Origin of the sequence: Blautia sp. TF10-30 (assembly GCF_003481245.1) — a bacterium.
GTDB lineage: Bacteria > Bacillota > Clostridia > Lachnospirales > Lachnospiraceae > Fusicatenibacter > Fusicatenibacter saccharivorans.
Genome location: NZ_QUKM01000008.1, coordinates 1 through 115,343, shown reverse-complemented (window position 1 = coordinate 115,343; position 115,343 = coordinate 1). Strand labels below are relative to the sequence as shown.

Annotated in this window: 102 protein-coding genes, 2 tRNA genes, 1 pseudogene and 1 riboswitch (1 of these 106 running past the window's edge); of the genes and pseudogenes, 80 read left to right on the top strand and 25 right to left on the bottom strand. The window is 50.1% G+C overall.

Annotated features, from left to right (window positions below; genetic code table 11):
- On the top strand, positions 1–801 hold the final stretch of the coding sequence (locus DXD02_RS09235; RefSeq protein WP_117509666.1) for an ATP-dependent DNA helicase. Its footprint begins 1,692 nt before the window's first position; only the last 801 of its 2,493 coding nucleotides appear in the window; its start codon lies off the left edge, out of view; the stop codon is at positions 799–801.
- Here the strand turns inward: DXD02_RS09235 and DXD02_RS09230 are convergent.
- Entirely contained in the window at positions 792–1,685 is an 894-nt protein-coding gene (locus DXD02_RS09230) for an AraC family transcriptional regulator (protein WP_158581218.1), read from the bottom strand. The genes DXD02_RS09235 and DXD02_RS09230 overlap by 10 nt on opposite strands.
- Positions 1,686–1,957: 272 nt before the next feature.
- On the opposite strand from DXD02_RS09230, the gene DXD02_RS09225 reads away from it, so the two are divergent.
- From DXD02_RS09225 to DXD02_RS09195, 7 genes are all read left to right on the top strand, one after another.
- Positions 1,958–3,127, top strand: coding sequence for a galactokinase (locus DXD02_RS09225; RefSeq protein ID WP_022463121.1), 1,170 nt, complete (start codon positions 1,958–1,960; stop codon positions 3,125–3,127).
- A 40-nt stretch (positions 3,128–3,167) separates the two neighbouring features.
- Positions 3,168–4,661: a UDP-glucose--hexose-1-phosphate uridylyltransferase gene (gene galT, locus DXD02_RS09220; RefSeq protein WP_118666757.1), complete on the top strand. Its 1,494-nt coding sequence runs from the start codon at positions 3,168–3,170 to the stop codon at positions 4,659–4,661.
- A 72-nt stretch (positions 4,662–4,733) separates the two neighbouring features.
- Positions 4,734–5,750 (top strand): UDP-glucose 4-epimerase GalE, encoded by a 1,017-nt coding sequence (galE, locus tag DXD02_RS09215; protein ID WP_022463123.1) that lies wholly within the window; start codon positions 4,734–4,736, stop codon positions 5,748–5,750.
- Positions 5,751–5,937: 187 nt separating this feature from the next.
- Entirely contained in the window at positions 5,938–7,839 is a 1,902-nt protein-coding gene (gene ftsH / locus DXD02_RS09210) for an ATP-dependent zinc metalloprotease FtsH (protein WP_117804206.1), read from the top strand.
- Between the two features lie 92 nt (positions 7,840–7,931).
- A complete protein-coding gene (gene uvrC, locus DXD02_RS09205) occupies positions 7,932–9,791 on the top strand; it encodes an excinuclease ABC subunit UvrC (protein WP_117509664.1) in 1,860 nt (619 codons plus the stop codon).
- 94 nt (positions 9,792–9,885) lie between these two features.
- Positions 9,886–10,821: an HPr(Ser) kinase/phosphatase gene (gene hprK / locus DXD02_RS09200; protein ID WP_022463126.1), complete on the top strand. Its 936-nt coding sequence runs from the start codon at positions 9,886–9,888 to the stop codon at positions 10,819–10,821.
- 4 nt (positions 10,822–10,825) lie between these two features.
- Positions 10,826–11,770, top strand: a complete 945-nt coding sequence (locus DXD02_RS09195; RefSeq protein WP_117804204.1) for an ROK family glucokinase — start codon at positions 10,826–10,828, stop codon at positions 11,768–11,770.
- Between the two features lie 91 nt (positions 11,771–11,861).
- On the opposite strand, the gene DXD02_RS09190 is transcribed toward DXD02_RS09195, so the two are convergent.
- The gene (locus DXD02_RS09190) at positions 11,862–14,441 is read right to left on the bottom strand and encodes a transglycosylase domain-containing protein (RefSeq protein WP_118666756.1); all 2,580 of its coding nucleotides are present in this window, start codon (positions 14,439–14,441) and stop codon (positions 11,862–11,864) included.
- Positions 14,442–14,646: 205 nt separating this feature from the next.
- On the opposite strand from DXD02_RS09190, the gene DXD02_RS09185 reads away from it, so the two are divergent.
- On the top strand, positions 14,647–15,342 hold the full coding sequence (locus tag DXD02_RS09185; protein WP_022463129.1) for a YigZ family protein: 696 nt from the start codon (positions 14,647–14,649) through the stop codon (positions 15,340–15,342).
- 13 nt (positions 15,343–15,355) lie between these two features.
- Positions 15,356–16,384: a S66 family peptidase gene (locus DXD02_RS09180; protein ID WP_055265801.1), complete on the top strand. Its 1,029-nt coding sequence runs from the start codon at positions 15,356–15,358 to the stop codon at positions 16,382–16,384.
- A gap of 72 nt (positions 16,385–16,456) precedes the next feature.
- Here DXD02_RS09180 and DXD02_RS09175 read toward each other — a convergent pair whose 3' ends face one another.
- The 5 genes from DXD02_RS09175 to DXD02_RS09155 form a co-directional block, all read right to left on the bottom strand.
- Positions 16,457–17,140 (bottom strand): Crp/Fnr family transcriptional regulator, encoded by a 684-nt coding sequence (locus DXD02_RS09175; protein WP_117509659.1) that lies wholly within the window; start codon positions 17,138–17,140, stop codon positions 16,457–16,459.
- A 152-nt stretch (positions 17,141–17,292) separates the two neighbouring features.
- On the bottom strand, positions 17,293–17,610 hold the full coding sequence (gene trxA / locus DXD02_RS09170) for a thioredoxin (RefSeq protein ID WP_022463132.1): 318 nt from the start codon (positions 17,608–17,610) through the stop codon (positions 17,293–17,295).
- 108 nt (positions 17,611–17,718) lie between these two features.
- Positions 17,719–18,567 carry an NAD(+) diphosphatase gene (nudC, locus tag DXD02_RS09165; protein WP_055226996.1) on the bottom strand — a complete coding sequence of 283 codons (849 nt, stop codon included), beginning with the start codon at positions 18,565–18,567 and terminating at the stop codon, positions 17,719–17,721.
- A gap of 82 nt (positions 18,568–18,649) precedes the next feature.
- A tRNA-Gly gene (locus DXD02_RS09160) sits at positions 18,650–18,721 on the bottom strand.
- A 20-nt stretch (positions 18,722–18,741) separates the two neighbouring features.
- Positions 18,742–18,812: transfer RNA gene (locus tag DXD02_RS09155), tRNA-Gly, on the bottom strand.
- 251 nt (positions 18,813–19,063) lie between these two features.
- Between DXD02_RS09155 and DXD02_RS09150 the strand changes: the two genes are divergently transcribed.
- From DXD02_RS09150 to DXD02_RS09105, 10 genes are all read left to right on the top strand, one after another.
- Positions 19,064–19,330 carry a 4Fe-4S dicluster domain-containing protein gene (locus tag DXD02_RS09150; RefSeq protein ID WP_022463134.1) on the top strand — a complete coding sequence of 89 codons (267 nt, stop codon included), beginning with the start codon at positions 19,064–19,066 and terminating at the stop codon, positions 19,328–19,330.
- Between the two features lie 172 nt (positions 19,331–19,502).
- On the top strand, positions 19,503–19,958 hold the full coding sequence (locus DXD02_RS09145; protein WP_022463135.1) for an Lrp/AsnC family transcriptional regulator: 456 nt from the start codon (positions 19,503–19,505) through the stop codon (positions 19,956–19,958).
- 111 nt (positions 19,959–20,069) lie between these two features.
- Complete coding sequence (gene alr, locus DXD02_RS09140) at positions 20,070–21,194, top strand: alanine racemase (RefSeq protein ID WP_022463136.1); 1,125 nt, start codon at positions 20,070–20,072, stop codon at positions 21,192–21,194.
- A 206-nt stretch (positions 21,195–21,400) separates the two neighbouring features.
- A complete protein-coding gene (locus DXD02_RS09135) occupies positions 21,401–22,255 on the top strand; it encodes an amino acid ABC transporter substrate-binding protein (protein ID WP_118666754.1) in 855 nt (284 codons plus the stop codon).
- A gap of 6 nt (positions 22,256–22,261) precedes the next feature.
- On the top strand, positions 22,262–22,909 hold the full coding sequence (locus DXD02_RS09130; RefSeq protein ID WP_022463138.1) for an amino acid ABC transporter permease: 648 nt from the start codon (positions 22,262–22,264) through the stop codon (positions 22,907–22,909).
- A 24-nt stretch (positions 22,910–22,933) separates the two neighbouring features.
- A complete protein-coding gene (locus DXD02_RS09125) occupies positions 22,934–23,692 on the top strand; it encodes an amino acid ABC transporter ATP-binding protein (protein ID WP_118666753.1) in 759 nt (252 codons plus the stop codon).
- Positions 23,693–23,859: 167 nt separating this feature from the next.
- Complete coding sequence (gene purB / locus DXD02_RS09120; RefSeq protein ID WP_118666752.1) at positions 23,860–25,296, top strand: adenylosuccinate lyase; 1,437 nt, start codon at positions 23,860–23,862, stop codon at positions 25,294–25,296.
- A 141-nt stretch (positions 25,297–25,437) separates the two neighbouring features.
- A complete protein-coding gene (locus DXD02_RS09115; RefSeq protein ID WP_055265795.1) occupies positions 25,438–26,718 on the top strand; it encodes an adenylosuccinate synthase in 1,281 nt (426 codons plus the stop codon).
- Positions 26,719–26,743: 25 nt separating this feature from the next.
- Positions 26,744–27,436 (top strand): hypothetical protein, encoded by a 693-nt coding sequence (locus DXD02_RS09110; RefSeq protein ID WP_118666751.1) that lies wholly within the window; start codon positions 26,744–26,746, stop codon positions 27,434–27,436.
- A gap of 27 nt (positions 27,437–27,463) precedes the next feature.
- Positions 27,464–28,861, top strand: a complete 1,398-nt coding sequence (locus DXD02_RS09105) for a glycine--tRNA ligase (RefSeq protein ID WP_055265793.1) — start codon at positions 27,464–27,466, stop codon at positions 28,859–28,861.
- Positions 28,862–28,936: 75 nt separating this feature from the next.
- Here the strand turns inward: DXD02_RS09105 and arcC are convergent, their stop codons facing one another.
- On the bottom strand, positions 28,937–29,866 hold the full coding sequence (arcC, locus tag DXD02_RS09100; RefSeq protein ID WP_022463144.1) for a carbamate kinase: 930 nt from the start codon (positions 29,864–29,866) through the stop codon (positions 28,937–28,939).
- Between the two features lie 197 nt (positions 29,867–30,063).
- Between arcC and DXD02_RS09095 the strand changes: the two genes are divergently transcribed.
- From DXD02_RS09095 to sigE, 27 genes are all read left to right on the top strand, one after another.
- Entirely contained in the window at positions 30,064–31,539 is a 1,476-nt protein-coding gene (locus DXD02_RS09095; protein WP_118666750.1) for a UDP-N-acetylmuramoyl-L-alanyl-D-glutamate--2,6-diaminopimelate ligase, read from the top strand.
- On the top strand, positions 31,536–33,764 hold the full coding sequence (priA, locus tag DXD02_RS09090) for a replication restart helicase PriA (RefSeq protein ID WP_118666749.1): 2,229 nt from the start codon (positions 31,536–31,538) through the stop codon (positions 33,762–33,764). Before DXD02_RS09095 ends, priA begins: the two co-directional genes overlap by 4 nt.
- 63 nt (positions 33,765–33,827) lie before the next feature.
- The gene (gene def / locus DXD02_RS09085; RefSeq protein WP_055219778.1) at positions 33,828–34,319 is read left to right on the top strand and encodes a peptide deformylase; all 492 of its coding nucleotides are present in this window, start codon (positions 33,828–33,830) and stop codon (positions 34,317–34,319) included.
- A 27-nt stretch (positions 34,320–34,346) separates the two neighbouring features.
- Positions 34,347–35,318 (top strand): methionyl-tRNA formyltransferase, encoded by a 972-nt coding sequence (gene fmt, locus DXD02_RS09080; protein WP_055219781.1) that lies wholly within the window; start codon positions 34,347–34,349, stop codon positions 35,316–35,318.
- Positions 35,319–35,404: 86 nt separating this feature from the next.
- Complete coding sequence (locus tag DXD02_RS09075) at positions 35,405–36,100, top strand: zinc metallopeptidase (RefSeq protein WP_118666748.1); 696 nt, start codon at positions 35,405–35,407, stop codon at positions 36,098–36,100.
- Entirely contained in the window at positions 36,093–37,457 is a 1,365-nt protein-coding gene (gene rsmB, locus DXD02_RS09070; protein WP_118666747.1) for a 16S rRNA (cytosine(967)-C(5))-methyltransferase RsmB, read from the top strand. Before DXD02_RS09075 ends, rsmB begins: the two co-directional genes overlap by 8 nt.
- A 3-nt stretch (positions 37,458–37,460) precedes the next feature.
- Entirely contained in the window at positions 37,461–38,501 is a 1,041-nt protein-coding gene (gene rlmN, locus DXD02_RS09065; RefSeq protein ID WP_055226967.1) for a 23S rRNA (adenine(2503)-C(2))-methyltransferase RlmN, read from the top strand.
- Between the two features lie 30 nt (positions 38,502–38,531).
- A complete protein-coding gene (locus DXD02_RS09060) occupies positions 38,532–39,275 on the top strand; it encodes a Stp1/IreP family PP2C-type Ser/Thr phosphatase (RefSeq protein WP_022463152.1) in 744 nt (247 codons plus the stop codon).
- Positions 39,269–41,536: a Stk1 family PASTA domain-containing Ser/Thr kinase gene (gene pknB, locus DXD02_RS09055; RefSeq protein ID WP_118640304.1), complete on the top strand. Its 2,268-nt coding sequence runs from the start codon at positions 39,269–39,271 to the stop codon at positions 41,534–41,536. The genes DXD02_RS09060 and pknB overlap by 7 nt, the downstream gene beginning before the upstream one ends.
- 2 nt (positions 41,537–41,538) lie before the next feature.
- Positions 41,539–42,423 (top strand): ribosome small subunit-dependent GTPase A, encoded by an 885-nt coding sequence (gene rsgA, locus DXD02_RS09050; protein ID WP_055219788.1) that lies wholly within the window; start codon positions 41,539–41,541, stop codon positions 42,421–42,423.
- A gap of 1 nt (position 42,424) precedes the next feature.
- Complete coding sequence (gene rpe / locus DXD02_RS09045; protein ID WP_022463156.1) at positions 42,425–43,108, top strand: ribulose-phosphate 3-epimerase; 684 nt, start codon at positions 42,425–42,427, stop codon at positions 43,106–43,108.
- Positions 43,109–43,142: 34 nt separating this feature from the next.
- On the top strand, positions 43,143–43,796 hold the full coding sequence (locus tag DXD02_RS09040) for a thiamine diphosphokinase (RefSeq protein ID WP_147398326.1): 654 nt from the start codon (positions 43,143–43,145) through the stop codon (positions 43,794–43,796).
- 124 nt (positions 43,797–43,920) lie between these two features.
- On the top strand, positions 43,921–45,018 hold the full coding sequence (gene ychF / locus DXD02_RS09035; RefSeq protein WP_022461456.1) for a redox-regulated ATPase YchF: 1,098 nt from the start codon (positions 43,921–43,923) through the stop codon (positions 45,016–45,018).
- 28 nt (positions 45,019–45,046) lie between these two features.
- Positions 45,047–45,922 carry a prolipoprotein diacylglyceryl transferase gene (gene lgt / locus DXD02_RS09030; protein WP_022461071.1) on the top strand — a complete coding sequence of 292 codons (876 nt, stop codon included), beginning with the start codon at positions 45,047–45,049 and terminating at the stop codon, positions 45,920–45,922.
- 323 nt (positions 45,923–46,245) lie between these two features.
- Entirely contained in the window at positions 46,246–46,677 is a 432-nt protein-coding gene (gene mraZ, locus DXD02_RS09025) for a division/cell wall cluster transcriptional repressor MraZ (RefSeq protein ID WP_022461070.1), read from the top strand.
- A 29-nt stretch (positions 46,678–46,706) separates the two neighbouring features.
- Complete coding sequence (gene rsmH / locus DXD02_RS09020) at positions 46,707–47,645, top strand: 16S rRNA (cytosine(1402)-N(4))-methyltransferase RsmH (RefSeq protein WP_022461069.1); 939 nt, start codon at positions 46,707–46,709, stop codon at positions 47,643–47,645.
- A gap of 29 nt (positions 47,646–47,674) precedes the next feature.
- On the top strand, positions 47,675–48,184 hold the full coding sequence (locus tag DXD02_RS09015; RefSeq protein ID WP_022461068.1) for a hypothetical protein: 510 nt from the start codon (positions 47,675–47,677) through the stop codon (positions 48,182–48,184).
- A gap of 74 nt (positions 48,185–48,258) precedes the next feature.
- A complete protein-coding gene (locus tag DXD02_RS09010) occupies positions 48,259–50,313 on the top strand; it encodes a peptidoglycan D,D-transpeptidase FtsI family protein (protein WP_118666746.1) in 2,055 nt (684 codons plus the stop codon).
- Between the two features lie 82 nt (positions 50,314–50,395).
- Positions 50,396–52,129 (top strand): peptidoglycan D,D-transpeptidase FtsI family protein, encoded by a 1,734-nt coding sequence (locus tag DXD02_RS09005; protein WP_118640307.1) that lies wholly within the window; start codon positions 50,396–50,398, stop codon positions 52,127–52,129.
- A 240-nt stretch (positions 52,130–52,369) separates the two neighbouring features.
- Complete coding sequence (mraY, locus tag DXD02_RS09000) at positions 52,370–53,326, top strand: phospho-N-acetylmuramoyl-pentapeptide-transferase (protein ID WP_055226954.1); 957 nt, start codon at positions 52,370–52,372, stop codon at positions 53,324–53,326.
- A 19-nt stretch (positions 53,327–53,345) separates the two neighbouring features.
- Entirely contained in the window at positions 53,346–54,713 is a 1,368-nt protein-coding gene (murD, locus tag DXD02_RS08995; protein WP_117509642.1) for a UDP-N-acetylmuramoyl-L-alanine--D-glutamate ligase, read from the top strand.
- Positions 54,714–54,777: 64 nt separating this feature from the next.
- Positions 54,778–55,860: an FtsW/RodA/SpoVE family cell cycle protein gene (locus DXD02_RS08990; RefSeq protein WP_117509641.1), complete on the top strand. Its 1,083-nt coding sequence runs from the start codon at positions 54,778–54,780 to the stop codon at positions 55,858–55,860.
- Positions 55,861–55,944: 84 nt separating this feature from the next.
- The gene (murA, locus tag DXD02_RS08985) at positions 55,945–57,210 is read left to right on the top strand and encodes a UDP-N-acetylglucosamine 1-carboxyvinyltransferase (RefSeq protein WP_117804198.1); all 1,266 of its coding nucleotides are present in this window, start codon (positions 55,945–55,947) and stop codon (positions 57,208–57,210) included.
- On the top strand, positions 57,207–58,154 hold the full coding sequence (locus DXD02_RS08980) for a cell division protein FtsQ/DivIB (protein WP_117760483.1): 948 nt from the start codon (positions 57,207–57,209) through the stop codon (positions 58,152–58,154). The genes murA and DXD02_RS08980 overlap by 4 nt, the downstream gene beginning before the upstream one ends.
- Before the next feature lie 185 nt (positions 58,155–58,339).
- The gene (ftsZ, locus tag DXD02_RS08975; protein ID WP_055219889.1) at positions 58,340–59,521 is read left to right on the top strand and encodes a cell division protein FtsZ; all 1,182 of its coding nucleotides are present in this window, start codon (positions 58,340–58,342) and stop codon (positions 59,519–59,521) included.
- 189 nt (positions 59,522–59,710) lie between these two features.
- Positions 59,711–60,574, top strand: a complete 864-nt coding sequence (locus DXD02_RS08970) for a sigma-E processing peptidase SpoIIGA (protein WP_055265761.1) — start codon at positions 59,711–59,713, stop codon at positions 60,572–60,574.
- Between the two features lie 42 nt (positions 60,575–60,616).
- A complete protein-coding gene (gene sigE / locus DXD02_RS08965; protein ID WP_330377007.1) occupies positions 60,617–61,315 on the top strand; it encodes an RNA polymerase sporulation sigma factor SigE in 699 nt (232 codons plus the stop codon).
- 88 nt (positions 61,316–61,403) lie between these two features.
- Here the strand turns inward: sigE and DXD02_RS08960 are convergent, their stop codons facing one another.
- On the bottom strand, positions 61,404–62,708 hold the full coding sequence (locus DXD02_RS08960; protein WP_117801959.1) for a glycoside hydrolase family 27 protein: 1,305 nt from the start codon (positions 62,706–62,708) through the stop codon (positions 61,404–61,406).
- 111 nt (positions 62,709–62,819) lie between these two features.
- Here DXD02_RS08960 and DXD02_RS08955 point away from each other — a divergent pair, with 111 nt between their 5' ends.
- The 3 genes from DXD02_RS08955 (at position 62,820) to DXD02_RS08945 (ending at position 68,090) form a co-directional block, all read left to right on the top strand.
- The gene (locus tag DXD02_RS08955) at positions 62,820–63,677 is read left to right on the top strand and encodes an AraC family transcriptional regulator (RefSeq protein WP_117509636.1); all 858 of its coding nucleotides are present in this window, start codon (positions 62,820–62,822) and stop codon (positions 63,675–63,677) included.
- A 77-nt stretch (positions 63,678–63,754) separates the two neighbouring features.
- On the top strand, positions 63,755–65,113 hold the full coding sequence (locus tag DXD02_RS08950; RefSeq protein ID WP_055226948.1) for a sodium-dependent transporter: 1,359 nt from the start codon (positions 63,755–63,757) through the stop codon (positions 65,111–65,113).
- Positions 65,114–65,288: 175 nt separating this feature from the next.
- Positions 65,289–68,090: a glycoside hydrolase family 3 protein gene (locus tag DXD02_RS08945; RefSeq protein WP_117804196.1), complete on the top strand. Its 2,802-nt coding sequence runs from the start codon at positions 65,289–65,291 to the stop codon at positions 68,088–68,090.
- 110 nt (positions 68,091–68,200) lie between these two features.
- Here DXD02_RS08945 and DXD02_RS08940 read toward each other — a convergent pair whose 3' ends face one another.
- Positions 68,201–68,830: an HdeD family acid-resistance protein gene (locus tag DXD02_RS08940; protein WP_022462612.1), complete on the bottom strand. Its 630-nt coding sequence runs from the start codon at positions 68,828–68,830 to the stop codon at positions 68,201–68,203.
- A gap of 140 nt (positions 68,831–68,970) precedes the next feature.
- Here DXD02_RS08940 and DXD02_RS08935 point away from each other — a divergent pair, with 140 nt between their 5' ends.
- Both DXD02_RS08935 and DXD02_RS08930 read left to right on the top strand, forming a co-directional pair.
- The gene (locus tag DXD02_RS08935) at positions 68,971–69,717 is read left to right on the top strand and encodes an RNA polymerase sigma factor region1.1 domain-containing protein (protein ID WP_147342020.1); all 747 of its coding nucleotides are present in this window, start codon (positions 68,971–68,973) and stop codon (positions 69,715–69,717) included.
- Between the two features lie 69 nt (positions 69,718–69,786).
- Positions 69,787–70,089: a Dabb family protein gene (locus DXD02_RS08930; RefSeq protein WP_022462610.1), complete on the top strand. Its 303-nt coding sequence runs from the start codon at positions 69,787–69,789 to the stop codon at positions 70,087–70,089.
- A gap of 123 nt (positions 70,090–70,212) precedes the next feature.
- Here DXD02_RS08930 and DXD02_RS08925 read toward each other — a convergent pair whose 3' ends face one another.
- Positions 70,213–71,853: an InlB B-repeat-containing protein gene (locus DXD02_RS08925; protein WP_117760480.1), complete on the bottom strand. Its 1,641-nt coding sequence runs from the start codon at positions 71,851–71,853 to the stop codon at positions 70,213–70,215.
- Between the two features lie 241 nt (positions 71,854–72,094).
- Between DXD02_RS08925 and DXD02_RS08920 the strand changes: the two genes are divergently transcribed.
- The 4 genes from DXD02_RS08920 (at position 72,095) to glpK (ending at position 79,052) form a co-directional block, all read left to right on the top strand.
- The gene (locus DXD02_RS08920; RefSeq protein ID WP_117804195.1) at positions 72,095–73,111 is read left to right on the top strand and encodes a LacI family DNA-binding transcriptional regulator; all 1,017 of its coding nucleotides are present in this window, start codon (positions 72,095–72,097) and stop codon (positions 73,109–73,111) included.
- A gap of 154 nt (positions 73,112–73,265) precedes the next feature.
- A complete protein-coding gene (locus tag DXD02_RS08915; RefSeq protein ID WP_117804194.1) occupies positions 73,266–74,936 on the top strand; it encodes a glycoside hydrolase family 13 protein in 1,671 nt (556 codons plus the stop codon).
- 100 nt (positions 74,937–75,036) lie between these two features.
- On the top strand, positions 75,037–77,424 hold the full coding sequence (locus DXD02_RS08910) for a glycoside hydrolase family 31 protein (protein WP_117804193.1): 2,388 nt from the start codon (positions 75,037–75,039) through the stop codon (positions 77,422–77,424).
- Positions 77,425–77,561: 137 nt separating this feature from the next.
- Positions 77,562–79,052 carry a glycerol kinase GlpK gene (gene glpK, locus DXD02_RS08905; RefSeq protein ID WP_055219824.1) on the top strand — a complete coding sequence of 497 codons (1,491 nt, stop codon included), beginning with the start codon at positions 77,562–77,564 and terminating at the stop codon, positions 79,050–79,052.
- Positions 79,053–79,130: 78 nt separating this feature from the next.
- On the opposite strand, the gene thiC is transcribed toward glpK, so the two are convergent.
- The 4 genes from thiC to thiM all read right to left on the bottom strand — a co-directional run bounded on the left by thiC (position 79,131) and on the right by thiM (position 82,811).
- Positions 79,131–80,438, bottom strand: coding sequence for a phosphomethylpyrimidine synthase ThiC (gene thiC / locus DXD02_RS08900; RefSeq protein WP_022461338.1), 1,308 nt, complete (start codon positions 80,436–80,438; stop codon positions 79,131–79,133).
- A 25-nt stretch (positions 80,439–80,463) separates the two neighbouring features.
- Positions 80,464–81,243 (bottom strand): bifunctional hydroxymethylpyrimidine kinase/phosphomethylpyrimidine kinase, encoded by a 780-nt coding sequence (thiD, locus tag DXD02_RS08895; RefSeq protein WP_117804332.1) that lies wholly within the window; start codon positions 81,241–81,243, stop codon positions 80,464–80,466.
- Between the two features lie 115 nt (positions 81,244–81,358).
- The gene (gene thiE / locus DXD02_RS08890) at positions 81,359–82,003 is read right to left on the bottom strand and encodes a thiamine phosphate synthase (protein ID WP_055226936.1); all 645 of its coding nucleotides are present in this window, start codon (positions 82,001–82,003) and stop codon (positions 81,359–81,361) included.
- Complete coding sequence (gene thiM, locus DXD02_RS08885; RefSeq protein WP_022461341.1) at positions 81,990–82,811, bottom strand: hydroxyethylthiazole kinase; 822 nt, start codon at positions 82,809–82,811, stop codon at positions 81,990–81,992. The genes thiE and thiM overlap by 14 nt, the downstream gene beginning before the upstream one ends.
- 126 nt (positions 82,812–82,937) lie before the next feature.
- Positions 82,938–83,049, bottom strand: a riboswitch (TPP riboswitch).
- 174 nt (positions 83,050–83,223) lie between these two features.
- On the opposite strand from thiM, the pseudogene DXD02_RS08880 reads away from it, so the two are divergent.
- Positions 83,224–83,379, top strand: a pseudogene (locus DXD02_RS08880) (response regulator); the annotation flags it as partial.
- Between the two features lie 61 nt (positions 83,380–83,440).
- Here the strand turns inward: DXD02_RS08880 and DXD02_RS08875 are convergent.
- Both DXD02_RS08875 and DXD02_RS08870 read right to left on the bottom strand, forming a co-directional pair.
- Positions 83,441–84,418, bottom strand: coding sequence for a Gfo/Idh/MocA family protein (locus tag DXD02_RS08875; RefSeq protein ID WP_118666744.1), 978 nt, complete (start codon positions 84,416–84,418; stop codon positions 83,441–83,443).
- A gap of 21 nt (positions 84,419–84,439) precedes the next feature.
- Positions 84,440–85,396 carry a ketopantoate reductase family protein gene (locus tag DXD02_RS08870; protein ID WP_118666743.1) on the bottom strand — a complete coding sequence of 319 codons (957 nt, stop codon included), beginning with the start codon at positions 85,394–85,396 and terminating at the stop codon, positions 84,440–84,442.
- Between the two features lie 383 nt (positions 85,397–85,779).
- Between DXD02_RS08870 and DXD02_RS08865 the strand changes: the two genes are divergently transcribed.
- The 3 genes from DXD02_RS08865 (at position 85,780) to DXD02_RS15435 (ending at position 87,984) form a co-directional block, all read left to right on the top strand.
- Positions 85,780–86,787: an ABC transporter substrate-binding protein gene (locus DXD02_RS08865; protein ID WP_117804189.1), complete on the top strand. Its 1,008-nt coding sequence runs from the start codon at positions 85,780–85,782 to the stop codon at positions 86,785–86,787.
- Positions 86,788–86,998: 211 nt separating this feature from the next.
- Complete coding sequence (gene proC, locus DXD02_RS08860; protein WP_022461345.1) at positions 86,999–87,796, top strand: pyrroline-5-carboxylate reductase; 798 nt, start codon at positions 86,999–87,001, stop codon at positions 87,794–87,796.
- Between the two features lie 38 nt (positions 87,797–87,834).
- A complete protein-coding gene (locus tag DXD02_RS15435) occupies positions 87,835–87,984 on the top strand; it encodes a hypothetical protein (RefSeq protein WP_158579586.1) in 150 nt (49 codons plus the stop codon).
- On the opposite strand, the gene DXD02_RS08855 is transcribed toward DXD02_RS15435, so the two are convergent.
- Positions 87,979–88,434 (bottom strand): CYTH domain-containing protein, encoded by a 456-nt coding sequence (locus tag DXD02_RS08855; RefSeq protein ID WP_022461346.1) that lies wholly within the window; start codon positions 88,432–88,434, stop codon positions 87,979–87,981. The genes DXD02_RS15435 and DXD02_RS08855 overlap by 6 nt on opposite strands.
- A 235-nt stretch (positions 88,435–88,669) precedes the next feature.
- On the opposite strand from DXD02_RS08855, the gene DXD02_RS08850 reads away from it, so the two are divergent.
- The 12 genes from DXD02_RS08850 to rpsI all read left to right on the top strand — a co-directional run bounded on the left by DXD02_RS08850 (position 88,670) and on the right by rpsI (position 99,999).
- Positions 88,670–89,221 (top strand): DJ-1 family glyoxalase III, encoded by a 552-nt coding sequence (locus tag DXD02_RS08850; RefSeq protein WP_055219893.1) that lies wholly within the window; start codon positions 88,670–88,672, stop codon positions 89,219–89,221.
- A gap of 143 nt (positions 89,222–89,364) precedes the next feature.
- Entirely contained in the window at positions 89,365–90,651 is a 1,287-nt protein-coding gene (tig, locus tag DXD02_RS08845; protein ID WP_118666742.1) for a trigger factor, read from the top strand.
- A 24-nt stretch (positions 90,652–90,675) separates the two neighbouring features.
- Entirely contained in the window at positions 90,676–91,257 is a 582-nt protein-coding gene (gene clpP / locus DXD02_RS08840; protein WP_022461349.1) for an ATP-dependent Clp endopeptidase proteolytic subunit ClpP, read from the top strand.
- 108 nt (positions 91,258–91,365) lie between these two features.
- The gene (gene clpX, locus DXD02_RS08835) at positions 91,366–92,661 is read left to right on the top strand and encodes an ATP-dependent Clp protease ATP-binding subunit ClpX (RefSeq protein WP_117509624.1); all 1,296 of its coding nucleotides are present in this window, start codon (positions 91,366–91,368) and stop codon (positions 92,659–92,661) included.
- A gap of 21 nt (positions 92,662–92,682) precedes the next feature.
- Entirely contained in the window at positions 92,683–95,010 is a 2,328-nt protein-coding gene (gene lon / locus DXD02_RS08830; RefSeq protein ID WP_055265745.1) for an endopeptidase La, read from the top strand.
- Between the two features lie 34 nt (positions 95,011–95,044).
- On the top strand, positions 95,045–95,650 hold the full coding sequence (gene yihA, locus DXD02_RS08825) for a ribosome biogenesis GTP-binding protein YihA/YsxC (RefSeq protein ID WP_055219842.1): 606 nt from the start codon (positions 95,045–95,047) through the stop codon (positions 95,648–95,650).
- Positions 95,651–95,654: 4 nt separating this feature from the next.
- A complete protein-coding gene (locus DXD02_RS08820; protein WP_055219895.1) occupies positions 95,655–96,500 on the top strand; it encodes an energy-coupling factor transporter ATPase in 846 nt (281 codons plus the stop codon).
- Complete coding sequence (locus tag DXD02_RS08815; RefSeq protein WP_055226923.1) at positions 96,491–97,375, top strand: energy-coupling factor transporter ATPase; 885 nt, start codon at positions 96,491–96,493, stop codon at positions 97,373–97,375. Before DXD02_RS08820 ends, DXD02_RS08815 begins: the two co-directional genes overlap by 10 nt.
- Positions 97,369–98,169: an energy-coupling factor transporter transmembrane component T family protein gene (locus DXD02_RS08810; protein ID WP_055265741.1), complete on the top strand. Its 801-nt coding sequence runs from the start codon at positions 97,369–97,371 to the stop codon at positions 98,167–98,169. Before DXD02_RS08815 ends, DXD02_RS08810 begins: the two co-directional genes overlap by 7 nt.
- Positions 98,170–98,193: 24 nt before the next feature.
- Positions 98,194–98,946 carry a tRNA pseudouridine(38-40) synthase TruA gene (gene truA, locus DXD02_RS08805; protein WP_055265739.1) on the top strand — a complete coding sequence of 251 codons (753 nt, stop codon included), beginning with the start codon at positions 98,194–98,196 and terminating at the stop codon, positions 98,944–98,946.
- Between the two features lie 214 nt (positions 98,947–99,160).
- Positions 99,161–99,589: a 50S ribosomal protein L13 gene (rplM, locus tag DXD02_RS08800; protein ID WP_055219851.1), complete on the top strand. Its 429-nt coding sequence runs from the start codon at positions 99,161–99,163 to the stop codon at positions 99,587–99,589.
- 17 nt (positions 99,590–99,606) lie between these two features.
- Positions 99,607–99,999: a 30S ribosomal protein S9 gene (gene rpsI / locus DXD02_RS08795; protein WP_055219853.1), complete on the top strand. Its 393-nt coding sequence runs from the start codon at positions 99,607–99,609 to the stop codon at positions 99,997–99,999.
- Between the two features lie 103 nt (positions 100,000–100,102).
- Here rpsI and DXD02_RS08790 read toward each other — a convergent pair whose 3' ends face one another.
- The 6 genes from DXD02_RS08790 to DXD02_RS08760 form a co-directional block, all read right to left on the bottom strand.
- Positions 100,103–101,749 carry a recombinase family protein gene (locus DXD02_RS08790; RefSeq protein ID WP_199572093.1) on the bottom strand — a complete coding sequence of 549 codons (1,647 nt, stop codon included), beginning with the start codon at positions 101,747–101,749 and terminating at the stop codon, positions 100,103–100,105.
- Positions 101,750–101,829: 80 nt separating this feature from the next.
- Positions 101,830–102,132: a hypothetical protein gene (locus tag DXD02_RS08785; protein ID WP_033121834.1), complete on the bottom strand. Its 303-nt coding sequence runs from the start codon at positions 102,130–102,132 to the stop codon at positions 101,830–101,832.
- Positions 102,133–102,150: 18 nt separating this feature from the next.
- On the bottom strand, positions 102,151–103,440 hold the full coding sequence (locus DXD02_RS08780) for a plasmid recombination protein (protein WP_033121833.1): 1,290 nt from the start codon (positions 103,438–103,440) through the stop codon (positions 102,151–102,153).
- 346 nt (positions 103,441–103,786) lie between these two features.
- On the bottom strand, positions 103,787–104,002 hold the full coding sequence (locus tag DXD02_RS08775) for a hypothetical protein (protein WP_055228675.1): 216 nt from the start codon (positions 104,000–104,002) through the stop codon (positions 103,787–103,789).
- A gap of 400 nt (positions 104,003–104,402) precedes the next feature.
- Positions 104,403–105,749, bottom strand: coding sequence for a DNA primase family protein (locus DXD02_RS08765; protein ID WP_118666741.1), 1,347 nt, complete (start codon positions 105,747–105,749; stop codon positions 104,403–104,405).
- Between the two features lies 1 nt (position 105,750).
- Positions 105,751–106,371: a CHC2 zinc finger domain-containing protein gene (locus DXD02_RS08760; protein ID WP_033121509.1), complete on the bottom strand. Its 621-nt coding sequence runs from the start codon at positions 106,369–106,371 to the stop codon at positions 105,751–105,753.
- A gap of 222 nt (positions 106,372–106,593) precedes the next feature.
- On the opposite strand from DXD02_RS08760, the gene DXD02_RS08755 reads away from it, so the two are divergent.
- The 7 genes from DXD02_RS08755 (at position 106,594) to DXD02_RS08725 (ending at position 114,267) form a co-directional block, all read left to right on the top strand.
- The gene (locus DXD02_RS08755; protein ID WP_033121508.1) at positions 106,594–107,700 is read left to right on the top strand and encodes a DUF6076 domain-containing protein; all 1,107 of its coding nucleotides are present in this window, start codon (positions 106,594–106,596) and stop codon (positions 107,698–107,700) included.
- A gap of 10 nt (positions 107,701–107,710) precedes the next feature.
- Positions 107,711–108,418 (top strand): hypothetical protein, encoded by a 708-nt coding sequence (locus DXD02_RS08750; RefSeq protein WP_117800652.1) that lies wholly within the window; start codon positions 107,711–107,713, stop codon positions 108,416–108,418.
- A gap of 35 nt (positions 108,419–108,453) precedes the next feature.
- Positions 108,454–109,641: a hypothetical protein gene (locus tag DXD02_RS08745; protein ID WP_033121506.1), complete on the top strand. Its 1,188-nt coding sequence runs from the start codon at positions 108,454–108,456 to the stop codon at positions 109,639–109,641.
- 77 nt (positions 109,642–109,718) lie between these two features.
- Positions 109,719–110,486, top strand: a complete 768-nt coding sequence (locus DXD02_RS08740; protein WP_033121505.1) for an ABC transporter ATP-binding protein — start codon at positions 109,719–109,721, stop codon at positions 110,484–110,486.
- Positions 110,476–112,548 (top strand): ABC transporter permease, encoded by a 2,073-nt coding sequence (locus DXD02_RS08735; protein ID WP_055228677.1) that lies wholly within the window; start codon positions 110,476–110,478, stop codon positions 112,546–112,548. The genes DXD02_RS08740 and DXD02_RS08735 overlap by 11 nt, the downstream gene beginning before the upstream one ends.
- 19 nt (positions 112,549–112,567) lie before the next feature.
- Positions 112,568–113,245 carry a response regulator transcription factor gene (locus DXD02_RS08730; RefSeq protein WP_055228678.1) on the top strand — a complete coding sequence of 226 codons (678 nt, stop codon included), beginning with the start codon at positions 112,568–112,570 and terminating at the stop codon, positions 113,243–113,245.
- Positions 113,242–114,267 (top strand): sensor histidine kinase, encoded by a 1,026-nt coding sequence (locus DXD02_RS08725; protein WP_055228679.1) that lies wholly within the window; start codon positions 113,242–113,244, stop codon positions 114,265–114,267. The genes DXD02_RS08730 and DXD02_RS08725 overlap by 4 nt, the downstream gene beginning before the upstream one ends.
- 49 nt (positions 114,268–114,316) lie before the next feature.
- Here the strand turns inward: DXD02_RS08725 and DXD02_RS08720 are convergent, their stop codons facing one another.
- Positions 114,317–114,565 (bottom strand): DUF6061 family protein, encoded by a 249-nt coding sequence (locus DXD02_RS08720; RefSeq protein WP_033121501.1) that lies wholly within the window; start codon positions 114,563–114,565, stop codon positions 114,317–114,319.
- Positions 114,566–115,125: 560 nt separating this feature from the next.
- On the opposite strand from DXD02_RS08720, the gene DXD02_RS08710 reads away from it, so the two are divergent.
- A partial coding sequence (locus DXD02_RS08710; protein WP_147399143.1) for a ParA family protein occupies positions 115,126–115,343 on the top strand: 218 nt, incomplete at its 3' end.

The following is a 115,343-nucleotide window of genomic DNA, read 5'->3' as shown; positions in this document are numbered from 1 at the left end:
TATTATAAGAAGATGTTCAGCACGAATACGGACGATTACGCGATTTACGTGGAGTCCCCGTTTGATCCCACGAAGCGGTGTCTGGCGATCGGAAGCGAGGTCAGCACGAAGTATCAGCGGAGAAACCGCGCAGAGTTTGAGAAGATCGCCGCCTATCTGAACGAGATGATCCAGAGCCGGAAGGGCAACTATATGGCGTTCTTCCCGTCATACCGCCTGATGCAGGATGTCTATGCGGTCTATGAGGAACTGTATGCAGATGAAAACGTGACCTGCCTGATCCAGGAGTCGGCGATGCGGGAGCAGGAGAGAGAAGCGTTTCTGGAAGCGTTTGCGAAAGACAACGAGAAAACGCTGGTGGGATTCTGTATCATGGGAGGCATTTTCTCGGAGGGAATTGATCTGGACGGGGAAAAGCTGATCGGCGCGGCCGTTGTGGGAGCCGGAATCCCGCAGGTGGGGCCGGAGAGAGAACTTTTAAAGCAATATTTCGACCGCAGCGGAGAGAACGGTTTCGACTACGCGTACCGCTATCCCGGCATGAATAAAGTATTGCAGGCGGCAGGGCGCGTGATCCGTACGACGGAGGACACGGGTGTGATTCTGTTGCTCGACGAGCGGTTCCGAAACCGGGAGTACCGCGAGCTGTTCCCAAGAGAATGGGAGGACTGCCGGATTGTGCAGCGCAGCAGCCTCCCGGAGGTAATCCATTCGTTTTGGGAGAGGGTGGATTGTGAGAGCGGATCAAAAGCCGGGCAGCAGGAAATGAAATCTCGGTGCAGCGCTGAACGTTACGTGTGATCCGCACGGTTCCGGTATTCGCTCGGTGAGCAGCCCATCTGCTGCCGGAAAATTTTAGAAAAATAGGCAGGACTGGAAAATCCGGTCTGTTCCGCTACGGAAGTGATACTGGCCTGGCGCTCGAGAAGGAGCGGCAGGCTTTTTTCAATACGGTAATCGAGAAGATAGTCAAACAGGGATTCGTTCATGCATTTTTTGAAAAAACGGCAGCATTCACTGCGGCAGATGTGGATCTGTGCGGCGAGATCCTCGAGCGTCAGATGCTCCATATAATGGCGGTGGATGTAGTCGAGCAGAATGCGGAGCCGCTCAACATCACGCGCTGCCGCCGTGTTCTGGGATTCACCGGAAAACGATGCGTGGCGGTAAATCTCAATCCAGATCGACAGCAGAAGCTCCTGGATTTCCATCTCAAACGCGGACGGCTGTGAAAGCGAGAGGTCGTAGATGCGGTGCATACAGGCAAGTACCTGGTTCTGCCAGTCGATCCCCGGCGAAAAGACGATGGAGGCGAGCTGCATATCCGTCAGCACCGGTTCGACGTAGCGCGTCTGGATCACACTGTTTGAAAAACCATAGAGAAAGCGCGGGGCGAACGTGGTTGAAATATAGACGCAGTCCATCCCGTCGATCATGTGGCCGCTGTGAAGCGCATTCGTGTTGCAGAAAATGCCGTCCCCTTCTTTTAAGACATACGATTTGCCGTTGACCTGATATCCGATCTGCCCCGAGAGGACAAACGTCAGCTCAATTTCCGGGTGCCAGTGCCAGGAAAAGGAGCCGCGCTCGTAGCGGGAGAGCTGTTCGTAACTGATGTTGACAGGAAATTCATAGCTGCCGTGGGCCTTCAGCTCACGGTTTTCTTTATCCATGCGGATCTGCATGAAACGTACCTCCAATCCATAAAATCCATTAAAAATCATACGATAAGTAAAGTATGCGGCAAAAAGGGAAAAAAAACAAGAAAAAATCGAAGATCACCTCAATATAATTATCGTTTGCCCCAATATTGTTGTTGCAGATGGGCGTACGGCTCACTATAATGATACTTAAGAAGATAAGAAAAAACACACAAACACACAAACACACAATACACACACAACACACAAAACGAAACCATGAAAACAACACACCAAAAAGAAAAGGAGACAACAAAATGAAACAGCAGGTACTGGATTGTTTTGCAAAACTGTTCGGGGGAGAGGGCGACATCCGCACCTACTTCGCACCTGGACGTGTGAACCTGATCGGTGAGCACACCGATTACAACGGAGGCCACGTATTTCCATGCGCACTGACCATCGGAACCTACATGGCAGCAAGAAAACGTGACGACAGAAAGCTTCGTTTTTACTCTATGAACTTTGAAAAACTCGGCGTGGTAGAATCTTCTCTCGATGAATTCCTGATGGGAAAAGAAGGCAACTGGACCGCATATCCGAAGGGAATGATGTGGGCATTTTGCCAGAAGGGCTTCCCGGTAGAGCAGGGCTTCGATATCGTGCTCTACGGAAACATTCCGAACGGCTCCGGCCTTTCCTCTTCCGCATCCGTTGAGACCGTAACCGGCGTAATGCTGCGTGACATGTTCGGCTACGACACCATCTCCATGATCGACATCGCTCTGTACGGCCAGTTCTCCGAGAACAACTACAACGGCGTCAACTGCGGTATCATGGATCAGTTCGCCATCGCCATGGGCAAAAAGGACTGTGCGATCTTCCTTGACACCAGCGATCTGAAATATGAGTACGCACCGGTTAAACTGGAAGGCGCAAGAATTGTCATCTCCTGCAGCAACAAGAAACGCGGCCTTGGCGACTCCAAATACAACGAGCGCCGCAGCGAGTGCGAGACTGCTCTGGCTGAGATTCAGAAAGTCAAAGACATCAAGAGCCTTGGCGAGCTGACCGAGGAAGAGTTTGAGGCAGTGAAAGATGCCATCAAAGATCCGGTCCGCCAGAAACGTGCAAAACATGCTGTTTACGAGAACCAGAGAACCGTTCAGGCCGTTGCAGCTTTAAAGGCAAACGACATCGCAAAATTCGGCGAGCTGATGAACGCATCCCACGTTTCCCTGCGTGATGACTATGAGGTAACCGGCATCGAGCTGGATACTCTTGTGGAAGAAGCATGGAACTGCCCGGGTGTCATCGGATCCCGTATGACAGGCGCAGGCTTCGGCGGATGCACCGTCAGCATCGTAAAAACAGAAGATATTGACAACTTCATCGCAAAAGTAGGCGCAGCTTACAAAGAAAAAATCGGCTATGCCGCAGACTTCTATGTCGTAGACATCGGAGACGGCGCAGGCGTATTAAAATAAGAAATAAAAAAGCTGGATCGGCAGCAGGGAGGAAGCTACAGTGATTAACGAGAGTATTGCAAAACTGGTAAAATATGGAGAAAATGCCGGTCTTGTTTCGGGACTGGATAAAATCTATGCGACAAACCGGATTCTGGAAGTCATGCAGATTTCCGATTACGAAGAGCCGGAGCAGATTCCGGAGACCCCGGATCTGGAAGAGACTTTAAATGAACTGCTTGATGATGCAGCTAAGCGCGGTCTTCTCGAACACAACAGCGTCGTTTACCGCGATCTGTTCGATACGAAACTGATGGACTGCCTGATGCCGCGCCCGGGAGAGGTGGTAAAGAAGTTTGAGGAACTCTATGCGAAGAGCCCGCGGGAGGCAACCGATTACTTCTACAAACTGAGCCAGGATTCCAACTACATCCGCAGATACCGCATCGCAAAGGATATCCGCTGGAGCGTACCGAGTGCCTACGGCGATATCGATATCTCGATCAACCTCTCCAAACCGGAGAAGGACCCGAAGGCGATCGCGGCTGCAAAACTGGCAAAACAGAGCGGTTATCCGAAATGCCTGCTCTGCAAGGAGAATGTGGGCTATGCGGGACGCGTCAACCACCCGGCGCGCCAGAACCACCGCATCATTCCGCTGACGATCAATCAGACGGAGTGGGGATTCCAGTACTCGCCATATGTGTATTACAATGAGCACTGCATCGTGTTCAATTTCCAGCATAACCCGATGAAGATCGAGCGCGCGACCTTTGTGAAGCTGTTTGACTTTATCAAGCTGTTTCCGCACTACTTCATCGGTTCCAATGCGGATCTGCCGATCGTGGGAGGCTCCATTTTAAGCCACGATCATTATCAGGGCGGTCACTATACCTTCGCAATGGCGAAAGCGCCGATCGAGCGCCATTTTACCATCAAAGGATACGAGGATGTGGAAACCGGCATCGTCAAATGGCCGCTGTCCGTCATCCGGATCCGCCACAAAGATGAGAAACGGCTGATCGATCTGGCAGAGCATATCCTGAACTGCTGGAGAGGTTACACGGATGAGGATGCGTTTGTATTCGCCGAGACTGACGGAGAGCCGCACAACACGATCACGCCGATCGCAAGAAAAGTGGGCGATACGTTCGAACTCGATCTGGCACTGCGCAACAACATCACGACGGACGAATGCCCGCTCGGTGTTTACCATCCGCATGCACAGTATCATCACATCAAAAAAGAGAACATCGGCCTTATTGAGGTTATGGGACTTGCGATTCTGCCGGCGCGCTTAAAAGATGAGCTGGAAGAGCTTTCCAAATGCCTCGTAGAGGGAAAAGATGTCCGCGCTGTCGCAGAGCTGGAGAAACATGCCGACTGGGTAGACGAATTCCTGCCGCGCCATCCGGAGCTGAACAGCGAAAATGTGATGGATATCCTGAAAGAGGAAGTCGGAAAAGTCTTTGTCGGCGTACTCGAGGATGCCGGCGTTTACAAGTGCACCGAGGAAGGCAGAAGTGCATTTGCAAAATTCATGGAAACGTTGTAGAATAAACTAAATGTTTCAATTAACCCGCTGCGGCAAAAAACAGCAGCGAAGGAAAACATGGAGGATACCAAAATGAAAATCTTAGTTACTGGCGGTGCAGGCTATATTGGAAGCCACACCTGTGTGGAACTGCTGAACGCAGGCTATGACGTTGTTGTCATGGACAACCTTTACAATGCAAGCGAGAAAGCCATCGAGCGTGTAGAACAGATTACCGGAAAGAAAGTAACCTTCTACAAAACCGATATGCTGGACCGCGAAGGCGTAAAGAAAATTTTCGACAACGAGAAAATTGACGCTGTCATCCATTTCGCAGGCTTAAAAGCAGTCGGCGAGTCCGTACATAAACCGATTGAATATTATCACAACAACATGACCGGAACCCTGATTCTCTGCGATGAGATGAGAAACCACGGCGTAAAGAACATCATCTTCAGTTCTTCTGCAACCGTATACGGCAATCCGGCACAGATTCCGATCACCGAGGAGTGCCCGAAGGGAACCCCGACCAACCCATACGGCTGGACAAAAAGCATGCTCGAGCAGGTTCTGACCGACATCCACACCGCAGATCCAGAATGGAATGTTATCCTGCTTCGTTACTTCAACCCGATCGGAGCGCATAAGAGCGGCCTTATCGGAGAGGATCCGAAGGGCATCCCGAACAACCTGCTTCCGTATGTCGCACAGGTTGCCATCGGAAAACTCGAGTGCATCGGCGTTTTCGGTGATGACTACGATACTCCGGACGGAACTGGTGTCCGCGATTACATCCATGTTGTTGACCTGGCACGCGGCCATGTAAAAGCCATCCAGAAACTGGCTGACAACGAGGGCGTTTCCATTTACAACCTCGGAACCGGCAAAGGCTACAGCGTACTCGATGTGATCCACGCATTCGAGAAAGCATGCGGCCATCCGCTGAAATACGAAATCAAACCGCGCCGTGACGGTGATATCGCAACCTGCTACTCCAAATGCGACAAAGCAAAAGAGGAGCTTGGCTGGGAGGCTGAGTACGGCATCGAGGAGATGTGTGCCGATTCCTGGAACTGGCAGCAGAAGAATCCGAACGGATATAACGACTAATGTAATGTGAGTGTTATCTGGCGGCCCGCCGATACTTGAAAGAGTGTCGGCGGGCCGTTTTTGTATAGATAAATTCAGTCTTTTTTCACAAAGTCCGGCTTGCTAATTAAGAGGGAATCCGATATAATGTAAGAGTTAAAGTGTCCGTAAAAAAAGAGGGGCGGTTTGACATACAAGGAGGAAAAGCATGGACGATAGAAAAAATCAGAACCGGGAACCAGAAAACGGCTCCGGGGGAGGACCGAAAAACAGACAGACGATACTCATTATCCTGATCTGCCTCCTCGTCAGCCTGATGGTGATGGGACTTCTGAACAATGCCCTTGGGGGAATTACTTCCGAGGATCTTGACTATAGCAAATTCCTGGATATGGTAAACAACGATGAAGTGCAGGAAGTTGTCTTGAAATCGGGAACACTGACCGTAACGCCGAAAGACCAGAAATCGGAGGGAATCACCTATCAGGTAACGATGATGGGAGATGAGCAGGAGCTGGTCGATCTGTTACAGGAGAAAGGCATTACGTACCACAAAGATCCGCCGGATTCTACCGGAACGATCATTTACACATTGCTGACCGTCATTCTGCCGGTTGTGATGCTTGTCGCTGTCATGGTATGGGTGATGCGCAGCATGAACAAAGGCGGCGGAGTCATGGGCGTAGGAAAGAGCAGAGCAAAGGCCTACGTACAGAAAGAAACCGGCGTGACATTCCGCGATGTTGCGGGACAGGACGAGGCAAAAGAATCGCTCCAGGAGGTTGTGGATTTCCTGCATAACCCTGGAAAATACACGACAATCGGTGCAAAACTTCCGAAAGGAGCACTTCTTGTAGGCCCTCCTGGAACCGGAAAAACACTGCTTGCCAAAGCCGTAGCCGGTGAGGCGCACGTACCGTTTTTCTCGATGTCCGCTTCGGAATTTGTCGAGATGTTCGTCGGTGTCGGTGCATCGCGTGTGCGTGACCTGTTTGAGGAAGCAAAGAAAAACGCACCGTGCATCATCTTTATCGATGAGATCGATGCGATCGGAAAGAGCCGTGACAACAGCTACAACAGCAACGACGAGCGGGAGCAGACGTTAAACCAGCTCCTCGCCGAGATGGACGGATTCGACAGCTCCAAGGGTATTCTGATCCTTGCGGCCACAAACCGCCCGGAGGTTCTTGACCCGGCGCTGCTGCGTCCAGGCCGTTTTGACCGCCGGATTATCGTAGAAAGACCGGACCTGAAAGGCCGTGTGGAAATCCTGAAAGTACACGCCAAGAACGTATCGCTCGATGAGACGGTTGATCTCGACGGCATCGCACTTGCGACATCGGGAGCCGTTGGTTCTGATCTTGCAAATATGATCAACGAGGCAGCGATTCTTGCGGTCAAGAACGGAAGAAAAGCCGTTTCCCAGAAGGATCTTCTCGAGGCAGTCGAGGTTGTCCTCGTCGGAAAAGAGAAGAAGGACCGCATCTTAAGCCAGGAAGAGCGAAAGATCGTTTCCTACCACGAGGTAGGCCACGCACTTGTTACTGCACTGCAGAAGGATTCCGAGCCGGTACAGAAAATCACGATTGTGCCGCGTACGATGGGTGCGCTCGGCTACGTCATGCAGGTGCCGGAGGAGGAGAAATACCTCAACACGAAGAGCGAACTCGAGGCGATGATCGTCGAGTGCCTCGGTGGAAGAGCGGCAGAGGAGATCGTATTCGGCAACGTGACAACGGGAGCTTCGAATGATATCGAGAAAGCGACGAAGATTGTCCGCGCGATGATCACGCAGTACGGTATGTCGGAGAAATTCGGTCTGATCGGTCTTGCGACCCAGCAGAATCAGTACCTCGACGGAAGAATGGTCTTAAACTGCGGCGATGCCACAGCAACCGAAATCGACCACGAGGTCATGAAGATCTTGAAAGAGTCGTATGAGCAGGCAAAAGAACTTCTGGCAGCTAACCGCGATGCGATGGATGAAATCGCAGCTTACCTGATCCAGAAAGAGACGATCACCGGAAAAGAATTTATGGAGATTTTTCATCAGGTGATTGCAAAACGGAATGGAAACGCGGAAGAAGCGGTTGAAAATCCAGAAATATAAAAAGAAAGCGAAAAGGCCCGGCGGGAGCAGAGAAAACGATCTCTGCACGCTGGGCATTTTCAACATTACAGTCCCAAAAAGAGGAGGGTCATATGGCGTTTGATATCCAGGAAGAACTGAAAAAACTGCCGGGGAAACCCGGCGTCTATCTGATGCACGACGCGGACGATACAATTATCTACGTAGGAAAGGCGATTTCGCTGAAAAACCGTGTCCGCCAGTATTTCCAGACGAGCCGCAACAAAGGGCCGAAGATTGAGCGGATGGTCACGCATATCGCCCGTTTTGAGTATATTGTGACGGATTCCGAACTGGAGGCGCTCGTGCTGGAGTGCAACCTTATCAAAGAGCACCGTCCGAAATACAATACGATGCTGAAAGATGACAAGGCGTACCCGTACATTAAGGTGACCGTGAACGAGGATTTTCCACGCATTCTGTTTTCCCATCAGATGAAGAAGGACAAGGCGAAATATTTCGGCCCGTACACGAGCGCCGGAGCTGTGAAAGATACGATCGAACTGTTGCGGAAGCTGTACGATATCCGTTCCTGCAATAAGAGCCTGCCAAAGGAGATCGGCAAGGACCGCCCGTGTCTTTACTATCACATCCACCAGTGTAAGGCGCCGTGCCAGGGATACATTTCCAAAGAAGAGTACGGCGAGCAGATCAAAAAGGCGATCAGTTTTCTGAATGGAAATTACAATGACATGATCAAAGAGCTGACTGGAAAAATGACGGAGGCGGCTGAGGAGATGCGGTTCGAGCAGGCGGCGGAGTACCGTGATCTGATCGACAGCGTGCGCAGGATCGGCGAGCGGCAGAAGATTACGAACAGTGACGGCGAGGACAAGGATGTCATTGCGCTTGCGATGGACAAAGAGGATGCGGTGGCGCAGGTCTTCTTTATCCGGAACGGAAAGCTGATCGGGCGGGAGCATTATTATCTGCGGATCGGCGAGGAGGAGCAGAAAAGCGAGGTGCTGCTCACGTTTATGAAACAGTTCTATTCCGGCACGCCGTTCATCCCGCGGGAAATCATGATTTCCGAGGAGATTGCCGAGCAGGAGCTGATGGAAGAGTATTTAAGCAGCAAACGGGGCCAGAAGGTCCGCATCCGCGTGCCGAAAAAGGGCAGCAAGGAAAAAATGGTGGAACTGGCAGAGCGGAACGCACAGATCGTTCTCGACCAGGACCGCGAGCGGATCAAGCGGGAAGAGGGTCGGACGGTCGGTGCCGTAAAAGAGATCGCCAGATGGCTGAACCTGCCGTCGATCGACCGCATCGAGGCGTACGATATCTCCAATATCAGCGGTTTCCAGTCGGTCGGCTCGATGATCGTCTACGAGAAAGGAAAGCCAAAGCGCGCCGATTACCGAAAATTCAAGATCAAATCCGTCGAGGGACCGAACGATTACGCCAGTATGAAAGAGGTCTTAAGCCGCCGTTTTCTGCGCGGCATCCAGGAGGACAGCGGTTTCGAGCGGCTGCCGGACCTGATCATGATGGACGGCGGACGCGGCCAGGTTAACATTGCGCTTGAGGTGCTTGAAGAAATGGATCTTGCGATTCCGGTCTGCGGTATGGTAAAGGACGACAAGCACCGCACGAGGGGTCTGTATTTCCGAAACGTGGAAATCCCGATCGACCGGAACAGCGAGGGCTTCAAACTGATCACACGCGTGCAGGACGAGGCGCACCGCTTTGCAATCGAATACCACCGCCTGCTGCGGAGCAAAGGCCAGGTCCACTCGATTCTCGACGACATCCCGGGCATCGGGCCGACAAGAAGGAAAGAACTGATGCGCCACTTTCAGGGAATTGATGATATCAAGGCGGCAACCGTGGAAGAACTTTCCGGACTTCCGGGCATGAATAAAAAGGCAGCGGAGCAGGTTTACACATTCTTTCACGCACCTGCACAGGAGGAAAATGAGGATTCGTCAAAATAGTTAAATTTCTAGGTTGCCCGTGATGCTTTATTGTGCTAAAATCATAGAAGAGACGGATTTAAAAAGACGTCGAATGAAGTCGGAGGACAGGAAAATGAAAGAAATTGAAATGACCAAAATGGTGGAGGAAATGGATCTCCGCAACCTGACACCAGAGGTTGATATGACAGATCTTGTCATTGCCACACCGGATATCAACCGTCCTGCACTGCAGCTGACCGGTTACTATGAGCATTTTGCCAATGAGCGTGTGCAGATCATAGGTTATGTAGAGTTCACGTATCTGCAGCATCTTGAAGAGAGCGAGCGCGTCCGCGCGTTTGAAGAGTTTGTAAGCCGCAAGATCCCATGTGTCATTTTCACCACGAAGATGATTCCGGGACCGGAAATTCTGGAGCTGTGCAATCGTTATCAGGTACCGGCCTTTGCGGTAGACAAATCGACTTCCGTTTTCATGGCTGAAATCATCCGCTGGCTGAATGTCCAGCTTGCCCCGATGATCTCCATCCACGGCGTGCTGGTCGATGTATTCGGCGAGGGCGTTCTGATCATGGGCGAGAGCGGAATCGGAAAGAGCGAGGCTGCACTGGAGCTGATCAAACGAGGCCATCGTCTCGTCAGTGATGATGTGGTTGAAATCAGCCGTGTCAGCGACATTACGCTGGTCGGAACGGCACCGGATATCACGCGTCACTTTATCGAGCTGCGCGGTATCGGTATCATCGACGTCAAGACGCTGTTTGGTGTCGAGAGCGTAAAGGATACCCAGTCTATCGACCTTGTTATCAAGCTTGAAGAGTGGGACAAAGAGAAAGAATACGACCGTCTGGGCCTGGAAGAAGAGTATATTGAGTTCCTTGGAAACAAGGTTGTCTGCCATTCCCTTCCGATCCGTCCGGGCCGTAACCTGGCGATCATCGTAGAAACCGCTGCTGTCAACCACAGACAGAAGAAGATGGGCTACAATGCCGCACAGGAGCTGTACCGCCGTGTACAGGCTAACTTAGTGAAAAAAAGAGAGGAGAAGTAAGAAAATGGCAAACTATGTATTTGGAATCGATGTTGGGGGTACTTCAGTAAAATGCGGACTGTTCCAGACAGACGGAACTCTGTTGGAAAAATGGGAAATCCCGACCCGCACCGAAAACGGCGGAAGCGAAATTCTGCCGGATATCGCAAAAAGCGTAAAAGCAAAAATGGCTGAGAAGGGTATCGCAGCAGATGATGTTGCCGGTGTCGGCATTGACGTACCTGGCCCGGTTAATGACAAAGGTGAGCTTTCCATCGCAGTCAACCTGAACTGGGGATATAAAAATATCGTAAAAGAGCTTTCCGACGAACTCGGCGGAATGGCAGTAAAAGCAGCAAACGACGCAAACGCAGCAGCTCTCGGTGAGATGTGGGCAGGCGGCGGAAAGGGAAGCAAGAACCTGGTTATGGTTACCCTTGGAACCGGTGTCGGCGGCGGAATCATCGTGGACGGCAAGATCGTAGCAGGTGCTCACGGCGCAGGCGGCGAGGTTGGTCATGCATGTGTTGATCCGGAAGAAGAAGCGGTCTGCAACTGCGGAAACCACGGATGCCTCGAGCAGATGACATCTGCAACCGGTATCGTTCGTCTGGCAAAGAAATATCTGGCATCCCATGATACTCCGTCTTCTTTAAGAGAAAGAGGAGAGACCATCAGTGCAAAAGCTGTCTTTGATGCATTAAAAGAAGGCGATGCAGCAGCAGAAGCAATCGTTCAGGAGTTCTCCGAGTACCTCGGAAGAGCACTTGCAGTATTCGCATGCGTTGTTGACCCGGAAGTTATCGTAGTCGGCGGCGGTGTATCCAAAGCAGGCCAGATCCTGATCGACGGCGTAGCTAAATACTACCGTGAAGCAGCATTCATCGCATGCAAAGATACCCCGATCGTACTCGCTTCCCTTGGAAACGATGCTGGTATCTACGGCGCAGCAAAAATGCTGATTGACTAATTGATTCAGATGGAAAAAGAAGTATAGAAAAACCGGTCCTGCTGGCATATGCCAGAGGGCCGGTTTTTTGTGTATAGACTGACTGAAAAAGTTATTCGGAAGAGCCGCTCTCTTCGGACTGCAGCTGTACTTCCGATATCTCCGCCGGGGTATCCGGTTCTGACGGTGCATCAGGGGTATCCGGTGTGTCAGGAGTCTCCGGTGTATTAGAAGGCGGATCGGCAGGTGTTTCGGTCGGAGCCGGAGTTTCCTGCGGTGCCTCCGTCGGTGTCGGGGTTGTCTGCGGAGTTGATGCTGCAGAAGGGGTTCTGGTCGGCGTCGGTGTTGAGGCCGGCGCGGTGTAGTGGCCCTTGCAACGCTCGGTCGGCAGATCGGATACCGCAAAGTATTCGGTGATGGACGGGCAGCTTGAGCGGGCGAGCAGGCCAGTCTTCGTACAGATCGTTGCCTCCTGTACTGTTGCGGAAGTCTCGAAATCCATATCGGCAAGGCCTTCGTGGATTTCATTCATGACCTTTGCCCAGAGACGTTTGTGGAATTCACGGTCGCTCTCCGGAAACTCCGCGTGTGTATCATACGTTGCCCAGATGGCAGCGGTATAATACGGCGTAAAGCCTGCAAAAACAAGATCCTTGGCCTCGTTCGTCGTACCGGTTTTTCCGGCTGCGTGCATATTGTCGAGGCGGGCGGCAACACCGGTACCTTTTTCCAAAACATCCTCCATGGCATTGGTGAGGAGGGAGGCAGTGCTTGCCTTGAAGACCTGCGTTGCCTTGTTTTCTGTGTTGTCAATTAAAACATTTCCTTTGCTGTCGGTAACCTTTGTGTAGAACACCGGCTTGCGGTACTGGCCGCCGTCTGCGATTGCCGCGTAGGCTGCCGTCAGTTCGAGATCACTGACACCGTAGGTGATACCGCCGAGAGCCAGCGGCTGGATCACATCGTATTCCTCGGAGAGTTTGGAAAAACCAAGCTTCTTCAGATAATCAAAGCCGACCTTCGGCGTAAGCTCGGTCAGTACCTTGACGGCCGGGATATTGATGGAATTGATGATCGCCTGGCGGACGGTAACATCACCATGGTAGGTAAGATCCGAGTTCTGCAGCGGTGTGCCGTCACTGTAGTTGAACGGCTCATCCTTAATTACCGTAGCGAGTGTAATCTTTCCAAGGTCGAGCGCCGGTCCGTACGCGGAAAGAATCTTGAACGTGGAACCCGGCTGGGAATAATTATCGGTTGCGCGGTTGAAGGTAAGACTTGCTGTTTTTTCGCCGCGTCCGCCGACGATGGCTTTCACGTAACCGGTGCGCTGGTCCATAACGGTCATGCACGCCTGCGGCTGCGGGGTGAAGCTGCTGCGCTCGGCAACAATCGTATCGCCCTCCTGCATGATAGCGGCTTTGTACTGGTCGATATAGCTCTGTGCCTCCTCCTGGGAGTCAAAGAGCAGATCGAAATTCGGATCGCTGTTGCGGAAGTAGAGCTGCAGCATCTCTTTGCTGTAGTTCTGTACCTCGCCGTCTGCCTGCTCTACGGTGAGCGCCCAGTCGAGACCGATCTGCGTGTTCGCCGGGAAGTTCTCCGGATTCTGGAATTCCGTATCGAGGATTGACTGCATGTAGGAATCCTGTGTGGTATAAATTTTGAGGCCGCCGCTGTAGACAACGTTCTTTGCCTGCACTTCGGTGTAGCCTTTCTGTACCATCAGATCGTTGATCAGGTTGGTGATGACTTCATCGATAAAGTAGGAGTACGGCGCGCTCTCCGCCTGGGACTGCGTGTGCATGGCGATGCGGTCGTAAACGTTGTCGTTCATGGCAATGGTGTATTCTTCTTCGGTGATGTAGCCCTGCTCTTTCATGTTGTTCAGGATCTTGTCGCGGCGCTGCTGGTTTTTCTCCGGGTGGTTTTTCGGATTATATGCCGTCGGCGCCTTTGGAATTGCGGCAAGAACGGCGCATTCAGAGAGCGTCAGATCTTTTGCATCCTTTCCGAAATACGTCTGCGCTGCCGTCTGGACACCGTAGCAGCCGGAACCTAAGTTGATCGTATTCAGATAATTTTCCAGAATAACGTCTTTGGCGTTTTCACCCTCTGCGGTCAGTGTTTTTTCCAGCTTCAGCGCCAGGTACTGTTCCTGGATCTTCCGCTTGAAGCTCTGCATCCGCGTCTCTTCCATCCAGTCAGTGAAAACATTGTTTTTTAAGAGCTGCTGTGTGATCGTGCTGGCGCCCTCGGTAAAATGAAAGCCGTGGCTGACGCCGACAACGAAAGCACGGATGATACCGCTCGGATCGATGCCGTTGTGCTCATAAAAACGGGCATCCTCAACCGCGACGATCGCGTGCTGCATATCGAACGGAATCTCCTCAATCGAAATCGAGACACGGTTTCCCTGAGCCCCGGTCAGCTTCTGTACCTGGTTGCCGTCAGCATCGTAGATAAACGACGCGTTGCCGAGCGGCATGATATTTGCCTCCGAGATATCAGGGGCACTGTCAATCACGCCGCGGACAGCGCCGATCACAAGCCCGGCACCGCAGACGAGAACGACAAGAAGAAGACAGAACGCGATGCGCAGCGCCGTCACGCCGGCCGTCTTTTCAATCTTTCCGTAATGGGACCGCAGATCTTCACGTTTGTCTTCCAGATGACTTTTTCCAAAGTGCATATAGAAAATCCTCCTTATGTCATGTTCCTGCAAAACTGATTTAGTTCAGTAATCAATGGTGTTCCTGCCCTGCAAAAAGCAGGGTATACTTATTTTTATTATACCAAATAAAGGGCTGGAATAAAAGTATTTCTGAAAAGAATGCTGATTTTTCAGAAATGATATGGTAAGATAGGTACATATTTGGGTGAAGGAGTAAGGACATATGATCGATCAGTTTCGGACGGTTTACCGGGGTGGAACCGGGGAAATCGTGGAGAAGAAATCACGTTTTATTGCGACGGTGCGTCTGGTGGAATCTGAGGAGGAGGCACTTTCCTGCCTGGAAGCTCTGCGGAAAAAATACTGGGATGCGCGGCATAACTGTTTTGTGTATATTATTGGAGAAAATCAGGAGACGGTGCGCTGCAGCGACGACGGGGAGCCTTCCGGCACGGCAGGGCGGCCGATGCTCGATGTGGTACAGGGAGCAGGCCTCCGCAATGTGCTTGTTGTGGTGACGCGGTATTTCGGCGGTACGCTGCTGGGAACGGGCGGCCTGGTGCGCGCGTACTCGCAGGCGGTGCAGGAGGGGCTGGCAAACAGTGTTCTGATTGACGAGATCTGCGGCGTGCGGCTGTTGATTGAGACGGATTACAACGGCATCGGTAAAATCCAGTATCTGCTCGGCCAGCGGGGGATTCCGATTCTGGAATCCGAGTACACCGATCAGGTGAAAATCCGCGTTCTCGTTCCGAAAACGGAGGTGGACCGTCTCTGCGCGGAGATTACCGAGGGGACGAACGGAAAGGCAAAACTGGAAAAAGAAGAGGAGCTGTACTTTGCGCAGAACGACGGAGAGCTGATCTTCGGGGATGCGCTGACGCAGTATAAGAATCTGGAGGCAGAAGAATTAGGATAAAGGAGGATGCGACATGAGGTTTCCGGAAAATCTGAAAAAGAGCGGAACGATCGGCTTTGTGGCACCATCGTTTGGATGCACAACAGAGCCATACAAGTCCGCGTTTGCAAATGCACAGAAAAAATGGAAAGAGATGGGATATCAGCTGGATCTTGGGCCAAACTGCTATGCAGAGCACGGCATCGGAATCAGCGCGGCACCGGAGGAGTGCGGAAAAGAGCTGACGGAATATTATGTCAGTGAGAAGAATGACTGTCTGATTTCCTGCGGCGGCGGAGAGCTGATGTGCGAGGATCTCGATTACGTGGATTTTGAAAAGATCAGAAAGGCACCGGCGAAATGGTATCTCGGCTATTCTGACAATACGCATTTTACGTATCTTCTGCCGACCATCTGCGATACGGCGGCTGTTTATGGTCCGTGTGCGAGTGATTTCGGCATGGAGCCGTGGCATAAATCCGTAGCGGATGCGTTTGGCGTACTGACGGGAGAAGTGCGTACCGTCCGCGGCTATGAGGGATGGGAAAGAGACGATGCGAAGGGCAGAAGCGAGGAAAATCCGTATCTGCCGTACCAGATTACAGAACCGCGCGTTCTGCGCCGCTTCCCGGATGCGGACCGTGCATTTGAGGGACGGCTCATCGGCGGCTGTCTCGACTGTCTCGTCAATATTCTTGGAACGAAGTACGACGGAACGGTTGATTTTGTGGAAAAATATAAAGAGGACGGTTTTGTCTGGTTTCTGGAAGCGTGCGATCTGAACGTCTTTGCGATCCGCCGCGCAATCTGGCAGATGGAGCACGCCGGCTGGTTCCAATATGTGAAAGGCTTTTTGATTGGCCGCCCGCTGCAGTTCGGACAGAAATTCGGGGAACTCGACCAGTACCGCGCCGTGACGGATCTGCTTGGAAAATACAACGTGCCGATCGTGATGGATCTCGACATCGGACACCTTCATCCGGCGATGCCGCTGATCGTCGGAAGTTATGCGAAGGTGGCCGTGGAAGGAAATGAGATTGAAATTAAGATGGAGTGCCGTTAGAACGCTTTTGAAAAATATTTTCTCGAGCGGCAGGGCAGAACCTGTGGGAAAATGTCTGCGCGCGTAGAAGAACTATCGGCGCATCCGGCAGATGCCGCGGAGCTTTTTGACATCGAGAATCGTGACCGTGCCGCGGGAGAGTGCGACGATGCCGTCTTTCTCGAACGACTTTAAGGTGCGGGAAACGACCTCTCTGGCACTGCCGAGGTTCCGCGCGATCTGCTCGTGCGTGGTGGAGAGCACCGGGGAACCGGTGCGGATGCGTTCATCCTCGAGATATCCGGCAAGGCGCTGGTCAAGCCGCGTAAAGAGAAGCTGGCCCATCGCCCACATGACTTCGGAAAAATGCTCCGTTGTTTCCCGGTAAATGTAGTTTTCAACGTAAATATTCTGATTTAACAGTCTGCGGAACGTGCTGGCCGGAGTGATGAGAACTTTCGTCTCCTCCTCGGCCTCAATCAGAATATCAAAGCTGATTTCCTGCATCGCACAGGAGGCAGACAGCGTGCAGACTTCGCCGGGACCGGTGGTAAACAGGGTAATTTCCCGCTGCTCGCCGGATTGGATAAAGATGCGGAGCTTGCCGGAGAGGACAAGCAGAACGCCGAGACAGTCATCGTCACAGCTGTAGAGAAAATCGCCGCGCTGATACGTCGTCAGGACGGAAGAGAGCACGAGTGTCTGCTGTTCATCGGCGGTAAGCTTTGAATAAAATGGATAATGCTCCTGAAAACAGGATTCCAGAAAAGATGACATAAATAAAACTCCTTTCGGAAGAAGAACGTTCTTTTGTAAACTACGGCAGCAGCCGTTTCTTCCATGATAGAAAAGAACAGAAAGAAATGCAAGAAAAAACGTATCGGTTTTTGTGCCGATACGTTTTTTTTGCATTTCCAATATTACGCTGTTTATTTTACAGAGTTAATCAGCTCTTCCAGCTCCTCATAGGAAACGGCGCCGACGTTTTTCTTTACGAGTTCGCCGTTTTTGAAGAAAGCGAGGGTCGGAACGCTCATGACTTTAAAGGATCTTGCCAGCTCCGGTGCTTCGTCAACGTCTACTTTGTAGAACTGGATCTCCGGCATATCCTCAGCTGCCTCTTCGATGACCGGGGCGAGCATTTTGCACGGTCCGCACCAGGTAGCAAAGAAATCAACAACGGCAACGCCAGGTGCTGCCTGCAGAGCTTTTTCGAAGTTTTTGGATGTAACATGAATTAATGACATAATAGAAGTCCTCCTTTTTATTGTACGGGTAATTCCCGGTAACTGTTTTTCTGTTGTGACTGTAGAATATCACAGCAGAACGGGAAGTTCTGTGACTAAGTCACAAAACTATCTGGGTTCTTTTCCCTGGCGGAAACATTCGATCATTTCGCCGGTCAGGCTGATGAGATTTGGCGTTTCGGGCAGGGAACCGCGGTCAAACCATTCGGCAGTGGAGAGCTCGTCGCGATCGAGGGTGATGGATGGATCGCCGTCTACATCGCAATAGAAGCCGGCAAGCAGCGAACCGCTGAAGGACCATGGCTGACTCTTATAGTATCTCAGATTTTTGACTTTCAATCCGACTTCCTCCATAACCTCGCGGTGCACCGTCTGTTCCAGTGTCTCGCCGACTTCTGTATAACCTGCGACGAGGGCATAGGAACGGTGGCTGCTGTGGGATGGCGCATACTTCGTGAGCAGCAGGCGGTCGCCATCAGTGATGGCGACAATGACGCTTGGGCAGATCACCGGATAGGAGAGTGCGCCGCAGGACGGGCACTGCATCGCACGTTCATTTCCGGGCGCGTGCATCTTGGTTCCGCAGCGGCCGCAGTAGGTGTGGTCTGTGTACCAGGTGTGGATCTGGTAGCCGGTGATGCCGGCGAATCCGAGCCATCCCGGAACGGCGCGGCGCAGAATCAGTGTGTTTTCATATTTCCAGATATCAAATTCCGAAAGCTGCGGGCGGCGCAGTTCATAGTAATTGGTTTCGTCGATACGGAACAGAAATTTTGCTTTTTCCCGGATTTCCGGGAAAACAGGTGCAATTTCTGCAATCGAAGGATAGCGGATCTGCGGATCTTCAAAATTGCACAGAATTGTGTGATGACCGTAGATGAAAACGAGATCGGTATCGTTCGGTGTGGAAGGGTGGTAATCTACATAATATTTATGCGGAGCGATATCCTGAATCATAAGAACTCCTTTCCTTGGTAAAAAAAGTTTTTGATAAAACAAAAAACCGAAATTCCTGTGAAGAAATTTCGGTAATAAAAAGAGCGCGAGACGGGATTCGAACCCGCGACCCCAACCTTGGCAAGGTTGTACTCCACCCCTGAGCCACTCGCGCATATACATCCTTTTGGATGAAGCGGGTGATGGGAATCGAACCCACGTATCCAGCTTGGAAGGCTGGTGTTCTACCATTGAACTACACCCGCAGATGATGGGCACTGATTTTTTTCTCTGTCTTGTTGACTGCCGTGCCTCACTGACAAAACGTATTCTACAGGAAAGATGAGAAAAAGTCAACCCCTTTTTTGAAAAAAATTAAAAAATTTTCAAAACACTGAAAAAGGAGAAAATTCAGGGTGAAAGGGGCGTGAAAATGTCCGCAAAGATCAGCCTTGTTCCAGAACGGGAAATGTACTATAATAGAAAAACGGAAAAGCAAAAAAGGGGGAATTTCCCTATGCAGGAAAATGGAACAGAACTTCTGGTTTGCTGCACCGGTTGTCAGAGCTGTATGCCGTGCATGGTAAAAATCAACATCCCGGGTTTGTTTGCGCTTTACAACCGGACAGCGACGGAAGGCGTCGAAGCGGTTCGTGCAGAGTATGAGCGTCAGGACAAACGTGCCGATGACTGCATCAACTGTTATCGCTGTGAAAAGCAGTGCCCGCAGCACCTCGGGATCGGCATTCTGATGCAGGATATTGCAGAAACCTTCGAAGAATAGAAAAACCGGTATCTGTGCAATTTAAAGAAAAATTCTAATCTTTCTATAAAATATTTTGGGAAAAACTGGACTTATCTGAAAAATTTGATATAATAGAAAGGTAGTGACAGGGAAATTTTACGCTAAGATCTGGAAAGAGAGGCCCTGTCAATTCTTATGGGAGGAAAAATACATGGATGCCATTGATTATAAGATTCTGAAGATATTGCAGAAAAATGCCCGCGAGACGGCTTCCAATATCAGCAAAGAGATTCATTTATCGGTTTCTGCAGTCATCGAGAGAATCCGTAAAATGGAAGAAACCGGAGTGATTAAAGAATACACCATTATTGTAGACGAAAAGAAAACGGGAAATGAGATGACCGCGCTGATGGAAGTCAGCCTGGAGCATCCGAAGTTCTTTGACAGTTTTGCAGATGCGATCCAGAAACTGGAGTACATCGTATCCTGCTATTATCAGACTGGAGATTTTGATTTGATTATCCGCATTTCCTGTCACTCATCCGACGAACTCGAAGAAATCCACCGCCAGGTGATGAGCCTTCCGGGCGTCGATGCGACAAGAACGCATGTAGTGCTGAAAAATGTAAAAAATATCTATTCCGCCATCCGCAGACCGGACAAATAAAAACCGGCACAGCCGGAATCTGATACGAGAGCGTGTCTGAAAATAATCCGAAAGAGTTTTCAGGCACGTTTTGGCGTCTCAGAAAAAGTACGGAAAGAAAGAAGGAAAAAAGTGAACAGATACTTACGCTGTTATGCAGAGATTTCACTCGAAGCGATCGGGCATAACATCAGAGAAGTGAAAAAAAGACTACCGGAGGGCGTGAAACTCCTTGGCGTTGTAAAAGCGAACGCCTACGGCCACGGTGCCGTTCCGGTAGCATCCTATCTGGAAAACCAGGTTGATTATTTTGCAACCGCAACCATCGAGGAGGCTGTCGAGCTCAGAGAAAACGGCATTTCCGCGCCGATCCTGATTCTCGGCTACGTGTCCCCGTCCCAGTACGGCGACCTTGTGGAATACGACATCACTCAGACGATCGACAGCTACGCACAGGCGCTTGCCCTCGAAAAAGAGGCAGCACGCCAGAACCGGAAAGCAAAAGCACACCTTGCGGTCGATACCGGCATGACGCGGATCGGCTTCCAGGTGACGGAGCACGATGCGGATGAGGCGGCAAAAATCGCGGATCTTCCGCACATCGAGCTGGAAGGTATGTTTACGCATTTCTCCTGCGCCGATCAGGAAGACAAGACGTACTGTTCGATGCAGATGGAAAAATATGATAAGATGACGGCACTTTTAGCAGAGCGCGGCGTGACGATTCCGCTTCGCCATATCTGCAACTCCGCCGGAATCATGGAATTTGACGATCACCGCTTTGAGATGGTGCGTTCCGGTATCATCACCTACGGCATTTACCCATCCGAGGAGGTAAAAAAAGAGCGTCTCGATCTGATCCCGGCGCTTTCCTGGAAGAGCCATGTCATCCATGTGAAGGAAGTCGGCCCGGGCATCGGCGTCAGCTACGGTGCCACGTATGTGACCGAGAAACCGATGACACGGATCGCAACTGTTTCAGCCGGCTATGCAGACGGCTATCCGAGAGCTCTCTCGAACCAGGGCTGTGTGCTGATCCACGGGAAAAAAGCACCGATCATCGGAAGAATCTGTATGGATCAGATGATGGTGGACGTGACCGACATCCCGGATGTGCAGGTGGAGGACGTTGTAACGCTTGTCGGAACCGACGGGGATGAGACCATCACGATCGAAGAGATCGCCAATCCGGCGGCACGTTTCGATTACGAGATGCTCTGCGATATCAGCAGCCGTGTAACAAGGGTTTATAAATAGTTATCCAAAATAGAAAAATCAAAGTCTCCGAAGACGGAAAAAAGCAGAATCTGCTGACCGTTTCGGAGACTTTTTTGTGTTGGAACAGGTTTTCTGGATTATTTAACCGGTGCGGGTTGACAGGCGGTGCCGGAGTATGGTAGGATACCAATTAGTTTAGCGTAGTACAGTGATAACATGATCACGTAGAAAAGGAGAAGATTATTATGAAAAAGAAAATGGTTAGCATTTTGACAGCAGCCTTTTGTGCATCTGCCCTGCTGGCTGGCTGCGGCTCTGCAGACACAGCAAAAACATCTGCCTCATCAGCAGGAGCAGCATCCTCTTCCGCAGACGGAACGACAACCTTTACCGTAGGCTTCGATGCAGAATACCCGCCGTACGGCTACATGGACGATGAGACGGGCGATTACACCGGATTTGACCTGGAGCTCGCCGAGGCAGTCTGCGAGATTTACGGCTGGAAGCTGGTAAAAACCCCGATCAACTGGGATGCGAAAGATACCGAGCTGAATTCTGGTGCGATTGACTGCATCTGGAACGGCTTTACCATGAACGGCAGAGAGGACGATTACACCTGGTCTGATCCGTACGTGGACAACAGCCAGGTGATGGTCGTATCTGAGAATTCCGGCATCAACAGCCTGTCCGATCTGGCAGGAAAGACGGTTGGTGTGCAGGCAGCATCCGCAGCACTCGATCTTTTACAGAGTGAGGAAGAAGGCGGTCAGAAAGAACTCGCCGATACTTTCGCCGCTCTGCAGCAGTTCCCGGATTACAACAATGCGTTTGTAGAGCTTCAGGCAGGTTCCATCGATGCGGTTGCCATGGATATCGGCGTTGCCAAATATCAGCTGGAAAGCCGCGGAGAAGGATACAAAATCCTCGACGAGCACCTGAACTCTGAGAAATATGCGATCGGATTCAAAAAAGGAAATACCGAGCTCTGCGATAAAGTAAACGAAGGCCTGCAGCAGGTTCTGGCCGACGGAACATTCGACAAGCTCGCAGAAAAATACGGAATCGCAGACATGGTGTGTCTGGAGAAAAAAGGAGAGTAAAGCAGCATGAAGTTGTCCATGATTCTATCACAGCTTAGTACCGGAATGGCGGGAACGATCTCGATATTTGTCCTGACGCTCGTATTTTCCCTGCCGCTCGGTCTGCTGATCGCCTTCGGGCGTATGTCGAAAAACCGGATTGTGAGCGGAATTTTCCGGCTCTATATCTCCCTGATGCGCGGCACGCCTCTGATGCTGCAGCTCATGGTGGTTTACTTCGGACCGTTCTATCTGTTCGGTATGAACATAGGAAAATGGCGCTTTCCGGCGATTATCACCGGATTTGCCTTAAACTACGGCGCCTATTTTGCAGAAATCTACCGCTCCGGCATCGTTTCGATGGATCGTGGACAGTACGAGGCAGCAAAGCTTCTTGGTTATTCGAAGGGACAGACGTTTGTCCGCATTATTCTGCCGCAGGTTGTGAAACGGATTCTGCCGGCGATCACCAATGAGGTGATTACGCTGGTCAAGGATACGTCGCTGGCCTTTTCCATTTCCTATGTGGAAATGTTCACGATCGCAAAACAGATCGCGGCGGCCAAGACCACGATGGTTCCGTTCGTCGCCGCCGGTATTTTCTACTACATCTTCAATTTTGTCGTGGCGTGGGTGATGGAACTTTTGGAAAAGAAATTTTCTTATTATCATTAACTATAGAAGAGAGCGGAAAACGATATGATTTATCTGGAAATGAACCATGTAAGAAAGAGCTTTGGGGATCTCGAAGTGTTAAAAGATATTTCCCTCAAAGTAGAAGAGGGCGAGGTGCTCTCGATCATCGGCCCGTCGGGATCGGGAAAATCGACGCTGCTGCGGTGTGCGGCGATGCTGGAGACGATGGAGGGCGGTGACCTGACATATCTTGGCGAGCAGGCAGTCACCATGCAAAATGGAAAATCCGTTTATGCAAAGCCGGCCGTGCTGCGGAAAATTCAGGAAAACTTTGGAATGGTATTCCAGAGCTTCCACCTGTTTCCACATTATGATGTGATGAAAAACCTCTGCGATGCGCCGATTCATGTGCAGAAACGCAATCGTGCGGAGGTGGAAGCACAGGCAGAAGAGCTGCTGCAGAAAATGGGACTCACAGGAAAAGAAAAGGCGTATCCGTGTCAGCTTTCCGGCGGTCAGTGTCAGAGGGTTGCGATTGCGCGTGCGCTGATGCTGAACCCGAAGGTGCTCTTTTTTGATGAGCCGACTTCGGCGCTCGACCCGGAGCTGACAGGCGAGGTGCTGAAGGTCATCAAATCCCTTGCGGAGATGAATATGACCATGGTGATCGTTACCCACGAGATGAATTTTGCCCGGGAGATTTCCAACCGCATCATCTTTATGGACCAGGGCGTGATCGCCGTGGAAGGAACGCCGGACGAAGTCTTCGATTCCGAAAATGCCAGAATGCAGGGCTTTTTGGGAAAATTTCGTGAGAAGTAACGACGTTGCACTTGCCTAAAAAAACAACATGCGTTATACTAGAGCGTGGTTGAAACGTATTTCAAACACGCTCTTTATACGCCCCGTTCTGTTTTTGGGGATGAAAAAGAGCGGGGATAAAAGAGAAACCGAATACACATTTTGACAAGAAAAGGAGAATCGTGTCTATGAGCGGAACTGACAGATATGTAAGCCCTCTTTCCGAACGTTATGCAAGCAAGGAGATGCAGTACATCTTCTCCCCGGATATGAAATTCCGTACCTGGAGAAAGTTATGGATTGCGCTGGCTGAGACAGAAAAAGAACTGGGACTTTCTATTACAGATGGGCAGATCGAAGAACTGAAAGCAAATGCCGAGAACATCAACTACGATGTGGCAAAAGAAAGAGAGAAAGTCTGCCGTCATGACGTAATGTCCCATGTGTATGCCTACGGCGTACAGTGTCCGAAAGCAAAAGGAATCATCCATCTGGGAGCAACCAGCTGCTACGTAGGCGACAATACCGATATCATTGTCATGAACGAAGCCTTAAAGCTGGTGAAGAAAAAACTGGTGAACGTTATCGCTGAGCTGGCAAAATTTGCGGATACCTACAAGGACCAGCCGACCCTTGCCTTCACCCACTTCCAGCCGGCACAGCCGACCACCGTCGGAAAACGTGCAACCCTGTGGATGCAGGAGTTCTTAATGGACCTTGAAGATCTCGAGTACGTACAGAGCACCTTAAAGCTGCTCGGCTCCAAAGGAACAACAGGCACACAGGCAAGCTTTTTAGAGCTGTTCGACGGAGATCAGGAGACCATCGACAAGATCGATCCGATGATCGCTGAGAAAATGGGCTTCAAGAACTGCTATCCTGTTTCCGGACAGACGTATTCCAGAAAAGTCGATACGAGAGTATTAAACGTTCTGGCAGGCATTGCGGCAAGCGCAACAAAATTCTCCAACGACATCCGTCTTCTGCAGCACTTAAAAGAAGTTGAGGAGCCGTTCGAGAAAGGACAGATCGGATCTTCCGCCATGGCATACAAGAGAAATCCGATGAGAAGCGAGCGTATCGCATCCCTGTCCCGTTATGTGATCACCGATGCATTAAATCCGGCCATCACCTCTTCTGTACAGTGGTTTGAGAGAACCCTCGATGACTCTGCAAACAAGAGACTTTCCATTCCGGAAGGCTTCCTTGCCATCGACGGTATCCTGGATCTGTGCATGAACGTCGTAGACGGACTTGTGGTTTATCCAAAGGTTATCTTAAAACACATGATGGCAGAGCTTCCGTTTATGGCAACTGAGAATATCATGATGGATGCGGTAAAAGCAGGCGGCGACCGTCAGGAGCTGCATGAGAGAATCCGCGAGCTGTCCATGATCGCCGGAAAACATGTCAAAGAGGAAGGCCGCGACAACGATCTTCTGGATCTGATCGCAGCGGATGAGATGTTCCATCTGACCAAAGAAGAGCTGGAAAAGACGATGGATCCGTCCAAATACACAGGCCGCGCATCCGTACAGGTTGACGCATTCCTGAAGAACGTAGTTAATCCGGTGCTTGAGGCAAACAAAGAGGCACTTGGCATGACTGCGGAAATCAACGTCTGATGCGTTTGATAAACAGAAATAATAAAAAAACAAATTTTATAAGTAATAATAAGTTTTACTTATGAAGAAAACATGGTATACTATGCATGAACGGCCGAAACAAAGAGGCCGCAAGTATACGTTGAATTAGGAGGATGTCACATGATTAAGGCAGTAGTAGGAGCAAACTGGGGAGACGAGGGAAAAGGTAAGATTACCGATATGCTCGCAAAAGAGGCAGACATTATTGTCCGTTTCCAGGGTGGTGCGAATGCAGGCCATACCATTGTAAACAACTATGGAAAGTTTGCACTTCATACCCTTCCATCCGGCGTATTTTACAGCCACACAACAAGCGTAATCGGAAACGGTGTTGCACTCAATATTCCGGTTCTGATCAAAGAGTTAAATGAGATCGTTTCGAAGGGAGTGCCGGCACCGAAGATCAAAATTTCCGACCGTGCACAGATGGTAATGCCGTACCACATCCTGTTCGATCAGTATGAGGAAGAGCGTCTGGGCGGAAAATCCTTTGGTTCCACCAAATCCGGTATCGCTCCGTTCTACTCAGATAAATATGCAAAAATCGGTTTCCAGGTAAACGAGTTGTTCGACGATGAGCACCTGAAAGAGAAACTGAAATCCGTATGCGAAACCAAGAACATTCTGCTCGAGCATCTGTATCACAAACCGCAGTTAAATCCGGATGAGATCTATGCAGAGCTGATGGAATACAAAAAAATGGTTGAGCCATACGTATGCGATACTTCCGCATTCCTGTGGAACGCGATTCAGGAAGGCAAGGAGATCCTGCTTGAGGGTCAGCTTGGTTCCTTAAAAGACCCGGATCACGGAATTTACCCGATGGTAACTTCTTCTTCCACACTGGCCGGCTACGGCGCAGTAGGAGCAGGTGTTCCGCCATATGAAATCAAGAAAATCGTAACCGTATGCAAAGCTTACTCCAGCGCAGTAGGAGCAGGTGCTTTCGTTTCCGAGATCTTCGGCGATGAGGCAGATGAGCTCAGAAGACGCGGCGGAGACGGCGGAGAGTTCGGTGCAACCACAGGCCGCCCGAGACGTATGGGATGGTTCGACTGTGTTGCTTCCCGTTACGGCTGCAGAATGCAGGGTACCACCGATGTAGCGTTCACCGTACTTGACGTACTTGGCTATCTGGATGAGATTCCGGTCTGCACAGCATACGAAGTAGACGGAAAAGAAATCCACGATTTCCCGAACACCAGCATTCTTGAGAAAGCAAAACCGGTGCTGAAAACGCTTCCGGGCTGGAAATGCGATATCCGCGGCATCAAGAAATATGAGGATCTGCCGGAGAACTGCAGAAACTACATCGAGTTTGTAGAGAAAGAAATCGGATTCCCGATCACCATGATCTCCAACGGGCCGGGAAGAGACGATATCATTTACCGCAACAAATAATTCAGGCGGTTTTTAGAGGATTTTTATGAAAAAAGCAGGACAGCTTCTCGCAGTTCTGACAGCGGCTTCCGTGCTGCTGTCGGGCTGTGAGAAGTTAAAAGATGTGACAACGACATCTGTCTATGTGAGCAAAAATGGTGTTGTGACAGAAGCCATTGTGGAAGATTACAGCAAAGACGATGATTACACGGAAGACGAACTGAAGGTCTTTGTGGAGGATGACATCAAAAAATTCACAGAGGAGCGCGGCGATGCGGATTCCGTGAAGCTGGAAAAATGCCAGATCAAAGAGGACAAGGTGGAGATCCGGATGGAATACGGAGATTACCAGTCCTACGCGGATTATCACGGAGCAGAATTTTTCGCAGGCACGCTGGATGAGGCAGAAGAAGCGGGATATGATTTTTCCGCTTCCTTTGTCGATTCTAAAGGCAATGAGGTTTCAGTCGAAGATGCGGTCAAAGGCGTTAAGCATGTACGCGTGATTGTCTGCGAGGAGCCGCTGGAAATCGTAACGGAAGATCCGGTGCTCTGCGTTTTCGGTACAGCCGTGATCAAAGGAAAAAACACGGTGGATACGGCCGGCGAGTGGACCACAAAGTCCACAGAGAGTGCTTCTGCGTCATCATCAGAGCAGACTAAGACAGAAGAAACAGAGCAGGAATATGAGCAGGACGTTCTTCTTGCCAGTCCTGTTATTGTTGTTTATGGTAAGTAAACAAATAAAATAGAGGAGTAACTAACTATGGAAAAGACAATGGACAAAATTGTGGCAGTAGCAAAATCCAGAGGTTTTGTATATCCGGGTTCCGAAATCTACGGCGGCCTGGCAAATACCTGGGATTACGGCCCGCTCGGTGTTGAGCTGAAAAACAACGTGAAAAAAGCATGGTGGCAGAAATTCGTGATGGAGAGCCCGCACAACGTAGGTGTTGACTGCGCGATCCTGATGAACCCGCAGACATGGGTAGCTTCCGGTCATCTCGGCGGATTTTCCGATCCTCTGATGGACTGTAAAGAGTGCCACGAGCGTTTCCGTGCAGACAAGCTGATCGAAGACTTCTGCGAGGAAAAAGGCATTGAAATCGAAGGCGGCAGTGTAGACGCATGGTCCCAGGAAGAGATGAAGAACTTCATCGAGGAGCATCAGATTCCGTGTCCGTCCTGCGGAAAACATAACTTTACCGATATCCGTCAGTTCAACCTGATGTTCAAAACCTTCCAGGGTGTTACAGAGGATGCGAAGAACACCGTATATCTTCGTCCGGAGACTGCACAGGGTATCTTCGTAAACTTCAAAAACGTACAGCGTACTTCCAGAAAGAAAATTCCGTTCGGAATCGGTCAGATCGGTAAATCTTTCCGTAACGAGATTACACCGGGTAACTTCACCTTCCGTACCCGTGAGTTCGAGCAGATGGAGCTGGAGTTCTTCTGCGAGCCTGGCACCGACCTTGACTGGTTCCAGTACTGGAGAGGCTTCTGCATCAACTGGCTGAAGAGCCTCGGCATGAAAGACGAAGAGATGCGTGCAAGAGACCATTCTCCGGAAGAGCTGTGCTTCTACAGCAAGGGAACAACCGATATCGAGTTCCTGTTCCCGTTCGGATGGGGCGAGCTGTGGGGAATCGCAGACCGTACCGATTACGACCTGACCCAGCATCAGAATGTATCCGGACAGGATATGACCTATTTCGATCCAGAGAAGAACGAGAAATACATCCCGTATGTTATCGAGCCGTCTCTTGGTGCTGACCGTGTCGTTCTGGCATTCCTGTGCAGCGCTTATGACGAGGAAGTTCTCGACGCAGAGAAGAATGATGTTCGTACTGTGATGCATTTCCATCCGGCACTGGCACCGGTAAAAATCGGTGTGCTTCCGCTTTCCAAGAAGCTGAACGAGGGCGCTGAGAAAGTCTTTGCAGAGCTGTCCAAGAAATACAACTGCGAGTTTGATGACCGTGGAAATATCGGAAAACGGTATCGCCGTCAGGATGAGATCGGTACTCCGTACTGCATCACCTACGACTTCGATTCCGAGACCGATGGTGCTGTTACCGTCCGTGACCGTGACACCATGGAGCAGGAGAGAATTAAAATTGAGGATCTCGATGCTTACTTTGCAGATAAATTTACTTTCTAATCTGGCTTTTTAGTCCGAAAAAAGAGTAGAAAAAAGGATTCCCACTCGCGGGAATCCTTTTTTGTATACTTTGTATTACTCGATAATCGTACCTGTTTTTCCCTGGAATCCGGCGAGTGCAGAATCAATGGAAGTGATGACTGCGGTACGGCCGATGCCTTTCTCGAGGAAAGAAACAGCTGCTTCCATCTTCGGCAGCATGGAGTTTTCTCCGAACTGGCCTTCTGCGATGTATTTCTTCGCGTCAGCAACGGTGATGTGCTCCAGCGGTTTTTCGTCCGGGGTACCGTAGTTGATGGAAACGTTTTCCACGCTGGTCAGGATCATCAGCATGTCTGCGTTCAGCATTTCTGCCATCAGGCCGCTGGTGAGGTCTTTTTCGATGACTGCGGATGCACCCTTTAACTCTTCATTCTGCGGGAGAACCGGGATTCCGCCGCCGCCTGCTGCGATGACAACCTGTCCGGCATCGAGAAGAAGACGGATGGAGTCGATCTCTACGATATCCTGCGGCTTCGGAGCAGCAACGATTCGGCGGTAGCCGTCCTCGGTTTTCGTTACGTAGTTTCCTTTTTCTTCCTCTGCGTCAGCCTCCTCTTTGGTAAGCGTACGGCCGATCAGTTTGACCGGATTGTTGAAGGCATCGTCGTACGGATCTACTTCAACCTGTGTAAGAATCGTGGATGTGGTTTTGAAGATTCCTCTGCGGAGAAGCTCAGCACGGATGGCGTTCTGCAGGTCGTAGCCGATGTAGCCTTCGCTCATAGCGGAGCAGACAGACATCGGGGCTGCGCTGTAGTCGGTGTGCATTTTGCCGAATTCATTCATCGCCATGTGGATCATGCCGACCTGCGGCGCATTGCTGTGGGTGATGACAACATCAGCGCCGGCAGCAACGAGATCTGCGATTACTTTTGCGGAACGTTTTACGGCTGCTTTCTGTTCCGGCAGCGTCGTTCCAAGAGCTTTGTGTCCCAGTGCAACAACTATTTTTTTTCTTTTCATTGGAAGATACCTCTCTTTGCAGTTCATAGATTTTGATACGAAAAAACCAGGCATCAATATAAAACTATTATAAAGTTTATGGGAGCAAAAATCAAGAAGAAACCGACATTGCGCACATTGAAATGTTTTTCGGACTATGGTATTCTATAAAAGTATCTGAGTCGTAGGGATTTGAAACGTGAAAGGGAGGTCCCGGCATGAAAAACATGCGCACGTTACAAAAGCGGATCGCATATCAGCTCCAGCAGGGCAGTCTGGATGCGGAAGTTACAGGAATCACATGCGACAGCAGAAAAGTACAGCCGCAGAACGTGTTTGTCTGCATCCGCGGAAACAGGATGGACGGGCACGTATATGCAGAAGAAGCAGTCGAGAGGGGCGCTGCTGTCCTGGTTGCGGAGCGGGAACTGGAAGGGATTCCGGAAAAGGTAACCGTACTCGTAGTAAAGGACAGCAGAGAAGCACTCGCACAGCTTTCCTGTGCCTGGGAGGACGATCCGGCGCAGCACCTTGTGACAATCGGAGTGACCGGCACGAAGGGAAAGACGACGACTGCATATATGATTTACGAAATCCTGCGAAAAGCAGGGATCCGCGCAGGACTCATCGGAACGATCGAGACGAGGATCGGGGAAAAAAGCATTCTGTCAGAAAATACAACGCCGGAGCCTGTTGTGCTGCAGAAGCTGTTTTCTGAAATGATGTGGGAGGGCTGCACCCATGTTGTGATGGAGGTTTCCTCGCAGGCGGAAAAACAGCACCGGTGTGATGGAATTACGTTTGATTACGGTGTGTTCACCAACATTGGAAACGACCACATCGGCGCCGGGGAGCATGCATCGTTTGCAGAATATCTGTCCTGCAAAAAGAAGCTGCTTCGCACCTGCAGAACCGGAATTGTAAACCGGGATGACAAAAGGTTTCCGGAGATCATAAGGCAGAGCACCTGCCGTCTGGTGACATTCGGATGCAGGGAAAAAGCTGATTTTATGGCAGCAGATGCAGCACTCGATCAGGCGCCCGGCGTGCTCGGTGTCTCATACCGGGTGCAGGGCGCAGCGGATTTTCCGGTACGGGTAGATCTGCCGGGTCTGTTTTCCGTTTCCAACTCGCTTGCCGCCATTGCGGTCTGCGCGCAGATGGGAATCCCGGAAAAGGCGATGCAGGAGGCACTTTCCGCAGTCCGCGTCCGTGGGCGGTGTGAGGCAGTTCCGGTGTATCCGGAAATGACGCTTCTCATTGACTACGCACACAATGCGATGAGCCTTGAAAGCCTGTTAAAGACACTGCGGAAATACCATCCGAAGCGCCTGATCTGTCTCTTCGGCTGCGGCGGAAACCGCGCGCGGGACCGGAGATTCCAGATGGGAGAGGTGTCGGGGCGTCTGGCGGATCTGACCGTCATCACCTCGGACAATCCGCGGGATGAGGAACCACAGGCGATTCTGGACGATATCCGGACGGGAATCGGGAAAACAGAAGGCGCTTTCGTTGAGATTGCGGACCGTAAGGAGGCGATCCGGTATGTGATCGAAAACCGGCAGCCGGGCGATCTCGTGGTGCTCGCGGGAAAAGGCCACGAAACGTATCAGATCCGGAAGGGGAAACGGTACGAGATGGATGAGCGCGTGCTGATCCGGGAAATACTGGAAGAAAGTAAGGGGAATGTATGAGCAGCGTTTACGCTGATGTAATCGTAGATATCACAAATGAAAAACTGGACCGGACCTTTCAGTACAAGGTTCCGCCGGAACTGACAGGGGAGATCGGTCCGGGAACGGCGGTACAGATTCCGTTTGGAAACGGAAACCGCACGATCACCGGCTATGTGCTTTCCATCGGAAACGAGCCGAAATATCCGCAGGACCGGATGAAGGCCATCCTTGCGGTACAAAAGGATGCGGCGACCGTAGAGACGAAACTCATCGCGCTCGCCGCGTGGATGCGTCATACGTACGGATCGACGATGATCCAGGCGTTAAAGACGGTGCTTCCGGTCAAAGTAAAGGCGCGCGGGAAAGAAACCCGCGAAATTGCGCTTCTTGCAGATCCCGCAGAGTGTGAGGAGCTGCTGGAAAACTACAGAAAGAAAAATTATAAAGCGAGAATCCGTCTCTTAAACGCGCTGCTGGCCCAGCCGGTTCTTCCAGGGCCGGTTGTGAGCAAGGAACTGAAAATCACGGCAGATACGCTGCACGTGATGGAAGAGCAGGGCGTGTTGGAAATCCGCCGTACGAGCACCTGGAGAAATCCGGTATCTGATGCGGCAGGAAGAACAACTGCGGGAAAACCAAACGAACAGCAGCAGGCCGTGGTGGACGGCATTCAAAAGGAATGGGAAGGGCAGAACCGCCCCTGCCTGATCCGCGGTGTGACGGGAAGCGGCAAAACGCTCGTCTATATGGAGCTGATGGAGCGAGTGCTGAAGGAAGGAAAACAGGTGATCGTGCTGATCCCGGAGATTGCGCTGACGTATCAGAACGTGGAGCGGTTCTGCGCACGGTTTGGAACAAGGGTCACGGTGGTCAACTCGCGGATGACACCGTCCGAGCGCGCCGACCAGATGGAGCGCGCGCGGCGCGGGGAGGTCAGTATTATGATCGGTCCGCGTTCCGCACTCTTTGCACCGTTTCCGGATCTGGGGCTGATCGTAATCGATGAGGAGCATGAAACCTCCTATAAAAGTGAAGTGACGCCGCGCTACCATGCAAGGGAGACCGCCGTGCGCCGCGCCGGGCTGGAGCATGCCCATGTGGTGATGGGTTCGGCAACGCCGTCGGTGGATGCTTCTTACGCCTGCGAGACGGGAGCGTACGCGCTGTTCCGGATGGATGCGCGGTACGGAAATGCAGCACTTCCGTCCGTATGGATCGCGGATATGCGGGAAGAATTACAGATGGGAAACCGTTCGATTCTGTCCGGAAAACTGCGGGAAGAGATCGAAAAACGGCTTGAAAAAAAGGAACAGGTTGTACTGTTTCTGAACCGCAGAGGCTATGCGGGCTTCGTCTCATGCCGTGCATGCGGCCATGTGATGAAATGCCCGCACTGCGATGTATCACTGACAGCACACAATAACGGAAAGCTCATCTGCCATTACTGCGGTTATGAAACACCGCAGGTACATGCGTGCCCGTCGTGCGGTTCCCCGTACATCGGCGGCTTCCGTGCCGGCACACAGCAGATCGAGCAGAACGTGAAAAAGCTGTTTCCAAAGGCACGCGTTCTTAGGATGGACGGCGACACGACAAAAACGAAAAACAGTTATGAAGAAATCCTGTCCTCATTTGCGGCGGGGGAGGCCGATATCCTGATTGGAACCCAGATGATCGTAAAAGGCCACGATTTCCCGAATGTCACGCTGGTGGGAGCGCTGGCGGCGGATCTCTCCCTGAATGCAGTCGATTACCGTGCCGGGGAGCGTACGTTCCAGCTGCTGACGCAGGCAGTCGGCCGCGCCGGAAGAGGCGAAAAGCCGGGAATGGCAGTCATTCAGACGTACCATCCCGAACATTACAGCATTCAGACGGCGGCAGAGCAGGATTACGGGACATTTTACGAGAAAGAAATGGACTACCGCCGTCTGATGGGATATCCACCGGCGGCGGAGCTTCTGGCGATCCACGGAGCCGGGGAGGATGAAGCGCATCTGACGCAGGCGATGGAATACATTCGCAGATATCTCATCCGCATCCGGGGAAACCGCGAAGTCCAGATCATCGGCCCGGCAAGTGAGGCAGTGTCGAAAATCAATGACCTGTACCGCATGGCCGTGTATGTACGCGCGCCGCAGGAAGAGGTGCTGGCAGAGCTGCGGGAAAAACTGGAGCGGTATATCGAGATTAACAAAGGCTTCCGTACCGTTTATTTACAGTTTGACTTCAGCAGAAAGTATTAGTTTTTTCATACTATTTACACATAGATTATTTATAATAGAAGAGCAAAAGAAAGGAAAAGAATTATGGCAATCAGAGAAATCAGAGTCGTAGGCGACCGCGTATTAACAAAAAAATGCAGACCGGTGGAGAAGATGACACCAAGAATCAGCGAGCTGATCGACGACATGTTTGACACCATGTATGAGGCAAACGGTGTCGGCCTTGCCGCACCGCAGGTCGGCATCTTAAAGAGAATCGTAGTCATGGATGTGGATGGAACCCCACATCTTCTGATCAATCCGGAAATCCTGGAGACTTCCGGAAGCCAGACAGGAGCAGAAGGCTGCTTAAGCCTTCCGGGAAAATCCGGTACAGTAACCCGTCCGAATTACGTAAAGGTAAGAGCGCTGGACCGCGACATGCAGCCGTTTGAACTGGAGGGAACCGAACTTCTTGCCCGCTGCATCTGCCACGAGTGCGATCACCTCGATGGACATATGTATACAGAAAAAGTAGAAGGCGAACTCTGGGACAACACGTACGATGAGTATGAGGAGTACGAGGACGAAGAGTAAGTCTTAAAATAAAGGAGATGACTTCAGATGAAAGTGGTATTTATGGGAACCCCGGATTTCTCCGTGGGAACACTTGAGGCGCTCGTGGAGGCCGGTTATGAGATCACAGGCGTTGTGACCCAGCCGGACAAACCGAAGGGCCGCGGAAAACAGATGATGCCGACACCGGTGAAAGAGGCAGCCGAAAAACACGGCCTTCCGGTCTATCAGCCGCGCCGCGTGCGGGATGCAGAGGCGATCGAGGAGATCCGGAAAATGGAGCCGGATGTGATCGTTGTCGTTGCATTCGGCCAGATTATTCCAAAAGAGATTTTGGACATGCCGAAATACGGATGCATCAACGTTCATGCATCCCTGCTTCCGGCTTACCGCGGAGCAGCGCCGATCCAGTGGGCTGTCATGAACGGCGATGAAGTGAGCGGCGTAACCATTATGAAGATGGATGAAGGCCTCGACACAGGCGATATGCTGACGAAAGTGGAAGTTCCGCTTGCAGCAGATGAGACCGGCGGCAGTCTCTTTGACAAGCTCGCCGCAGCCGGAGCAAAACTTCTGGTGGAGACACTTCCAAAACTTGAAAAAGGCGAAGTGACACCGGAAAAACAGCCGGAGATAAGCACTACAGAGTATGCGCGGATGATCAAAAAAGAAGACGGAAAGATCGACTGGACGAAGAGTGCCGTTGAGATCGAACGTCAGATCCGTGCGATGAGCCCGTGGCCGAGTGCTTTTACAAAAGTAAACGGAAAGAACCTGAAAATCTGGGATGCCAAAGTCATTGCCATGTTCGGCGGCGATCTGTTCTCGAAAATTCCGGGACAGAATCCGACGAAGAGTGCCGGAAAAGTCTGGGTGGCAGATGAGACAGGTCTCCATGTAAAGACGGGAGACGGCATTCTGGTGATCGAGGAGCTGCAGCTCGAAGGAAAGAAACGGATGAAAACCGCCGATTTCCTGCGCGGCTATGCGATCGAGCCGGGTACCAGACTTGGCGAATAAAAGAGAAAAAGCAACCTGAAGTTGAGGCGGGGAACGGCACAGCGGTGTGATGGCTGCTGTGCCTGAGAAAAAAGGAGAAAAACGATATGGGACTTTTTTATGACAGTACGTATCTGCTGGTGATTCTTGCCGCACTGATTTCCATGGCGGTATCCGTCCGCATGAACACGATTTTCAGCAAATATCAGACCGTCCGCTCGTACAGCGGCATGACGGGACGCGAGGCGGCGATGCGCATTCTGCATCAGGCCGGCATCTACGATGTGACCGTCCGCCACGTATCCGGTAAACTGACCGATCACTATGATCCGCGGACAAAAACCGTGAATTTATCGGATGCGGTTTACGATTCAACCTCGGTCGCAGCGATCGGTGTCGCAGCGCATGAGTGCGGCCATGCCGTACAGCACAATACGGATTACGTGCCGCTGAAAGTAAGAAGCGCCATTGTTCCGGCAGCGAATCTTGGATCCCAGCTTTTCTGGCCGCTGTTCCTGATCGGACTGATTTTCAGCCTTCCGATGCTGGTGAAAGCCGGTATCTGGCTGTTTGTGCTGGCACTGGCATTCCAGGTGGTAACACTTCCGGTCGAGTTCGATGCGTCGAGAAGAGCATTAAAAATGCTCAGTGAGGGCGGTATGGTGACAGAGACGGAACACGACGGAGTCAAGAAAGTACTCTGGGCTGCAGCCATGACATACGTGGCAGCGGTGATCGGTTCTCTGCTGCAGCTGCTCCGGCTGCTGATTTTATCCGGAGCATTTAGGAGAAATGATGACTGATACAATCAATACAAGAGAGCTGATTATGAACATTCTGCTTGAGATGGACAGGGAGAAAACGCCCTGCCATCTTGCTGTAAGGGATGCCCTCGATAAATACCAGTTCCTGCCGCGGCAGGACCGTGCGTTTATCAAGCGGGTCTGCGAGGGAACCGTGGAATACGGCATCCAGAATGACTACATCATCAATCAGTATTCCAAAATCAAGATCAACAAATGCAAGCCGGTGATTCGTGCGATCTTACGGATGTCGGTGTACCAGATCCGTTTTCTTGACGCAGTACCGGATTCGGCAGTCGTCAATGAGGCGGTGAAACTGGCGGAAAAGAAGCATTTTTACAACTTAAAGGGCTTTGTCAACGGCGTTCTGCGCACGATCGTGCGGGAGAAAGATCATCTGCCGATGCCGAAGGAGAACAATACTACGCAGTATCTTTCCGTGAAATACTCCATGCCGGAATTTCTGGTTGAGGAGTTCGTATCCCAGTACGGAAAAGAAACGGCAGAAACGATGATGGCGGATTTCCTGAAAGAAAAACAGGTGACGATCCGTATCAACCGCTGGAACAATACGATCGAGGAGACGAAGAAAAGCCTGGAAAGCCAGGAGGCAGAGCTGGAAAAAGCGCCGTATCTTGGCGAGGCGTTCTATCTGAAAAACTTTGAGACGATCGCATCACTGAATGCCTTCCAGGAAGGCCGGTTCCAGATTCAGGATGTGAGCTCCATGATGGCGGCGCATCTGGCGGATCCAAAGCCGGGTGACCAGGTGCTGGATCTCTGCGCGGCACCGGGTGGAAAGAGCCTCCATGCAGCAGATAAAATGAGAAATCAGGGATGCGTGGAAGCGCGTGATCTCACCGAATACAAGGTCGATCTGATCCGGGAAAATGTGCAGAGAGCAGGTGTTTCCTGCGTCGTGCCGAAGGTAAAAGATGCGGAACAGCTCGATGCGGAATGGATCGGAAAAGCGGACGTTGTGATTGCGGACCTGCCGTGCACCGGATACGGCGTCATCGGCAGAAAGCCGGATATCAAATATTACGCTTCAAAAGAAAAAGAAGAGGAGCTGGTACGGATTCAGCGGGCAATCCTTGCAAATGCCGCATCGTACGTAAAGCCGGGCGGCACACTGCTGTACAGCACATGTACCGTCAACAGAAAAGAAAACAGCGAGAATGCCGCATGGTTTCTGGAACAGTTCCCGTTTGAAGCAGTCAGTCTGGATGAACTGCTGCCGGATGAGCTGAAAAGCGGAGAAACGGCCAAAGGACAGCTGCAGCTGATCCCGGGGGTACACAAGACAGACGGATTTTTCCTTGCAAAATTCCGGAAAACAGAGAAAGGACGGGCGTAACAGATGGATATTAAATCAATGACCTTAGACGAATTAAAGGACGCCTGCCAGCAGATGGGAGAAAAGCCGTTCCGTGCCAAACAGTTATACGACTGGATGCATCATCGTCTGGCGGGCAGCTACGATGAGATGACGAATCTCTCGCTTGCCTTCCGGGAAAAATTAAAGGAACAGTATCCGCTTACCTGTCTCGAAAAAGTGCAGGTGCAGGAGTCCAAAATCGACGGAACGAGAAAATACCTGTTCCGCCTTAGCGACGGCAACGTGATCGAGAGCGTCTGGATGAAGTACCACCACGGAAATTCCGTCTGCATCTCATCCCAGGTCGGTTGCCGGATGGGCTGCCGCTTCTGCGCGTCCACAATCGGCGGACTCGTGCGGTGCCTGACTCCGTCGGAGATGCTCGACCAGATTTACCGGATTTGGGAGGACACCGGGGAGCGGGTCTCCAATCTGGTTGTCATGGGAACGGGTGAGCCGATGGACAACTACGACAATCTGGTGCGCTTCGTGCGGCTGCTTTCGAGCCAGGAAGGACTCAACATCAGCCAGAGAAACATCACCGTTTCCACCTGCGGAATCGTGCCGAATATGTACAAATTGGCAGATGAGGGACTCCAGATCACCCTGGCACTTTCCCTTCATGCGCCGAACGATGAAAAGCGCCGCGAGCTGATGCCGATTGCCAATAAATATTCCATTGATGAAATTCTCGATGCATGCCGCAATTACTTTGCAAAAACAGGCCGTCGGATTACATTTGAGTACTCTCTCGTTGGCGGGAAAAATGACAGCGAAGCCGATGCAAAAGAGCTTTCCGCGCGGATTTCGGATATCAACTGTCATGTAAATCTGATCCCGGTCAACCCGATCAAAGAGCGCGATTACGTGAAATCAACGAAAAAAGTCGTAGAGAATTTCAAAAATAAACTTGAAAAATACGGAATTAATGTTACTATTAGAAGGGAAATGGGCGCCGATATTGACGGAGCCTGTGGACAGTTAAGAAAAAGTTTTATCGATAAATCAAACGAACAGCCGTAAAAAGCGGCTGTCAATACAGGAGAAAAAAGCATGAAGGTATTTTCTGCAACCGATATCGGACAGAAACGGACGATGAACCAGGATTTTGTGTTTGCCTCCGCCTCTCCGGTCGGAAACCTTCCGAACCTCTTTGTCGTTGCAGACGGCATGGGAGGCCATAACGCGGGCGATTTTGCTTCGCGTTACGGTGTTTCTGTACTGGTGGAATCTGTAAAAAGGGATACGAATTTCAACCCGGTGCGGATTATTCGGCATGGAATTGAAGCAGCAAACAGCCAGATTTTTGAGCAGGCAAAACGAGATATATCCATGGAAGGCATGGGTACGACGATGGTAGTAGCTACGGTTGTCGGCAACTATGCCTACGTTGCAAACGTAGGAGACAGCAGGCTGTATCTGGCAGCAGATGGCACGTTTGACCAGGTGACGCAGGACCATTCCCTGATTGCAGAGATGGTGCGCCTTGGAGAACTCACTCCCGAGCAGGCGCGGAATCACCCGGACAAAAACATTATTACCAGAGCAGTAGGCACACAGGATACCGTAAAGATTGATTTCTTTGACATTCAGCTTGAAGAGGGCAATCAATTGGTGATGTGCTCGGACGGCCTTTCCAACATGGTAACGGATGAGGAGATTTTCGAACTCATCTGCCGAGAAGACGGTGAGGACAAGGCGAAACGTTTAATTGATAAAGCAAATGCAAATGGCGGCAGAGACAATATCGCAGTCATTGTCGTTGAACCATTTACAAACGAGGTGAAAGAATGTTAAAAGAGGGCGTTATTTTAGGAGAACGATATGAGATCATAAGCCGGATCGGTTCCGGCGGTATGGCTGATGTCTACAAAGCAAAAGACCACAAGCTGAACCGCATGGTGGCCGTCAAGGTTTTAAAACCGGAATTCCGGGAGGATAAAACCTTTATCCGCAAGTTCCGCACGGAGGCACAGGCCGCAGCAGGACTGTCCCATCCGAATATTGTAAACGTGTACGATGTCGGGGAGGACCGCGGCGTTTACTATATCGTCATGGAGCTTGTCGAGGGAATTACTCTGAAGGATTACATTGACCGCAAAGGGAAACTGAGCGTAAAAGAGGCAACCAGCATCGCCATTCAGGTTTCCCTTGGTCTTGAAGCAGCACACAACCGCAATATTGTACACCGCGATGTCAAACCGCAGAACATCATCATTTCCACAGACGGAAAAGTAAAACTTTCCGACTTTGGTATTGCAAAGGCAACTTCTTCCAATACGATCAGTTCGAACGTTATGGGAAGCGTACATTACAGCTCTCCGGAGCAGGTGCGCGGCGGATATTCGGACTATAAGAGTGATATCTATTCCCTTGGCATCACCATGTACGAGATGGTAACCGGAAGAGTGCCGTTTGACGGCGATACCACCGTTGCCATCGCAATCAAGCATCTGCAGGAGGAGATTGAATCTCCATCCAAATATACCCCGAACCTTCCGTTCGCACTGGAGCAGATCATCTTAAAATGTACCCAGAAGAGCCCGGACCGCCGTTACAATAACATGGCGGAGCTGATCGACGACTTGAAGCATTCGCTGATGGAGCCGCAGGGCAATTTCGTAAAAGTAACTCCGTTAAGTTCTCACGCCGAGACTGTTATGGTATCCGCAGAGGAGTTAAGCCAGATCCGTTCCGGCGCAGCAGCAAAGGCAAATGCGCAGACGGCAGAGGAGCCGGCCCGCAAGCGCTACAGCAAGATCGAGGATGAGGAAGAGGACGAAGATTACAGCTACGAGGACGAAGAAGACGAGGATGAGGACGAAGAAGAGGATGACCGCGATTCCTACGATGAGGATGACGACGATTCCTACTACGACGATGACGACGACGATGACAAAGCCGGAAACAAACTCGAAAAGATCATCACAATCGGCGGTTTTGCGATTGCAGCCATCATCATCTGCATGCTGATCTACTTTATTGCACAGGCAGCCGGCATTGTCGGCGGAAAAGGACCGACCGCAGCTTCTTCCAGTTCCGCATCATCTTCGAGCAGCACGGAAGTTGTTTCTTCCAGCAGCAAAGAAGAGGAAAAAGTAACCGTTCCGGATCTGACCAACAAAACCGAGGCAGATGCCGTCGATCTGGCAAACAGCCTGAACCTTGGTGTAGTCAACGGCGGAACCGAGGCATCGGATGTCATTGAGGCAGGAAAGATCTGCCGCCAGGATCTGAAACCGGGAACGAAAGTCGATAAAAATGCAACGATTACGTATTATGTAAGCTCCGGAAAAGAAACCGTAACCATTCCGACCGGCATTGTTGGAACACAGAAAGACGCTGCAAGTGCTGCACTGACTCAGCTGGGACTGCAGGTTTCCACAACAGAGGATTTCAGCGATACCGTTGCAGAAGGCTTGGTTATTTCCGTTGACCCGTCAGAGGGAAGTCAGGTTGCGCCGGAATCTACCGTTACGCTGGTGATCAGCAAGGGATCCAAGGACGCGGAAGAAATTGCAATCCGTGATGTAATCGGCCTGGATGAGGAGACAGCAAAATCAATCCTGAGCGATTTCAATATTATTGTGAAAACAGGAACCAGCAGCAAGGTGGCCGAGGGCGAAGTCATGGAGGTTGACCCGGCAATCGGAACCAAAGTAAAGAAAGGTTCTGACGTTACGATTTATGTCAATAGCCCGAGTGCACAGCCAACGACGCCGGATGAGAATACACCGACCCCGACACCGGCAGAGCCGGGCGCAAATACCGCTACGGATGTTACCTGGTCCTGCAGCCAGACCTTAAGTGCGCCGGATCAGTATCAGGGTGGTATTGCAAAAATTGAGCTGATCCAGGATGATGGGAACGGAAACGAGACCTCCATCACCATCATGGACGGACAGGCCATTACGAGCTGGCCGTATTCTGTCAACACCAACTGGAGTGCTTCATCGTCTGCTTCTTCTACCGGAAGAATCGTCTTCTATGAGATGGATTCGAGCGGAAGTTATCAGGCAATTGCACAGTACCCATCGGTTCCGTTGAGTGAAGGGTGAGTATGACAGGAAAGATTATGAAAGGAATTGCCGGATTCTACTACGTAGACGTAGAAGAATCCGGCATTTATGAGTGCAAAGCAAAAGGAATTTTCCGAAAGGAAGGCCAGAAACCGCTCGTCGGAGATCTTGTGGAGATCGAGATTCTGGATGAAGCGGAAAAAACAGGAAATATGACCCGGATTCTGCCGCGAAAAAATGAACTGATCCGTCCGGCAGTGGCCAATATTGATCAGGCGCTTGTGATTTTTGCGTTGGAAAATCCGACCCCGAACCTGACGCTTCTGGACCGTTTTCTTGTGATGATGGAACAGCAGAACGTTCCGACGGCAATCTGTTTCAATAAAAGAGATCTTGCGGGGGAAGATTACACAGACCATCTGCGAAGCGTCTATGAGAACTGCGGTTACCGTGTCTTTACGGTGAGTGCAGCGAAAGAGCAGGGCATGCAGGAAGTGGAAGCATACCTGAAAGGGAAAACAACGGTGGTAGCCGGTCCGTCCGGCGTCGGAAAATCTTCGATCACAAACCGGATGCAGAAAGAAATCCAGATGGAGACTGGAGAGATCAGCAAAAAGCTGAAAAAAGGAAAACACACGACGCGCCATTCCCAAATGATCCCGATCGACCATGAGACGTATCTGTGCGATACGCCGGGGTTCAGCTCGCTTTATACAACCGATATGGAAAAAGAGGAGCTGAAAAACTTTTTCCCGGAATTTCATCCGTACGAAGGAAAATGCCGTTTCCTCGGCTGCATCCACGGAAAAGAGCCGGGCTGTGCCGTCAAAGAGGCACTGGAACAGGGAAATATCAGCAAAGAAAGATTTGAAAACTATACCATGTTCTATGAAGAACTGAAAGAACAGGAAAAGAGGAGATACTAGCATGAGCCGAGTATATCAGTTGGCACCTTCTATTTTATCCGCAGACTTCAACCGTCTCGGAGAACAGATCCAAAGGGTAGAGAAAGCAGAGTGCCGGTGGCTTCATATCGATATTATGGATGGAATGTTTGTACCATCCATTTCGTTTGGAATGCCGGTGGTAAAGTCGATCCGAAAAGAAAGCAGTCTGTATTTTGATGTTCATATGATGGTAAAGGACCCGGAGCGGTACGTAGAAGAATTTCAAAGCTGCGGGGCGGATATGATCACGGTTCACGCGGAGGCATGCCGCGATCTGGCAGAAACCGTGAAAAAGATTCATGAAACAGGCGCAGATGCCGGAGTTGCCGTAAATCCGGATACGCCGCTTTCTGCGGTTACGGACGTGATGGATCAGGTAGAAATGATTCTGATTATGAGCGTTTATCCTGGCTTCGGCGGCCAGAAGTATATCCCGGAGTCGACGGAGAGAATCCGTACGCTCCGCAGAATGCTGGATGAAAAGGGACTGGAGCATGTGCACATTCAGGTCGATGGCGGCATCAACCGCGCGACCATCGATGAAGTCCTTGCGGCAGGTGCCAACATCATCGTGGCAGGCTCTGCTGTATTTGGCAGCAACATCGAGCAGAACGTGCGCGAGCTGCAGGAAAAAATTTCTTCATACAGCAAAAAGGCAGAATAAGATACAAAAAGACAGAAAAAAGAGGCAGGGAAACGTGAGAACATGTATTATTTCGGGAGGGATGATCGAACCGGATTTTGCCTTCCCATATCTTCAGAAACAGCAGTTTGATATTATCCTGGCAGCAGACCGGGGACTGGAGTTCTGCTACCATTACCAGATTATGCCGACGTATATTCTGGGAGATTTTGACAGTTTATCTCCGGAGATTTTAAATTATTACAAGGAGAACCATGTCGCACCGATCCGGGAATTTAATCCCATGAAGGACAATACGGACACGGACATCGCATTTCAGCAGGCGATTGTTCTGGGAAGCAGTGAAATCACGATCCTCGGAGCAACAGGGGGAAGACTCGACCATTTCTTAAGTATTGTGCAGAACCTGAAAACGGCATGGGAGAAGAAAATTCCGGCTTACATCGTAGACAGCCGCAATCTGATTACGATTCCGGTGGAAACTTCGTTTGAAATCCGGAAAGAAGAGCAGTTCGGAAAGTACGTTTCGTTCTTCCCGCTGGAAAAGGAAGTCGCATCCATCACCCTGGAGGGCTTCGCCTACCCGCTCGACCATCACTGTCTGCCGAATACTTCGGGTGGTCTGTGCGTGAGCAATGAGATCGTCGAGGAGACCGCGCATGTATCGTACGAGGGCGGCATTCTTCTGATGGTACAGTCAAGAGATTAAAATCCATTGAAATCAAAGAGCCCGTGTGCTATAATTTATAGTTGCATTGGGCTCTTTTTGTGCATAAAAAGAACCCGAACAGAAAAAGAAGCGAAAAATAAAAACAAAGGAGATATAGATTACTATGAAATTAGGTATCGTGGGCCTTCCGAACGTCGGAAAAAGTACACTTTTCAATTCCCTGACCAAAGCAGGAGCAGAGAGCGCAAACTATCCGTTCTGTACCATTGACCCGAATGTCGGCATCGTGCCGGTTCCGGACAAGCGTCTGCAGCAGCTCGGAGATTTCTATCAGTCCAAGAAAGTAACACCGGCTGTCATCGAGTTCGTTGACATCGCAGGTCTTGTAAAAGGTGCATCCAAAGGAGAGGGACTTGGAAACCAGTTCCTTGCCAATATCCGTGAGGTAGACGCTATCGTTCACGTTGTCAGATGCTTCGAGGATCCGAACGTTATCCACGTAGACGGCAGCATTGATCCGCTCCGTGATATCGAGACCATCGACCTTGAGCTGATCTTCGCCGACCTTGAGGTACTCGAGCGCCGTATTTCCAAAACTGCAAAATCTGCAAGAATGGACAAAGAGGCAGCAAAAGAGCTCGAATTCCAGGAGCGTCTGAAAAAACTGCTCGAGGACGGAAAAGATGCCATCCTGATGGAGCTGCAGAACGAGGACGAGGAGAAATGGATCGCAGAGTACAACCTGCTGACCAGTAAACCGGTCATCTACGCAGCAAACGTAGCAGAGGATGATCTCGCTGACGACGGTGCAAACAACTCCTATGTACAGTCCGTCCGCGAATATGCAAAAGAGCACAACAGCGAAGTATTCGTCATCTGCGCCGAGATCGAGGCAGAAATCTCCGAACTCGAAGAGGATGAGAAAAAAATGTTCCTCGAGGATCTTGGTCTTACCGAGTCCGGCCTGGAAAAACTGATCGCAGCAAGCTACCGTCTGCTCGGCCTCATGAGCTTCCTTACAGCAGGAGAGGATGAGACCCGTGCATGGACCATCAAAGTCGGAACAAAAGCACCGCAGGCAGCCGGAAAAATCCACACCGATTTCGAGCGCGGATTCATCAAAGCCGAGGTTGTCAATTATCAGGATCTGCTCGACTGCGGTTCCTACGCAGGAGCAAGAGAGAAAGGCCTTGTGCGTATGGAAGGAAAAGATTACATTGTCCGCGACGGCGATGTCATCCTGTTCCGTTTCAACGTTTGATAAGTAATAATAAGAGAGAATATAAGTTATGGATATGGAAATTAATTTTCCCAATCTCGGGATCTATCTCGACCATGTGGGAAAAAACATCAGTATTTTCGGATTTTCCATTGCCTATTACGGCATCGTGATCGTAACCGGTATGATGATTGCGATCTGGATTGCCCAAAGAGAGGCAAAGCGAACGGGGCAGAACCCGGAGCAGTACCTCGATCTTGCGATGATCGGCATCGCAGCCGGTATTCTCGGGGCACGGATTTACTACGTTATATTTGCCTGGGACTATTATAAGGATGATCTTTTGAGTATTTTCAACATCCGCCAAGGCGGACTTGCCATCTACGGCGGCATCATCGGTGCCTGCATTGCGGTGGTGATTTACAGCAGAAAGAAGAAACAGAACTTCAGCCTTCTGATGGATACCGCGAGCATGAGCATCGTGTTCGGTCAGATTATGGGACGGTGGGGAAACTTCTTTAACCGTGAGGCATTCGGTGACTACACTAACAACCTGTTTGCAATGCAGCTTCCGGTTTCCGCGGTCCGTGCCAATGAAATCACACAGAAAATGTGGGATCATGTGGTGACGGTAAACGGCGTCGAGTATATTCAGGTGCATCCCACCTTTTTATATGAAAGTTTATGGAATGTGGGTGTCTTGCTTTTTCTTTTCTGGTTTCGGAAAAGAAAAAAATTTAACGGCGAAGTGTTCCTGATGTATCTGATAGGATACGGCCTTGGAAGAATCTGGATCGAGGGACTCCGCACCGACCAGCTTCTGCTTCCGGTGGTGGGACTTCCGGTTTCCCAGCTCCTTTCGGGGTGCCTTGTGGTGGGATGTACCATCCTGGTGGTATGGAAACGAAAAAAATTATCATCCGGTGGGGAGACAGCCCATTCTTAAGGATAAAACCAGTGAAAAAAACAGAATAAAAATACAGAAAAGGGGAAAACCGGCAAAAAAGGTTTTCTCTTTTTTGATACAAAATTGGTATAAAAAAGGCGGAAAATGCGCATAAAAATGTTGCATTTTGGGGAAAATCTTAAAAATGAAATAGAAAAAAGACCTTGCTATTTTCCCTGAGTTGATATAGAATAAAAATATAAGTGGTAGAAAGTGGTGAAAAGTGGTGCGTTGTGGAGCGGATGTGGCAGTCTGGCTGCGGCGCGATACATGAAGTGGTGCGTGGGGAGACCGCCATTTCAGGTGATAAGAGGGTTTTCATTATGTTCATGGGAGAGTACAGTCATACGATTGACGCGAAGGGAAGATTGATCATACCGTCCAAGTTCAGAGAACAGCTGGGAGAAGAGTTTGTACTGACGAAGGGATTGGACGGATGCCTTTCCATTTACCCAAACGACGAATGGGCTGCCTTTGAAGAGAAGCTGAGAGCCTTACCACTTACAAACAAAAACGCCAGAACTTTTTCCCGTTTCTTTGTAGCAGGTGCTACGTCATGTGAACTGGACAAGCAGGGGAGGATTCTCGTACCGGCAACGCTGCGGGAATTTGCTGGTCTGGAAAAAGATGTAGTCCTTACCGGAAATATCAACCGGATTGAAATCTGGAGCAAGGAAAAATGGAACGAAAACAGCAATTATGATGATATGGATGCCATCGCCGAATCAATGGAAGAGATGGGCATTGTGATCTGATCTGTTTCGTTGGGATACAGGAGATGACCATGGAATTTTCGCATACATCAGTATTACTGAATGAAACCATTGAAAACCTTAAGATAAAACCGGACGGAATCTACGTGGACGGGACGTTGGGAGGCGCTGGACATTCCAGTCATATATGTGAGCGCTTATCTGCCACGGGGAGATTAATAGGCATAGATCAGGACGAAGCTGCGATAGCTGCTGCGGGTAAACGCCTGGAACCATTTCAGAACCAGGTCACGATTATCCGCAGCAATTATTGCGATATGGTTCCGCGTCTTGCCGAAATCGGAGTCACCGGGGTAGACGGAATCCTGCTGGATCTTGGAGTTTCATCCTATCAGCTGGATAATGCAGAGCGTGGATTCACATACCGTGAGGATGTTCCGCTGGATATGCGGATGGATCAGAGAAATGCTCTTTCCGCGTACGAAGTCGTGAACGATTACAGTGAAGAGAATCTTTCGCGTATTCTCCATGAATATGGAGAAGAGCGTTTTGCAAGAAAAATTGCACACAATATATGCGTAAGCCGGCAGCAGGCGCCGATTCGAACAACTGGGGAGTTAATCGAAATCATCAAGCGCTCGATTCCGGCAAAAATAAGGGCGACGGGCGGCCATCCGGCCAAGAGAACCTTTCAGGCAATCCGTATCGAAGTGAACCAGGAACTTACCGTTCTGTCGGAGTCACTGGACGGCATGATTGATCTCTTAAATGACGGTGGAAGACTTTGTGTCATCACCTTTCATTCTCTGGAAGACCGTATCGTAAAAAACATTTTCAGAAAAAACGAGCATCCATGTACGTGTCCGCCGGAATTTCCGGTCTGTGTATGCGGAAAGAAGTCCAAGGGAACCGTAGTAACTCGGAAACCGATCTTGCCGGGAGAAGAGGAAATGGAAACAAATCCCCGTTCCAAGAGCGCAAAACTGCGCGTCTTTGAACGAAAAGTGTGACGGCTCGGCACGAAGGAGACAGAGAAGTTATGGCCAGACGGGCAGATGGAAGGGTAAATTCGACAGATAGAACGAAACGTTATACGCCAGATACGTTTGAGGACGGAAGTGCGGTACGGCGTCTTGCAGCACAGCCGCAGGAAGCACCAAAAGAAGCACGGCCTCTGAAATCGGGTGTGAGCAGCCAGACAAGAAGAAACCGGGCACGGGCGACACAGATCAGCGCGGGCTACGCTGTTTTTCTTGCCATTGTCTGCACACTGTGTATCGCGGCGTGTGTTGCGTATGTCAAGTTGCAGACCGTGGTTACCACGCAGGCGGAAGACATTACCAGCAAAGAAAAAGAATTGAGCGATCTGAAGGCGGACAATGACGCCTATTACAATACAACGGTTGCCTCCGAAGATCTTGAGGCAGTCAAAGAAGCAGCACAGAACCGGCTCGGCATGAAATATGCAGATGAGTCCCAGGTAATTTATTTCGATGATTCAGAAAACAGCTATGTGAGACAGTATCAGGATGTTCCGGATGCGAAATAGGTGAAAACGTGAGTAAACAGAAAAAAAATAAAAAACGAAGCGGGGCATTCCGGAGACGGAAGACAAGTGGGCGTATGAGCAGAAAACTGGTAGCACTCTTTTTGGGAGTGATACTGGTTTTTGTTGCTTTAGCGATTGACATTACGTATGTGAATGCCACAAAGGGAGAAAAATACGAAAGACAGGTTTTAAGCCAGACGCAGCAGTCCTACGACAGCAGGACAATTCCATTCCAGCGGGGAAGTATCACCGACCGGAACGGAACGATTCTGGCAACGAGTGAGAAGGTTTACAACGTTATTCTCGACTGTAAACTTGCCAATACGACGGTAAAAGATGAAGAAAAGAACGATACCCATCCGTACGTCGATCCGACCGTAGCAGCACTGGTTGAATACTTCGGACTCGACGAGACGGATATCCGGGATCGTCTGACCGGCGAAACGACAAAAGAAAGCCAGTACCAGGTTCTCGCCAGAGAGGTCTCGATGGACGCGAAAAAAGCGTTTGAGGCCTATGTGGACGAGTACGCGGACAAAAAGAACAAGGAGCTCGATGAGAACGAGCAGGCGGAAAAAGCATACCGTGCCAACATCCGCGGCGTCTGGTTCGAGGAATCCTACCACAGAACGTATCCGTTAAATTCACTTGCCTGCGATCTGATCGGCTTTACGTATTCAGGAGACACGGCAGACTGGGGAATCGAAGGGTATTATTCCAGTATCTTAAATGGCGTGAATGGCCGCCAGTTCGGCTATTACAACGAAGATGCGGATATGGAACAGACGATCATCGAGGCACAGCCGGGCAAAAACGTGGTTACGACGATTGATGTAAATATTCAGAAGATCATCCGCACGGCGATCGAGAATTACAATGAGCGGATTCATGTCCAGAACGGCGCGGACGAATCGGACACTGAGACGAACCGTCAGACAAAAGCGGCAAAGAATATCGGCGTTGTCGTGATGGATCCGAACAATGGAGAGATTCTTGGTATGGATTCTTCCGACTGGTATGACCTGAACAATCCAAGAGATCTGACACCGTTCTATTCGCAGGAAGAAATTGATGCGATGAACGATAACGAGACAATGGAGGCTTTGAGTGCCATCTGGAAAAACTACTGTATTTCCGATGCATATGAGCCAGGTTCCACGGCAAAACCGATGAACGTGGCGGCGGCATATTCCCTCGATGTAATCGATGATGATACCCTGTTTGACTGTGAGGGGTTTGAGACGATTGCAGGGCAGATGATCCGCTGCGGAGCTTATCCGGGAACACATGGCGTACAGACACCGGCCGATGTACTGAAAAACTCCTGCAACGCTGGTATGATGCAGATCGGACAGAAGATGGGAGCAGCGGAATTTCTCCGCTATCAGGATATTTTCGGTTTCGGCAGTCTGACAGGAATTGACCTGCCGGGTGAGGCGTACGGCCTGGTTCACACGGAGGATACCATGGGACCGACCGAGCTTGCAACGAGTACATTCGGACAGGGCTATACCGTGACGATGGTACAGCAGGCAGCTGCGTTTTCCTCTCTGATCAACGGAGGCAATTATTACCAGCCGCATGTGATGAAGACGATCACGGACAGCACAGGAGCTGTTGTTGAGAGCAATGAGCCGAATCTGGTGCGTCAGACGGTTTCCGCGGAAATCAGCGATAAAATGAGAAGTTTCCTCCAGGGAGTCGTGACCGATGGAAGCGGCCAGAGTGCAAAGGTTGCCGGTTACACGATGGGAGGAAAAACAGGTACTGCACAGAAGTATCCGCGAGGCAATGGAAAATATCTCGTTTCCTTTATCGGATTTGCACCGGTAGAAAACCCGAAAGCTGTTGTTTACGCGATTGTGGACGAGCCGGATGTAGAAAATCAGGCGAACAGTGTGCTGGCACAGGAGATCGTAAAAGAGATCTACACAGAACTGCTGCCGTATTTGAACGTATTCCCGGATGATACGGACGGTGTGACGGGCGAAGGCTCCGAGACCGGAACGGATGATCCAAACGTAGCGGCACCGGTACAGGAAGACGATACGGAAAACAGTGCTGAAAACAGCAATATCGAGAACGGCGGTCTGACAAACGCCGAGCTGGATCTCATCAATGAAGAGTAAAAAAACATAAAAAACAAAAGACATAACCCCATAGCAGTTTCCATATAGTGTTATCATAATGGATTCGGCTATGGGGTATTCTATGCGTAAAAACAAAACGTATCACCGGAAAAAGACGGTTCTTCTGTGGGTACTCTGCATGGGAATGATGGTCGGACTTGCCGGGCGGCTGGTGTATCTGTGTGTGTTCCGGTCCGTCTATTATTCCGAGAAGGCGGATGATCTGCACGAGCGGGAGCGCGGGATCAAGGCGGCGCGCGGCCGGATTCTTGATGCAAACGGGGAAGTTCTCGCGGCAAACCGCACGGTCTGTACGATTTCCGTGATCCACAGCCAGATTGAGGAGCCGGAGGCGGTGATTGCGATGCTGGTAAAAGAGCTTGGAATTTCGGAGGAGACGGCGCGGAAACGCGTGGAGAAGCGGTCTTCAATCGAGCGTGTCAAGACGAATGTGGACAAGGAGACGGGTGATACCATCCGGTCGTACGGATACGCGGGGGTAAAAGTGGATGAGGATTTCAAGCGGTATTACCCTAAAGGGAAGCTGGCGTCGCGCGTTATCGGCTTCACCGGAGGCGATAATCAGGGCATCATCGGACTGGAGGTGGAATATGAGGAAATTTTAAAAGGAATCAACGGAAAAATCCTGACGACAACGGATGCGCGCGGGATTGAGCAGAACGGCATCGGGGAGAGCCGCCAGGAGCCGGTGGCGGGAAGGGACTTAAAGGTCAGCCTGGATGTCAATATCCAGGCGTACTGCCAGCAGGCAGCGGAAAAGGCGATGGCAGAAAAACAGGCGGACAGCGTCTCGATTCTTCTTATGAATCCGCAGAACGGAGAAATCTATGCCTGTGTCAATGTGCCGGAGTTCGACCTCAACGATCCGTTCACGCTGCAGCAGGATACAACGGGACTTTCGGAAAAAGAAATTCAGGATCTGCTGAACCAGATGTGGCGGAATGCCTGCATCAACGATACGTACGAGCCGGGATCTACCTTTAAGATCATCACGATGTCGGCGGGACTTTCGGAGGGCGTTGTGTCGCCGAACGATTCGTTTTTCTGTCCCGGCTACAAAATCGTGGAGGACCGCCGGATCCACTGCCACAAGCGGACGGGACACGGAGCCGAAAACTTCGTGCAGGGCGCGCAGAACTCGTGCAACCCGGTGTTCATTGAAGTGGGGCTGCGGCTCGGTGTGGAAAAGTTCTGTGATTACTTCCGGAATTTCGGCCTGATGGAAAAGACGGGGATCGATCTGCCGGGCGAGGCATCGACGATTATGCACAAGGAGGAAAACATCGGAGAGGTTGAGCTTGCGACGATGGCATTCGGCCAGTCCTTCCAGATCACGCCGATCCGCCTGGCGGCGACGGTCTCTGCGCTCGTCAACGGCGGAAAAATGGTGACGCCGCATGTCGCAACGGATGTGCTCGATGAAGAAGGAAATGTTGTAAAGCATCTGAATTTTCCGGAAAAAGAAGGGGTTCTTTCGGAAGAAACTTCCAGGACGGTGCGCGAAATTCTGGAAAGCGTCGTTTCAGAAGGGTCTGGAAAGAATGCGTACCTCGAGGGATATTCCATCGGCGGAAAGACGGCAACTTCGCAGACACTTCCGCGGAGCGCCAACCGCTATATTTCCTCATTCCTCGGCTTCACCCCGGCGGAGCATCCGACGGTGCTGGGGCTTTGCATTATCCGCAATCCGCAGGGCGTCTACTACGGCGGAACGATCTGCGCGCCGGTGATCCGCGATATCTTTTCCAATGTACTTCCGTATCTCGGTATTGGACACAATTCTCAGGAAACCTGAGAATTGTGTCCTTCGCAGCCCTCATTTAAAGTTTTGCTTCGCAAAAGGAGGGCTGCTCACACCTGAATCACTTTCTTACGCAGCGAAACAGCAAGTGTTTCACTGCTGAGCGAACCGTAACTTGGATTATAAAAGAAGGTTGCGAAACAGAACAAAAAGCTATATACTGAATAGGCTGGAGAAAATATTTTGACATGCCTGTTCCGTACACAATCCGTACAAAAAGGAAGAGGTGCGTCTATGAAAAGAGAAATGATCCTGCCGGTTCTTCTTTCCTTTGGCATCAGCCTGGCGCTGGGGCCGGTTCTGATCCCGTTTCTGCGAAAAGTCAAAGCGGGGCAGAAGGAGCGGGAAGAGGGTGTGCCGAGCCACCAGAAAAAAGCGGGAACCCCGACGATGGGCGGCGTGATGTTTCTGGCGGCGTTTACCGCAGTTTCCCTCCTTTTCCGGAAAGAGGGAGCGGAAGTGGTTCCGGTGCTGTTTCTGACGCTTGGTTTTGGCCTGATCGGCTTTCTCGATGACTATCTGAAAGTCGTGCTGCACCGCAGCGACGGGCTGTACCCGAAGCAGAAAATGGCACTGCAGGCAGTGATTACAGCAGTCTTTCTGTGGTATTTGGCGCGTTTTTCCGGAATTTCCCTCCGGATGCGCATTCCGTTCCTTCCAGGCAAAGAGCTGGACGCAGGGATTTTTACGATTCCGTTTCTCGCCTTTGTGATTCTTGGAACGGTCAACGGTGTCAACTTTACCGACGGCCTTGACGGACTGGCGGCGAGTGTGACGATTTTAAATGCTGTTTTCTTTTCCGTGGCATCGATCGGCCTCGGAAACGGTGTTTCCCCGTCCCCGCTTGCGGTTATCGGGAGTCTGCTGGGGTTTCTGGTATTCAATGTATTTCCTGCCCGCGTCTTTATGGGCGATACCGGAAGTCTGGCACTCGGCGGTTTCGTCTCGGGAATGGCGTGTTTCTTACGTCTCCCCTTATTTCTGCCGCTTGTGGGATTCATTTATATGATGGAGATTCTCTCTGTGATCCTGCAGGTGTCATTCTTCAAACTGACGAAGGGAAAACGGATCTTCAAGATGACGCCGATCCATCACCATTTCGAGCTGATGGGCTGGTCGGAGACACAGATTGTGACGGTGTTTGCTACAATCACAGCGATACTATGCCTGATCGCATTGATGGGGCTTTAAAATATGGAGGTAATCAAACATGATTTTCGCAGGAAAAAAAGTACTGGTTTTCGGAACCGGAAAGAGTGGAATTGCAGCGGAGGAGCTGCTGCACAAGAAAGGTGCTTCTGTCGTTCTTTACGATGGAAATGACAAACTCGAAAAAGAAGAAATCTTAAAAAAATTAGAGAGCCGTGACAGCGTGGAAGTTGTCTTAGGCGAGCTCCCGGAGGAGATGCTCGACAGCCTTGATCTTGTCGTTTTAAGCCCGGGCGTTCCGACGGATCTGCCGGTTGTCCTTAAAATGAAAGAAAAAGAGATCCCGGTCATCGGTGAAGTGGAGCTGGCGTATCAGGTAAGCCGCGGAAAAGTGCTTGCGATTACCGGTACTAACGGAAAGACCACCACAACATCGCTGCTCGGCGAGATCATGAAAGCATATCAGCCGGAAGTAAAAGTGGTCGGAAACATCGGAACCCCGTACACATCCGCGGCACTCGACACGACAGATGATACCGTAACGGTTGCCGAGATCAGCAGCTTCCAGCTGGAAACCATCAAAGAGTTCCATCCGGCGGCAAGTGCGATCACAAACATTACCGAGGATCATCTGAACCGCCATCACACGATGGAAGAGTATATCCGCGTGAAAGAGTGTATCACCGAAAATCAGACGATGGATGATCTCTGTGTGCTGAATTATGAGGACGAAATCCTGCGCCCGTTCGGCGAAAAACTGATGGCAGAGAAGAAAGTACAGGTGATGTACTTCTCGAGTCTGCGTGCGTTAAAGGACGGCATCTATTATCAGGACGGCGAAATCCGCATTGCAAAGAACGGCGAGACGGAGCTTCTGACCAGAACCGACGACTTAAAACTGCTCGGCCTACATAATTTTGAAAACGTCATGGTTGCTTCTGCAATGGCACTTCATGCAGGCGTGCCGATGGAAACTGTCCGCAAAGTCATTCAGGAGTTTGCAGGGGTAGAGCACCGCATCGAGTATGTCTGCGAGAAGGACGGCGTGGCATATTACAACGATTCCAAGGGAACGAATCCGGATGCGGCCATCAAAGGCATCCAGGCGATGAACCGCCCGACTCTGCTGATCGGCGGCGGCTACGACAAGCAGTCCACCTACGAAGAGTGGATTCAGGCATTCGATGGAAAGGTACGTTTCCTGGTTTTGATCGGAGATACGAAAGAGAAGATCGCAAAAGCGGCAAGAAGCGTCGGATTCAACGACATTATCATGGCAGACAACTTAAAAGAAGCCGTACAGATCTGTCACGACAAGGCAAATGCAGGGGATGCGGTTCTTCTTTCCCCGGCCTGCGCAAGCTGGGATCAGTTTAAGAGCTATGAGCAGCGCGGTGAGCTGTTTAAGGAGTACGTAAGAGCACTGTAAAAACGTCATATCAGGAAACTATCCCGCATAAGCTGAAAAAGAGCGAACGGCGGGTGTGGCGCGGATGCGGAAGGAAAAAGAGAAAAAAATAGATGGGACGCTGCTGGTGACGGTATGGATTCTGCTTGGCCTTGGCCTTGTGATTCTGTACAGCGCCAGCGCGTATAACGGCCGGGTCAGATTCCATGACCCGGCTTATTATTTCAAGAAGCAGCTCTTTGCAAGTGCGCTCGGTGTGATCGGTATGTATGCGGTTGCAAAAATAGATTACCGGCGGCTGTTTGCACTGGCACCGTGGTTTTATGCGGCTTCCCTTGCGCTCTCGACGGCGGTGCTCTTTTTCGGAAGTGAGTACAACGGCTCGAAGCGGTGGTTAAAGCTTGGCCCCTTATCGTTCCAGCCCTCGGAATTTGCCAAGATGGCGGTGATTCTCTTCCTGCCCTGGGTGATGGAGCACACGAAAGGCCGGTCCGACAGTCTCTGGTTTATGACAAAGGCGGTGCTGTGCACCCTGCCGATTGCAGCGCTTGTCGGAAGCAATAACTTAAGTACGGCGATTATTTTGCTCGGAATCTGTGCATTTCTGATCTTTATTTCACATCCGGGCTACCTGCCGTTTCTCGGAATCGGAGGCGCCGGCATCGGGTTTATTGCCGTTTTTCTGATGATGGAGAGCTACCGCCTCGAACGCCTTGCCATCTGGCGCAACCCGGAGGCGTACGAGAAGGGGTTCCAGACCATTCAGGGACTCTATGCGATCGGCAGCGGGAGAATCTTTGGCTGCGGGCTTGGAAAAGGCCTGCAGAAGCTTGGCTTTGTGCCGGAAGCGCAGAATGATATGATCTTTTCGATTATCTGTGAGGAGGGCGGACTGTTCGGCGCCTGCCTGGTGATCGCCGTGTTTGCGGTGCTGATCTGGCGCTTGATGGTTATTTCGATCCATGCGCGGGATCTTGGCGGAGCACTGATTGCGGGCGGAATTATGGGGCATATTGCGCTTCAGGTGATTCTGAACATCGCGGTTGTGACAAATACGATTCCGAATACCGGCATTACGCTGCCTTTTATCAGTTACGGCGGCACCTCCGTGTTGTTTCTGCTCGGCGAGATGGGGCTTGCCCTGTCGGTCTCGAGGGACACCGATTAAAAAGGCGGAAAAGCGCTGCAGAACGGGAACAAAACGGGAGTGTAATGCATACCGTAAAAAGAGAGGCCGGATGGGAGAGAACAGGTGGGAGTATATCAGATTCTCGGCGGAAGGCGGCTTTGCGGAACGGTAACAGTCCAGGGTTCCAAAAATGCCGTTCTTCCCATGATCGCGGCGGCGGTTCTGACAAAAGAGGAGGTCGTGCTGGAAGGCTGCCCGAAGATTTCCGATGTGGAGGATATGGCGGAGATTGTAAGAAGCCTTGGCGGAACAGTCTGGTGGGAGAGGAATGCGCTCCACCTGAACTGTGAAAAGATCGAAAAAAGCCGTGTGGAGGGAGCGCTTTCGAAGAGACTGCGCGCCTCTCTTTTGTTTCTGGGAAGTCTTCTTGCAAGGACAGGGGAGGCATACCTTGCAGGGGCCGGCGGCTGCCGGATCGGAAAGCGGCCGACGGACCTGCATCAGAGGGCAATGGAGCTTCTGGGAGCCGAGGTCTTCGAGGAGGACGGCACCATTCGGGCAAAGGCAGATCATCCGAAAGGAGCCGTGCTCTGCTTTCCGAAAAAGAGTGTCGGGGCGACGGAAAATGCGGTTCTTTTTGCTGTCGGAGCGGAAGGTGCAACAAGGCTGGAGCACTGTGCGCGGGAGCCGGAAGTGGTTCATCTCTGCCGGTTTCTTAAGGCCATGGGAGCGGAGATTACCGGCGAGGGGACGGAGCAGATTACCGTTTACGGAAGGCAGGGAAAGAGACTGCTGTCCGGCTGCCGGTATCGTGTTCCGGGTGACCGGATCGCGGCAGGGACGTATCTTCTGATGGGCGCGGCGACGCGGGGGCACCTGACGCTTTCCGGCGCGCCGCTGGACGAAATGGGGGCGGTTCTGTCCCTCTATCAGAAAATAGGTGGACAATATACAAGGAAGAGTGGTACACTGGTAGCAGACAGCAAAAACGTGCAGCATGCTGTTCCGTACGTGGAGACAGAGGAATATCCCGGTTTTCCGACGGATCTGCAGTCGCTGTATCTGGCGGCAGCGATGACGCTGGAAGGAAAGAGCTGTATCTGTGAAAATGTATTTGAGGACCGCCTCCGGACGGCAGAGGAGCTGCAGAAAATGGGCGGTACGCTGCAGATCTGCGGAAAATGGCTGACGGCCGAAAAAAGCCGTCTGCACGGTGCAGAAGTTGTTTCCCAGGATCTTCGGGGCGGCGCGGCACTCGTATCGGCGGCGCTTGCCGCAGAAGGATTTTCCACAATCCGGCAGACAGAACTGATTGAGCGGGGGTATGAACGGTTTCCAGAAACGCTCCGGGAACTCGGAGCCAAGATTATCGTAGAAAAAGAAATATGAGACAGAAAAAAAACAGAAAAAAGAAGAAAAACAGAAAAATACGGATTCTGACCGGGGTGGTGCTTGGCGTCGGCCTTGCAGGTGCCTTGTTTTTTAATGTGTTCAAAATCCGCAATATCCAGGTGGCGGGGAACACCCGGTATACAAAAGATGAAATCAAAGAGATGGTCGCGGACGACAAGTGGATGAAAAACACGGTGCTTCTTACGACGTTTCATTCGAAGGTTGATATGAGCGATATTCCTTTTATGAACTCCGTGGAGTTTACGTTTGTAAGCTATGACACCATCTGCATCCAGGTAAATGAGAAAAAAGTGGTCGGTTATGTCGAGTACGAAGGCCAGAAGGTCTATTTTGACAAGAACGGCATCGTGCTGGAGTGCGTGGACGAGGAGCAGGAAACACCTGCGGAGGGTGAGCCTTCCGACGGAACCGCCTCCGATGGAACGAGTGCGGATGGATCTCTTACGAGTGAGTCGCTTGCATCCGAAAGCGTATCATCCGATGGCACAGCATCCGAAAGCAGTACGTCCGACGGTGCGCTCTCGGCGGATACGATTAAAAGTGCACGTGTGACAACGACAGACTTTCAGCCGACCCTTTCCGATGTTCCGCTTGTAACAGGACTTACGTTTGACTATGTGACCGTGAACAAGCAGCTCCCGGTTGAAAAACCGGCAGTTTTCCGCACCATGCTCGCACTTACGAGAATGACGGAGAAATACAATATCACGCCGGACAGTGTGGAATTTAATGAGAACAGCGAAATTATTCTGCATTACTATGATACCGTGCGGATTCTGCTTGGAACCGATACGGCGTTAGAAGAAAAGATGACGCGCGTAGCAGCAATCCTGCCGAGCCTTTCCGGTCTTTCCGGAGAACTCCATATGGAGGATTACAAGGACGGCGACAGCAGCTTTGTCTTCTCGAAAGATGTATAAGAGGAAAGGAAAGCCGTCAAAAAAACGCAATAATCCTGAATTTTTTATGAAATACGAAAAAAACAGTTGATTATTTTCCGAAGAAATTATATTATATCTTTATGTATGACCATCAGAATATCAGACTATTTTGAGATAGACAGCAGTTCATAATCAAAAGGAGGAAGTTGAAATTGTTAGAGATCATGACAAATGAGGCAGAATCATCTGCAAAGATTATCGTAATCGGTGTAGGTGGTGCAGGAAATAATGCTGTAAATAGAATGGTGGAGGAATCCATCGGCGGCGTTGAATTCGTTGGAATCAACACCGATAAACAGGCGCTGACCCTCTGTAAGGCACCTACCATTCTCCAGATCGGCGAGAAGCTGACCAAGGGACTGGGCGCAGGAGCAAAACCTGAGGTTGGAGAGAAAGCAGCCGAGGAGAGCATCGAAGAGCTCAAACAGATCATGGAAGGCGCTGATATGGTATTCGTCACCTGCGGTATGGGCGGCGGAACCGGAACAGGTGCAGCACCGGTTGTAGCAGGCGTTGCAAAAGAAATGGGCATTCTGACTGTCGGCGTTGTAACAAAACCGTTCAAATTCGAGGCAAGAACCCGTATGAGCAATGCGCTGATGGGAATCGAAAAACTCGAGGAAAACGTAGATACCCTGATCGTGATCCCGAACGACAAACTTCTTGAAATCGTAGACCGCCGGACAACCATGCCGGAGGCATTAAAGAAAGCAGACGAGGTTCTGCAGCAGGCCGTACAGGGCATCACAGACCTGATCAACCTGCCGGCACTCATCAACCTCGACTTCGCAGATGTTCAGACCGTTATGACCGACAAGGGTATCGCCCACATCGGTATCGGCGAGGCAAAGGGCGACGACAAAGCGCTCGAGGCTGTACAGCAGGCTGTTTCCAGTCCGCTGCTTGAGACCACCATCGAGGGTGCAAGCCACGTTATCATCAACATTTCCGGAGATATCTCCCTTATGGATGCAAACGATGCTGCAAGTTACGTACAGAATCTGGCTGGAGAGGATGCAAACATCATCTTCGGTGCTATGTATGATGATTCTGTTACCGATACAGCGAAGATCACCGTTATCGCAACAGGTCTCAACGATGCAACGGCGAAACAGGCAAGCGTATCCCGCAAAGAGCCGGCAGATGCAAGAAAGAGCGCATTTTCCAGCAGCAGCTTCTCTGCACAGGCAGCCGCTCCGGTACACACTGCTCCGAAAGCTTCCGCTCCGGTACAGCCGCAGCCACAGGTTCAGGTGCAGCCGCAGGTACAGGCTCAGCAGACCATGACAAGCAATGTTCCGAAAAAGGACATCCAGATCCCGGATTTCTTAAGAAACCGCAGATAAGCAAAGAATAATAAGCAAATAACGAATTTACCTCGACACGCCGCAGACCGAAAATGTTGCGGCGTGTCGAAGTTTGTTGATCAAAAAAGAAGGTCATTCTTCCGAAAACGACAAAAAATTCACCCCCTTCCGTCTATAATAGGGTCTGTTAGAAATTCAGACCATGCAAAAGGCGCAGGGGGTGTTTTTTTGCACTATGAGATCTTTCTGGATCTTCTCTTTGCAGAGAATCTTCTGCTGAATTATACTATTCTGCGCCTTTCCTCCTTTCTTCTGAAACGATCTGCCACGCGAAGAAGGAGTTTTGCGGCAGCCGCGCTCGGCGCCGGTTATGCGGTGCTGTATGCCGTGTTTGCACGGTATCTGCCGGGTGCGCTGCTCGCCCTGGTCGGAATCGGAATTACAACAGGGATGGTGAAATCTGGCTGCAGAATCACGACAGTACGGGATCTTGTGGTGGGAATGGCAGGCTATATACTGTCCGGTTTTCTGATCGGCAGTGCATACCGCCTGTTCCGGGAGCTGATGCCGGGAAGGGGAATTTTTCTTTTTCTTCTTTCCGGGAGTGCCGCATATGCGGGAACACTCCTCCTGCTGAAGATCCGAAAGGAGATACTCCTGGAACACGCCAGGCAGGTTACGGTACAGCTTGTGCAGAATGGGAAATGGAAAAAAGTAAAAGGACTGTACGACACGGGCAATACTTTGCGGGATGCCACAACCAAAAAGCCGGTCTCGGTCGTACCGTACACTGTGATACTCGAATTGTTCCCGGACGAAATGCGGACAGGGATTGCGGCGCTTGCAAGGCACGAGACGGTGCCGGAGCCGGAACGGCTTCTTGCGCTGCAGCCCCGTTACATACCGTTTCGCGGACTGGAAGGCCGGGGCTTTCTGCCGGTGATCCGGATCTCGGAAATGATTCTTGTGACAGAACATACAGCCAGGCACATAAGCGGACCGCTGATTGCGCTTGGCGGAGAAAATAGTTCATCTCCCAGGGGCTATGAAATAATTTTGCATCCAGATCTCATGGAAGGACAGGAGGAATGAAGTATGCTGCAGGCTGCACTGCCAAACGGATTCCGGCTTCGTATGCTGCCGCGGTCCGTGCCGGCTGTATTTCGTCAGACAGGGGAAATTTTTTATATCGGGGGCACAGATGTTCTCCCGGCGCCTTTGGAAGGACAGGAGGAGGCCGATGCGATTGCGGGGCTTTCCGATCCGGAAAACGAGACGGCAAGGAGCGAGCTGATCGAACACAACCTGCGTCTCGTCGTCTACATTGCACAGAAATTTGATAATACAGGAGTTGGTGTGGAGGATCTGATTTCGATTGGAACCATCGGCCTCATCAAGGCAATTAACACGTTCAATCCGGAAAAAAAGATCAAGCTTGCCACGTACGCGTCCCGGTGCATTGAGAACGAGATTCTGATGTATCTGCGGAGAAATAACAAGACACGGATGGAGGTCTCGATCGATGAGCCGCTCAATGTAGACTGGGATGGAAATGAGCTTCTTTTGTCGGATATCCTCGGAACGGAGGAGGATGTGATCTATCAGGGGCTCGAGCAGGAGGCGGAACATCGCGTGCTGGGAAGCGCAATCAGCAAGCTCTCTGAGCGGGAGCAGGTGATTGTGAAGCTCCGGTTCGGCATCAATATGCCGGAGGGACGGGAGAAAACGCAGAAAGAAGTCGCGGATCTTCTCGGGATTTCCCAGTCGTATATCTCGCGGCTGGAAAAACGGATTATGAAGCGGCTGCGGAAAGAGATTGCGCGGTATGAATAGAGCATAAAAATGCCCTGCCCGGAGGAAAAACCATTGTTTTGGTCCCGGGCAGGACATGATTTGCTGCTTGTTTTAAGAAATGATCGTTTTATCGTGTTTCAAAACGGCATACGCTGCAGGCGTGCGGAGCAAGAGAAGCAGAAAAACCGCCGTTTAAAGAAAGTGCTTTACCGCTCCAGAGTTCTTTCGCCGCAACAGACTCCAGTGGGCAGTCTGCATCGGCAAGTGTGGAAGAAACCGTCTGCGGTGCATCCGAAAGATTAAAAAGTGCAACGTAGGTTGTTCCGGTTGTGTCATCCTTTGCATACCACACAGCTTCATTGTCTGTACGCGTGATCTGATGCGGACGAACGGACGGAGGCAGCATCGCGAGAATATCCGTGTTCGTAAGAAGTGCCAGTGTATCGTCATCGAGAAGCGTCATTTCGGCACCGAGCATCAGTGGAGAGCCGAAGAGACACCAGAGTGTCATCATCGTTTTCTGCTCATCCGGGGTAAAATACGTATGATGTTCTGTAGCAAAACCTTTTCCGAGTTCGCCAAGCGGCAGCATATCACAGTCCGGATAACAGCCGGCAGAGACGTGGCTCTGCCAGAGCTCGCAACGCTGGAACATATCCTTTAACTGTGCCCAGTTGTCCCAGAAATCATCGGTGATGCGCCAGAGATTCGCGTGCTTTTCATAGAACCATGCTTTCTCTATGAGCGCAGGTCCCGGAGACAGAGAGAGGACGATCGGCCGTCCGCATTTTTGGATGGCATTCGAGAGCATCTCGATCTCATGCGCAGCTGCAAACGGATTTTTGTGCATGTTGGTATTACAGATATCATCGCATTTAATGTAATCAACACCCCAGGAAGCGTAGAGCTCCAGCAGGGAATCATAGTAAAGCTGTCCTTCCGGAAGATCGCGTACACCGTACATATCCGGATTCCAGCCGCAGATGACCGTAGGATCGGCAACGTGTTCAGCACCAAGAGAACTGTTCTTGATCTTTCCGTGATGATGTGCAGCGATTCGCGGAATACCGCGCATGATGTGAATTCCGAATTTCAGCCCCAGACTGTGTACATAGTCGGCAAGTGGTTTAAAGCCGGAACCGTCTGCAGAAGATGGAAAACGTTCGGGATCCGGCAGCAGACGGGAGTATTCGTCCATTTCCAGTTCAGAGAATGGAATATACTGATACCGGTCGCGCATGGAACCGGCCTTTTTTGCATACCACTGGATATCCACTACAATATACTCCCAGCCATATGCTTTTAAGTGCTTTGCCATATAGTCGGCATTTGCCTTTACCGCAGCCTCGTCCACGGTTGTATCATAGTAATCGTAGCTGTTCCAGCCCATCGGTGGGGTTGGTGCACATGTATTTTTGTTTGTCAGATGCATAAGAAAAAACTCCTTTCTAAAGCAATGCTTGTTTTTTTCTGATAAGAAAAGTATAATAAAGGACATAGTGCAAAACAAGAAGACAAACCGGATAAAAGAGGTAATTTTTTGATGGAAGATCTGATCGGAGTATATGGAATCCTGGATCTGGATCACTGGCCGAACGCTCCGTTTTTGCTGCTGGACGGCGGGGTGGAAAAGAGATGGAAGGAACCGTATGCATTTCATAATACAGACCGCGGAACATATTCCGGATGGCTGATGCAGTATACGCTTTCGGGAACAGGATGGTTTGAAAAAAACGGAAAAACGTATGAAATGCGTCCCGGGAGAGGATTTTTGTGTCAGATTCCGGAGAATAGCAGATATTATCTGCATCCGGAATCCGAAGAACCATGGATTTTTCTGTATTTTCATTTTCGTGGAAGTGCAGTGTCCTATGCGGCAGAACGACTGTTTGAAAAAACAGGAGATGTTTTTTATGCGGATGCAGATAGCGAGCCAATTCGGACTGCACTGCAGATGCATCGAAAACTGAAAAACGGTTACCGGTCGGAACCGTATGAATGCGGTGTGTTTTTGTATCAGTTTTTTTGTTCTCTTCTGCGGGAGGTACAGCGTCCGGAGCGGAAGCAGACACATTTTTTTGTTCGGGAAGCGATACGGCAGATGGATACCGACTGCGCATCTGTGCAGGGGATTGAACAGCTGGCAGAACAGAGCCGGGTTTCCTTTGCCCATTTTACGAGATGCTTCCGGGAGGAAACAGGCGTTTCTCCCATGCAGTATCTTCAGGAAGCGAGAATTCGCAAAGCGATGACGCTGCTCTTGAATACCGGAAAGAGTGTGGAAGAGATTGCAGCAGAAACCGGATTTTCCAGTGGAAACTATTTTGGAAAAGTATTCCGTCACCATATGGGAATCTCGCCGTCGGCATACCGGAAAGAACGGCAGAACGGTGCTGTCTGAAGTTTTGGTTTTGTACGAAGATGTACTTGCGGAGAAATTCCGGGAGTATGGAAGAAAAAAGGGAGGAACAAAAAGAAATGGAACGAGAAACATTCCAATCGCGCCTTGGCTTTCTTCTGCTTTCGGCAGGATGTGCCATCGGCATCGGAAATGTATGGAAATTTCCGTATATGGTAGGAAACAACGGAGGCGGCATTTTCGTGCTGTTTTACCTGCTGTTCCTTGCCATCATGGGAGTTCCGATTCTGTCGATGGAGCTTGCCATCGGAAGAGGAAGCAAAAAGAGTACCGTGCGCGCGTATGGGGAACTGGAAAAGAAAGGGCAGAAGTGGCATATCCACGGATACGTTGCCCTCATCGGAAACTATCTGCTGATGATGTTCTACACCGTCGTTGCAGGCTGGATGCTGTACTATTTCTACAGCTTTTTAATCGGAAAATTCAGCGGCCTGACAGGCGACGCCGTAACCGGAAAATTCAACGAGATGCTTTCATCTCCGTCGATTCTTGTCATTACCATGCTGATTATTACAATTGCAGGCTTTCTGATCTGTTCGGTGGGTCTGCAGAACGGCGTGGAGCGTGTTACAAAGGTGATGATGATCGTGTTGATGGTCATCATGATTTTCCTTGCGGTTTACAGCTTTACGATGCCGGGTGCCAAAGAGGGACTGAAATTCTATCTGGTGCCGGATATGCAGCAGATCGAACAGGTGGGACTGTTCCACATTATCACAAACGCGATGAGCCAGGCATTTTTTACGCTGAGCCTTGGTATCGGCGCGATGCTGATTTTCGGCAGCTACTTAAACGGCGGAAAATCCCTGCTCGGCGAGGCAGTCAGCATTGCAGCGCTCGATACGTTTGTAGCGATTACCGCAGGCCTCATCATTTTCCCGGCGTGCTTCTCCTACAACGTACAGCCGGACAGCGGCCCGAAGCTGATCTTTATGACGCTGCCGCACATTTTCACCTCGATGAAGGGCGGACGGATTTTCGGAAGCTTCTTCTTCCTGTTCCTGTTCTTTGCGGCGCTGTCTACCATCATCGCTGTATTTGAGAATATCATGTGCTGTTTTTCTGAGATTTTCGGCGTTTCCAGAAAACAGTCAGCCATCATCAACTGCATTCTGGTGATCTTAGGATCCCTGCCGTGTGCACTCGGCTACAATGTGTGGTCCGGATTCCAGCCGCTCGGCGCAGGAAGCACCGTTCTTGATCTTGAGGACTTTATCGTCAGCAACCTTCTGCTGCCGGTCGGCTCTCTGATTTACCTTCTGTTCTGTACTTCAAAATGGGGCTGGGGCTTCAAAAACTACCAGGCAGAGGCAAATAAGGGCGGGGGCCTGAAAGTGCCGGACTGGGTACGGGTTTATCTTTCTTATATTCTGCCGTTGCTGCTTCTGGTATTAATTGTCCAGGGACTGATCGGATAAGACAGGAACAAAAAGGTCAATATCAGACGAAAAAAAGATAAGAAAAGAACTGGAAAAAAAGCCAGGAATACGAGATAATAAAAGACAAGAGACCAGAACAGGTGCCGGGACCCGGAAGTATCAGGTGTCCCGGCACTTGTCGGATCAGAAAGGATACAGGAGAAAGGGGAACAAAATGGGAAAATTTACACCACTGGATTTCAACAAATATGCAGCACTGGCCCGTCAGGCAGCGGCAGAAGGCTGTGTACTTCTGAAAAACGAAAATGAGGCACTCCCGCTTCGAAAAGGAGACAAAGTGGCTGTTTTCGGAAGAATTGCATTCCACTATTATAAGAGCGGACTTGGCTCCGGCGGTCTTGTCAATACGAAATACGTTGTCGGTATTCTGGATGCCTTAAAAGAAGAAAAAGACATTACACTCGACGAGAATCTTCTTGGAACATACGAAAAATGGATCGAGAAAAATCCGTACGACGAAGGACAGGGCTGGGGCAAGGTGCCGTGGTCCCAAAAAGAGATGGAGCTGACCGACGAGATCGTGGAGAGTGCAAAAGGCGCCGATGCAGCCATCGTTGTTGTAGGCCGTACCGCAGGTGAGGATCAGGACAACAAAAATGAGGCAGGCAGCTATCTCTTAACCGATACTGAAAAAGAGATGGTAGAAAAAGTCAGCAAAGCATTTGCAAGAACAATCGTTGTGCTGAACGTCGGAAATATTATCGACATGAAATGGGTGAAAGAGTGCAATCCGGCAGCTGTTCTCTATGTATGGCAGGGTGGTCAGGAAGGCGGAAACGGTGTTGCCGATGTACTGATGGGAAGAGTCAATCCGTGCGGTAAGCTGACCGACACGATTGCAGAGAATATCGAGGACTATCCGTCCCAAAGCTGCTTCGGCGATCTGACCCGCAATGAGTACAAAGAGGATATCTACGTCGGATACCGCTACTTTGAGACCTTTGCAAAAGAGAAAGTATTGTATCCGTTCGGTTTTGGTCTTTCCTATACGACATTTGCCGTGACCGCAGAGGCAGAAGAGAAAGATGTTGACAATGTAACCGTGACGGCAACCGTTGAAAATACCGGCAAAACGGATGGTAAAGAGGTTGTTCAGGTTTATGTAAAAGCTCCGCAGGGTGTTCTTGGAAAACCATCCCGCGCACTCGTCGGTTTTGCAAAGACCGGTGTTCTTGCACCAGGCGCAAAAGAGACGCTGACGATCGATGTGACCAAAGAGAGCTTTGCATCCTACGATGACAGCGGTGCAACCGGCCACAAATCCTGCTACGTACTCGAAGAGGGCAGTTATGAGTTCTACGTCGGAAGCGATGTCAGAAGCGCAGCCTTTGCCGGTGCATACGAGCAGCCGTTCAAAGTGGTTGAGATCCTGACCGAGGCTATGGCTCCGGTAGAAGCATTTGAGCGCATGAAAGCTGTTCCGGGCGAAGACGGAACGTTAAAACCGGGATATGAGGCAGCTCCTCTGCGCACCGTAGATCCGATCGAGCGCATGAAAGAAAACCGCATGGAGCCGATCACCTATACCGGTGACAAAGGCTACAAGCTCGGTGATGTCCTGGATAAGAAAGTAACGATGGAAGAGTTCGTGGCACAGCTTTCCGATGAAGATCTGATCTGCATCTTCCGCGGCGAGGGCATGTGCAGCCCGAAGGTTACTCCGGGAACCGCAGCAGCATTCGGCGGCCTGACACCGGAACTGCAGGAATTCGGTATTCCGGCAGCCTGCTGTACCGACGGCCCGTCCGGACTCCGCTTTGACTGCGGAACGAGAGCCTTCTCCATGCCGAACGGAACCCTGCTTGGCTGTACGTTTGACCTTCCGCTGGTAGAAGATCTGTACGAGATGGCAGGACGCGAGATGAGACAGAACCGTGTCGATGCCTTGCTCGGACCTGGTATGAATATTCACAGAAACCCGCTGAACGGCCGTAACTTTGAGTATATCTCCGAGGATCCGTACCTGACCGGATGGATCAGTGCCGTACAGATTCTTGGTATGGAAAAATCCGATGTAACCGGAACCATCAAACATTTCTGTGCAAATAACCAGGAGTCCAACCGACATCATGTGGACGCCGTTGTTTCCGAGCGTGCCCTGCGTGAAATCTATCTGAAGGGATATGAAATCGCAGTCAAAGAAGGCGGCGCAAGATCCATCATGAGCACTTACGGACCGGTCAACGGCATCTGGACTGCAGGAAATTACGATCTTCTGACCACGATTCTGCGCGGCGAGTGGAACTACGACGGCTTCGTTATGACTGACTGGTGGGCAATGTCAAACCGTGAGGGATATGAAGCAACCAAAACAACCCATGCACCGATGGTATCTGCCGGAAACGATGTCTTCATGGTATGCACCGACTGCTCCGATATGGGACAGGACGATGTGAAAGAGGCACTGGAAAACGGCGAGATCACAAGAGGCGACCTGCAGAGAAATGCGATGAATGTCCTGCATTTCATCCTTGGAACTCCAAGCATCTTACGGTTCCTGGACCGCATCAGCGAGGAAGAGAAAGAAGCACAGGAGCAGATGGGCGACAACGATTTCGTTGCAGCAGATCTTGTAACATACGAGGCAGATCCGGCAACGGGAGATGTTGTGATTGACGCATCCGCATGGAACACGAAAAAAGGAAACAGTGAAGTATGCGGTGTTACGATTCTGGCTGACAAGATGGGAACGTACGATATCGAAATCGAGATGAAATCCGATCTGGAAGACCTCGCACAGCTGCCGGTAACCGTGTACATCGACAATATCGTAAAAACTATGATCAGCATCCGCGGAACAAAAGGTGAGTGGATCAAAGAGACGAGAGACCTTGGCTTCTTCTTCGGCCCGAACCACTACCTGAAGCTGTACTTCGGCGCAAATGGTCTGGAGCTTGGAAAGATCCGCCTGAAGTTAAGAGAAGGCATGGAAGTACTGAGCAAACACGAGGAATAAATAAAAAAAGAAATACAGAGAAAAACCGGAACCCGGGAGCCGCTGTTTGAAAGCGGTGCCGGGTTCCGGTTTTTCGTATGAAAGAAGATTTTTATGGAAGAAGCTGTTTTTTAGTGAAGCTCGTCCTCATCCACATCAATCACATTGTCATCGTGCAGGATTTTCTGCTGGTTGATCTCGGTCTGGATGACGTTTTTGATCCGGCGTTTTGCGCGGCCCATGTAGTAGGTGGTGACAAGATCGGAAATGCCGCTGTAGACAAGGCAGATACCGATGAAAATGTTTGTGGTTGCAACGGCATCAAACGGATTGGTACAGATGATGATGCCGAGAACGCTGGTTAAAAGAGCCAGCAGGAACTCAAGCCACCATTTTTCCAGCCCTGTTTTTTTGAGGTTGAACGCCTTCTGAATGCTGAGCAGTCCGTTTGCCAGAAGGATGATACCGATGACAACCGGGATGAATGCGATTACAAGGTCACTTTCAAAGATAACGAAGCAGCCGAACAGAATCAGTACCAGGGCAACGAACAGATCGTAGCGGAAGAAAAACGGCTCGCCGCGGCTTGCAATGTAGCGGATCAACGCAACAACGCCGCCAAACAGGAGCAGTGCTCCGGCGATATAACAGATCAGCAAACTCGTTTTTACGGGGTAGACGATCAGCACGATACCTAGTATAATAGAGACAGCGGCTGAAAGCAGGAAACTGTTTTTCACATCCTGAAAAAATTGTTTCATAAGGATTCTCCTTTCCACTTGAATGTGGTTTTTCGTTTGCTTTTATAGTAGCTTTTCAAAGCAGAAAAAGCAATGGACAAATTGAAAAAAATGTACGAAGAAATGGAATCGTGAAACGGAAGAAAGAGAGGGTAAAAAAGATGCAGGACGAACAGAAAAAGTTCCAGGAGAAGCTCTCCGAATTGCTGTCATACGCCAGAGACCATGAAAATAAAGTAACGATGAAAGAAGTCAGAGACTTTTTTGAAGACTTTGCACTGGATGAGCAGAAAGTCACCTTTGTCTGCGAATATCTGACGATGGAGCAGGTCGATGTGGCAGATTATGAGCCGGGCGTCGTGCCGGAGGAGACCGAAAAAGAAAAGAAAAAACCGGAGTTTTCCGAGGAGGAGCTGCGTGCCTTACAGCAGTATCTTGACGAACTGCCGGAGACAGAAACACCGTCGGAGGAAGAAACGGCAGAGCTTTACCGGAAAGCGGCAGAGGGCGATTCCCTTGCAAAGAGCATGCTCGTGCAGCTCTGGCTTCCGAAAGTTATTGAGACCGCAAAAGAAATGCACACCCGCGATTTCTTCCTGATGGATCTGGTGCAGGAGGGAAATGTCGGACTTTTAGTAGCGCTGGAGTCCGTTGTAAAAGCTGAGACGGCGGAGCAGGCGATTGATGCGGCTGTGCGTGAGACGATCAGCGATTTCATGGAAGAACACAGAGTTCAGAAACACAAGGACAATACTGTAGTCAATAAAGTAAACCGCTTAAAAGACGCCATCGAGGAACTCTCCGACGGCGATGACATGGATTTCAGTGTGGCAGAGCTTTCCGCGTATCTTGACATGTCCGTGGAAGAGATTGAGGATATTCTGCGGATTGCAGGCGAAGAGCCGTAACAAAAGGCTGGTATTTGCACAGAAACTGTGTGAATTGGCAATAAAACAAAAGCAAAGGAGAAAAATACAATGGTACATCATATTGTTATGTGGAAATTCAAACCGGAAGTAGAGGATGCAAAGAAACCGGAGCTGAAAAAAGCGATGGCAGAGAACCTGAAAAGCCTGGTCGGCAAAGTGCCGGGACTGTTGACGGTTGACTTTGTAGAAGCACCGCTTGCATCTTCCACCCATGATATGGCACTTGTCACAACACTGGAAAAAGCAGAGGATGTAGCTGTATATGCAAAACATCCGGAGCACGTAAAAGTAGCAGACACCTATGTACGTCCGTACACAACGGAGCGTGCAGCACTCGATTACGAAGAGTAAAAACAAGCACGGACTTTAGCTCGTTGCCCGTTTAAATAAAAAAGTATCCCGCTTCCCCAAAAGGAACGGGATACTTTTTTTGTGCCGAGAAGATCAATTCCTGATCTGGTGAATACGTTTCATTTAAGTGTTTTTCTGTTCTTCCTTCTGCAGTTCGTCAATTGTAAGCAGCAGCTCATCGATGGAAACCTTTTCGTCCTTCGGATTTTCCGTAAATTCTCTGACCAGTTCTTCGTACGTTCTTCTTCTGTGTTCCAGCGCTTTCCGCGACCGCTCCCGCCGGATGCGGCGGACATACCGCAGGCGGAGGACAAAGAGCAGAATCAGAACGAGAAGGACAAACGGCATCGCCAGAAAAACAGGATCTGCCTTCCGGATACGGGCAAAAAGGGATGCACCGGCCGAGGCAAGATGGCGGAACCAGGAAGCGGCATGCACAGTGCCTTTCCAGAACGCTGCGAAATGGGAAGCCACAGATGAGAAGGAAACCGTGGATGATGCCGGTGCTTTGGAAATGGCCGGTTCCGGTGTCTGGGTTATGGCCGGTGTTTCGGTCGGCGTCGCAGTGGCAGTCGGCGTCGGTGTCGCCGTCGGAACCGGTTCAAACGTTACGGCAAGGGTATGATCCTTCTGGATATCGGAAAATGTGTAGCTGTCCGGATATTCCGTCACCGGCAGATACAAGCCGTCCACCGAGAGCTTCGCGAGCCGGAAGCCTTCGTCTGCCGTGTAGGAAACGGTTTTTTCCTCTCCGCTGGAAACTTCCCCGCCCTCGGACACCGAGCCATGCTCCGCCGCGGAAGTGGAAACCGTGAACAGATACGGCACCCGGGTGCGGTAGAACTGCACGTACCGTCCACCATCTGCCTTTGTTACGTTTACAATCGCAATAAATTCCCCAGGATTTGTCTCACAGAGGCCCTCTGGTTCATTGATGGTGATATCGTCGGAAAAGCCAAAATCAACCGTGTCGTCCGCAAGCAGTGTTTTCTGCGAGAGCGAGTATGTCTGGATAAAGTTTCCGATTCCGAGATGCATCGTCAGCGGAAAAAGAAAAAAGAGATCGCCGGAAACACAGAGATCCTGAAAGTTTTCCATGTAAAAATCGAAGGGATACGTGCCCCAGTCATCCATCACCTGAAGTGAGGCATCGAGGAGTTTAAAGCCGTAGCCGCCGTCCGCATCGGTCTGGATCAGATAGCCGCCGGTGGAGGGAAGATAATCAATACCGAGAATATTGTAGCTTGTCGAGAGCTGGATCCGCTCTTTCTGCTCGAGAGTATCCGGGTCGAGGCGGAAGATACATCCGTAATTGGAAGCATCCGGGCTGCTGTAGCCGCTCACGAGGATTTCATGTGTGACGGGATTGTATGCCATACCGTTTGCGTGAGCAAAGTCTGCGTCCCTTACCTGATGCGCGAGGGAATACTGCGTAACGGGATTTCCGTCTGCGTCTGTATCATTTTTATAGTAGGCAGAGACTACGTCCGGCTCTGTCGTCAGATCATTAAAATTTTCGATGCAGATGATATAATCTTCCGTCGCACAGACGGACTGCACCGCGCCGTTGCTGCCGAGAATCGGATATTCCCCGACCAGTTCCCAGGAGGCACCGGTAAACGGCGTACTGGAGGCAAAACCAGCCTGACAGAGTATGGGATGAGCGAGGAAGAGAAAAATACCCAGAAAAAGGGCAAGAAAAAAACGGCCGGATTTCTTGCCAGTGGGAGATTTTATCGAAAAATTTGTAAATGCAAGCCGCATATGATGTGTAGGTCCTTTCTTACAGAAAAAAGGTGAACTTTTTCTGTCATCCTATCTTACCACGGAACCGGCGGAAAGTAAATGAAGGAGGGATGGAGATTTTCTTACATATCGTTTAAGAAAATGTAATAATTTTGTAGTGTTTGCCGATGCAAAGTAGTTGTAAACATTTTACCGTCTTGGTAAAATAAACATAACAGAATTCAGAAAATTGTGAAGAAAAAGGAAAGGCAGAGAACCGATGATTAGAATCAAAGATATTGCAGACCGCGCAGGAGTCAGCCCGACGACGGTTTCGAATGTAATACACGGAAAGACAGGGCGCGTCTCAAAGGCGACGGTCGAGAAAATCAACCGGATTTTAAAGGAGATGGAGTACGTGCCGAGTATCAGCGCGCGCATGCTGGCGAACAACAGCTCCGGTCTTATTGGTGTGGCGCTTGGTTTCATGAAGAAAGGAAATGCATCTTCCTTTGAGGATCCCTTTGTGTCGGCAATGCTCGGAAATCTGGAGTATCAGATCCGGGAACACGGCTACTATATGATGCTGGTTGCGCGCCATGAGCAGGATGATCTTATGCAGCAGGCGCTCGGCTGGAATTTTGACGGCATGATTGCGATGGCTCTGAAGGAAAAGGAGATTGCAGAGCTCTCGGAACGTCTCGGAAAACCGCTGGTAACCATTGATCAGTATCTCCCGCCGGAACTTGGAGTCCGCTCCATTACGATGGATGACCGCGGCGGTGCGTACCAGATGAGTCAGTACCTGATTGGAAAGGGACATAAAAAATTTCTCTTTTTATCCGACTGCGATCTCGGTGTTGACCACTATCGGTGGCTCGGTGTGCGTCAGGCAATGGAGGAGGCGGGAATTGAGGACTTTGAAAGCCGCCATATTGTGATCCCGTGGGATCCAGAGCAGAGGGAGAAGGCATATGAGGAGATGCTTCCGTTCTTCAAAAAACAGACAGCGCTCTTTTTTTCATCGGATTACTATGCACTTGAAGCATCCAACTTTCTGCAGAACAGGGGAATAAAGGTTCCGGAGGAAATTTCAATTGCGGGCTTTGATGATGTTACTTATGCGACACTTGCGCGGCCGAAGCTGACTACCGTGCATCAGATGGTGGATGGAAAAGCACGCCGTGCCGTAGAGGTCCTGATGCACCTGATCCAGAATGAGCCGGTACAAAAAGATATTCCGCCATTGCCGACAACGCTGGTGGAGAGGGAGTCGGTAAGAGATCTGACGAAGTAAATAGTTACCAAAATTACAGAAAAACTCTTGTAGAAACTGCTGGTTTTGCGCAAAACTATTGAAAAATCACCGTGAAGTATGGTAAACTGTGCTTGCAAACGACAGAATCAAAGAACCAGACACGTTCTGGGGATGAAATAAAGGAGGTAAAAAAATGGACAAAAAATGGTGGAAAGAAGCCGTAGTGTATCAGATTTATCCGCGCAGCTTCATGGACAGCAACGGAGACGGTATCGGCGATTTAAATGGTATCACATCCCGTCTGGATTATCTGAAGGATCTTGGCGTGGATGTTATCTGGCTGTCTCCGGTGTACCAGTCACCAAACGATGACAATGGATATGATATCAGCGATTACCAGGCAATCATGCAGGAATTCGGAACAATGGAGGATTTTGACCGCATGCTTTCGGAGATGCATAAAAGAGGCATCAAGCTGGTCATGGACCTTGTTGTCAATCATACTTCAGATGAACACAAATGGTTCGTGGAGAGCCGCAAATCGAAAGACAACCCGTACCGCGATTATTACATCTGGCGTGATGCAAAAGAAGGAAAAGAGCCAAACAACTGGGGAAGCTGCTTCTCCGGTTCTGCATGGAAATACGATCCGCAGACCGAGATGTATTACCTGCATCTGTTCTCAACAAAACAGCCGGATCTGAACTGGGAGAATCCAACGGTTCGAAAAGAAGTTTTCGATATGATGAACTGGTGGTGTGAAAAAGGCATTGACGGTTTCCGGATGGATGTCATCAGCATGATCTCCAAACCGGAAGGGCTGCCGGACGGAAAAATTCCGGAGGGCGGACTCTACGGTGATTCCGGCTGCGTAAACGGACCGCACGTTCATGAGTATCTGCAGGAGATGAACAGGGAAGTCCTCTCCAAATACGATCTGATGACGGTTGGTGAGTGTGCCGGTGTCACGATCGAGGAGGCAGAAAAATATGCATCCGCAGACGGCAAAGAGCTCAGCATGGTATTCCAGTTCGAGCTGGTTGAGCTGGCAAGCGGAAAATACGGCAAATGGACGGACAAACGCGTACCGCTCAAAGATTTCAAACGCGTCATGACAGCATGGCAGACGGAGCTTGAGGGCAAGGCATGGAACAGCCTCTTCCTTGGAAACCATGATCAGCCGCGCTGTCTGTCCCGTTTCGGTGATGATTCACCGGAATATCGCGTAGTCAGTGCCAAAATGCTGGCAACCTGCCTTCATATGATGCAGGGTACCCCGTACGTATACCAGGGCGATGAGCTCGGCATGAAGAACGTTCCGTTCCACGATCTGTCCGAATTCCGCGATATTGAGAGCATCAACGCGTTTCACGAGCTGACCGGAGCCGGAAAAGTAGCGCCGGACGATATGATGCGCTACCTGAACCTGCGCGGAAGAGACAATGCAAGAACTCCGATGCAGTGGGATGATACCGCTTCGGCAGGATTTACCACAGGAACCCCGTGGATCAAAGTCGGACCGGATTACGAGACCGTCAATGCAAAAAATGAGATGGCGGATCCGGATTCTGTATACAATTATTACAAGAAACTGATTCATCTCCGGAAAGAGAAGGATATCATGGTTTACGGAACGTACGAGCTGCTCGATCCGGAGGACGAGGCACTGTATGTATATACCAGAACCTTAGGCGATCAGAAACTCCTCGTGATGTGCAATTTTACAAAAGAGGAGCAGGAGTACACGGTTCCGGAAACCTTTGCAGGAGCAGAGGTACTGATCAGCAACTATCCGCAGGACGGCGCGGCAGCAGGGACACGAAAACTGCGTGCGTATGAGGCAGTTGTTCTGGAAACCAAATAAAAAATGCAGAGGAACCTGTGGCAGAACGGATTTTTGCCACAGGTTCCCGTTCTCAAAATACGGCAAAAACCGGTAAGAGTAAGAAAGGGGAAAATAAAACATGAAATCATATCTGAAAATGGAGACACATCCGCTTGCAGATCCGAAGAATGTAGTAAAGGGCGATAAATATCGTATCACGGTGCTGACGGAGCATCTTCTTCGGCTGGAATACAGTGAGGACGGTGAATTTATCGATGCGGCATCCCAGACGGTTGTAAACCGTGATTTTCCAGCAGTGGAATTTTCCGTCAAAGACACAGGCGATGAGCTGGAGCTGCGTACAAAGTATCTGCAGCTGAATTACAACAAAAAGGCATTCTCTGCAAACGGACTTTCCTGCAAAACAACGGCAGTCGGCATCAGTTCTGTACCGGCATGGCATTACGGAGATCCGACACAGGATCTTGGAGGAACGGCCCGTACGCTTGATCAGGTCAACGGAGCATGCGAACTGGAACCTGGTATCATGTCCTGGTTTGGTTCCGCTGTTCTGGATGATTCGAAGTCGCTTCTGATGACAGAGGACGGTTGGGTGACCCCGAGAAAGAAAGGAGTGCAGGATCTGTACTTCTTCGGCTATGGCTGGAATTTCCGTTTGGCATTAAAGGATTTCTACCACCTTTGTGGCAAGACACCGATGCTTCCGAGGTTTGCGCTTGGAAACTGGTGGAGCCGTTACTGGCGTTACAGTGAAACATCCTATATGAAACTGATGGAAGACTTTGACAAAGAGAACGTTCCCTTCTCGGTTGCTGTTATCGATATGGACTGGCACCGTGTAGACGATGTGGATCCGAAATACGGCAGCGGCTGGACCGGCTATAGCTGGAATAAAAAACTCTTCCCGGATCCGGAGCGTTTTCTTGGAAAACTCCATGCACGTGGCATGAAGACAACACTGAACGTCCATCCTGCAGACGGAATTCGTGCGTATGAGGACTGCTATCCGGAAGTAGCAGAAGCTATGGGAGTGGATGCAAAAAAAGAAGAGCCGGTCAATTTTGACATTGCGGATCCGAAATTTGTTGATGTATATTTCGACAAAGTTCATCATCCGATGGAAAAAGAGGGCGTCGATTTCTGGTGGATTGACTGGCAGCAGGGACAAAGTACCAAGATCGAGGGTCTTGATCCGCTGTGGATGCTGAATCACTATCATTTTCTTGACAGTGGAAGAGACGGAAAACGTCCGATGACCTTCTCCCGCTATGCAGGACCGGGCTCCCACCGCTATCCGGTCGGATTTTCCGGAGACACCCATATCACCTGGGAATCCCTGGATTTCCAGCCATACTTTACCAGCACAGCCTCCAACATCGGCTACGGATGGTGGAGTCATGATATCGGCGGCCATATGCTCGGCTACCGTGACGATGAGCTTGAAGCAAGATGGTATCAGTACGGAGTCTTTTCTCCGATCAACCGTCTGCACAGTTCTAACAGTGCCTTCAGTGGAAAAGAGCCTTGGAACTTCAGTATGGAAGTGCGCAGCACAATGGATGATTTCCTTCGTCTGCGTCATAAACTCGTACCGTATCTGTACACGATGAACTACCGTGCATGGAAAGAAGACACACCGATCGTTGTTCCGATGTATTATGATTACCCGGAGACGGTTTTCTGGGGCAAAAATCAGGCACCGAATCAGTACTTCTTCGGAAGCGAGCTGATGGTAACACCGGTGACAACGAAATGCATTCCGGAGCTGAAGCGTGCAAAAACAAAGGTGTGGCTGCCGGAAGGTACGTGGTTTGATTTCTTCAACGGAATGATTTACGAGGGTGGCAGAAGTATGGATCTGTACCGTACGCTCGAGGAGATCCCGGTTCTTGCGAAAGCAGGTGCGATTATCCCGATGACAGAGAAGATCAGTGCGCTGGATGTAGAATCCAACCCGGATGAGCTGACGGTACGCGTTTATGCGGGCGCGGACAATACATTTGCCCTGTACGAGGATGACAATACTACCATGGCATATGAGAAGGATGACTGTGCAAAAACATCGATGACGCTCGACTGGGGTGCGCGGAAATTTACGATTGCACCGGTTGAGGGCAATCAGAGCCTCGTTCCGGAAAGCAGAATGTACTGCGTAGAATTCGGCGGAAGTACGGCAAAAGAGGCGAAGGTCTTTGTAAACGGCGTGGAAGCGGATGCAGAAGTCAAAGAGAAAGACGGACTTCTTACGATCGCGGTAACAGATGTAAAACCGCAGGATACTGTGACAATCTGTCTGCCGGAAGATACGGAGATTGCAAAGAACGATGTCATGACACGTGCGATGGATCTGCTGCTGCACGCCGAAATCAGCTACATCACCAAAGAGCAGATCGCAAATCTTCTTCACAAAGCAGACGGAAAGGTAGCAATTCTGGCTGCAGAGCTGCAGAGCATGGAACTTTCAAATGATCTGCGCGGTGCGTTGCTGGAGATCATTACGGCATAAATTGCTGCAGAAAAACACGATTTGATTTACAGAAAAAGAATTCTGTGATACGATACATACAAAGAAAAGGAAGAGAGCGTGGCAGTGGATTCTGTCAGGCTCTCTTCTTGAAATGTGAGACAGGAGGATTTTTAAACGTGGGAAAATACATCATGGCACTTGATGCCGGCACAACGAGCAACCGCTGTATTCTGTTTGATCAGAAAGGACAGATCGTAAGCCTTGCGCAGAAGGAGTTTACCCAGCGTTTCCCGAAACCGGGCTGGGTGGAGCACGATGCCAATGAAATCTGGTCCACGATGCTCGGTGTAGCCGTGGAGGCAATGCAGAAAGCGGGCGCGTCCTACGAGGATATTGCGGCAATCGGCATCACAAACCAGAGAGAGACGACGATCGTCTGGGACAAAAAGACGGGAGAGCCGGTCTACAATGCAATTGTATGGCAGTGCCGCAGAACATCGGAATACTGCGATTCCCTGATGGAGCGCGGACTGGTTGACCGTTTCCGGGAGAAAACAGGTCTTGTGATCGATGCGTATTTTTCAGCCACGAAGCTGAAATGGATTCTAGATGAAGTTCCGGGCGTGCGCGAGCGGGCGGAGCGAGGCGATCTCTATTTCGGAACGGTGGAGACGTGGCTGATCTGGAAGATGACAAAGGGAAAGGTACATGTCACCGATTACACCAACGCGTCCCGTACAATGCTGTTCAATATCCATACCCTGAAATGGGATGAGGATATCTTAAAAGAGCTGAACATTCCGCTCTGTATGCTGCCGGAAGTCCGCCCGTCGAGCTGTGTCTACGGGGAGACGGCATCCACATATTTCGGCGGCCCGATTCCGATTGCGGGAGCAGCGGGAGACCAGCAGGCGGCGCTGTTCGGCCAGACCTGCTATGCGCCGGGCGAAGCGAAAAATACATACGGAACAGGCTGCTTCCTGCTGATGAACACGGGAGAAAAGCCGGTTTCTTCGACACACGGTCTTGTTACCACGATTGCATGGGGCATCGGGGACAAGATTACGTATGCGCTCGAGGGATCCATTTTCGTCGGCGGAGCCGCAATCCAGTGGCTGCGCGATGAGATGAAGCTGATCGAGTCCTCGGCGGATTCCGAGTACATGGCGCAGAAGGTGAACGACACGAACGGCTGCTACGTCGTGCCGGCGTTTACCGGCCTTGGCGCACCGTACTGGGATCAGTATGCGAGAGGAACCATTCTCGGCCTGACCCGCGGCGTCAACAAATACCATGTGATCCGCGCAACACTGGAGTCGATCACGTATCAGGTGGATGATGTCTTAAAAGCGATGGAGGCAGATTCCGGCATGAAGCTCTCTGCACTGCGTGTGGACGGCGGAGCAAGCGCCAACAATTTCCTGATGCAGTGCCAGGCGGACATCAGCCAGGCGCCGGTGGAGCGGCCATGCTGCATCGAGACGACCGCGATGGGAGCAGCTTATCTTGCGGGACTCGCCGTCGGCTACTGGCCGGATCAGGAGACAGTAAAACAGAACGGAGCCATTGACCGTACGTTTGAGCCGGAGCTCTCGAAAGAGGAGCGCGATGAGAAGATGAACGGATGGCACAAAGCAGTCCGTTACGCCGAAGGATGGGCGAAATAGAAAAAGATTTTGGAAATGCAGAAAAGGAACGGCTTCGTAATGAAAACCGTTCCTTTTCGCGTAAGGTATGTACTGATGTTAAAGAATGTCGATGTGTTCGCCGTTTAAAGCTTTGTTCATGCTTCGCACGGCACAGAATTTACCGCACATCGAGCAGGTATCTTCCTGTTCCGGCGAGCGGTCAGCACGGATGGCTTTTGCAGTCTCCGGGTCCAGTGCGCAGTCCCACTGTGCTTCCCAGTCGAGCACGCGGCGGGCATCGCCCATCTTGTCGTCAATATCACGCGCATGCGGAACACCTTTGGCGATGTCGGCAGCGTGTGCGGCGATTTTGCTTGCGATGATGCCCTGTTTTACATCATCCAGGTTCGGAAGAGCCAGATGCTCTGCCGGCGTTACGTAGCACAGGAAAGCAGCGCCGTTCATGGCCGCAATCGCGCCTCCGATGGCAGCGGTGATGTGGTCGTAGCCCGGTGCAATATCGGTCACAAGAGGGCCGAGGACATAGAACGGAGCGCCCATGCAGATGGTCTGCTGTACTTTCATGTTGGCCGCAATCTGATCCATCGGAACGTGGCCCGGTCCCTCAACCATAACCTGAACGTCTTTTTCCCAGGCACGTTTGGTGAGTTCGCCGAGGCGCACCAGCTCCTCAATCTGGCAGACATCCGTTGCGTCGGCAAGGCAGCCAGGACGGCAGGCGTCGCCGAGAGAAATGGTCACATCGTATTCACGGCAGATATCGAGAATCTCATCGTAATACTCGTAGAACGGATTCTCCTCGCCGGTCATGCACATCCAAGCGAACACGAGGGAGCCGCCGCGGGAAACAATATTCATTTTCCGTTTGTGTTTGCGGATCTGATCGATGGTTTTTCTGGTGATGCCGCAGTGCAGGGTGACGAAATCGACACCGTCCTCGGCATGGAGGCGGATGACGTCAATAAAATCTTTGGCGGTCAGCGTATCCAGGTCTCTCTGGTAATGGATCACACTGTCATATACCGGCACGGTGCCGATCATGGCCGGACATTCGGAGGTCAGTTTCCGCCGGAACGGCTGCGTATTGCCGTGGCTCGACAGGTCCATGATGGCTTCTGCGCCCATATTGACCGCGGAGAGTACCTTCTGCATCTCCACATCGTAATCTTTACAGTCTTTCGAAACACCGAGATTTACATTGATTTTCGTGCGCAGCATCGAGCCGATGCCCTCCGGGTCGATGCAGGTGTGCAGCTTATTGGCCGGAATGGCAACCTTTCCGCTGGCAACGAGCGGCATCAGGTCTTCCACGGCCATATACTCTTTTTCTGCGACTTTTTTCAGCTCCGGTGTTACAATGCCGCGGCGTGCGGCGTCCATCTGTGTTGCGTAATTGCGTTCCATCTGTTGTTCTCCTTTATTTTCAAAATCAGATCCGGTAAGCGTGGTTCAGCGGTCCCGAGCCGTGGCCGAGATCCATCATGCTCGCGAGTGCGCCCGAAATATACTCTTTTGCGGCGGAAATGGCATCCGGAAGGGAAAGCCCCTTTGCGAGCCCCGATGCGATGGCGCTGGAGAGTGTACAGCCGGTGCCGTGTGTGTTCGAATTGTCGATGCGTTTTCCGGTGAACCAGGTAAATGTGCCGTTGTGATATAAAAGATCGTTGGCATCATTGATACTGTGGCCGCCCTTTAATAGAACGGCACAGCCGCAGGAATCCCCGATCTCTTTTGCGGCGCGTTCCATATCGCTTTCCGACTGGATTTTGATGCCGGAGAGAACTTCTCCCTCTGGGATATTCGGTGTGATGACTTCGGCCAGAGGAAAGAGCAGTTTTTTCATCAGGTCAGGCACGCCGCCCGAAGCGAGCGCGGAACCGCTTGTAGCGACGAGGACCGGGTCCACAACGATGTGTTTGGCCTGGTAGAAGCGAAGCCGTTCGGAGATGACTTCGATCAGTGCCGGGGAGGATACCATACCGATTTTGACGGCGTCCGGGAAGATGTCCGTAAAGACGGCGTCAAGCTGTGCGGCCAGAAACTCCGGTGTTACATCGAAAATACCGGAAACTCCGGTGGTGTTCTGGGCGGTGAGTGCGGTAATTGCCGACATGGCGTAAACTCCGTTTGTGATCATGGTTTTGATGTCTGCCTGAATGCCGGCGCCTCCGCTGGAATCACTTCCCGCGATTGTTAATGCTGTTTTCATGTTTTTCGCGTCCATGAGAATTACTCCTTTGCATTACTTTTCTTTTTGGACAGGCGACAAAGAAAGTGGTGCCCCCAGTCTGCCGCCTGGTGTGAGGATGAATGGTTACGTAAAATTATTTGTTTTCCAGCATGCGCAGAGTCTGTTCTTTCAGATCCTTCGTTGCGGAAACAATGTCTTTCTGTGCAAAAATGGCACTGATGACGGCGATGCCGCAGATGCCGCTGCCGGAAAGCTCCGTCACGTTATCGCGTGTGATGCCGCCGATGGCGATGACAGGGATTTTAACGGCATTGCAGATAGCAGTCAGCGTTTCGTGGCTGACATCCTCCGCATCCGCCTTGGAACCGGTGTGGAAGACTGCGCCGACGCCGAGGTAATCTGCCCCGCGCTGCTCGGCGAGAATGGCCTGTTCCACGGTCTGTGCCGAAACGCCGATGATCTTGTCCGGGCCAAGCTTTGCACGGACATCGCCGGCCTCCATATCGCTCTGGCCGACATGAACGCCGTCCGCATCCATCTTAGCTGCGATTTCCACGTTATCGTTGATGACGAAAGGAACATGGTATGCGGCACAGAGTTTTTTCAGTTCCAGTGCCTCTTCCATAAAGTGATCCTGGTCAAGATTTTTTTCGCGGAGCTGGATAAACGTTGCGCCGCCCTGCAGAGCCTTTTCCACCTGGCTGTACAGTGTCTCGCCGTTCAGCCAGCTGCGGTCTGTCACAGCATATAAAAGCAGGCCTTTTTTATCGCACTTCATACTTTGCACCTTTCTCCAGCGTCTCGCCGTCCATGTGGTAGATGGCGTCGATGATGCGGTTCCGGTAGGTGGAGTTGCCGTCTTCCGGTTTCATATGGCTCCAGCCGATCTCGCCGGCAAGTCCCATCGCGCAGACAGCGGCAGCAGCGGCTTTTAACGGCTCGTCCGGGTTGGCAACGAGGTAAGCGGTCATCATGCCGGAGAGCTGGCAGCCTGTTCCGGTGATGCTTCCCATCTCGGCGCGTCCGTTGCGGATCACGTAGCAGGTGTCAGCATCGGCAACGAGGTCGATCGCTCCTGTGATGGCGACAACACAGTTGTGGTCTTTCGCAAAGTTTTTTGCAAAAGCAACGGCGCTGTCGAGGTTTTCGTCTGTTACTTTATCGGCAACGTCTGCGTCAACACCCTTTGTCGTTCCGCTTCCGAGTGCCAGTGTTTTGATTTCGGAAATATTTCCGCGGATGACGGTGAACGGGATTTTTTCCATCAGTCCGACTGCGGTCGAAGTACGTAAGTGGCTTGCGCCTGCGCCGACTGGATCGAGCAGGATTTTGTGGCCGAGCGAAGCTGCTTTTGCACCGGCACGGTACATGCCGTCGATGCTCGTTCTGTGCAGCGTTCCGATGTTGATGTTCAGACCGCCGCAGATGGAGGTGATATCCTCGACATCCTCCGGTTCATCGGACATGATCGGGCTTGCGCCGCATGCCAGCAGAATATTGGCGACATCGTTTACTGTAACGTAATTTGTGATGTTGTGTACGAGAGGGGTTGTTTTTCTGACATTGTCAAGACAAGTGCCTAACATAATTTTTTGTTCCTCCTGTGTGAGTATTTTTGCAGAAGCAAATTCCCTTGTGGTACTGGAAGAACCTGTTGATGATGTGTTCATAGAGATTAAAAAAGCAGATATACGTGGAGGTATATCTGCAGAAAATGTGCATATCGTATCTCCCTACGTTGGCATTACCCAAATCAGGTTCAGGGTCTAGGAGATGCATCCTACTCTCAGCCCGCTTCGCACGCGAGCTCCCCTTTGCTTTCTGCAGACAATTATATACGCATAAAAACAATTGTGCAAGAGAAAAACGGAAGATTTTAAAAAAATTCAGAAAAATAAAAAAGACATGCAAAATATTGGAAATGTAATGTTATTTGGGTTGAAAGAGAAAATAATATCAGCGTAAAATGAAGTATAAAATATGCGTGGAAGTCATGGACGTGATGATGCCGCCTCCATTCCGATTTTCGCCATGAGCGCCAACGCCTTTGTTGAAGACCGGCAGGCCGCAAAAGAGGCCGGCATGAACGTGCATATCGCAAAGCCGATTGATGCGGAATTACTGAAAAAGAAAATTGCAGAGTATTGTAGGTGAAAAGAAGTGCCCCTGCCCGGCATCTGATGTGTGCCGGGCAGGGGCTTTTGATGTGCGAATCTTATTTTTCTTCCTCCGGGTACGTATAGCCCCAGGTTCTGCGGAAGGAGGTCATCAGATCCATGACGTCCTTCGTGTAGTCGAGGTGCATGGCAGATGCATCTCCATTGATGGCGCGTTCCATGTCGGCGAGCTCATAGGCGAGTGCATCGGCGTTTTCACCGGCTTTGATGATTTCGGATTCGCCGGTGGAAGCGTCTGTGATTTTTGCTTCCCAGGCACGCGGGTACTCCATGATCTCGATAAATCCGTTCTCACAGGAAACCATGCCGCGTTTCGGCTGTTTGGAGTGGAGAGAGAGCATCACACTTGCCATCTGTCCTTCCTGATTGGTGAGAAGGAGGCCGGCCTGCTCGTCCACACCGGTCGGAGCGGGCTTTACCTGGGAAAGGAGCTGATCCGGCTTGGAGTCGAAGAACCAGCGGATGAAGGAGAGTGCGTATACGCCGATATCAAGCATCGCGCCGCCTGCGAGATTCCGGTTGAAGAAGCGGTTCTTCATGTTGTACTCTTTGAAACTGCCGAAGTTCATCGTGATCAGATTGACTCTGCCGAGACGGCCGGAGTCGAGAAATTTTTTCAGCTCTTTGTAGATCGGCATATGGTAAATCGTCATTGCCTCTCCGATGATGACATCTTTTTCTTTTGCAAGCGCTATGGCCTCGTCGAGCTCGTCACTGTTCAGCGTAATCGATTTCTCAACGAGAATGTGTTTTCCATTGGCAATCGCCTCTTTCATAAAGCCAAGATGCGTGTTGTGCGGCGTCGTGATATAAATGACATCGACCTCCGGATCGGTAAACATCTCATGGAAATCATCGTAAACTTTTCCAATTCCATATTTCTCCGCAAAAGCAGCCGCCTTCTCATGGGTCCGGTTGCCGACCGCGTAAATATTCTTTCCGTTTTTCTGCAGTGCGACCGCCATTTCATTTGCAATCACACCGCATCCGAGTACAGCCCATTTGATTTCTTTCATCGTGAGATTCTCCTATCGTATCTATTTTGCCCAGAGCGGTTCTTCGCTTCCGCTGTAGTCAAACCGTCTGTCGTTTTTCTCTTCCAGTGCTTTGATCATATGGTACGTAAATTCATTGTAAGGCGTTGGAATTCCCAGCTCTTTTCCCATGCGGATCAGCGCACCCGAGAACATATCAATTTCCGTATGGCGTCCCGCATCGAGATCCTGGAGCGTCGAGTAGCGCGCCGTCGGCGGAACCGCACTTCCGCGTCCCGAGGAGACATCCGCCTTGCTGATATCAATTCCCTTTGCCTCCGCAATCGCCATCAGTTCTGCGCGGAGTCCGTCGCTGATCGCCTTCATATGCACACTGTCGCGGTAGCAGCCGACCCCGGCACCGAGAATAGCCTGCGGCAGGTTATTGCAGACATTCAGCCGGAATTTGCTCCATAGTTCCTCTAAAATACAATCGGTTGCCCGGTAATGCAGCCCTGTGCCGGAGAACAGATCCAGAACAGCCTGCACACGCTCACTGTCGTACGGCGCCGAAACTTCGCCGAAAATGATGCCGAGCGTCGCCTCAGGGTTGAAAACGTAGCCGTCATTCTCTTTATGAGAAGCTACTTTGATAACAGCATGAAGCAGATGCTCCGCACCGACTTTTTCCGCGATGATCTCCTCACTGTCCACGCCGTTCATCAGACTCATGATCACAGTATTCTCGCCGGTAACGGCAGTAATATTGTCAAGAGCCCCCGGCAGTGCGCCGTATTTGAGCGAGACGATCAGAAAATCCACGCCGTGTGCCTCTTCCGGTGTCCATACCTCCGGGTGATAAACCGTATCGTTAATTTTGCATCCTTTGTTTTTCAGACGCTTCGCCCGTTCCCCGGACGCGATAACGCCAAGCCGGATGTCCTTTTTCTCCGAAAGCCCCCAGATTACATAAGACCCAACCGCTCCGGCGCCCAGAACAGCAACTGATTTTATTATCATAATAGCCTCCTTTGTAACTATTTGAATTACCCTTACTATAACAAATTTTGCGGAGATCCTCAATTTGTTTTTCAAAATAGAAAATTTCGGAAAAGGAAGCCAACGGCGTCCGCGGCGAATTCCAGATCAACTACGCTTGCGGCTTCGCCTTCTCCGGCGACTACCCCGAAGCCTCCATCTCCGATCTGCTGCACGAGGCAGATCTGAAAATGTACGAAGACAAAATCCGGACGAAAGAAGAACAGAAGGCAAAAGAAAAACAAGAGAAGAAATAAGAAACGAAGGAGAAACGAAATTCGAACATTTCTCCTTCGTTTTTTGCACGCATTTTTACCGGGAAATCATATTCTAAGGTTAGAATGAAAAAACAGGAGAATCTGTTGATGAAAGGAAAATGGCTGACAGGTGCGCTTGTACTGGCAATGGCGGCAGTGACGCTGGCGGGATGCGGGGCAAAAGATGAGACAAAAGAAAAAGTGGAGCAGGTGACATTAAATGAGGTTGCCCACTCCATTTTTTACGCCCCGCAGTACGTGGCAATTGAGGAGGGGTATTTTGCGGACGAGGGCATTGATCTGACGCTGATAACAGGATTTGGTGCAGATAAAGTGCTGACGGCGATGATTTCCGGCGAAGCGGATATCGGGTTTATGGGGGCGGAGGCAACCGTCTACGCGTACCTCGAGGGAACCGCAGACCCGGTTGTGAACTTCGCGCAGCTGACGCAGCGGGCGGGAAACTTTGTTGTGGGAAGAGAGAAAGACAATTCGTTTACCTGGGAGAAATTGAAAAACAAAGAGGTATTAGGGGGAAGAAAAGGCGGTATGCCGGAAATGGTCTTTGAGTATGTTCTGGCGCAGAAAGGGATTGATAAAAAAGACGTAAATATCAACCAGAGCATCGATTTTGGTTCCACAGCTGCCGCGTTCTCCGGCGGGCAGGGGGATTATACGATTGAATTTGAACCGTCCGCGACACTGCTCGAGCAGAAGGGCGACGGCTATGTCGTGGCATCGGTCGGAACGGAATCCGGGTATGTGCCGTATACGTCGTACAGCGTCAAACAGAGTTATCTGAAAACGCACGGCGCAACCGTAGAAAAATTCACGAAGGCACTGCAGAAGGGAATGGACTTCGTGCAGACGCACACACCGGAGGAGATTGCAGAAGTGATTGCGCCGCAGTTTGCAGAAACCGAGCTGGAAACCATCACCGCGATCGTGCGCCGCTACTATGAGCAGGATACGTGGAAAGAAAATCTGATCTTTGAGGAAGAAAGTTTTGATCTTCTGCAGGAGATTCTGGAGCAGGCGGGAGAGCTGGAGAAAAAGACACCGTACAAGACACTCGTGACAACAAAATACGCCGAAGAGGCCGCCGCCAAAGGCTGATTCCGGCGGAATAGAAAAGCGAAAAAAGACAGAAAAAGACACTTTTCGACATTCGTCGACAAACAGCGACATTTAATTCGAAAAAAATAAAGAAAATTGCAAAAGAAAAGCAGAAAAATAGAGAAAAAGTATTGCAAAAAAGTAAATTTTGTTGCATACTATGGGTGTCGCATATATTTTTTACAACACAGGCATACGGAGGCGAACAGACATGAAAGTAGGTTTTATCGGCGGCGGCAACATGGCGAGTGCCATGATTGGCGGAATGATCCAAAAAGGAGTTGTATCTGCAGATGACATTCTGGTATCGGTCCGCACGGAGAAAAGTGTGGAACGCTTGACCAACCAGTTTGGAGTCCAGGCGACTATGGAGAACGAAGCGGTCGTAGCCGGATCCGATCTTGTATTCCTGGCAGTAAAGCCAAACCAAATAAAAAATATAATAAACCTCGTCAAAAACTTCATCTCACCCGAGAAGATTATCGTATCGATTCTTCCCGGTAAGTCTTTACAATGGCTGGGTACAGAAATCGGAAAACCAACAAAGTTAATTCGCACCATGCCAAACACACCAGCACTCGTCGGAGAAGGAATGACCGGCGTCTGTGCCAATGATCTCGTGACGGAGGAAGAGCTGCAGCTCGTTTTAACCCTCCTGAAAAGCTTTGGCCGCGCAGAAGTTGTTCCGGAGTATCTGATGGATACCGTCACAGGTGTCAGCGGAAGCTCGCCGGCGTACGTATTTCTTTTCCTGGAGGCTCTTGCAGATGCGGCCGTAGCCGAAGGAATGCCGAGAAAACAGGCATATGAATTTGCTGCACAGTCTGTCCTTGGAAGCGCCAAAATGCTTCTCGAGACAGGAATGCACCCGGGAGAATTAAAAGACATGGTCTGCTCGCCAGGCGGAACCACCATCGAAGCGGTTGCCGTACTGGAGCGGGAGAACCTGAGAAGTGCTGTTATTGATGCAACACGAGCCTGCATCCGGAAATCAAAGGGAGTGGATTAGAAGGAGCAGCACCGCCGCTTTGACAGAATGACGCTAATGTGAAAGCAGCAAAAATAAAGAATGTATGCACAAAAAAACAAACCAAAACAAGCAAAAAGCAAGCACAAAAAAGAGTAAAAAAACAAACGAGCGGAAAAATCCCGGCAGCCGTGGAAAAGGCACCGGGATTTTTTTCTGGTAATTTATAGTTTTTTTCCTTTACTGAGCGTACTGTTGTGATAATCGGAAGAATAGGTTACATCCTTTCCAAACCATACCGGAGGAACAAAGGCGTTTGCGGATGCTTCGTCAGGAAACTCCACCTCTGCGAGGTAAAGGCCTTCATACGGCGCATCAAAGACATCGAGCTCGATCGTCAGATCCGTTCCGGTAAGCGGCAGCAGATAGCGTGTTTTTGAGATGAGAACGCCGTCTGCCTTTTCCCGCAGATGCAGGTAGGATTCCTTTGTGAGCGGAAGATTATACTCTTCACGCACCATCAGCCCTTTTGACTTGTAGGTCAGATAATATTCGTCGTCAGAGCGGCGGATGCGGACAACCGGTTCGGTGGAAAGATAGCCCTGCTCGATTTTTTTACATGGATAGCTTGTAAGATTTTCCGGAAGCTGATCCAGAAGGTATTTGCGTTCGATTTCCATAAAAGAGACTCCTTCTCGTGATTGCATCACTGCTTTTTTCAAGAGTTTACCATGCTTTTCCCGTGATGTTAAGCGAAATCCGGCTTTTTGCGAAAAAAGTCCTGAAATTTTTATGAAATGCAAGCATTCTGCGGAAAAATGTGGTATAATAGCGGCGGTTTGTTACAAAGAAAAGCAGAGAATATCACGTGACAAAACACACGAGACTGATCATACAACACAGGAGGACAAAACCATGGCAAAGATTTATGTATTTCTGGCAGACGGATGTGAAGAGATTGAGGCACTGACCCCGGTGGATCTGCTGCGCAGAGCCGGAGAAGACGTATGCACCGTTTCTATTATGGGAAGAAAAGAAGTAACAGGATCCCACAAAATCACCATTCTTGCAGATGAAACCATCGAAGAGGGAGAGTTTGATGACGGAGACATGCTGGTACTTCCGGGCGGAATGCCGGGTACATTAAATCTGGCCGGAAACGAGACGCTCGCAGCGCTGATCCGTTCCTATGACGATCAGGGAAAGAAACTGGCAGCCATCTGCGCAGCGCCGAGCATCCTTGGTGTGATGGGCATCTTAAAAGATAAAAACGCTGTCTGCTTCCCGGGATTTGAAGAAAAGCTGGCAGGCGCAAACGTACTCGATGTACCGGCAGTCACCGACAAAAATGTGACCACCGGCCGCGGCATGGGAGCAGCCACTGACTTCGCACTGGAGCTGATCCGTGTTCTGCAGGGAGAGGACAAAGCAAAAGAAATGGCGGAAAAAATCGTATTTCATTGCTAAAAAAAGCCTAAAAACCACAGAAATATAAAAAAATCACTGGCGTTTTTGAAAAGAGTATGCTATACTCGATAAATGACTGTAGAATGGAGAGGTGTGCAGGTTTTCTGCCGCTTTTCAGATAAATCAAGGAGGAAATTGATAAAATGAGTGTACAGGTCGAAAATTTAGAAAAGAATATGGCCAAACTTACCATTGAGGTTCCGGCTGAAGAATTAGAGAAAGCACTGGAGAAAGCTTACCAGAAACAGAAAAAGAACATCAGCGTTCCGGGCTTCCGTAAAGGAAAAGTTCCGAGAGCTATGGTAGAAAAAATGTATGGCCCGGCAGTATTCTATGAGGATGCTGTAAACAGCCTTGTTCCGGAAGAGTATTCCAAAGCAGCAGAAGAGAGCAAACTGGACATCGTATCCCGTCCGGAGATCAACGTAGAGCAGATCGAAAAAGGCAAAGCTTTCATCTTTACCGCAACTGTAGCAGTAAAACCGGAAGTTACCCTTGGCGAGTACAAAGGTCTGGAAGTAGCAAAAGCTGACACAACCGTTACAGATGAAGAAGTAGAAGCTGAGCTGAAAAAAGAGCAGGAGAAAAATGCAAGAACCATCAACGTAGAGGATCGTCCGGCAGCAGACGGAGATACCGTTACACTTGACTTCGAAGGTTCTGTAGACGGCGTTCCGTTCGACGGCGGCGCTGGAAAAGATTATCCGCTGACCCTTGGCTCCCATTCCTTCATTCCGGGATTCGAAGAGCAGCTCGTTGGCGTAGCTCTGGAAGAGGAGAAGGAAGTAAACGTTACTTTCCCAGAGGATTATCAGGCAGAAGAGCTTGCTGGAAAAGCAGCAGTATTTAAATGCACCATCCACAAAATCGAAGCAAAAGAGCTTCCGGCACTTGATGACGACTTCGCAAAAGACGTTTCCGAGTTCGATACTCTGGATGAGTACAAAAAAGAAATCAAAGACAACCTGACCAAGAAAAAAGAAGAGCAGGCTAAGACAGAAAAAGAGAACGCTGTCGTAGATAAAGCAGTAGAGAACGCAACAATGGAGATTCCGGAAGCTATGATCGATACGCAGGTAGAGAACATGGTTGACGATTTCGCAAGAAGAATCCAGTCCCAGGGTCTGTCCATGGAGCAGTACATGCAGTTTACAGGCGCTACCGTTGATTCCTTAAAAGAGCAGATGAAACCGCAGGCTGTTAAGAGAATCGAGAGCAGACTGGTACTTGAGAAAGTTGCAGAAGCAGAAAACATCCAGATCAGCGATGAGAAGCTGGACGAAGAGCTGGCTAAAATGGCTGAAATGTACAAAATGGAGCTGGATAAATTCAAAGAGCTCGTTGGCGAATATGAGAAAGAGCAGATGAAGAAAGATCTCGCTGTTCAGGAAGCAGTAACTCTCATGGCCGACAGCGCAAAAGAGGTGTAAGACCTCGGAAAGAGAGGCAATTGAATGAGTTTTGTACCTTATGTCATCGAGCAGACAAGCAGGGGAGAGAGAAGTTACGATATTTATTCAAGACTGCTGAACGACCGTATTATTTTTCTGGGAGAGGAAGTTACCGACGTATCGGCAAACCTGATCGTTGCACAGCTTCTGTTCCTGGAGTCTGAAGATCCGGGAAAAGATATCCACATGTATATCAACAGCCCGGGAGGTTCTGTAAGCGCAGGACTTGCTATCTACGATACGATGCAGTACATCAAATGTGATGTATCCACGATCTGTATCGGTATGGCTGCCAGCATGGGAGCATTCCTTCTTGCCGGCGGTACCAAAGGAAAGAGAATGGCTCTGCCAAACTCTGAAATCATGATTCATCAGCCATCCGGCGGTGCACAGGGTCAGGCAACCGAGATCAAAATCGTTGCAGAACAGATTCTGAAAACCAAACGGAAATTAAATGAAATTCTGGCGGCAAATACAGGAAAACCGCTGGAACAGATTGAGATCGATACCGAGCGTGACAACTACATGTCCGCAGAGGAAGCAAAAGCATACGGTCTGATTGATAATGTAATTACGAACCGATAAGAGAGGAAAGGTGTCCAAAAGCGTAGTTCCGGCAATGAGGCTTTTGTGGCACCTTTTGCCTTATCCGGCGATAAGGTTTAGTTGTAATATGTTGAAAGGAAGAAAACGATGGCTATAAAAGGGAATGATACCAAGATCCGCTGCTCTTTCTGCGGAAAGACAGAAGACCAGGTACGCAAGCTGATCGCAGGCCCGGACGGGGCATACATCTGTGATGACTGCGTGGCAATCTGCTCGGAGATCATTCAGGAAGAATTTGAGGATCTGTACGGCGAGCAGGATACCGACGAGATCAACCTGATCAAACCAAAGGAAATCAAAGCATTTCTGGATGACTACGTAATCGGACAGGATGAGGCGAAAAAAGTGCTCTCCGTTGCTGTTTACAATCATTACAAACGAGTGCTTTCCGGTGCATCCTCCGACATCGAACTGCAGAAGAGCAACATTCTGATGCTCGGACCGACCGGTTCCGGAAAAACGTATCTGGCACAGACACTGGCCAAACTGATCAACGTTCCGTTTGCAATTGCAGACGCAACGGCGCTCACCGAGGCAGGTTATGTCGGCGAGGACGTAGAAAACATTCTGCTCCGCCTCATTCAGGCAGCAGACTATGATATCGAGCGCGCTGAGCACGGCATCATCTACATCGATGAGATCGATAAAATCACAAGAAAATCCGAAAACGCTTCGATCACACGAGATGTTTCCGGCGAGGGTGTACAGCAGGCACTGCTGAAAATCCTGGAGGGAACTGTAGCTTCCGTTCCGCCGCAGGGCGGAAGAAAGCATCCGCATCAGGAGTTTATTCAGATTGATACGACGAATATCCTCTTTATCTGCGGCGGTGCATTCGAAGGACTCGAGAAGATCATCGAGACGAGACAGGATACGAAATCCATCGGATTCAACAATCCGATCGGCCATGCAAAAGATGAGAATGTCGGAGATCTGCTCCGTCAGGTCATGCCGCAGGATCTGACCAAGTTCGGCCTGATTCCGGAGTTTGTCGGACGTGTGCCGATTGTCGTTACGTTAAATTCTCTGGATGAGACGGCCCTGATGAAGATTCTGGTTGAGCCGAAGAATTCTCTGGTCAAACAGTACAAGAAGCTGTTTGAGCTGGACGGCGTACAGCTTGACTTCAAAGAAGATGCACTCGAAGCGATTGCAAAGAAATCCCTGGAGCGGAAAACAGGCGCCAGAGGTCTCCGCGCAATCATGGAAGATACGATGATGGATCTGATGTATGAGATCCCGTCGGACAATACGACAAAAGAATGCGTCATCACCAAGGACGCTGTAGAAAAGAAGGCGGAGCCGGAGATTATTCACGGCGAACCGGCCCCTGTTCCACGGCGGAATATGGGAAGAAGATCCGGAAGACCGGAAACCGCCTGAAAAACGCAGGAGGAAACTTAAATGGAAGAAGTGACAAAAGTATTACCGGCGATTGCGCTGCGTGGAACAACGATTTTGCCGGATATGATTGTACATTTTGATATCAGCAGACCTAAATCGGTCCGTGCGGTCGAGGAGGCGATGCTGGGAGACCAGAAAATTTTCCTGATTACACAGAAAGACCCGGATACGGAAGTACCGGGTCTGCTTGATGTGTATAAAATTGGAACAATTGCGGTCATCAAACAGGTTGTGAGAATGCCAAAGGATGTTCTTCGGATTCTCGTAGAAGCAGAAAGACGCGCAGAACTGCTGAACTTCGAGGAAGAGGAGAGCGAGTATCTCCGCGCCGAGGTGGCGCTGTTTACCGGCTCGGACGAAATGCAGTTTTCCGATATCGAGCAGGAGGCAATGCTGCGCAACTTAAAAGAGCTGTTTGCCGTCTACTGCGAGCAGACGCAGAAAGTCAGCAAGGAACTGGCAGGCCAGATCCTCGGAACCGAAGAAGTTGGAAAGCTGGTGGACCAGATCTGCATGAATCTGCCCCTCGACTACGTAAACCGCCAGAAACTGCTGGAGGCTGTGGAGCTTTCCGAGCGGTATGATACGCTCTGCGTCATGATCGCCAACGAGATTCAGATTCAGGAGATCCGTTCGGAGATTCAGGGAAAAATCAAAGAGCGGATCGATAAGAACCAGCGTGATTATATTCTGCGCGAGCAGCTTAAAGTCATCCGCGAGGAACTCGGCGAGGACAATTCCCGGACCGAGATTGAAAATTATAAGAAGCAGCTTGAGAAGCTCAAAGCCTCCAAAGAGGTAAAAGAGCGGATTTCCGAGGAGATTCACCGTCTGGAAAATTCGGCCAACAATCCGTCCGAGGCAGGCGTGATCCGCGGCTATATCGAGACACTGCTGGGGCTTCCGTGGGATAAGGCATCCCGTGACAATCAAGATCTGGCAAGAGCACGCGAGATTCTGGAGGAAGATCACTACGGTCTTTCGAAAGTAAAAGAGAGAATCCTCGAATTCCTGGCCGTACGCACCCTGACGAAGAAAGGCGAGAGCCCGATTCTCTGCCTGGCAGGCCCTCCGGGAACCGGTAAGACCTCGATTGCGAGAAGCGTGGCGCGAGCCCTGAATAAAAAATACGTCCGCATCTGTCTCGGCGGTGTGCGGGATGAGGCGGAGATCCGCGGCCACAGAAGAACCTACATCGGCGCGATGCCGGGACGCATTGCGGCGGGACTCCATCAGGCGAAGGTGAAAAATCCGTTGATGCTGCTCGACGAGATCGACAAAGTAAGTGCAGATTACAAGGGAGATACCTCTTCCGCACTTCTTGAGGTCCTCGATTCCGAGCAGAATAATAAATTTGCCGATCATTACGTAGAGCTTCCGATCGACCTTTCGGAGGTGCTCTTTATTGCAACCGCAAATGATATTCAGAACATTCCGCGTCCGTTGCTGGACCGTATGGAAGTGATTGAAATTTCAAGCTATACGGAAAACGAGAAGTTCCATATCGCAAAAGAACATCTCGTTCCGAAGCAGAAGAAGGCGAACGGTCTGAAAGAAGCACAGCTTGTGATCGAGGATGAGGCGCTGATGGAAGTGATCAGCGGCTACACCAGAGAGGCCGGTGTCCGCTCCCTGGAGCGCCAGATCGGCAGAATCTGCAGAAAGAGTGCGAGAAAGATTCTCGAGGAACAGGTAAAAGAGGTTGTTGTGACGAAAGAAAACCTGGAAGAGTTCCTCGGAAAAGAGAGGTATGAGTTCCAGCCGGCCAACGAAAAACCGGAGATTGGTATTGTGCGCGGTCTTGCCTGGACGGCAGTCGGCGGCGATACGCTGCAGATCGAGGTCAATGTGATGCCGGGAAAAGGAGAGTTTCTGCTGACCGGCCAGCTCGGCGATGTGATGAAGGAGTCTGCGCAGGCGGGCATCAGCTTTATTCGTTCCGTGGCAGAGCAGTATAAGATTCCGAAAGAATTTTTCGAGAAACACGACATCCACATTCATATTCCGGAGGGAGCCGTTCCAAAAGATGGCCCGTCTGCCGGTATTACGATGGCGACGGCGATGGTTTCCGCGATCACAAAGGTTCCGGTAAAAGCAGACGTTGCGATGACCGGAGAGATTACGCTCCGCGGCCGTGTGCTTCCGATCGGCGGCTTAAAAGAGAAGCTGCTGGCGGCAAAGAAAGCCGGTATCCATATGGTTCTCGTTCCGGAGAAAAATGAGCCGGATGTAAGAGAACTGGATGCGGAGATCACAGACGGACTGCAGATCGAATTTGTCGGCAGCATGGAACAGGTATTAAAACTGGCACTTGTGGAAAAGAAGTAAGGCCAGAAGATGCAAAAAACAGGAGAAGAAAAGTATGGTAATTAAACAGGTAGAGCTGCAGCATGTCTGCGGAATCACCAGTAAACTGCCGGATACCGGTCAGGTGGAAGTGGCATTTGCGGGAAAATCCAATGTTGGAAAATCTTCTCTCATCAATGCCCTGATGAATCGGAAATCACTGGCGCGTACCAGTGCGCAGCCGGGAAAAACACAGACGATCAACTACTACCACATCAATGAGGAAATGTATCTGGTGGATTTGCCGGGATACGGTTTTGCGAGAGCCTCCGAGGAGGTTAAAGCAAAATGGGGCAAGCTGATCGAGGATTATCTGCATCAGTCAAAAATGCTGCACGCAGTATTTCTTCTGATTGATATCCGTCATGCACCGTCCAACAACGATCGCATCATGTACAACTGGATTCTTCGAAACGGCTATCAGCCGATCATCATTGCGACGAAGCTGGACAAGATCAAGCGCAGCCAGCTTCAGAAGCAGATCAAGCTGATCCGCGAGACGCTGGAGGTTGAGAAAGATACGATTGTGATTCCGTTTTCTGCAGAGACAAAACAGGGACGCGAGGAGATCTGGAATCTGATTGATGAAATCCGCTCGGATGCAGAAGAAAGCGGGGAATAATGTCATGGGTATGATACGTGCGGCAGGCCTTGGGTATGAATACCTCCGTTATGAGGAGGAAGGACAGGAGCCGGAAGTAACAAAAGCGATCGAGGACGTCAGTCTGGAAATCCAGAAGGGACAGTTTATCGCGGTGCTCGGGCATAACGGAAGCGGAAAATCAACGCTTGCGAAACATATCAACGCTCTGCTGGTGCCTACAGAAGGCACCATGTGGGTGGACGATATGAAGACGACAGATGAGGAGGATGTCTGGAAGATCCGCCAGAAAGCCGGTATGGTATTCCAGAACCCGGATAACCAGATCATCGGAAATGTGGTGGAAGAGGATGTCGGCTTTGGACCGGAAAATCTGGGTGTCCCGACCGATGAAATCTGGAAACGGGTGGAGGAGAGCCTTACGGCGACCGGGATGATTTCATACCGGGCCCACTCTCCGAATAAGCTCTCGGGAGGTCAGAAACAGAGGGTTGCAATTGCAGGAGTGATGGCTATGCAGCCGGAATGTATTGTTCTTGATGAACCAACCGCGATGCTGGATCCGAACGGACGAAAAGAGGTTCTTCGCGCTGTGCGTAAGCTGAATGAAGAAAAGGGCGTTACGGTTATTCTGATTACGCATTACATGGAAGAGGTTGTTTTTGCGGACCGTGTGTTCGTTATGGACAACGGTAAGCTGGTAATGCAGGGGACGCCAAGGGAGATTTTTTCCGAAGTGGAGAAATTAAAAGAACTCCGTCTTGATGTACCCCAAGTGACACTGTTGGCTTATGAATTGAGAAAAAATGGTGTAGATCTCCCGGAGGGAATTTTGACCATTGAAGAACTGGTGAATGCATTATGTCATTGAAACTTGAAGATGTAACGTACACATACAGCCCGGGAACGGCATATGAAATGCACGCCCTGGAGCATATCAATCTTGAAATTCCGAATGGCCAGTTTGTTGGGATTATCGGCCATACGGGAAGCGGAAAATCGACGCTTGTGCAGCATTTGAACGGTCTGATCCGCCCGACATTGGGACGGGTGCTGTATAACGGAGAGGATATCTGGAAAGAAGGATATCCGCTAAGAGAGCTTCGAAGCCATGTGGGACTGGTTTTTCAGTACCCGGAGCATCAGCTTTTTGAGACGGATGTGATCACAGATGTCTGCTTCGGACCGAAAAATCAGGGACTTTCACCGGAGGAATGCAGAAAACGGGCGGAAGAGGCGCTGGATCATGTCGGATTTCCAAAGGAAATGTATGAAAAATCGCCGTTTGAACTCTCCGGAGGTCAGAAACGTCGTGTTGCGATTGCCGGTGTGCTTGCCATGAACCCGGATTTTCTGGTGCTTGACGAGCCGACTGCAGGCCTTGATCCGAAGGGACGCGATGAAATCCTCGATCAGCTTGCATTGCTGCATAAGACGCGCGGCATTTCGGTCGTGCTCGTATCGCACAGCATGGAGGATATTGCAAAATATGTAGAGCGGATTATTGTCATGAACCACGGTCATGTGGCGTTTGACGATACACCGAAGAAAGTCTTCGCTCACTATAAAGAGCTCGAGAAAATCGGTCTTGCGGCGCCGCAGATGACGTATATTATGCATGCGCTAAAGGAACACGGCATGGACGTGGACGTAACGGCGACGACGGTTGAGGAGGCACGCGATACGATTCTTGCGGCACTGGGAAGTCAGAAGAAAAACGGGAAAAAAGGAGCAGAAGTATGTTAAGAGATATTACTCTGGGACAGTATTACCCGGCAGATTCTATTCTGCACCGGCTTGACCCGCGTGTGAAATTTGTAGGAACGATCGTTTATGTCGTTTCCCTCTTTTTGTTCCACAATTGGGGCTATCTGCTTGGAACCGTATTCCTTGCGGTGATGATTAAACTGTCGAAGGTACCGTTCAAATTTATCACGAAGGGTCTGAAATCAATTTTTGTGCTGCTTGCGATTACGATGGTGTTTAACATCTTATTTACGCCGGGTGAGGTGCTCGTCCGTATCTGGAAAATTACGATCACCCGTGAGGGTGTGGCTATGGCATGCCGTATGTCGGTGCGTCTGATTTTCCTGATGATCGGCTCTTCGCTGATGACGCTGACGACAACACCGAACCAGCTGACGGATGCACTCGAAAGCCTGCTCGGACCATTGAAAAAAATCCATGTGCCGGTGCATGAGATTTCCATGATGATGTCAATCGCACTCCGTTTTATCCCGATTCTCCTGGAAGAGACAGACAAGATTATGAAAGCGCAGATGGCGCGCGGCGCGGATTTTGAGAGCGGAAATATTATCCAGAGAGTAAAGAACATGGTGCCGCTTCTGGTGCCGCTGTTTATTTCAGCATTCCGCCGTGCAAATGATCTGGCGCTGGCGATGGAAGCACGCTGCTACCATGGAGGAGAGGGAAGAACACAGATGAAACCGCTTCGGTATCAGACGCGCGATTATGCAGCGTATGGCGTTCTTATGGCATACCTTGTGTGCAGTATCGGCCTTCGCGTGTGCGGACTCTGACTTTGACGAAAACGGAGGAGAAGAATGCGCAGAATTAAGCTGATTGTAGCGTATGACGGCACAAATTACTGTGGATGGCAGGTGCAGCCAAACGGCATTACAGTACAGGAAGTATTAAATCAGGCTCTTTCCGATCTTTTTGCGAAGAAAACGGCCTGCATCGGCGCAAGCCGGACCGACGCCGGGGTACATGCTCTCGGCAATGTTGCGGTATTTGATACGGATGCGAGAATGCCGGCGGACCGTATCGCATTTGCACTCAACACACGGCTTCCGGCAGATATCCGTATTCAGGGATCATCCGAAGTGCCGCCAGACTTTCACCCGCGTTTTACCGCAACAGTCAAAACATATGAATACAGGATTTTGAACCGCACCTTTGCAGATCCGACGCGGAGACTGAATTCCTATTTCTGGTACGGCCCGCTGGATGTGGATGCGATGCGGCAGGCAGCATCGTATCTGGTTGGCATGCATGATTTTAAAAGCTTTGCAACAGCAAAACCGGAGGTGACCGACACGGTCCGTACGATCTATGAAACGAGTTTGGAAAAAGAAGACGATCTGATCCGCTTCCGGATCACCGGAAACGGTTTTCTCTACAATATGGTGCGGATTATCACCGGAACACTGCTTGAGGTTGGAAAGGGTGATTATCCGCCGGAGAAAGTAAAAGAAATCCTTGCGGCGAAGGATCGAAAAATGGCGGGAGCAACGGCCAGGCCGGAGGGGCTGACCCTGGTGCAGATCCGGTATCCCGAATGGGATTTCGAGTAAAGACATAAGTGGTCTGTATTTCCCGCAAAACGGGACTCGCAGTTTGCAAAAAAATGCAAAATATGGGTAAAAAACAGTTGACATTCCAAAATCCGTATAATATAATTACTAAATGTGTGACGTAGTTTGAAAACGCCGATGCCATAAGCCCCGGTAAGGCGGTTTCCTATATACATGAAACAGTAAATTGAATTTTTCACAGGAGGTTATATCCATGAACACCTTTATGGCAAATCCAGATAAGATTGAAAGAAAATGGTATGTTGTTGATGCAGAAGGATGTACATTAGGACGTCTGGCATCTGAAGTAGCAAAAGTATTACGTGGAAAAAACAAACCGGAGTACACTCCGCACGTAGATACTGGTGATTACGTAATCGTAATCAACGCTGATAAAGTAGCAGTAACCGGTAAAAAACTGGATCAGAAGATCTATTACAGCCACTCCGATTATGTAGGCGGAATGAAAGAAGCTACTCTTCGTGAGATGATGGCTAAGAAACCGGAGAAGGTTGTTGAACTTGCAGTGAAAGGCATGCTTCCAAAAGGACCTCTTGGAAGACAGATGTTCACAAAACTTCACGTATACGCTGGTGCAGAGCACGCTCATGCAGCTCAGAAACCAGAAGTATTAACATTTTAATAGGGAGGTAAAGAACATTGGCTAGCGCAAAATATTACGGAACCGGAAGAAGAAAAAAATCTATCGCAAGAGTATATCTTGTACCGGGAACTGGTAAAGTTACCATCAATAAAAGAGACATCGATGAGTATTTTGGTCTGGAGACCCTGAAAGTTATCGTTCGTCAGCCTCTGGCAGCTACAGAGACCGCTGATAAATTTGACGTGATCGTAAACGTTCATGGCGGCGGATACACAGGACAGGCAGGAGCAATCCGTCACGGTGTTGCACGCGCTCTTCTGACTGTAGACAACGACTACAGACCAGTTCTGAAAAAAGCAGGATTCCTGACTCGTGATCCTAGAATGAAAGAGCGTAAGAAGTACGGTCTCAAAGCAGCTCGTCGCGCTCCGCAGTTCAGCAAGCGATAATCGACTGCTCAGGCTATATCAAAATGGTTCAAAAAGCCCGGAAAATCAAGGCTTAATAGTGACAAGTAACTATTTTGTCGCAGAGAACGGTGTGACCCGAAGGTCACGCCGTTTTTCTGTGTTCATAGGTTGTTTGCGTGATGATAGGCTCGGAAATAACGGGAATATCTACATCGTCCACGAAGTTGAAGAAAATCTTCACTTTCTGCTTGCGCTTGCCGCTGGATTTGTCCGGGGCATAGACGATGATTTTCTTGATATACTCGTTCACGATGGTCTGTGTCAGCTCCTCCACATCCACATATTTCTGTGTCAGGGCGATAAAGGCATCCAGACCGTCGTTCATTTCTTCCCGCTGTTCCACCCATTCTTCGATAACTTCAATTTCGAGCTTTAACCGTTCCTGCTCCGCTTCATAGTCCGCAGACATCTTTCTGTATCTGTCCTGATTGAGATTTCCAAGAACATAGTCCTCGTACAGCCGGGCGATGATGACATCCAGATCGGCAAGGCGTTTCTTTGCCTGTTCCAGCTTCTTTTTGTCATCCCGGATGCTGCGCTCCTGGTCAGTCCTGCGGCATTGCAGCCATTCCTCCTGAAAACCGTCCACATCGCTTCGGATATACTCATTGACTGCCCGGATGCGTTCCAGAACGATTTCACGAAGCACATCTTCCCGGATATAGTGGGCAGTACAAGTACCACGGTTGCTCTTGTAGTTGTTGCAGACGTAGTGATCCTGCTTGCCCTCAAAGCTTTTGCTTGTGGCAAAGTGGAGCTTGCCGCCGCAATCGGCACAAAACAGAAGCCCGGAGAACAATCCCTGCCGTTCCGCTTTTGCGGGGCGGCGTTTGTTTTTCCTCAGTTCCTGCACCCTGTCAAACTGTGCCTGAGATACAATCGCTTCCTGTGTGTCCGGCAGATAAAACATATTCTCCGGCTCATTGGGAATCCGCTTTTTCAGCTTGTAGGACTTGGAATAAGTCTTGAAGTTGCAGGTACAGCCTGTGTACTCCTGCCGTTCCAAAATCCCTGCAATGGACTGGTTGCCCCAGTGATACGGTCTTTCCGGCATCGGCTTTTTCTTTCGCTTGGCATAGAGTGCCTTTGCGGTCATAATCTGCTTTTCTTCCAGAATCCTTGCAATCTGCTCCGGGCCTTTGCCGTCAATGCAAAGGTCGAAGATGAGCTTGACTACCGGAGCCGCTTCTTCATCCAGAATCCAGTGATCCTTGTCCTCCGGGTCACAGCGGTATCCGTAGGGCGGTTTGCCCATGTGCTTCCCACTGGTTCCTCTCTGCCGCAAACTGACACGGACTTTCTTGCTGGTATCACGGGGATACCACTCGTTGAACAGATTACGGATTGCGGCGAAGCCCTCGCTGTCTCCCCGGTTGCTGTCTACGCCATCATTTATAGCGATAAAGCGGACATCATAACTCGGAAAGATAATATCCGTATATTGTCCAACAGTCAGATAGTCACGACCAAAGCGGCTGAGGTCTTTGACCAGCCAGCAGCCCACAAGCCCCTGCTTGACAAGCTCAAAGCCTTCCTGCACACCGGGACGATTGAAGTTCGTCCCCGTATAACCGTCATCCACCAGAATTTTCAGGTTTGTATACCCGTGGTCACGGGCATATCGGGTTAAATACTCTCTCTGATTTGCGATACTGTTACTCTCGCCTTCCTGGGCATCCTCGTTGCTCAGACGGCAATAGAGAATGGTAATTTTCTGCTGATCCAACATAATATCCTCCTTCGGTGGTTGGTCAGCCGACAGTACCGTTGTGCATATTGGAATTATATCATGCTTTTGTGTCGCAGTCATTAACAAATCACCCCCTTGTCAGAAAAAATGAGCCGTTTTACCTTGTCGGTAAGTGGCTCATTTCCATCACACTCCGTTTCAATCACATACCATGTGTTTCCGATCTTGCACTCAATGGTTTTGCAGAAAGAGGACTGTGCCGCTTCCCAACGCTTGCGGCATTCTTCCAGAAAATCAATAGGCGGCTCAAAAATCGGATCGAAGCAGGAGCAAATATCAATATAGCCGATGGCATCGTTGATTTCTTCCATCGGGGCATCTTCCATAATCATCTTGTTAATTTCATCTACGGTTTTCTTCATAGGCAAATAGTTCCTTTCTTAAATTTCCATGTCCTGTCCACGATTGCGGGCAGGGTGTTTGTGTTCATACAGTTCCTTTCCCCTGGCGAGGATGGCATTGATAAAAGCCCAGACCTTTTCAGATGCAATCTCAATCGCATCCAGGAAAGGCTGGGCTTTTTGTTTCAGCTCCTCATAGTCTTTGTTCAGTTTTTCAAAACGGTCTTTCCATATCTTTGCGTTTTTATCTGCCTGCTCGAATTTCTGCTTGTATTTCAGCTTCTCAGACTTTTCCGCAAAGCTGCTGACCGCATAATCCTTTAGCGTGCGGCACTCATCCGCCGTCATGGTAACATTTCCCGTAATGGGATTTTTCTTGCCCATCGACTCAATCTCATGTGCAGTCATAGCAACAGACTTAGCAGCCTGAGTTTCCTTTTTCAGAGCTTCCAGTTTCTTTTTCTGCTTCTCCGTGGCAGCTTTGGCATCCGCTAAGCTCTGCTCGGCCTGTGCCACCTGTCCGGTCACAGCTTCCAAACGCTGCTGTTCGGCCTGTACCTTGAACTGTGTCACCGTCAGATGTTCTTCGGTGCTGCCACATTCTCCACGCTCTACATCGGTATAACCAGCGTTTCGCATGAAATTGAAAAAGTCATCCTGCAGCACACTGTAGGACGACTTCAAAATCTTTTTCCCTTTTGCGTTCAACATAGGATTTCCGTTTTCATCAAGAACGGGTTTGGATTCCCACTTCTTACTGCGGCTGACCTGTGTGATCGTTTCCTTTACCGTTCCCCGGAGGGATTCATCCTTGCATCGCTTCGACCACAGGATTTGTTTCTCCACCACCGGGATATAAACCACATGAAGGTGATAGTGGTACACATCCTCACCCAGAGCTTCCGACATTGCCCGGTTGCGCTCGTCGGCATGCATTACAGCGGAGAGGATATACTGCTCACCGCCCACGATCTCCACGGCGGCTTTATAGGCATCGGCATAAAACTGTTTTGCAAACTCATAGCCGCCGTGGTTGTAGAAATAAGCGGAGTTCACATCGAAAACCAACTCGCCATATTTGACGGCATCCGGTTTCAGCCCTCTGGTGGAGATGATCTTGTCCTGCTCCATCTGCTCAAACATTTTTACATAATCGTCAGTGGGAGACTTGAAGTGAACATTCAGCGCAGTACGTTCCGGCACGATGTCCACATTGGAATAACGGTCTTTTTCACGCTCATTGTGTTCCTGTACTTTTGTCACATCATCCGGAGTTTCCAAGTCCTGATTTCTGGCTAAGGTACGATCAATTCCATCATTTCTTGCCATAGATTTTTGTCCTTTCTTTAAGATTTGCAGACAGCGGAGGGCTGAGGAACGGCACTTTTTCAAAGTGTAATAACCCACTATTACACTTTCATCCATGCTGGCTACAAAGTGCCGTGGGCTCTCCGAGGGCTCTCCCGAGGGGGAATGCGGTCACTGCGGTGACCTCTGCTGACCAAGGCAAAATGTCTGCGCCTTTTACCTTGGTCAGCCCGTCTGCATGAAGCTGTTCTGCGGAACATTTCTTGCAGACGATGGCAGCGAAAACCGTATCTTTCACTGCCTGTCCATGGGCAGCACTGCGGTGCGCCTATGGGGACGGGAGATGCGGAGGGCTGTTGCCGGGGTATCACTTCTCCCGTCTTTTCTGCCATACGATGTCGTAACCAAGCACAGCGGCAAGCTCCAATACTTCCTTGTATCGTATACTTTCCCGCTGTAATTTTGCGGACAGGTTGGAAACGCTGTCGCTCCATCCGTACTCGTCCGAGAGCAGGTCAACAACTTCCTGCATGGTCATCCCGGCACGGATGATCTGTGCCTTTATTTCGTTGCGTATATTCATATTGATAAAATCCTCCATAATTCAGTTCATGTGTCGGTGCAACCTCTGCGCTCCAAGGTGGAGTGGATGCACCGAACAGTGAAAAATCTGCAATCTCCGAAATCCGTTCAGAATTTCGCTTGTGATGTCCTGTCCATATATGACCATATCCCACTTTGCCGTTTTGTGTGGTTTGGTCTGGAACAGTGAAAACACCCATTGTTCCGTGAACAGGGTACACGGTTCAGAGAAGCACGATTTCGTGAAATAGTTTCGTCCTGCGGTCAAAAACTTTGCTGTTTCCATTACCATTGATTTTTAATGCCCGAAAACAGGTCAGCTTTGAAAGCTGCTGTTTCCTATAACGGAAGAAAACAGGGGTAAATGCTGCGTACATACGTACAGAGCATGACTGGCAAAATCAATCCCGCCAGTCCTCCGGTACGTACGTACACGGCGAAACATCGTAAAATCCATTTATATGAGGTCTTGCCACAGCTTCCACGCCCATAAAGCCCCACACCCGCCGTCCGGCAGAGTTGGTGATGTTGTTGCAATGCTCCAGATTGAATCTCCCGGCATTGGCAATCATGGCATCGCTGAAGCTACGGGCTTTCAGCGGTGCAGGGGAGTTTTCCTCACACCACATCCGGTAGATTTCATAGAAATCCTTAGAGCTGATGGAAGCATCCGCTTTCAATCGGATGTATCCCTCCGACTCCATGAAATCAAAGATATTGTTGTTGTCACGCTTGACCGCTTCCCGGTTTTTCTGGATACGGTCACTCTCCGTAAACTTAAAGTTGTTGGCAACAAGCCGCTGTAAGCCTTCAAATGCCCACAGGAAGATACCCTCGGCTTCAGCTTTCATCTTCTCTGCAAGGTCAGGATCATCGGCTCTGTCCATGGGCTTTTCTTTGGTGGTCAGCACAAGCTGTCTGCGGTAAAAACCATCGCTGCGATCATATAGGGCTTGCAGATCACCATTGCTGAATGCCAGCAACCGGGCAAACATCCAGCCCTGATAACTCTGCTTGCCCTTGCGTTCCAAGTCCATTTTGCCCTGTGCAGTCACGATGGATTTTACATAGTTGGTCTGACGCAGAGCTTCCATCCGCATATCATCATCCACGCACAGCAGGATGTGTTCCAGATCGGCACGGGCAAAACGGTTTTCAGAAATCTTCCCGATGCTGCCGTCTTTCATATTCGTGCCGAAGATGGTGGACAGCACCGCACCGATTTGAGATTTACCCTCGCCACCGTTGCCTTTAATCACCATCATGCGCTGCCCCTTGTTGGAGGGAATCAGGCAATAGCCGATAAACTCCTGCAAAGTTGGAATGTCCTCGGCGTAAAGCAACCCATCCAGAAAGTTCAGCCAGATCACCGGTGCAGGAGCATCGGGATTATAGCCTACAGGCAGACGGCTTCGCACGATAGCCGGTCTGCCTTCGGTGAAAGTGCCGTTCAAGAGCAGCGTACCGTTGGCAACATGGATGCGATCCTGCTCCGGAGGGAAGTCAGACACCTGCGCTTCCAGTTTCAGCACTTCCAGAATGTTGGTGATCTTCCGTGGGATGTTGTTCACGGCACAAAATTTCAGCTTGTCGTAAATCTCCCCACGCAGAGGAAGGTCATCCGTCACTCGACCATCGGGCGTGAAAAAAGCTCCGTTTGCGAAGATGATTCTGCGCTCATGCAGAAATTCTTCACAAAACAGAGCTTCGTTGATGTTCTGCCCGTCAAACCAGACAGGAAAATTCATATTAGGCGTTTTCCGGTTCTTCGCCACGGTGCGCCACCTCCTTTTTCTTTCGTGCGGTATACTCTTGCAGAAAAGCAATTTTGTCGTCCTGCATCAGCTTGTCCACCAATGCCACCCGTTCTTCCAGATCACCCACCGTCAGCACATCTGCCATATATTCGATATAGCAGTGCATCTGGCAGGCTTCCACAAAACGGTCATCCAGAGCATCTTCCGGTGTCTTGGGTGCGTATCGTATTTTCCAATCTTCCAGCAGATGCAGATAATCCGTCAGCACCCGGAAACACAGCATTTCATTCTCCCGGAACTGACGGATATAGGGACGCTTTGGCTTGACCATAGCTGCGGCAGTGGGCGGTTTCGGGTCAAGCCCGAAGTCCGCAGCCAGCTTTTGCGCTGCTTCATAACTGCTCAGATCGAACAGTCTTGCCACAAGGTCGATTACATCCCCCTTGGCTCCGCAGCCGAAGCAGAAGAAATAATCCTCGTTCAGCTTCAAGCTCGGATGCCTGTCGTTGTGGAACGGGCAGCAAGCCATACCATTGCGGTTGACATTCAGCCCGTAGTGTTTTGCGGCTTGCTTTACGCTGATTGCCGCCTTGATGATTTCATAGATTGTCATAGAAAAACCTCCGTTCATAGTATTTAGAAAGCACGAAACACCCGCCGTGATTGGCAGGGGTTTGGCTCCTTCTACTATGGTTATGCCGGATTTTTCAAAAAACAGGCTAATCGGAGGACAACCCCGTTTCAAAAAACAGGACAACTTATGGATAGATGTAGATTTCTTTACATTAGCATGATAGAATTAAGAAAATGAAAAAACAGGACAGGAGGGGCAAGCATGAACCAAGAACTGATGACATTGGATTTTTGGCAGGATACGGTCATATATGAGGGAAAAACACTTCCTGTCGGCGCTCTTGCCTGTGATGCGCTGAATGTCCCTGCGGATACCATCGCAAAGATGAACGAGCAATGCGAGAAAATCAATCTGCTGCTTGGAATATTAAACGCCGGACAGGATGCTTCTGCACTCTGTCCTATTGCAACGGAAGCTGCTCTGACGATGCTTGATATTCTCAGTCAAACACCGCCGTTCTCCTATATGAATATCTCAAAGCACAGAGAACGGATTGAAAAAGTCTTTACTGTGGACAATGCGCTGAAATATGTGGAGTTTGCCATAAAAGCCGCAACCAATTCTTTGCAATTTGAAGAAATCCAGAACTTTGCCGATGCGATGATGCTCCAACGCTATACCGCAGTTTTCGGGCATCTGGCATACTCCCTTGGGGAATACCAAACGGCCATGCTTGATTTTGCAGAAAAATCAGACGGCAATGAAGCAGAACGCACCGCAGAGGGTTTTGCAAAAATGTTCGGCGACTATTTTCCGCCGGAGTTCTCTATCACGGAGGGCAATGCCTGGATGTCTACTTTGAATAATTCCGTTCAGTATATATCGGTCATCCGTCCCGGCGAAAAAGTTGCGAAGCTGGTCAAGCGGATGCACTATGTATCCTTTGTAGGGATGTTCCGGTCTGATCTTTTTGAGGGCTTATGTGTTGGTCATGCCCCGAAAAAATGCAAAATCTGCGGCAAGTGGTTCCTCACCACCAACGCAAGGCACACCAAATACTGCGGCGGCTATGCACCGGGGGACAAGCTGCACCGCACTTGCCGACAGATCGGCAACCTGAAAGGCAGAGAACAACGGGAGCTTGCGGACGATCATCCGGTGAAACAGATTTATGAGAAACGGCTGAACACCATAAACCGCTATGTGAAGCGTGGTACTCTGGACGCTGATCTTGCAGAGGTTATGAAAAAGCTGGCAAAGGATAAAATGCTTCGAGCGCTGAGCAATGTCGCCTATGCCAAAGGTGATTACGAAAAAGAGATGGGACAGGCTGCTTTGAAGAAAGAAGCAAAATTACGGACGAAATGAGGAATATGTAATGGCACAGAAATATGATTTAACTGATATTGGGAATGCGCTTAGCCGGGTTATGGACAATCCTATGACCAAAATAATCCGTTCTGGCTCTATTGGTGTGTTGGGCGTAGTAAACCCAGTTGCGGGAATTGTAGGCGGAATAGGAAATGATCTTCTATCTGAATACAATACCTTCAAACTCGGCCATCTACTGAACGGTCTTGCATCTGGCTTTAATCTCGAAAGAAGATTGAACGAGCTTTACAACTATGTAAACTCCAGCCCGGAAAAGGCTATTATCGTAGCCAATCTGTTCAAACAAACCGTAAATGCAGAATGCCCAAAGGTTTGCGTTATTTATGGTCTAATTCTTGCAAACCATTTAGAAACACTTACAGAATTCACGCACGAAGAATTGATTGTCTGTAAAGCTTTGGAAAACGCTACGGATTATGATCTGAAGAATTTCAAAGAAATAATGGAGAACTATCTTAAGCCAACATCAAATGGAAGAAGAATTGTATTTCCAAAAGACTTTGCAGATATTGCTGCTTTCACCACCACATGCGATTGGTGTGTATATTATAGAATCTTTGTTTCTCGCACAGCAGAGTGGGGTGAAATGGAAGAAGGCATTTTGGATATGAGCACGTACTATTACGAGGCAAATCCTGCATCTGTTCTTCTGGATAATATAAATGCTGCAAGACAAACTTGGAATTATGGTTAATTATTCCCGCTGATTACTTAGAAGGGAGGTGCGCTATGCTAAATGATTTTTCGTGGAACATGACCGGATACATACCGAAGCACCAAGTTAATCCACACGGTGACGGCATCATCCCCTATGTGGCAGAGCGCATCTTCCAACTGGAACCGGAACCGCCAGCGGTGGACAGTCTGAATGAATATATCCTGTCTGCTTTGCGGGAAAAGAATTTGCTATATTTTTCGTTCTTTCTGCACCACTACGAAACGCAGCTCAACAAGCGCATCAAAGGCTTTCTCAGTGTGGACGGCGGCAATCTGTACGACACAGACCGATTTATCGATATAAAGATCTCCTGCCGGGAGCAAATGCTCCAAAAGCTGATGGACTATGATCCTGCCAAGGGTGCGGAGTATGCTACATACATCTATCCGTTCATCTGGGATTCTATGCTCCGTTTCCGCATGGGCGAAGAAAAATGGTCGGTATCCTCTCTGACCAATTACAAAATGGTGCGATCAATGGCGTGGCTGTACCATAACACCAAAGATGCGGTCAACCAGTTTTCCAAGAAGTATAACTGCGACCTTGCTCTTGCGGAAGAATATCTGAAAGTTGTCCGTGGAATCCGCAACCAGCAGCCGTTCTATATAACGGACGAGGACGGCGAGGAAACAGGCGAGGATATAGCCCTTGACGATAGCTGGAACTATACCGACATCCTCTGGAACGGCATACAAGCAGAAAAGGTACAGCGGGCATTTGAGAAGCTGAATTACCGGGAACAGACCTTGCTCGAAAAACGGTTAGCAATCTGTATGACCTGCGGGCGAGTTGGCTCATGGAAGAACCGCCCCACTTTTGAAGAATTGGCGATTATGTTTGAGGGCAGCACAGCCAGCGGTGCAGAGCGAGCCTACCGGAAAGCGGTGGACAAACTGACAGAACTGCTGGTTGCCGAAGGTGCGCTCCATGCTGTCCGGCTGAAACAGAAAACCAAAACCAAGCGCAAAAAGAAAATCGCCGCCGCAATCTACGAATATCAAGCAGACTGCGACGGCGAATGGGGCGAAATTTCAGTTGATTTTGAGAACGGCACAGCAGAGATTATCCGACTTGCTGATTGGGATACAATTAAAACGAACTGGTTTGCCAAGGAGGCGATCCGGTATATTTTATCATTGTCGCCTGATGCTCTTACAAAATATATGCTCGTCCCCCTTGAGCCGCCACTTATATCTTGAATCCTTACAACCACTGTAAGTGGTATTTGCTGTGTTCCCATGCTATCATTTTATTACAAATGATAGGAGGTATTCACATGAAACCCATTTTGAATATTGAAAATTTAACAAAAATCTATGGCAATGTGCCAAGTCAAACAAAGGCACTGAATGGGATCACCTTCCAGGTGATGCCGGGAGAGTTTCTCGGCATTATGGGAAGCAGCGGTTCCGGTAAATCCACACTGCTCAATTGTATTGCGACTGTGATTCAACCCACAGGTGGAAGCATTCAGGTGGAAGGCGATACTCTGCAATCCCTCAAGGGAAAGGCTCTTGCAGAGTACCGTGGCAAAAAAGTTGGTTATCTATTCCAAAACTTTGAATTGCTGGACAACCTGACTGGCAGGGAAAACATCCTGCTCCCGACTTCCTTGCATGGGGTATCCGAAGCAGAAAGCAGCCAGCGGCTGAAGCAGTTGGCTGACTATCTGGAAATCACTGATGTTCTGGATAAGTTTCCGTCCAAGATGTCCGGCGGCCAGCGTCAGCGTGTTGCGGCAGCAAGGGCTCTGATCTTACATCCCCAAATGATCCTTGCCGATGAACCGACGGGTGCGCTGGATTCTAAGAACGCAAGAAGTCTTATGGAGAAGCTGTCCGGCCTGAATCGTGACGAACAAGCTACGATCCTGATGGTAACCCATGATTCCAATGCCGCCAGCTTTTGCAAGCGCATTCTGTTCATCCAGGACGGCGTGATCTTTCATGAGCTTCGGCGTGGAGACGAAAGCCAGCAGGAGTTCTACGGGCGCATCCTGAAGGTGATGGCGCAACTGGGAGGGGGCAGCGCAAATGTTCTCTAATCTCATTCTTCGGAACAGCCACCGCAGCCGAAAGGAAAACGGTCTGTTTTTCAGCTCCCTGGTGATTTCTATTGTTGCCTTTTACATGATTCTTTCCATCTCCACTCAAGATGTGATGCTCTTTTTGCAGAAAATGGAGAGTGACGCAGTTGACAAACTCCTGCTTCTGATTCCTGCGTTTTATGGGATGACCCTCGGTATTCTGTTCTTTTTGATCTATTTTGCCTGCAAGTATCAGTTCGAGCGCAGACGGCATGAGTTTGGTGTTTATCTAATGTTGGGGATGCGTAGAAGTAAACTGTTTGGTATGCTTCTGGCGGAAGATTTCCTGACCAGTATTCTTGCCATGCTCATAGGCTTACCTGTGGCTGTGGTGCTTTCAGAAATTGTCAGTCTTGTCACCGCCAAGCTGGTAGGCATGGGGATCATCGGTCATCAGTTTTCTTTATCCTGGTCTGCAATTGAATGGACGCTGGCAGGATTTCTGGCAATTAAGCTGACGGCACTTCTGATTTTGAGTGGACGAATCAGCCGCCAGGAGATCGGTACTTTGCTATCCCAGCCAACGAACCGCCCCAAAAAGCAAATGCCATCTGTTATCTATGGACTGGCTGCTATATGCGGAAGTGTGATGTTGGCAGTGGCTTACTACATGGCGATTCAGGGAATTGCATGGACAAAGGTAAGTATGATGGGACTGACTTTGCTGTTGGGCATAGTTGGTACGATGCTGCTTTTCTATGGGATGCGTGCGCTGATTGCTTTGATTGTTAAGAAAGGAAAAGGAAATAAGCAGCTTCATGTATTTACCTTCCGGCAGATTCAGGAGAATGTTATTCATCAGTCAACCTCCATGGCCATCAGCTCCCTGCTGATTCTGGCGGCGCTGTGTTGTTTTGGTGCGGGCGTAGGAATTGCAGGAACGAATAGCCTGTCTTCTGGCCATGTAATCGACTATACTTTTGAAGATCATACTGCAGAAGATTCATCGCAGGTTCTTCCGAATATAAAGGCAGCCCTGAAAGAAAACGGTTTGGAAAATCAATTTTCAGAGCTTTTTGAAATGAGGGTTGGGCGTATTCGCACCACAGAAGATTATGATAATGCCTACAGCATGGACGCTGTTATGGACTCTCTTCGGAGCCTGCCCCAGTCGGAAGACCGGGATGTCCTTCTGAACAATCTTGGTTATGCCACATACCCATATTTGATTTGTTTATCGGACTATAATCGTTTGTTGGAATTGTCCGGCAAACCGGCTCTCCAATTAGGCGAAAAGGAGGCCGCTGTCTATATTGATACAGAGTTTACTACGGTAAGTCGTACCGCAATGCTGAACCAAGTATTGGCCGGACAGCCCAAGGTGGAACTGGATGGTAGTCCGATTCATCTTACAGGAGAGGTTCAGTCTGTGAATTTGGTCACGGACCGTTCTATAACCTTGTCCTTTGCATTGATTCTTCCGGATGAAGCATTCCTATATTATAGCCAGGGAATGTATGATACCTATGTCAATGCGGTGCTCAGTGAGCAGGCTCTGGATGGAAATAGCCTTATGACTGCATATTTGGATTTGAACGAGAAGCTGGACGAAACTGGCATTGAATATGAAAGCTATCTTCAGAATATAGGTCGTCAGCTTTTCTACACCATAGCATCCAGTTATATTACCCTCTATCTTGCGATTGTTTTCCTGGTAGTTGCCAACACCATCGTGGGTGTTCAGTTCCTGATGAGTCAGCAGAAAACCGGGCGCAGATACCAGACCCTGATCCGCCTGGGAGCTACTTACGAAACCCTTTGCCAGTCTGCTGGAAAGCAAATTACCTGGTTTATGGGACTTCCTGTATTGGTTGCGGCTGTCAGCAGTCTGTTTGGAGTCAGGGCGTTATTTACAGGGATACTCTCGTCCCGAACCCGTGGGACAGTGTCTGAAATGCTGCTTGTATCTGCTGCTATGATTTTACTACTTTGCGTGATAGAATATATTTATATGAGAGTGGTCAAGCGCTCCAGTGATCGGTATTTGCTGACACTGATGCAGCCGCAGAGAGAAGAATAATTTGGAAGGAGGTGCTGTCATGAAAAGAATTGCTGTTGTGGAAGATGAAGTCTATATGCGGGAAGAACTCTGCGATATGCTCCAAAAGGACGGCTATCTTGTGGAGGCAATTACCGAGTTTGAAGATGCCGCTCGGCTCTTGGCAGCCCTCCGCCCTGACCTTGTGATCTTAGACCTGAACTTGCCGGAGATCAGTGGCTTTCAAATCTGCCAGGAGCTAAAGAATAAAACTGCTATCCCCGTCCTGGTGCTGACTTCCAGAGATCAGGTAAAGGATGAACTGCAAGCGTTCCAGTTGGGTGCCGATGAATATTTGACGAAGCCGTGCAGAAAAGATCGACTTCTTGCCAGGGTATCCAATATTCTCAAAAGGTATGAAGGCCGTACCAATCTCATAGAGGGACCAGATTTCCTGTTAGACCAGCAGACCTACACGCTTTATATTCATAATACCTCTGTGGTGCTTCCAAAAAATCAGGGAAAACTGTTGGTCGCTCTTTTGTCCGGCGGCGATGCTCTGGTCACGACGGAGCAGCTTTGCATGGCACTATGGGGAACCACGGAATACATAGATGAAAATGCCTTGCAGGTTAACCTAACCCGGCTGAAAAAAACGATGTCCGCCCTTGAAATGAAGCAGCGAATCGTTGCAGTTCGAGGAATGGGCTACCGTTTGGAAGCGGAGGTGTCTCTATGAAGCAGCTTTGGCACATGATAGAACGGTACTACCCCTGGCTTCTGTTGCTGCTGGGCGTGGATTGCTTTTGCGCTGTCATTCTTTGGATTTCTGACATTCAGGTATTTCAAACCTTGATCGGGTTAGTAGTTCTGACGAGCATCCTTTTGTTTTCAGCGATTCTGTTTGTACTAAACAAGAGGGAGAACACCCACATGGAACTGTTCCGAGATTTCCTCAGTGATCCTACCATCTGCAATGAAGAACGGCTGCTCAGTGCCATTAGTCAGAAAGAAGGAGAATCTGTCCGATTTTTGGCTTCGGTTTTACGGGAATACAAAAACGAGAGTAACAATATGGCGGATGCCCTACGGGACTATGAAGAATACGTGGAGGGCTGGGCACATGAAGCGAAAACGCCCCTATCGTTGCTGACCATGCTCTTGGATAACCGGAACGATGAAATCTCTCCTTCCCTGCAAGCAAAGCTGGATTATGTCCGCAGTCAGCTTCAGGAGGATGTCACGCAGATGCTGTACTATGCCCGGTTGAAGAGCAGTACAAAGGATTACCGATTTGAGGATGTCAATTTGAATGACTGCTTGGGTGAAGTTCTGGAGGACTATGCCCCACTTCTTGAAGAGAAGCATTTTGTCATTCTCAACAAACTGCAATCTGAAACAGTCTATACAGACCGTAGAGGACTTCAGTTTATGTTGGGACAAATCGTTAGCAATGCCATCAAATATAGCAGCGATAGTCCCATGCTTACAATTTCCGTGATACATTCGGAGACTGCAGATATCCTTTCTGTTGAAGATAACGGCATTGGCGTAAAAAAATATAATCTGCCGTACATTTTTCAAAAGGGCTTTACCGGGGATTCTACTGACAGCAGAAAGAAGGCTACCGGTATGGGACTTTACCTGGTTAAGAAGATGGCCGACGATCTAAATCTTCATCTGGAAGCAGCTTCCCAGTGGGGAAAGAGCTTCAAGATTGTCATCTTCTTTCCTAAATTGAGATCCAACGGAGGGAAATAATATAAACAGAAAAACGCCCGCAGGATTTTCTCCTGCGGGCAGCGTGTTGTCAGCTATCCCAAGGCTTGTATTCTGTTACAGTTTTCAAATAGGTTTCGGGATCGCCGTTCAAGATAAGGTCTGCATACTCCAAAGGAGCGTTGTAGATCAAATAATCCAGCTCTGACCGCTGATACATATTGTCAGCAATCTCGTTCTCAACGACGATAGTGTCAATCGCAATCATACTGCCGTCGCTGAATTTCACTTCCACACAGCAATTATCCATATTGTAGGCACAAGATATTAAGGTTTTCATGGTATGTCCTCCATAATTCGTAATATAAAGCGAAAATCCCGTCTGACTTCCTGTTAGAAATCAGACGGGATTTGTCCGTATGCACCCCGGAAACCGTCAGCTAACAGTTGATAAGTAAATTAGTTCCTTATCACTGTTAAGCCAAGGTTTTCCGGGCTTTTGCTATATCTAAACGGGCTGATATGGTTTGACCAAATTTGGCAAAACGAGAGCCGTTTTCACCCAATTTTTAGTGGTCCGCAAGTGGTTAACTGGCCAAAAAGAGGGCGAAAAGAGGGGTAAGTGGTTCCCAAAGTGGTTAACCGAGAGCCGATTTTTGGAGTGCTTTTCAGCCCTCCTTCCCCTCGTTTTTTGGCTGTGGCAGTTTGGCATAGTTTGAGCTAATTTGAATAATTGAATATGAATTTGATGTAGCACACAGTATAAATGCTGGGTGCTTTTTTCATTTCAGGAACTCGTATTCCGGCGATAGAAAGAGCCGTCACTTCACTGTTAATTTTGAAGTGGCGGCTTTTTCTATTTCCAGAAACAACAGCAACAATCAGAAATGAGGTGAAGTCATGAACACACAAATCATCGCCATCGCCAACCAGAAAGGCGGCGTTGGCAAAACAACAACCTGTGCGAACTTGGGAATAGGTCTGGCACAGGCCGGAAAGAAAGTGCTTATGATCGACGGGGACCCGCAAGGAAGCCTGACAATCAGCTTGGGAAATCCGCAACCAGACAAGCTGCCATTTACACTGTCGGATGCAATGGGCAAAATTCTGATGGATCA

Excerpts from the sequence above, each read along its gene's own strand:
- DXD02_RS09130 (WP_022463138.1), top strand. The coding sequence starts at position 22,262 with ATGAAGTTGTCCATGATTCTATCACAGCTTAGTACCGGAATGGCGGGA.
- DXD02_RS08935 (WP_147342020.1), top strand. The coding sequence starts at position 68,971 with ATGCAGGACGAACAGAAAAAGTTCCAGGAGAAGCTCTCCGAATTGCTG.
- tig (WP_118666742.1), top strand. The coding sequence starts at position 89,365 with ATGAGTGTACAGGTCGAAAATTTAGAAAAGAATATGGCCAAACTTACC.
- DXD02_RS08870 (WP_118666743.1), bottom strand. The coding sequence starts at position 85,396 with ATGATAATAAAATCAGTTGCTGTTCTGGGCGCCGGAGCGGTTGGGTCT.
- DXD02_RS08920 (WP_117804195.1), top strand. The coding sequence starts at position 72,095 with ATGATTAGAATCAAAGATATTGCAGACCGCGCAGGAGTCAGCCCGACG.
- DXD02_RS09150 (WP_022463134.1), top strand. The coding sequence starts at position 19,064 with ATGCAGGAAAATGGAACAGAACTTCTGGTTTGCTGCACCGGTTGTCAG.
- arcC (WP_022463144.1), bottom strand. The coding sequence starts at position 29,866 with ATGAAAAGAAAAAAAATAGTTGTTGCACTGGGACACAAAGCTCTTGGA.
- DXD02_RS08940 (WP_022462612.1), bottom strand. The coding sequence starts at position 68,830 with ATGAAACAATTTTTTCAGGATGTGAAAAACAGTTTCCTGCTTTCAGCC.
- fmt (WP_055219781.1), top strand. The coding sequence starts at position 34,347 with ATGAAAGTGGTATTTATGGGAACCCCGGATTTCTCCGTGGGAACACTT.
- DXD02_RS08865 (WP_117804189.1), top strand. The coding sequence starts at position 85,780 with ATGAAAGGAAAATGGCTGACAGGTGCGCTTGTACTGGCAATGGCGGCA.
- DXD02_RS08955 (WP_117509636.1), top strand. The coding sequence starts at position 62,820 with ATGGAAGATCTGATCGGAGTATATGGAATCCTGGATCTGGATCACTGG.
- DXD02_RS08760 (WP_033121509.1), bottom strand. The coding sequence starts at position 106,371 with ATGACAATCTATGAAATCATCAAGGCGGCAATCAGCGTAAAGCAAGCC.
- uvrC (WP_117509664.1), top strand. The coding sequence starts at position 7,932 with ATGGCGTTTGATATCCAGGAAGAACTGAAAAAACTGCCGGGGAAACCC.
- rpe (WP_022463156.1), top strand. The coding sequence starts at position 42,425 with ATGAGCCGAGTATATCAGTTGGCACCTTCTATTTTATCCGCAGACTTC.
- rsmH (WP_022461069.1), top strand. The coding sequence starts at position 46,707 with ATGGAATTTTCGCATACATCAGTATTACTGAATGAAACCATTGAAAAC.
- DXD02_RS09005 (WP_118640307.1), top strand. The coding sequence starts at position 50,396 with ATGCGTAAAAACAAAACGTATCACCGGAAAAAGACGGTTCTTCTGTGG.
- priA (WP_118666749.1), top strand. The coding sequence starts at position 31,536 with ATGAGCAGCGTTTACGCTGATGTAATCGTAGATATCACAAATGAAAAA.
- DXD02_RS09190 (WP_118666756.1), bottom strand. The coding sequence starts at position 14,441 with ATGCACTTTGGAAAAAGTCATCTGGAAGACAAACGTGAAGATCTGCGG.
- DXD02_RS08755 (WP_033121508.1), top strand. The coding sequence starts at position 106,594 with ATGAACCAAGAACTGATGACATTGGATTTTTGGCAGGATACGGTCATA.
- thiC (WP_022461338.1), bottom strand. The coding sequence starts at position 80,438 with ATGGAACGCAATTACGCAACACAGATGGACGCCGCACGCCGCGGCATT.
- DXD02_RS08930 (WP_022462610.1), top strand. The coding sequence starts at position 69,787 with ATGGTACATCATATTGTTATGTGGAAATTCAAACCGGAAGTAGAGGAT.
- DXD02_RS09185 (WP_022463129.1), top strand. The coding sequence starts at position 14,647 with ATGATCGATCAGTTTCGGACGGTTTACCGGGGTGGAACCGGGGAAATC.
- ftsH (WP_117804206.1), top strand. The coding sequence starts at position 5,938 with ATGGACGATAGAAAAAATCAGAACCGGGAACCAGAAAACGGCTCCGGG.
- DXD02_RS08750 (WP_117800652.1), top strand. The coding sequence starts at position 107,711 with ATGGCACAGAAATATGATTTAACTGATATTGGGAATGCGCTTAGCCGG.
- DXD02_RS08780 (WP_033121833.1), bottom strand. The coding sequence starts at position 103,440 with ATGGCAAGAAATGATGGAATTGATCGTACCTTAGCCAGAAATCAGGAC.
- DXD02_RS08915 (WP_117804194.1), top strand. The coding sequence starts at position 73,266 with ATGGACAAAAAATGGTGGAAAGAAGCCGTAGTGTATCAGATTTATCCG.
- yihA (WP_055219842.1), top strand. The coding sequence starts at position 95,045 with ATGGTAATTAAACAGGTAGAGCTGCAGCATGTCTGCGGAATCACCAGT.
- nudC (WP_055226996.1), bottom strand. The coding sequence starts at position 18,567 with ATGATTCAGGATATCGCTCCGCATAAATATTATGTAGATTACCACCCT.
- DXD02_RS09115 (WP_055265795.1), top strand. The coding sequence starts at position 25,438 with ATGATTAAGGCAGTAGTAGGAGCAAACTGGGGAGACGAGGGAAAAGGT.
- DXD02_RS08735 (WP_055228677.1), top strand. The coding sequence starts at position 110,476 with ATGTTCTCTAATCTCATTCTTCGGAACAGCCACCGCAGCCGAAAGGAA.
- thiE (WP_055226936.1), bottom strand. The coding sequence starts at position 82,003 with ATGAAGTGCGATAAAAAAGGCCTGCTTTTATATGCTGTGACAGACCGC.
- DXD02_RS09195 (WP_117804204.1), top strand. The coding sequence starts at position 10,826 with ATGGCAAACTATGTATTTGGAATCGATGTTGGGGGTACTTCAGTAAAA.
- DXD02_RS09110 (WP_118666751.1), top strand. The coding sequence starts at position 26,744 with ATGAAAAAAGCAGGACAGCTTCTCGCAGTTCTGACAGCGGCTTCCGTG.
- DXD02_RS09075 (WP_118666748.1), top strand. The coding sequence starts at position 35,405 with ATGGGACTTTTTTATGACAGTACGTATCTGCTGGTGATTCTTGCCGCA.
- DXD02_RS09175 (WP_117509659.1), bottom strand. The coding sequence starts at position 17,140 with ATGTCATCTTTTCTGGAATCCTGTTTTCAGGAGCATTATCCATTTTAT.
- proC (WP_022461345.1), top strand. The coding sequence starts at position 86,999 with ATGAAAGTAGGTTTTATCGGCGGCGGCAACATGGCGAGTGCCATGATT.
- DXD02_RS08925 (WP_117760480.1), bottom strand. The coding sequence starts at position 71,853 with ATGCGGCTTGCATTTACAAATTTTTCGATAAAATCTCCCACTGGCAAG.
- DXD02_RS09095 (WP_118666750.1), top strand. The coding sequence starts at position 30,064 with ATGAAAAACATGCGCACGTTACAAAAGCGGATCGCATATCAGCTCCAG.
- DXD02_RS08855 (WP_022461346.1), bottom strand. The coding sequence starts at position 88,434 with ATGGAAATCGAACGCAAATACCTTCTGGATCAGCTTCCGGAAAATCTT.
- thiD (WP_117804332.1), bottom strand. The coding sequence starts at position 81,243 with ATGAAAACAGCATTAACAATCGCGGGAAGTGATTCCAGCGGAGGCGCC.
- DXD02_RS08810 (WP_055265741.1), top strand. The coding sequence starts at position 97,369 with ATGTTAAGAGATATTACTCTGGGACAGTATTACCCGGCAGATTCTATT.
- rlmN (WP_055226967.1), top strand. The coding sequence starts at position 37,461 with ATGGATATTAAATCAATGACCTTAGACGAATTAAAGGACGCCTGCCAG.
- DXD02_RS08790 (WP_199572093.1), bottom strand. The coding sequence starts at position 101,749 with ATGTTGGATCAGCAGAAAATTACCATTCTCTATTGCCGTCTGAGCAAC.
- DXD02_RS08785 (WP_033121834.1), bottom strand. The coding sequence starts at position 102,132 with ATGAAGAAAACCGTAGATGAAATTAACAAGATGATTATGGAAGATGCC.
- DXD02_RS08740 (WP_033121505.1), top strand. The coding sequence starts at position 109,719 with ATGAAACCCATTTTGAATATTGAAAATTTAACAAAAATCTATGGCAAT.
- DXD02_RS09225 (WP_022463121.1), top strand. The coding sequence starts at position 1,958 with ATGAAACAGCAGGTACTGGATTGTTTTGCAAAACTGTTCGGGGGAGAG.
- DXD02_RS08950 (WP_055226948.1), top strand. The coding sequence starts at position 63,755 with ATGGAACGAGAAACATTCCAATCGCGCCTTGGCTTTCTTCTGCTTTCG.
- DXD02_RS09180 (WP_055265801.1), top strand. The coding sequence starts at position 15,356 with ATGAGGTTTCCGGAAAATCTGAAAAAGAGCGGAACGATCGGCTTTGTG.
- DXD02_RS09145 (WP_022463135.1), top strand. The coding sequence starts at position 19,503 with ATGGATGCCATTGATTATAAGATTCTGAAGATATTGCAGAAAAATGCC.
- DXD02_RS08815 (WP_055226923.1), top strand. The coding sequence starts at position 96,491 with ATGTCATTGAAACTTGAAGATGTAACGTACACATACAGCCCGGGAACG.
- DXD02_RS09105 (WP_055265793.1), top strand. The coding sequence starts at position 27,464 with ATGGAAAAGACAATGGACAAAATTGTGGCAGTAGCAAAATCCAGAGGT.
- clpP (WP_022461349.1), top strand. The coding sequence starts at position 90,676 with ATGAGTTTTGTACCTTATGTCATCGAGCAGACAAGCAGGGGAGAGAGA.
- trxA (WP_022463132.1), bottom strand. The coding sequence starts at position 17,610 with ATGTCATTAATTCATGTTACATCCAAAAACTTCGAAAAAGCTCTGCAG.
- purB (WP_118666752.1), top strand. The coding sequence starts at position 23,860 with ATGAGCGGAACTGACAGATATGTAAGCCCTCTTTCCGAACGTTATGCA.
- murD (WP_117509642.1), top strand. The coding sequence starts at position 53,346 with ATGATTTTCGCAGGAAAAAAAGTACTGGTTTTCGGAACCGGAAAGAGT.
- ftsZ (WP_055219889.1), top strand. The coding sequence starts at position 58,340 with ATGACAAATGAGGCAGAATCATCTGCAAAGATTATCGTAATCGGTGTA.
- DXD02_RS08730 (WP_055228678.1), top strand. The coding sequence starts at position 112,568 with ATGAAAAGAATTGCTGTTGTGGAAGATGAAGTCTATATGCGGGAAGAA.
- DXD02_RS08910 (WP_117804193.1), top strand. The coding sequence starts at position 75,037 with ATGAAATCATATCTGAAAATGGAGACACATCCGCTTGCAGATCCGAAG.
- DXD02_RS08980 (WP_117760483.1), top strand. The coding sequence starts at position 57,207 with ATGAGACAGAAAAAAAACAGAAAAAAGAAGAAAAACAGAAAAATACGG.
- lgt (WP_022461071.1), top strand. The coding sequence starts at position 45,047 with ATGGATATGGAAATTAATTTTCCCAATCTCGGGATCTATCTCGACCAT.
- hprK (WP_022463126.1), top strand. The coding sequence starts at position 9,886 with ATGAAAGAAATTGAAATGACCAAAATGGTGGAGGAAATGGATCTCCGC.
- DXD02_RS08725 (WP_055228679.1), top strand. The coding sequence starts at position 113,242 with ATGAAGCAGCTTTGGCACATGATAGAACGGTACTACCCCTGGCTTCTG.
- DXD02_RS09060 (WP_022463152.1), top strand. The coding sequence starts at position 38,532 with ATGAAGGTATTTTCTGCAACCGATATCGGACAGAAACGGACGATGAAC.
- galE (WP_022463123.1), top strand. The coding sequence starts at position 4,734 with ATGAAAATCTTAGTTACTGGCGGTGCAGGCTATATTGGAAGCCACACC.
- DXD02_RS08745 (WP_033121506.1), top strand. The coding sequence starts at position 108,454 with ATGCTAAATGATTTTTCGTGGAACATGACCGGATACATACCGAAGCAC.
- DXD02_RS09135 (WP_118666754.1), top strand. The coding sequence starts at position 21,401 with ATGAAAAAGAAAATGGTTAGCATTTTGACAGCAGCCTTTTGTGCATCT.
- clpX (WP_117509624.1), top strand. The coding sequence starts at position 91,366 with ATGGCTATAAAAGGGAATGATACCAAGATCCGCTGCTCTTTCTGCGGA.
- mraY (WP_055226954.1), top strand. The coding sequence starts at position 52,370 with ATGAAAAGAGAAATGATCCTGCCGGTTCTTCTTTCCTTTGGCATCAGC.
- DXD02_RS09125 (WP_118666753.1), top strand. The coding sequence starts at position 22,934 with ATGATTTATCTGGAAATGAACCATGTAAGAAAGAGCTTTGGGGATCTC.
- def (WP_055219778.1), top strand. The coding sequence starts at position 33,828 with ATGGCAATCAGAGAAATCAGAGTCGTAGGCGACCGCGTATTAACAAAA.
- rsgA (WP_055219788.1), top strand. The coding sequence starts at position 41,539 with ATGACAGGAAAGATTATGAAAGGAATTGCCGGATTCTACTACGTAGAC.
- truA (WP_055265739.1), top strand. The coding sequence starts at position 98,194 with ATGCGCAGAATTAAGCTGATTGTAGCGTATGACGGCACAAATTACTGT.
- DXD02_RS09015 (WP_022461068.1), top strand. The coding sequence starts at position 47,675 with ATGGCCAGACGGGCAGATGGAAGGGTAAATTCGACAGATAGAACGAAA.
- DXD02_RS08875 (WP_118666744.1), bottom strand. The coding sequence starts at position 84,418 with ATGAAAGAAATCAAATGGGCTGTACTCGGATGCGGTGTGATTGCAAAT.
- ychF (WP_022461456.1), top strand. The coding sequence starts at position 43,921 with ATGAAATTAGGTATCGTGGGCCTTCCGAACGTCGGAAAAAGTACACTT.
- DXD02_RS09230 (WP_158581218.1), bottom strand. The coding sequence starts at position 1,685 with ATGCAGATCCGCATGGATAAAGAAAACCGTGAGCTGAAGGCCCACGGC.
- mraZ (WP_022461070.1), top strand. The coding sequence starts at position 46,246 with ATGTTCATGGGAGAGTACAGTCATACGATTGACGCGAAGGGAAGATTG.
- rsmB (WP_118666747.1), top strand. The coding sequence starts at position 36,093 with ATGACTGATACAATCAATACAAGAGAGCTGATTATGAACATTCTGCTT.
- rplM (WP_055219851.1), top strand. The coding sequence starts at position 99,161 with ATGAACACCTTTATGGCAAATCCAGATAAGATTGAAAGAAAATGGTAT.
- DXD02_RS08820 (WP_055219895.1), top strand. The coding sequence starts at position 95,655 with ATGGGTATGATACGTGCGGCAGGCCTTGGGTATGAATACCTCCGTTAT.
- DXD02_RS08720 (WP_033121501.1), bottom strand. The coding sequence starts at position 114,565 with ATGAAAACCTTAATATCTTGTGCCTACAATATGGATAATTGCTGTGTG.
- pknB (WP_118640304.1), top strand. The coding sequence starts at position 39,269 with ATGTTAAAAGAGGGCGTTATTTTAGGAGAACGATATGAGATCATAAGC.
- sigE (WP_330377007.1), top strand. The coding sequence starts at position 60,617 with ATGCTGCCGCGGTCCGTGCCGGCTGTATTTCGTCAGACAGGGGAAATT.
- DXD02_RS08945 (WP_117804196.1), top strand. The coding sequence starts at position 65,289 with ATGGGAAAATTTACACCACTGGATTTCAACAAATATGCAGCACTGGCC.
- DXD02_RS08850 (WP_055219893.1), top strand. The coding sequence starts at position 88,670 with ATGGCAAAGATTTATGTATTTCTGGCAGACGGATGTGAAGAGATTGAG.
- DXD02_RS08775 (WP_055228675.1), bottom strand. The coding sequence starts at position 104,002 with ATGAATATACGCAACGAAATAAAGGCACAGATCATCCGTGCCGGGATG.
- thiM (WP_022461341.1), bottom strand. The coding sequence starts at position 82,811 with ATGTTAGGCACTTGTCTTGACAATGTCAGAAAAACAACCCCTCTCGTA.
- DXD02_RS08990 (WP_117509641.1), top strand. The coding sequence starts at position 54,778 with ATGCGGAAGGAAAAAGAGAAAAAAATAGATGGGACGCTGCTGGTGACG.
- DXD02_RS08960 (WP_117801959.1), bottom strand. The coding sequence starts at position 62,708 with ATGCATCTGACAAACAAAAATACATGTGCACCAACCCCACCGATGGGC.
- lon (WP_055265745.1), top strand. The coding sequence starts at position 92,683 with ATGGAAGAAGTGACAAAAGTATTACCGGCGATTGCGCTGCGTGGAACA.
- DXD02_RS08765 (WP_118666741.1), bottom strand. The coding sequence starts at position 105,749 with ATGAATTTTCCTGTCTGGTTTGACGGGCAGAACATCAACGAAGCTCTG.
- DXD02_RS09010 (WP_118666746.1), top strand. The coding sequence starts at position 48,259 with ATGAGCAGAAAACTGGTAGCACTCTTTTTGGGAGTGATACTGGTTTTT.